Annotated in this window: 88 protein-coding genes, 1 tRNA gene and 1 pseudogene (2 of these 90 running past the window's edge); 64 read left to right on the top strand and 26 right to left on the bottom strand. The window is 67.7% G+C overall.

The window, feature by feature from the left end:
• On the top strand, positions 1-2638 hold the 3' portion of the coding sequence (dnaE, locus tag ABYF38_RS01840) for a DNA polymerase III subunit alpha (protein ID WP_371152430.1). Its footprint begins 920 nt before the window's first position; 2638 of the gene's 3558 nt are visible here — the last part of the coding sequence; the start codon falls outside the window, past its left edge; the stop codon is at positions 2636-2638.
• Between the two features lie 245 nt (positions 2639-2883).
• Here the strand turns inward: dnaE and ABYF38_RS01835 are convergent, their stop codons facing one another.
• The 4 genes from ABYF38_RS01835 to ABYF38_RS01820 form a co-directional block, all read right to left on the bottom strand.
• Positions 2884-5007, bottom strand: a complete 2124-nt coding sequence (locus tag ABYF38_RS01835; RefSeq protein ID WP_371152429.1) for an FG-GAP repeat domain-containing protein — start codon at positions 5005-5007, stop codon at positions 2884-2886.
• A 663-nt stretch (positions 5008-5670) separates the two neighbouring features.
• Positions 5671-6357, bottom strand: coding sequence for a hypothetical protein (locus ABYF38_RS01830; protein WP_371152428.1), 687 nt, complete (start codon positions 6355-6357; stop codon positions 5671-5673).
• Positions 6358-6578: 221 nt separating this feature from the next.
• A complete protein-coding gene (locus ABYF38_RS01825) occupies positions 6579-7139 on the bottom strand; it encodes a hypothetical protein (RefSeq protein ID WP_371152427.1) in 561 nt (186 codons plus the stop codon).
• A gap of 365 nt (positions 7140-7504) precedes the next feature.
• On the bottom strand, positions 7505-7738 hold the full coding sequence (locus tag ABYF38_RS01820; protein ID WP_371152426.1) for an RNA-binding S4 domain-containing protein: 234 nt from the start codon (positions 7736-7738) through the stop codon (positions 7505-7507).
• 39 nt (positions 7739-7777) lie between these two features.
• On the opposite strand from ABYF38_RS01820, the gene hisD reads away from it, so the two are divergent.
• The gene (gene hisD, locus ABYF38_RS01815) at positions 7778-9133 is read left to right on the top strand and encodes a histidinol dehydrogenase (protein WP_371152425.1); all 1356 of its coding nucleotides are present in this window, start codon (positions 7778-7780) and stop codon (positions 9131-9133) included.
• 117 nt (positions 9134-9250) lie between these two features.
• On the opposite strand, the gene ABYF38_RS01810 is transcribed toward hisD, so the two are convergent.
• The gene (locus tag ABYF38_RS01810) at positions 9251-10297 is read right to left on the bottom strand and encodes a MupG family TIM beta-alpha barrel fold protein (protein ID WP_371152423.1); all 1047 of its coding nucleotides are present in this window, start codon (positions 10295-10297) and stop codon (positions 9251-9253) included.
• 49 nt (positions 10298-10346) lie between these two features.
• Here ABYF38_RS01810 and ABYF38_RS01805 point away from each other — a divergent pair, with 49 nt between their 5' ends.
• Genes ABYF38_RS01805 through ABYF38_RS01795 form a run of 3 tightly spaced genes read left to right on the top strand, consistent with a single transcriptional unit; the run spans position 10347 to position 12873 of the window.
• Entirely contained in the window at positions 10347-11465 is a 1119-nt protein-coding gene (locus ABYF38_RS01805; protein WP_371152422.1) for a histidinol-phosphate transaminase, read from the top strand.
• Positions 11462-12061 (top strand): imidazoleglycerol-phosphate dehydratase HisB, encoded by a 600-nt coding sequence (gene hisB, locus ABYF38_RS01800; protein ID WP_371152421.1) that lies wholly within the window; start codon positions 11462-11464, stop codon positions 12059-12061. The genes ABYF38_RS01805 and hisB overlap by 4 nt, the downstream gene beginning before the upstream one ends.
• Entirely contained in the window at positions 12061-12873 is an 813-nt protein-coding gene (locus tag ABYF38_RS01795) for a hypothetical protein (RefSeq protein WP_371152420.1), read from the top strand. The genes hisB and ABYF38_RS01795 overlap by 1 nt, the downstream gene beginning before the upstream one ends.
• 110 nt (positions 12874-12983) lie before the next feature.
• Here ABYF38_RS01795 and ABYF38_RS01790 read toward each other — a convergent pair whose 3' ends face one another.
• Positions 12984-13778: a DUF2510 domain-containing protein gene (locus ABYF38_RS01790; protein WP_371152419.1), complete on the bottom strand. Its 795-nt coding sequence runs from the start codon at positions 13776-13778 to the stop codon at positions 12984-12986.
• Between the two features lie 286 nt (positions 13779-14064).
• Here ABYF38_RS01790 and hisH point away from each other — a divergent pair, with 286 nt between their 5' ends.
• The 8 genes from hisH (at position 14065) to thiL (ending at position 20278) form a co-directional block, all read left to right on the top strand.
• A complete protein-coding gene (hisH, locus tag ABYF38_RS01785; protein ID WP_371152418.1) occupies positions 14065-14703 on the top strand; it encodes an imidazole glycerol phosphate synthase subunit HisH in 639 nt (212 codons plus the stop codon).
• A gap of 183 nt (positions 14704-14886) precedes the next feature.
• Positions 14887-15612, top strand: a complete 726-nt coding sequence (gene priA, locus ABYF38_RS01780) for a bifunctional 1-(5-phosphoribosyl)-5-((5-phosphoribosylamino)methylideneamino)imidazole-4-carboxamide isomerase/phosphoribosylanthranilate isomerase PriA (protein WP_371152417.1) — start codon at positions 14887-14889, stop codon at positions 15610-15612.
• Positions 15606-16481 carry an SseB family protein gene (locus tag ABYF38_RS01775; protein WP_371152415.1) on the top strand — a complete coding sequence of 292 codons (876 nt, stop codon included), beginning with the start codon at positions 15606-15608 and terminating at the stop codon, positions 16479-16481. The genes priA and ABYF38_RS01775 overlap by 7 nt, the downstream gene beginning before the upstream one ends.
• 273 nt (positions 16482-16754) lie before the next feature.
• Positions 16755-17525, top strand: a complete 771-nt coding sequence (gene infC, locus ABYF38_RS01770; protein ID WP_371152414.1) for a translation initiation factor IF-3 — start codon at positions 16755-16757, stop codon at positions 17523-17525.
• Between the two features lie 48 nt (positions 17526-17573).
• Entirely contained in the window at positions 17574-17768 is a 195-nt protein-coding gene (rpmI, locus tag ABYF38_RS01765; protein ID WP_371152413.1) for a 50S ribosomal protein L35, read from the top strand.
• A gap of 22 nt (positions 17769-17790) precedes the next feature.
• Positions 17791-18171 carry a 50S ribosomal protein L20 gene (gene rplT, locus ABYF38_RS01760; RefSeq protein WP_371152412.1) on the top strand — a complete coding sequence of 127 codons (381 nt, stop codon included), beginning with the start codon at positions 17791-17793 and terminating at the stop codon, positions 18169-18171.
• Between the two features lie 68 nt (positions 18172-18239).
• Complete coding sequence (locus tag ABYF38_RS01755; RefSeq protein WP_371152411.1) at positions 18240-19118, top strand: TrmH family RNA methyltransferase; 879 nt, start codon at positions 18240-18242, stop codon at positions 19116-19118.
• Complete coding sequence (gene thiL / locus ABYF38_RS01750) at positions 19118-20278, top strand: thiamine-phosphate kinase (protein ID WP_371152410.1); 1161 nt, start codon at positions 19118-19120, stop codon at positions 20276-20278. Before ABYF38_RS01755 ends, thiL begins: the two co-directional genes overlap by 1 nt.
• A gap of 94 nt (positions 20279-20372) precedes the next feature.
• Here thiL and rpmB read toward each other — a convergent pair whose 3' ends face one another.
• A complete protein-coding gene (gene rpmB, locus ABYF38_RS01745; protein ID WP_371152409.1) occupies positions 20373-20570 on the bottom strand; it encodes a 50S ribosomal protein L28 in 198 nt (65 codons plus the stop codon).
• A gap of 287 nt (positions 20571-20857) precedes the next feature.
• Between rpmB and ABYF38_RS01740 the strand changes: the two genes are divergently transcribed.
• The 3 genes from ABYF38_RS01740 to pabB all read left to right on the top strand — a co-directional run bounded on the left by ABYF38_RS01740 (position 20858) and on the right by pabB (position 27271).
• Entirely contained in the window at positions 20858-22759 is a 1902-nt protein-coding gene (locus tag ABYF38_RS01740; protein ID WP_371152408.1) for a DAK2 domain-containing protein, read from the top strand.
• Between the two features lie 111 nt (positions 22760-22870).
• Positions 22871-25225 (top strand): ATP-dependent DNA helicase RecG, encoded by a 2355-nt coding sequence (locus ABYF38_RS01735; protein WP_371152976.1) that lies wholly within the window; start codon positions 22871-22873, stop codon positions 25223-25225.
• A 27-nt stretch (positions 25226-25252) separates the two neighbouring features.
• Positions 25253-27271, top strand: a complete 2019-nt coding sequence (gene pabB, locus ABYF38_RS01730) for an aminodeoxychorismate synthase component I (RefSeq protein ID WP_371152407.1) — start codon at positions 25253-25255, stop codon at positions 27269-27271.
• A gap of 100 nt (positions 27272-27371) precedes the next feature.
• Here the strand turns inward: pabB and ABYF38_RS01725 are convergent, their stop codons facing one another.
• On the bottom strand, positions 27372-28076 hold the full coding sequence (locus ABYF38_RS01725) for an FMN-binding negative transcriptional regulator (RefSeq protein WP_371152406.1): 705 nt from the start codon (positions 28074-28076) through the stop codon (positions 27372-27374).
• A 162-nt stretch (positions 28077-28238) separates the two neighbouring features.
• Here ABYF38_RS01725 and ABYF38_RS01720 point away from each other — a divergent pair, with 162 nt between their 5' ends.
• The 8 genes from ABYF38_RS01720 to ABYF38_RS01685 all read left to right on the top strand — a co-directional run bounded on the left by ABYF38_RS01720 (position 28239) and on the right by ABYF38_RS01685 (position 33917).
• Positions 28239-28676 (top strand): rhodanese-like domain-containing protein, encoded by a 438-nt coding sequence (locus tag ABYF38_RS01720; protein ID WP_371152405.1) that lies wholly within the window; start codon positions 28239-28241, stop codon positions 28674-28676.
• A gap of 238 nt (positions 28677-28914) precedes the next feature.
• Complete coding sequence (gene rsmD, locus ABYF38_RS01715) at positions 28915-29496, top strand: 16S rRNA (guanine(966)-N(2))-methyltransferase RsmD (RefSeq protein WP_371152404.1); 582 nt, start codon at positions 28915-28917, stop codon at positions 29494-29496.
• A 9-nt stretch (positions 29497-29505) separates the two neighbouring features.
• The gene (coaD, locus tag ABYF38_RS01710) at positions 29506-29985 is read left to right on the top strand and encodes a pantetheine-phosphate adenylyltransferase (protein ID WP_371152403.1); all 480 of its coding nucleotides are present in this window, start codon (positions 29506-29508) and stop codon (positions 29983-29985) included.
• 8 nt (positions 29986-29993) lie between these two features.
• Positions 29994-30728 carry a hypothetical protein gene (locus ABYF38_RS01705; RefSeq protein ID WP_371152402.1) on the top strand — a complete coding sequence of 245 codons (735 nt, stop codon included), beginning with the start codon at positions 29994-29996 and terminating at the stop codon, positions 30726-30728.
• A complete protein-coding gene (locus ABYF38_RS01700) occupies positions 30729-31346 on the top strand; it encodes a YceD family protein (RefSeq protein WP_371152401.1) in 618 nt (205 codons plus the stop codon).
• Entirely contained in the window at positions 31343-32152 is an 810-nt protein-coding gene (rnc, locus tag ABYF38_RS01695) for a ribonuclease III (protein WP_371152400.1), read from the top strand. The genes ABYF38_RS01700 and rnc overlap by 4 nt, the downstream gene beginning before the upstream one ends.
• Complete coding sequence (mutM, locus tag ABYF38_RS01690; protein WP_371152399.1) at positions 32152-33138, top strand: bifunctional DNA-formamidopyrimidine glycosylase/DNA-(apurinic or apyrimidinic site) lyase; 987 nt, start codon at positions 32152-32154, stop codon at positions 33136-33138. The genes rnc and mutM overlap by 1 nt, the downstream gene beginning before the upstream one ends.
• 122 nt (positions 33139-33260) lie before the next feature.
• Positions 33261-33917 carry a response regulator gene (locus tag ABYF38_RS01685; RefSeq protein WP_371152398.1) on the top strand — a complete coding sequence of 219 codons (657 nt, stop codon included), beginning with the start codon at positions 33261-33263 and terminating at the stop codon, positions 33915-33917.
• A 462-nt stretch (positions 33918-34379) separates the two neighbouring features.
• Here ABYF38_RS01685 and ABYF38_RS01680 read toward each other — a convergent pair whose 3' ends face one another.
• From ABYF38_RS01680 to ABYF38_RS01660, 5 genes are all read right to left on the bottom strand, one after another.
• Positions 34380-36044 carry a GAF domain-containing sensor histidine kinase gene (locus ABYF38_RS01680; protein ID WP_371152397.1) on the bottom strand — a complete coding sequence of 555 codons (1665 nt, stop codon included), beginning with the start codon at positions 36042-36044 and terminating at the stop codon, positions 34380-34382.
• Positions 36045-36048: 4 nt separating this feature from the next.
• The gene (gene cydC / locus ABYF38_RS01675; RefSeq protein ID WP_371152396.1) at positions 36049-38022 is read right to left on the bottom strand and encodes a thiol reductant ABC exporter subunit CydC; all 1974 of its coding nucleotides are present in this window, start codon (positions 38020-38022) and stop codon (positions 36049-36051) included.
• The gene (gene cydD, locus ABYF38_RS01670) at positions 38019-39692 is read right to left on the bottom strand and encodes a thiol reductant ABC exporter subunit CydD (RefSeq protein WP_371152395.1); all 1674 of its coding nucleotides are present in this window, start codon (positions 39690-39692) and stop codon (positions 38019-38021) included. The genes cydC and cydD overlap by 4 nt, the downstream gene beginning before the upstream one ends.
• A 127-nt stretch (positions 39693-39819) precedes the next feature.
• The gene (gene cydB / locus ABYF38_RS01665; protein WP_371152394.1) at positions 39820-40932 is read right to left on the bottom strand and encodes a cytochrome d ubiquinol oxidase subunit II; all 1113 of its coding nucleotides are present in this window, start codon (positions 40930-40932) and stop codon (positions 39820-39822) included.
• A gap of 15 nt (positions 40933-40947) precedes the next feature.
• A complete protein-coding gene (locus ABYF38_RS01660) occupies positions 40948-42444 on the bottom strand; it encodes a cytochrome ubiquinol oxidase subunit I (RefSeq protein WP_371152393.1) in 1497 nt (498 codons plus the stop codon).
• Positions 42445-42974: 530 nt separating this feature from the next.
• Here ABYF38_RS01660 and ABYF38_RS01655 point away from each other — a divergent pair.
• From ABYF38_RS01655 to obgE, 4 genes are all read left to right on the top strand, one after another.
• Positions 42975-46538, top strand: a complete 3564-nt coding sequence (locus ABYF38_RS01655) for an Rne/Rng family ribonuclease (protein WP_371152391.1) — start codon at positions 42975-42977, stop codon at positions 46536-46538.
• A 186-nt stretch (positions 46539-46724) separates the two neighbouring features.
• A complete protein-coding gene (gene rplU / locus ABYF38_RS01650; protein ID WP_371152390.1) occupies positions 46725-47045 on the top strand; it encodes a 50S ribosomal protein L21 in 321 nt (106 codons plus the stop codon).
• Between the two features lie 23 nt (positions 47046-47068).
• The gene (gene rpmA / locus ABYF38_RS01645; RefSeq protein ID WP_371152389.1) at positions 47069-47320 is read left to right on the top strand and encodes a 50S ribosomal protein L27; all 252 of its coding nucleotides are present in this window, start codon (positions 47069-47071) and stop codon (positions 47318-47320) included.
• Between the two features lie 169 nt (positions 47321-47489).
• Positions 47490-49016 carry a GTPase ObgE gene (gene obgE, locus ABYF38_RS01640; protein WP_371152388.1) on the top strand — a complete coding sequence of 509 codons (1527 nt, stop codon included), beginning with the start codon at positions 47490-47492 and terminating at the stop codon, positions 49014-49016.
• An 83-nt stretch (positions 49017-49099) separates the two neighbouring features.
• On the opposite strand, the gene ABYF38_RS01635 is transcribed toward obgE, so the two are convergent.
• A complete protein-coding gene (locus ABYF38_RS01635; RefSeq protein WP_371152387.1) occupies positions 49100-50386 on the bottom strand; it encodes a D-tagatose-bisphosphate aldolase, class II, non-catalytic subunit in 1287 nt (428 codons plus the stop codon).
• Positions 50387-50505: 119 nt separating this feature from the next.
• On the opposite strand from ABYF38_RS01635, the gene proB reads away from it, so the two are divergent.
• The 5 genes from proB (at position 50506) to ABYF38_RS01610 (ending at position 58397) form a co-directional block, all read left to right on the top strand.
• On the top strand, positions 50506-51615 hold the full coding sequence (gene proB, locus ABYF38_RS01630; protein ID WP_371152975.1) for a glutamate 5-kinase: 1110 nt from the start codon (positions 50506-50508) through the stop codon (positions 51613-51615).
• 20 nt (positions 51616-51635) lie between these two features.
• Complete coding sequence (locus ABYF38_RS01625) at positions 51636-52337, top strand: hypothetical protein (protein WP_371152386.1); 702 nt, start codon at positions 51636-51638, stop codon at positions 52335-52337.
• A gap of 391 nt (positions 52338-52728) precedes the next feature.
• Positions 52729-55257, top strand: a complete 2529-nt coding sequence (locus ABYF38_RS01620) for a cell wall-binding repeat-containing protein (protein WP_371152385.1) — start codon at positions 52729-52731, stop codon at positions 55255-55257.
• 643 nt (positions 55258-55900) lie between these two features.
• Complete coding sequence (locus ABYF38_RS01615) at positions 55901-56827, top strand: Ltp family lipoprotein (protein ID WP_371152384.1); 927 nt, start codon at positions 55901-55903, stop codon at positions 56825-56827.
• 235 nt (positions 56828-57062) lie between these two features.
• Positions 57063-58397 (top strand): glutamate-5-semialdehyde dehydrogenase, encoded by a 1335-nt coding sequence (locus ABYF38_RS01610; RefSeq protein ID WP_371152974.1) that lies wholly within the window; start codon positions 57063-57065, stop codon positions 58395-58397.
• 105 nt (positions 58398-58502) lie between these two features.
• Here the strand turns inward: ABYF38_RS01610 and gnpA are convergent, their stop codons facing one another.
• Positions 58503-60674 (bottom strand): 1,3-beta-galactosyl-N-acetylhexosamine phosphorylase, encoded by a 2172-nt coding sequence (gene gnpA, locus ABYF38_RS01605; protein ID WP_371152383.1) that lies wholly within the window; start codon positions 60672-60674, stop codon positions 58503-58505.
• A 134-nt stretch (positions 60675-60808) separates the two neighbouring features.
• A complete protein-coding gene (locus ABYF38_RS01600; RefSeq protein ID WP_371152382.1) occupies positions 60809-61594 on the bottom strand; it encodes a DeoR/GlpR family DNA-binding transcription regulator in 786 nt (261 codons plus the stop codon).
• 207 nt (positions 61595-61801) lie between these two features.
• On the opposite strand from ABYF38_RS01600, the gene ABYF38_RS01595 reads away from it, so the two are divergent.
• From ABYF38_RS01595 to ABYF38_RS01560, 8 genes are all read left to right on the top strand, one after another.
• Complete coding sequence (locus tag ABYF38_RS01595) at positions 61802-62692, top strand: SIS domain-containing protein (RefSeq protein WP_371152381.1); 891 nt, start codon at positions 61802-61804, stop codon at positions 62690-62692.
• Positions 62693-62717: 25 nt separating this feature from the next.
• Positions 62718-63704 carry an ROK family protein gene (locus tag ABYF38_RS01590; protein ID WP_371152380.1) on the top strand — a complete coding sequence of 329 codons (987 nt, stop codon included), beginning with the start codon at positions 62718-62720 and terminating at the stop codon, positions 63702-63704.
• A gap of 169 nt (positions 63705-63873) precedes the next feature.
• Entirely contained in the window at positions 63874-64713 is an 840-nt protein-coding gene (locus ABYF38_RS01585; RefSeq protein WP_371152379.1) for a class II fructose-bisphosphate aldolase, read from the top strand.
• Entirely contained in the window at positions 64710-65444 is a 735-nt protein-coding gene (gene nadD, locus ABYF38_RS01580; RefSeq protein ID WP_371152378.1) for a nicotinate-nucleotide adenylyltransferase, read from the top strand. The genes ABYF38_RS01585 and nadD overlap by 4 nt, the downstream gene beginning before the upstream one ends.
• A gap of 27 nt (positions 65445-65471) precedes the next feature.
• Positions 65472-67472, top strand: a complete 2001-nt coding sequence (locus ABYF38_RS01575) for a hypothetical protein (protein ID WP_371152377.1) — start codon at positions 65472-65474, stop codon at positions 67470-67472.
• A complete protein-coding gene (gene rsfS, locus ABYF38_RS01570) occupies positions 67462-67887 on the top strand; it encodes a ribosome silencing factor (protein ID WP_371152376.1) in 426 nt (141 codons plus the stop codon). The genes ABYF38_RS01575 and rsfS overlap by 11 nt, the downstream gene beginning before the upstream one ends.
• A gap of 602 nt (positions 67888-68489) precedes the next feature.
• A tRNA-Ala gene (locus ABYF38_RS01565) sits at positions 68490-68562 on the top strand.
• Positions 68563-68737: 175 nt separating this feature from the next.
• Positions 68738-69337 (top strand): GNAT family N-acetyltransferase, encoded by a 600-nt coding sequence (locus ABYF38_RS01560; RefSeq protein ID WP_371152375.1) that lies wholly within the window; start codon positions 68738-68740, stop codon positions 69335-69337.
• A gap of 47 nt (positions 69338-69384) precedes the next feature.
• On the opposite strand, the gene ABYF38_RS01555 is transcribed toward ABYF38_RS01560, so the two are convergent.
• The gene (locus tag ABYF38_RS01555) at positions 69385-70026 is read right to left on the bottom strand and encodes an HAD hydrolase-like protein (protein ID WP_371152374.1); all 642 of its coding nucleotides are present in this window, start codon (positions 70024-70026) and stop codon (positions 69385-69387) included.
• 240 nt (positions 70027-70266) lie between these two features.
• Here ABYF38_RS01555 and ABYF38_RS01550 point away from each other — a divergent pair, with 240 nt between their 5' ends.
• The 7 genes and pseudogenes from ABYF38_RS01550 (at position 70267) to ABYF38_RS01520 (ending at position 79430) form a co-directional block, all read left to right on the top strand.
• Complete coding sequence (locus tag ABYF38_RS01550; protein ID WP_371152373.1) at positions 70267-71961, top strand: hypothetical protein; 1695 nt, start codon at positions 70267-70269, stop codon at positions 71959-71961.
• Positions 71962-72190: 229 nt separating this feature from the next.
• Positions 72191-73669, top strand: coding sequence for a hypothetical protein (locus ABYF38_RS01545; RefSeq protein WP_371152372.1), 1479 nt, complete (start codon positions 72191-72193; stop codon positions 73667-73669).
• Positions 73670-74851: 1182 nt separating this feature from the next.
• On the top strand, positions 74852-75148 hold the full coding sequence (locus ABYF38_RS01540; protein WP_371152371.1) for a hypothetical protein: 297 nt from the start codon (positions 74852-74854) through the stop codon (positions 75146-75148).
• Positions 75149-75374: 226 nt separating this feature from the next.
• Positions 75375-75605, top strand: coding sequence for a hypothetical protein (locus ABYF38_RS01535; protein ID WP_371152370.1), 231 nt, complete (start codon positions 75375-75377; stop codon positions 75603-75605).
• A gap of 48 nt (positions 75606-75653) precedes the next feature.
• The gene (locus ABYF38_RS01530) at positions 75654-76004 is read left to right on the top strand and encodes a hypothetical protein (RefSeq protein ID WP_371152369.1); all 351 of its coding nucleotides are present in this window, start codon (positions 75654-75656) and stop codon (positions 76002-76004) included.
• Positions 76005-77696: 1692 nt separating this feature from the next.
• Positions 77697-77918: pseudogene (locus tag ABYF38_RS01525) on the top strand (IS110 family transposase); the annotation flags it as partial.
• 354 nt (positions 77919-78272) lie between these two features.
• Positions 78273-79430, top strand: coding sequence for a toll/interleukin-1 receptor domain-containing protein (locus tag ABYF38_RS01520; protein ID WP_371152368.1), 1158 nt, complete (start codon positions 78273-78275; stop codon positions 79428-79430).
• A 425-nt stretch (positions 79431-79855) separates the two neighbouring features.
• Here the strand turns inward: ABYF38_RS01520 and ABYF38_RS01515 are convergent, their stop codons facing one another.
• Together ABYF38_RS01515 and ABYF38_RS01510 are read right to left on the bottom strand one after the other, a co-directional pair.
• Positions 79856-80146, bottom strand: coding sequence for a hypothetical protein (locus ABYF38_RS01515; protein WP_371152367.1), 291 nt, complete (start codon positions 80144-80146; stop codon positions 79856-79858).
• A gap of 492 nt (positions 80147-80638) precedes the next feature.
• A complete protein-coding gene (locus ABYF38_RS01510; RefSeq protein WP_371152973.1) occupies positions 80639-80890 on the bottom strand; it encodes a helix-turn-helix domain-containing protein in 252 nt (83 codons plus the stop codon).
• A 421-nt stretch (positions 80891-81311) separates the two neighbouring features.
• Between ABYF38_RS01510 and ABYF38_RS01505 the strand changes: the two genes are divergently transcribed.
• Entirely contained in the window at positions 81312-81836 is a 525-nt protein-coding gene (locus ABYF38_RS01505) for a hypothetical protein (RefSeq protein WP_371152366.1), read from the top strand.
• A gap of 134 nt (positions 81837-81970) precedes the next feature.
• On the opposite strand, the gene ABYF38_RS01500 is transcribed toward ABYF38_RS01505, so the two are convergent.
• The 5 genes from ABYF38_RS01500 to ABYF38_RS01480 all read right to left on the bottom strand — a co-directional run bounded on the left by ABYF38_RS01500 (position 81971) and on the right by ABYF38_RS01480 (position 99699).
• Complete coding sequence (locus tag ABYF38_RS01500) at positions 81971-82963, bottom strand: hypothetical protein (RefSeq protein WP_371152365.1); 993 nt, start codon at positions 82961-82963, stop codon at positions 81971-81973.
• A gap of 319 nt (positions 82964-83282) precedes the next feature.
• Entirely contained in the window at positions 83283-85649 is a 2367-nt protein-coding gene (locus ABYF38_RS01495; RefSeq protein WP_371152364.1) for a 3'-5' exonuclease, read from the bottom strand.
• Positions 85649-92032, bottom strand: coding sequence for a DEAD/DEAH box helicase (locus tag ABYF38_RS01490; protein ID WP_371152363.1), 6384 nt, complete (start codon positions 92030-92032; stop codon positions 85649-85651). The genes ABYF38_RS01495 and ABYF38_RS01490 overlap by 1 nt, the downstream gene beginning before the upstream one ends.
• A 9-nt stretch (positions 92033-92041) precedes the next feature.
• Positions 92042-96727 carry a DNA methyltransferase gene (locus ABYF38_RS01485; protein WP_371152362.1) on the bottom strand — a complete coding sequence of 1562 codons (4686 nt, stop codon included), beginning with the start codon at positions 96725-96727 and terminating at the stop codon, positions 92042-92044.
• Positions 96724-99699, bottom strand: coding sequence for a helicase-related protein (locus ABYF38_RS01480; RefSeq protein ID WP_371152361.1), 2976 nt, complete (start codon positions 99697-99699; stop codon positions 96724-96726). Before ABYF38_RS01480 ends, ABYF38_RS01485 begins: the two co-directional genes overlap by 4 nt.
• A gap of 482 nt (positions 99700-100181) precedes the next feature.
• Here ABYF38_RS01480 and ABYF38_RS01475 point away from each other — a divergent pair, with 482 nt between their 5' ends.
• The 10 genes from ABYF38_RS01475 to ABYF38_RS01430 all read left to right on the top strand — a co-directional run bounded on the left by ABYF38_RS01475 (position 100182) and on the right by ABYF38_RS01430 (position 109960).
• The gene (locus ABYF38_RS01475; protein WP_371152360.1) at positions 100182-100424 is read left to right on the top strand and encodes a helix-turn-helix transcriptional regulator; all 243 of its coding nucleotides are present in this window, start codon (positions 100182-100184) and stop codon (positions 100422-100424) included.
• Positions 100421-101605, top strand: coding sequence for a type II toxin-antitoxin system HipA family toxin (locus ABYF38_RS01470; protein ID WP_371152359.1), 1185 nt, complete (start codon positions 100421-100423; stop codon positions 101603-101605). Before ABYF38_RS01475 ends, ABYF38_RS01470 begins: the two co-directional genes overlap by 4 nt.
• 239 nt (positions 101606-101844) lie before the next feature.
• Positions 101845-102438 carry a thioredoxin domain-containing protein gene (locus tag ABYF38_RS01465; protein WP_371152358.1) on the top strand — a complete coding sequence of 198 codons (594 nt, stop codon included), beginning with the start codon at positions 101845-101847 and terminating at the stop codon, positions 102436-102438.
• A gap of 3 nt (positions 102439-102441) precedes the next feature.
• Positions 102442-104103 carry a cytochrome c biogenesis protein DipZ gene (locus ABYF38_RS01460; protein ID WP_371152357.1) on the top strand — a complete coding sequence of 554 codons (1662 nt, stop codon included), beginning with the start codon at positions 102442-102444 and terminating at the stop codon, positions 104101-104103.
• 16 nt (positions 104104-104119) lie between these two features.
• Complete coding sequence (locus ABYF38_RS01455; protein ID WP_371152356.1) at positions 104120-104797, top strand: response regulator transcription factor; 678 nt, start codon at positions 104120-104122, stop codon at positions 104795-104797.
• Positions 104790-105782: a sensor histidine kinase gene (locus tag ABYF38_RS01450; protein ID WP_371152355.1), complete on the top strand. Its 993-nt coding sequence runs from the start codon at positions 104790-104792 to the stop codon at positions 105780-105782. Before ABYF38_RS01455 ends, ABYF38_RS01450 begins: the two co-directional genes overlap by 8 nt.
• 101 nt (positions 105783-105883) lie before the next feature.
• Complete coding sequence (locus ABYF38_RS01445; protein ID WP_371152354.1) at positions 105884-106561, top strand: hypothetical protein; 678 nt, start codon at positions 105884-105886, stop codon at positions 106559-106561.
• Positions 106562-106616: 55 nt separating this feature from the next.
• Positions 106617-108332 (top strand): putative T7SS-secreted protein, encoded by a 1716-nt coding sequence (locus ABYF38_RS01440; RefSeq protein ID WP_371152353.1) that lies wholly within the window; start codon positions 106617-106619, stop codon positions 108330-108332.
• Complete coding sequence (locus tag ABYF38_RS01435) at positions 108332-109096, top strand: hypothetical protein (RefSeq protein WP_371152352.1); 765 nt, start codon at positions 108332-108334, stop codon at positions 109094-109096. The genes ABYF38_RS01440 and ABYF38_RS01435 overlap by 1 nt, the downstream gene beginning before the upstream one ends.
• Positions 109097-109195: 99 nt before the next feature.
• Positions 109196-109960 carry a hypothetical protein gene (locus ABYF38_RS01430; RefSeq protein WP_371152351.1) on the top strand — a complete coding sequence of 255 codons (765 nt, stop codon included), beginning with the start codon at positions 109196-109198 and terminating at the stop codon, positions 109958-109960.
• A gap of 241 nt (positions 109961-110201) precedes the next feature.
• Here ABYF38_RS01430 and ABYF38_RS01425 read toward each other — a convergent pair whose 3' ends face one another.
• The gene (locus tag ABYF38_RS01425; RefSeq protein WP_371152350.1) at positions 110202-110786 is read right to left on the bottom strand and encodes a TMEM175 family protein; all 585 of its coding nucleotides are present in this window, start codon (positions 110784-110786) and stop codon (positions 110202-110204) included.
• Between the two features lie 157 nt (positions 110787-110943).
• Here ABYF38_RS01425 and ABYF38_RS01420 point away from each other — a divergent pair, with 157 nt between their 5' ends.
• From ABYF38_RS01420 to ABYF38_RS01405, 4 genes are all read left to right on the top strand, one after another.
• On the top strand, positions 110944-111378 hold the full coding sequence (locus ABYF38_RS01420; RefSeq protein WP_371152349.1) for a hypothetical protein: 435 nt from the start codon (positions 110944-110946) through the stop codon (positions 111376-111378).
• Positions 111379-111442: 64 nt separating this feature from the next.
• A complete protein-coding gene (locus ABYF38_RS01415) occupies positions 111443-111670 on the top strand; it encodes a hypothetical protein (RefSeq protein WP_371152348.1) in 228 nt (75 codons plus the stop codon).
• A gap of 171 nt (positions 111671-111841) precedes the next feature.
• Positions 111842-113149, top strand: coding sequence for an NAD(P)/FAD-dependent oxidoreductase (locus tag ABYF38_RS01410; protein WP_371152347.1), 1308 nt, complete (start codon positions 111842-111844; stop codon positions 113147-113149).
• 163 nt (positions 113150-113312) lie between these two features.
• Entirely contained in the window at positions 113313-113897 is a 585-nt protein-coding gene (locus ABYF38_RS01405) for a hypothetical protein (protein WP_371152346.1), read from the top strand.
• 200 nt (positions 113898-114097) lie between these two features.
• Here the strand turns inward: ABYF38_RS01405 and deoD are convergent, their stop codons facing one another.
• Positions 114098-114823, bottom strand: a complete 726-nt coding sequence (gene deoD / locus ABYF38_RS01400) for a purine-nucleoside phosphorylase (protein WP_371152345.1) — start codon at positions 114821-114823, stop codon at positions 114098-114100.
• A gap of 218 nt (positions 114824-115041) precedes the next feature.
• On the opposite strand from deoD, the gene ABYF38_RS01395 reads away from it, so the two are divergent.
• Positions 115042-115343, top strand: the 5' end (the start) of a protein-coding gene (locus tag ABYF38_RS01395) for a sodium-dependent transporter (RefSeq protein WP_371152344.1). The gene runs 1294 nt beyond the window's last position; the window shows 302 of its 1596 coding nt (coding positions 1-302); the start codon lies at positions 115042-115044; its stop codon lies beyond the right edge, outside the window.

The raw sequence follows: 115343 nt of genomic DNA, 5'->3' as shown, positions 1-115343 counted from the left end.
GGTCCCGGAGGGCGAGGACGAGCACTCGTGGTTCGTGAAGGAAGTGGAGCGGGGCATGCACCGCCGCTTCCCGGCCGGCGTCCCGGACGACTGCCGCAAGCAGCAGCAGTACGAGGTTGAGGTCATCACGAAGATGGGCTTTCCGGGCTACTTCCTGGTGGTGGCGGACTACATTCAGTGGGCCAAGAAGCAGGGCATCCGGGTGGGCCCGGGCCGTGGCTCGGGCGCGGGCTCGATGGTGGCCTACGCGCTGGGGATCACGGACCTGAACCCGCTGGAGCACGGCCTGATCTTTGAGCGCTTCTTGAACCCGGAGCGCGTCTCCATGCCGGACTTCGACGTGGACTTCGACGAGCGCCGGCGTGAGGAAGTGATCGAGTACGTCAAGCGCCGCTACGGCCACGACTACGTGGCCCAGGTGGTCACCTACGGCGTGATCAAGACGAAGCAGGCCCTGAAGGACGCCGCCCGCGTGATGGGCCACCCCTTCAGCGTGGGCGACCAGCTCACTAAGGCCATGCCGCCCACCATCCAGGGTAAGGATGTGCCGATCGCGGGCATGCTGGACGAGGGAGCGCACGAGCGCTACGGCGAGGCGCTGGGCTTCCGCGAGTTTCTGGCCGCGAACTCGGGTGAGGGCACGATGCGCCTGGATGAGGTGGTCAAGCTGGCGCGCGGCCTGGAGGGTATGACGCGCCAGTGGGGCGTGCACGCCTGCGCGGTCATCATGTCCAGCATCCCGTTGGCTGAGGTGGTGCCGCTGATGAAGCGCCCGGCTGACGGCGCGATCATCACTCAGTTCGACTATCCGCAGTGCGAGGAGCTGGGCCTGCTGAAGATGGACTTCTTGGGCCTGAAGAACCTCACCACGATCTCTGACGCCCTGGAGCTGATCGCGCTGAATGGCAAGGAGGTGCCCGACGTCGACCACCTGCCGCTGGACGACACGGAGACCTACGATCTGCTGGGCCGGGGCGAGTCGCTGGGCTTGTTCCAGCTGGACGGCTCGGGCATGCGCACGCTGCTGAAGCAGATGAAGCCGGACTGTTTTGCGGACATTTCTGCCGTGGGTGCCCTGTACCGCCCGGGCCCGATGGGCGCGAACTCTCACACGAACTACGCGCTGCGTAAGAACGGCAAGCAGAAGATCGAGCAGATCCACCCGGATCTGGCCGAGGCGCTGGAGCCGCTGCTGGCTGAGACGTTCGGGCTGATCGTCTACCAAGAGCAGGTCATGGAGATCGCCCGGAAGCTGGCCGGCTTCACGATGGGCGAGGCGGACGTGCTGCGCAAGGCGATGGGTAAGAAGAAGCCTGAGGTCATTGCCGAGCAGTTTGTGCACTTCAAGGCCGGCATGATGCGAAACGGCTTCAAGGAAGAGGCGATCGACAAGCTGTGGGACGTGCTGGTGCCGTTTAGCGCCTACGCGTTCAACAAGGCGCACTCGGCGGCATACGGCCTGGTCACCTACATCACTGCCTACCTGAAGGCGCACTTCCCGGCGGAGTACATGGCGGCCTTGTTGACCGCGAACAAGGACAACAAGGACAAGCTGGCCGGCTACCTGGCCGAGTGCCGCCACATGGGCTTGCGCGTGCTGCCCCCGGACGTCAACTTCTCCGGCGTGAACTTCACGGCGGTGGGGGATGACATCCGCTTTGGCCTGTCCGCGATCCGCAACGTGGGCCTGAACGTCGTCGAGGCGATCGTGGCGGCGCGCCAGGAGAAGGGGGAGTACACCTCGTTCTCCGACTTCATGGCGAAGGTGCCGGCGGTGGTGTGCACTAAGCGCGCGATTTCTTCGCTGATCAAGGCCGGTGCTTTCGACGAGCTGGGGGCATCGCGCCGCTCGCTGACGGTGTGCCACGAGGACTTCGTTGACGAGGTCATCTCGGTTAAGCGCAACGAGGCGATGGGACAGTTTGACCTGTTTGGCGACCTGGGCGGGGAGGAGATGGGCGGGCCCACGTTCTCCACCTCGGTGCCGAGCCTGCCGGAGTGGGACAAGAAGGAGAAGCTCACCTTCGAGCGCGAGATGCTGGGCCTGTACGTGTCCGACCACCCGCTGTTCGGCATGGAGGCGGTGATCCGCGCCAACTCGGGCACCTCGGTCTCGGAGCTGCACGAGGAGGAGGCCGGTAGCGACGGCAGCCAGGTGACGGTGGCGGGCCTGATCACGGGCAAGACGGTGAAGACGAACAAGAAGGGCAACCAGTGGGCGATCGTGCAGATCGAGGACCTCACCGGTTCGATTGACGTGCTGTTCTTCCCGCGCACCTATGAGACGGTCTCGACGATGTTGACGGAGGACACGATCATCACGGTGCGTGGCCGCCTGTCGGTGCGTGACGAGGAGCGCTCCGTCCACGCCAACGAGATGAAGATCTTGGAGGCCACTGCCGACGGCGGCGCCCCCCTGCTGCTGACCCTGCCGGCCAATCGTTGCACCCAGGACATCGCCGAGCGCCTTTCTGCCATCCTGCGCCAGCACCCGGGCGCCTCCCCGGTGCGGTTGGAGATCACGCAGCCGGGCCGCTCCTTCTTGGTGCAGTGCGGGCCGGATTTGAAGGTGAATAACTCCACGCCGTTGATTGCTGACCTGAAGGCGCTGCTGGGCGGCCAGGTGATTGCCGGCTAGTGGCCCAGGTAGGCGCGGCGGTTGGGCGGCCTTTGGTTGGCCGACGTTCCGCCCGCCCCGCAGCCAGAGTCGCCCGGTGCGCGGTGAGGTTTTCTGGTGGCCGACGTTCCGCCCTGCCTCCCCTCCAGCTGCGCGCCCGGCGGCGCGGCGGGCACGCAAAGCGGCGGGGGTGGCGGTTCATTTCAATGAACCGCCACCCCCGCCAGTGCTATGGGGCAGACCCGCCGTTCAGCGCGGGCCCCCGGTCACCGGGCGACCCGGTTGCGGCGGTGCAGCGCCAGCAGCGCCAAGCCGCCAGCAGTCAGCGCCGCAGCCAGCGCCGGGGAGGCGCCCAGACCGGTCTTGGCCAGCTGCTTGCCGCCCTTCTTGGCCTGCGCGGCCGGGGCCGCCTGGGTGGCGGCAGGGGTGGGAGCGGTCGGCTTCGCGGTCGGCTTCACCGTGGGCTGAGGCGTCGCCCCGCCCTCGGAGCCACCCGACTGGCCCGGCGTCTGCGGGTCGGGCGCCGGGGCCGGCTGCTTGACCTTCACGGCCATCACGTGGGCCGCGTGGGCCCAGCCCTCGTCGCCGCCCAGGTCGTCGTGGATCACGCCATCGCCACCCACGGCCAGGGTCGGGCCGCCCAGCAGCGAGCCCACGAAGGCCACGCTGCGGCCCGAGCGGGACTTAGCGCCGGGGGACTCCAACACCGTCGCCTCCGCGCCCAGGTCCGCGATCCCGCGCACCGGGGCGTTGAACGCGCTCAGCGGGAACACGTAGCTGCGGCCATTGCCGCCCTCGGCGCCCTGCGCACCCACGGCCACCAGGCCCGTGCCCTTCGCGCCCGGCAGCACGTCCACCGCGTAACCGAAGCCATCACCGGCCGCCGCGCCGCGCACGATATTCACACGCAGGGCGGAGGCAACGTCGTCCAACTGGCCCTCCGGGGAAATGCGCACCTGCGCCGACACGCTGGCGTTGCCGTGCACCAGCGCCACGCCACCGCGCCCCACGTTCATCAGGTTGCCGCCGTCGAAACCGATCACGAAGTCACCGAAGCCGTCACCGTCCACGTCGCCGGCCGGCGCCACCGAGTTACCGATGCCCAGGCGCAGCGAGGTAGTGCCAACCGCCTCGATCACCGCGCCCTCGAAAGCCTGGCCCAGGTCGATCCGCGCGCCCGGCTTCACGCCCGTGAGCAGCCAAGCACGGCCGTGCACAAAGTTCTCCTGGCGGGAGTGGCTGTAGTCCGTCAGCACGAAGTCCGTGCGGCCGTCCTTGTTCACATCACCCACCGCCGTGAAAGAGGTGGCCAGGTGATCCAGCGGCGTCACCACGCGGGCGATCACGCGGGCGTTCTCAGCCAGCGGGTCAGTCAGGTCCACATCCTGGCCGGCGCGAGCGCCCGCCACCACGAAAGCCACGCCCTGGTCCTTCGCCGCACCCGTAATCGGGCGCAGGTTGGAGTGCACCACGGCCAGGTCAGCCAGGCCGTCGCCGTTCACGTCACCAGCCGGCGCCAAGTGCGCCGCCGGGGCACCAAACGCAGGCAGCTTCACCGTGAAGCCCTGCGCCGGGGTGAGCGCGGACAGGTCCACGCTCGCCAGGCCGGGGCCGCCGTTAAGCACCCAGGCGCGCCCCATCGTGTGCGAGCCGACCGCCAGGTCATCCACCCCGTCGCCGTTCGTGTCACCCAGGCAGGCCACCGACAGGCCGATCGTGGCGTCCACGCCTTCCTCGCCCGTGTCTCGCGGGCCGACGATCGTGATCGAGTTGTCCTTAGTCAGCGCCGCACCCGGGGTACCGCCCGGGACGATCTGCACCGCGCCGGTGACGTTGCTGACCCAACCCTTGTTCGGGGAGTCCCAGTAGTACGGGTCGTACTTCCACTCCGAGCGCGTCAGGTTGCCGCTGATCACGTCCGGCTTGCCGTCACCCGTCACGTCGCACGCGCCGCGCGCCAGCACCGTGCCGAAGCTGGAGCTGAACTCACCCAGCCAGACCTTGCGCTCCGCCGAGTCCACGGTCTCCACGCCCGCCGGGATGTCCGGGGCCGCCGGCGGGGGAGTGGTGGGCTTGTCCGGGCCGATGGTGGACTCCTCCTCATCGCTGCCCGAGGTGGAGCCGGTGTCGCTGCCCGTGCCGTTGTCTCCGCCCGTGCCGGTGCCGGACTCGGTGCCGGAGGTGTTGCCTGAGCCGCCCAGGTCCTCGTCGTCCAAAAGGTGGCCGGTCTGTTCGCCGGAGGTGCGAGGAACGTCGGCCACGCCGGGGGCGTCCGGCTGGTCGGCCGGAGCGGCCAGGGCGGCCTGCGGCAGCAGAAGCCCGGCGCACAGCAGCGGGGCGCTCAGGAGTGCCGTGAGCGGCAAGCGGTGAGAGATGCGAGGTCGAGTCATGTCGAGCGCAACCATCCTTCAATTAAGTGTTAGAAGTTAGGGACGCCTCACCTTAGTGCAGGTAAATAGGGGTGTCCAAGTTGTGAGCCGCTAAGAAGACGCGGCGTAAGAAAAGCGGCTTTTCCCCGGTCCGGGCGTGGGGTTTCCGGGAGCGGTGGAGGGTCGTGGACCGGCGATGGCGGGCGCTGGCGGGCGCCGGCCCACTCAGACGTCGGGGTGCATGGTCGTGGACCGGCGATGGCGGGCGCCGGCCCGCTGAGGCGTCGGGGTGGCGGTGGTGTGCGCCGTGAACCAGCGCTGGCCCTCTCTGATTTCGACGTTTGGGTCTTCAACTAGACGTTTGGCTGTTCAACTCGACGATGGAGCCCCGGCAAACGTCGAGATTGGGGGCCATTCGTCTAGTTGAGGCCGCGAACGTCGAAATTGGGGGCGATTCGTCTAGTTGAGGCCGCAAACGTCGAGATTGGGGGCCATTCGTCTAGTTGAAGCCACAAACGTCGAGATTGGGCACGGCTAGTTGGGGTGAGACCAGCTTGCCGGGCCGAAAGGCCAAGGCCCCGACCTTGCGCCGCGTTACGCCCGTGCGCATGGCGCGTTGAAGAGTCGCCGTCGGGAGCGCCATCCAGCCGGGGGCCAACGCGCTACCCGGAGCGGCCCGGGAGGCTAGCGGCCCTGGAGCCGCTCGGCCTCGTCGGTCAGGAACGCCTGGGCCATCTTGCGAGCAAACCAGCGCGAGTGGCTGGTGGTCTTCACCGTGCCACTGACCGGGTGCCACGCCCCGGTCCCCGGGTGCTGAAACTCGGCCTTCCAGGTGGTCGTCAGGGTGATGCGGGTCTTGGGGGAGCGCGTCAGGTACTGGTGCGAGATCGAGGCATTCGGGAAGGGAGTGCCCGGGTCGGTGGTGGTGAACTCGGTGCCGTCGCCGAAGTCCCAGGTGAACTCGATCGGAGTGGCGCGCACGTTGATCTGCTCCCCGCGCAGCATCACGGAATGGATCTGCGGGTTGCCGCTGGTCATCACCGGAGTGCGCAGGTTGATCAGCACGTCCCCGGATGAGGGCCACATCGTGATGACAGACGGCGTGATCCGCACCGTGGCCATCTCCGTTACGGAGACGCCCGGAGTGGCCGCAGGGCTGGGAGTGCCCGGGGCCGCAGCCGGCGGCGCGGCGGCATTCGGGCAGCCGCACGAGCCACCGGAGGCCGGCGGCTTGGTCGGCTTCGGGCTGGGGCAAGACTTGGGCGCCTCGTGCTCGGGCTTGGGCGCCTCTGGCTTGGGCTCCGGCTTGGGGGTCCAAGCCGGCTTCGGTGCCGGCTGGGCGGGCGGCCTGGGAGCCTTGGGCGGCTCCACCCGCGAATGCCCGCCGGACCCCGGGCGAGGTGCCTGCTGCGGTGCGTGGTGCGCCGGCGGCGCCGGCGGCTGGAAAACCGGAGGCGGGGGCGGGGCGGGGTCGGCCCAAATGTCCGTGGAAGAAATGGTGACTTCGCCGTTGTTGCCGCCGGACTCGCCGTGATACTTACCCGTTGCGACGGGAGCGGAAAGCGCAAGCGATAGTGCAATAAGCCAATGAATCACTGCTGCCCCTGGGCTTGCATCATTTCGGCGTCCTTAATGAGCCACCTGCCGTCAGTGTAAGAGAGAATCACTGCGAACTCCGTCAGCATAGCTGGCGTGTCAACAGCTTGCGCACCGTCCCTTGACACCTCGTAAATCGTGTCCACCTGTGCCTGGAGTACGACGACGTGTTCGTCCGGGTTGTCCGGGTTGGTGCCGCGCCGAACCGTGTAGGGCTGGAAGTCGGCCACCTTAGCCGCCGTCCCGGCGTGGGCGCCCTCCACCAGCACGTGCGCGATGCTCTCCAGCCAGGGGGCAGAGCCCTGCGCGTTGGCGCGCCACCAGTCCACGTCGTTGGACTGAATCGCGTAGGCCCAGCCGTGGAAAAGGAAGTAGGCGTAGGCCTCGGCGCCATCGACGCTAGGTTCGGCGGCGACGTCGCTCAGTCGGGGCGCCTCGAGGTCCACCGCTTGGTAGGTGTCCCCGCCGGGCGCGGCCTGTGACTCACTGCTCGCCGCAGCGCTCGCGGAGGGCACCGGTTGCGGGGAAATCGCCAGCGCGCTCTTATTCGGGTCCACCGGCTCCGGCGCATCCTGGCCGGTTGAGCCGCAGGCCGCAATCCCCAGCGTAATTCCAACCGCTAAAGCGATTAACCCAAAGCGGGGCGTCCACCCGACGGTGCTAGCGCTCCCGCGCCGACCACCGTCGCTCTGCCTCTCCCGCATGGACTTCATAAAAGAGAAAATAGCGTTTCTGGGCGGCGAGCAAGCGGAGAAAAAGTCCCGGACTACGCCACATTGAGGCAATCTCAACAGCGGTGAAGGCACGACCAAGGGCGCGGGGAGTGGCTGCCCTGCGACGCCTGATCGGCGTCCTCGCGCCCGGCCTGCAGCACTGCGCCCGACCTGGAGCCCCGCCCCGGCCTGCAGTACCCCGCCCGGGCCTAGATGCCCTCGCCCACCACGGCGCCCTCGCGGCCGGTGGGCAGGTCGATCTCCACCACGTCGCCGGCGGCCAGCTGGGCACCGCGCCGCTGCTCCACGGCACCGTTGACTAGCACGTCGCCGGACTGGATGGCGATGGTGGCGGTGGCGCCGTCCTCCACCAGGCCGGTGAGCTTGAGGAATTGGCCTAGGCGGATCACGCCGCGTACCGGGATCGTCTCGTATGTGGGCATTGCTCAATTGTGGCAGAGCCGGGCCCTATCCTTTTGCCCATGACTACCCCGGTTGCCCTGAGTGTGCTGGACCTGCGTGGCGAGGAGCTGGACGCGGCGAGCGTCGCGGCGCGCCTGCCGCGTGCGGAGATGAAGGTGGAGGACGCCCTGGAGCGGGTGCGCCCGGTACTGGACGACGTCCGCCAGCGCGGCGCGGCCGCCCTGCGCGCCGCGGCCGAGCGTTTCGACGGGGTGCGTCCGCTGCACCTGCGGGTGCCGGCGCACGAGCTGGAGCGCGCCGCCCGGGAGCTGGACCCGCAGGTGCGCGCGGCCCTGGAGGTGGCCATCGCCAACGCCCGCAAGGCGCACGCGGTGCAGGTGCCCCCGGCCACGTCCACGGAGGTGGTGCCGGGCGGGTTCGTGCACCAGCGCTGGGTGCCGGTGCGCCGCGTGGGCTTGTACGCGCCGGGTGGCCTGGCGGTCTACCCGTCTTCGGTGGTGATGAACGCCGTGGCGGCGCAGGCCGCGGGCGTGCCGCAGGTGGCGTTGGCCTCCCCGCCGCAAAAGGAGTTCGGGGGCCTGCCGCACCCGACGATCCTGGCCGCCGCCCACCTCACCGGTGTCACCGAGGTCTACGCGGCCGGTGGCGCGCAGGCGATCGCCATGTTCGCCTACGGCGCCCGCCCGGAGACGGCTGAGGACGCGGCCGCCTGCACGGGGGAGTGGCTGTGCGCCCCGGTGGACGTGGTGACGGGTCCGGGCAACGCCTACGTGGCGGCCGCCAAGCGGGCGGTGCGCTCCGAGTGCGGCATCGACGCCGAGGCCGGCACCACGGAGATCGCCGTGATCGCCGACGCCACCGCCAACCCCGCCTACGTGGCCGCCGACCTGATCAGCCAGGCCGAGCACGACCCTGCCGCCGCCAGCGTGCTGATCACCGACAGCCCCGAGCTGGCCGACGCCGTGCAGCGGGAGATCGCCGCCCAGGCCGCCCTCACCAAGCACACCGAGCGCGTGGCCACCGCCCTGACCGGCCCGCAGTCCGGGATCGTGCTGGTGGACAGCATCGACGCCGCCGTGCTGGTGGCCAACGCCTACGCGGCCGAGCACCTGGAGATCCAGGTGGACGACGCTGCCGCCGTGGCCGAGCGGATTTACAACGCCGGAGCGATCTTTGTGGGCTCCTACTCCCCGGTCCCGCTGGGTGACTACATGGCCGGCTCCAACCACGTGCTGCCCACCGGGGGCACGGCCCGCTACGACGCGGGCCTGTCTGCGATGGCCTACCTCAAGCCCATGCAGGTGGTGGAGTACTCGCGCCAGGCGCTGGCCAGCCTCACCCCGGCCCTGTCCGCCCTGGCGGTGGCCGAGGACCTGCCGGCCCACGCCCACGCCGCCCAGGTGCGCGGCCAGTAGGGCTGAGGCGGCCCGGGGAGCGGACGGCCAGTAGGGCTTAGTCGGCCCGGGGAGCGGACGGCCAGTAGGGCTTAGTCGGCCCGGGGCGCGCGGCCCGTAGCAGGCGCGGCCCCCGGCTCAGCCCACCTTCACCAGGCGCACCTGCCAGCCCGGCTGCAGCAGGCGCAGCAGCTCGCGGTACTCCGGCAGCACGTGCCCGATCACGTTCACGCGCGGGTCGGCCGGCAGATCCTGGCGGGCCACCTGCACCTCGCCCGTGTAGCGCGGGTAGTTCTCGTTGTGGACGGTGATCGTGCCGGCCGGGCGGGCCCAGGGGCGCAACTGGGCAACGTCGTCCCCCTTGGTCGCGTACTCGCGCGACTCCACCACGCGGAAAACGGACTGCGGCGAATCCAACCGCAGGGTGAGCGGAACGTCGTACCACTGACTGCCCTCCGCGTACAGGTGGGCGGGCACGGGCAGCACGCCGGTGGAGCGCGCCTGCTCAATCAGGCCGACCTGCTCGTCGCTCAGCCACGGATCGCCCACGAACACGGCGTCCTGCTCGCACACCGTGGCCAGCTCCACGTAGCCCACGTAAGGGGGCAGGGCGCGGTGCGACTCCACGGTGGGCAGGCCCTCCCCGACGGGGTGGCGCAGGCGCGAATCGCCCGGGATGAAGGCGTAGACCTCCACGCCGCAGTCGTGCAGGATCCGGGTGGGCGGCAACAGGAACTGCGCGCTCACGCCGCTGCCCGCCAGCGGGTAATAGTTGTGGGTGGAGAGGAACTCCGATCGCAGCAGCGGGCGGTGCTCCTCAGCCACGAACGCCGCGTTCACCGCCAAGATGCAGTGCTCGGCCAGCTCCACCATCTCCTCGCGGCTCACCCCGTAGTCCACGCGGGCGCTCTCGATGCCCAGCTCGGTGACCAGCTCGATCAGCGACGAGCAACCGTAGTACTCCAGGGTGCGGCCGGCGACGTCGGCCATGATGCGCGCGCCCCACGAATGCAACTCGGCGCAAACCTCCTGCACGCGCTCGCGGTAGCCAGGCTGCTCCGCCTCCTCGCCCATGTGCAGGCAGATGAACACCCAGTCCCCGGGGCGGATTCGCTCCCTGAGCGCGTCGCGGTACTCGGCGAAGGAAGAGATGTAGGCGGAGTAAAACAACGGGGGCAGAGTCAAGCCTTGAGCCATAGATTCAAATTAGCGCACCGGCCCATAGACTGGGCGCGTGAACCTCCCTCTGCGCCCCGAATTGATTGGCGTTGCCCCCTACGGCGCCCCGCACCCGGACGTGCCCGTGGTGCTGAACGTCAACGAGAACCCCTACCCGCTCTCGCAGCGGGTGGTTGAGACCATCGCGGCGCGCGTGGCGCAGGCGGCGGTGCGGCTAAACCGCTACCCGGACCGCGACTTCGTGGAGCTGCGCACCGCGCTGGCCGCCTACCTGGCGCGCGAGTCCGGCGTGAGCCTGCCGCCCATGCAGGTGTGGGCAGCCAACGGCTCCAACGAGGTGATGACTCACCTGTTCCTGGCCTTCGGCGGGCCGGGGCGCTGCGCGCTCACCTTCACCCCGTCCTATTCCATGTACCCGGAGTACGCGCGAGACACCCACACCGAGTTCGTGGCCGCCCCGCGCGGGGCGGACTACGGCGTGGACGTGGCGGCCGCCGCGCAGCTGCTGGAGCGCCACCGCCCCGCCCTGCTGGTGCTGGCCTCCCCGAACAACCCCACCGGCACCGCCCTGCCCCTTTCCACCACCAAGGCACTGCTGGAGCTGACCCGCACCTCTGGGCCGGTCGGGCCGGGCGGCGAGCCCACCGCCACTGTGGTCGTGATCGACGAGGCCTACGGGGAGTTTCGCCGCGAGGGCGTGGACAGCGCCCTGACCCTGCTGGCTGACAACCCGCACCTGGTGGTCACCCGCACCATGTCCAAGGCCTTCGGGGCCGCCGGCCTGCGCCTGGGCTACTGCGGCGCCTCCCAGGAGATCGTGGACGCCCTGACCGTGGTGCGCCTGCCCTACCACCTCTCCGCCGTCACCCAGGCGGCCGCCCTGGGCGCCCTGGAGCACCAGGACGAGCTGATGGCCCAGGTGGCCTCCCTGCGCGCCGAGCGCGACGCCCTGGTGGAGTGGCTGCGCGGCGAGATGGCCTTGACCGCGCTGGACAGCGACGCCAACTTTGTTCTGTTCGGCCCCTTCGAGGACCGCCACTTCGTGTGGAACGCCCTGCTGGAGCGGGGAATAATCATTCGAGAGGTGGGCCCCGCCGGATACCTGCGCGTCAGCGTGGGCACCCCCGGCGAAATGGAAGCCTTCCGCACCGCACTGAAGGAGATTTGCGCATGAGCCGCACCGCCGTAATCGAGCGCGTCACCAGCGAGTCCACCGTCCGGGTGGAGATGAACCTGGACGGGACCGGCGCCAACGAGATCTCAACCACCGTGCCGTTCTACGACCACATGCTCACGGCCCTGTCCAAGCACTCCCTGATCGACCTGAAGGTCCAGGCCCACGGCGACACCCACATCGACGCCCACCACACCGTGGAGGACGTGGCGATCTGCCTGGGCGAGGCCCTGAAGGTGGCGCTGGACGACAAGCGCGGCATCGCCCGCTTCGGTGACGCCCTGGTGCCGCTGGACGAGGCGCTGGCGCAGGCCGTGGTGGACGTCTCCGGCCGCCCCTACTGCGTGCACACCGGCGAACCGGAGGCGCTGGCCTTCCATCGCATCGGCGGGCACTACACCGGCTCCCTGACCGGGCACGTGCTGGAGTCCCTGGCCCTGCACGCGGGCATCTGCCTGCACGTGCGGGTCCTGGCCGGCCGCGACCCGCACCACATCGTGGAGGCCGAGTTCAAGGCGCTGGCCCGCGCGCTGCGCGCCGCGGTGGCGCTGGACCCGCGCGTGGACGGCATCCCCTCCACCAAGGGCGCCCTCTGATGGAACGCGACCTGGACGACGAGTTCTCCCGCCTCATGGCCTCCTCCGGCCTGTCCGGTGAGGACCTGGCAGAACTGGGTGGACTGGACGACGCCGCCGGGCCGGCCGACCGTGCTGGCGCCGACCGCGCTGGCGCCGGCCGTGTTGGGGACGACGCCGCCGGCGCGGGTGGCGGGCTTGACGCCCTGACTGGGCGGGTGGGGGACGACGTTGCCGCCGACGCCCTGCTGGACGAGCCGAGCATCCCCGATTTCCTGCCCGCAGAGGGCCTGGACGCCCCGGCCGGGGTGGCGCCCGCCGCGCGCCTGGCCGTGGGGGTGATCATGACCCCGTTCGCCAAGGGCACGCCGCTGCAGATGATGCTGGGCCTGGAGGGCGTGGAGATGGCGGTGGTGGAGACGAGCACCGGCGCCATCGCGGCGGTGGAGCTGGAGGTGGTCGGCTCCGACGACTGGGACGTGGCCGAGCTCCTGGGCACCGGCAACATGCCCGGCTCCTCCCCGGTGCTGGAGAAGGCGGCGACCCTGCTGGCGGCCCTGTCTCGGGACGGGGTGATCGCCCTGGTCAGCGAGCTGGCCACCGACGTGGGCATCGACGCCGGCATCTCCGGGCACATCAGCGCCCGCCGCTACGTCAAGGGCGAGGAGAGCCAGGAGATCCCCGCCGGGCTGGTGCTGGCCCAGGCCGACCCGCTGGTGGAGGACCTGCTGCTGGGGGTCAAGCGCGTGGCGGAGGTGGCCGCCTCCGATAGCGCAACGCGTTTTCGTCGCTGGGGCTTTAAGGGCGGGCGCCGGGGACCCAAGTCCACCTGAGCCAGGCCGCCCGCCCCGAATCGGGTCGGGCTAGGTGACTCAAAACAGACCGGTGGGGTGGGAGCTGAAGGGCTCCCACCCCACCGGTCTGTTCGCCGGGTGCGGCCGGACTAGGCGCGCGGCTGGGTCTGCCCGGTCCAGGCAGTGCCGTCCCAGTAGCGCAGCTGGGCGGCGTTGGCGGGGTCGGCGTACCAGCCGGCAACCGGGGCGGCCGCAGCGGCCTGAGCGGCGGGTGCGGCAGCGTCGTGCGCCGAGGCGGCCTGCTGGGCCATCTGCTCGGCGGCAACGGACTGCTCGGCGGGGGCGGGCACGCCCTGCGCACCGGCCTGCTCAGCTCCCACCGCGAAGGGGGACGGCGCGGCCTGCTGGGCAGCGTCCGGCTGGAAGGCGCCCTGCGCCTGGGCGGCGCCGGCCTGGAACGCGGCCGGGGCGGCCGGGGCCGCCGGGGCGGGCTGCTGGGCGGCCTGCTGAGCGGCCTGCTGGGTCAGGGCGGGGTTGACCATGACGGGAACGGAACCGTCGGCCTTGCGCACCGGGTGGTTCTCCAGCTTCAGGTAACCCAGCTGAGCGGCCTCGATAACCACCAGGATCAGCGCAGAAAGCGTCAGCAGCATGATGACCACGCGCAGGCCGTAGCCCTCAGCCCCGGAGTTGACGCCGGTGACGTAGTCGAACAAACGCCAGGCCACAGAACCCGAACCGACGAACGTGGCAGCCAGGGCGGCAGGCATCCAGCGGCCGTCCTTGAACAGGGCCACGCAGATCAACGCGGCCGGCACGAGCATCGTGAACGAGTAAGAGATCACGTCGAAGAACGTCATGTAGTCGGCAGAGGCCACCAGCTGGAACAAGAAAGCCAGGGCGGAAGTGACTGCCGCAGACAGCGGCAGGGGGCGGATAGCCATTGAAACTCCTTTAAGAAATGCAGATGGCCGCAGTGCAGCGCCCGGCGGGCGCCGGCACCGCCCCACCGTCTGGTCTCCCCTAAGACTGATCGGCAGGCAAGGCGCACAGTGCTGATTTACTGTACTCCTATCGCTTTCCGGGCCGCAGGCCCGCCCTTTTGCCTGTGGGCAAGATTGCATCGAGGTGGGCTATCGGCGCTGTGCCAATAGCGACGGTGGCCGCGCGGGCGCGCACCGGATGGGACGGGGCGAGGCACTCGCGCGCGGGCGTATTAAGGTGGCCTGCGTGAAGAACGTCGTAGTGCTGTCCTATGGCTCAGGAAACGTGCGCTCGGCCTGCCGGGCGCTGGAGCGGTGCGGTGTGTCGGTGGAGCTGACTAGCGACCCGCACGCCGTGGCCGAGGCCGATGGACTCGTGGTGCCCGGAGTGGGCGCCTTCGCCGCCGTCATGGACTCCCTGCGCCAGGTGGACGGGCCGCGCCTGATCGAGCGCCGCCTGGCCGGCGGGCGCCCCGTGCTCGGCATCTGCGTTGGCATGCAGGTCATGTTCGAGTCCTCCACCGAGAAGGCCGGGGACGAGCTGCCCACCGGGCTCGGGCAGTGGCCCGGCAAGGTGGAGCGCCTGGACGCGCCCGTGGTGCCGCACATGGGCTGGTCCCCGGTGCGCCCGCCCGCAGGCTCCACCCTTTTCGCCGGGCTGGAGGACCAGCTGTTCTACTTCGTGCACTCCTACGCGGCCAAGACCGACCCCGCCCAGCACCTCACCCAGGGCCCCACGCGCCTGCCGCTTGCCACCTGGGCCCACCACGGCGAGGACTTCCTGGCAGCCGTAGAGAACGGCGCCCTCAGCGCCACCCAGTTCCACCCGGAGAAGTCCGGGGACGCCGGTGCCCAGCTGCTGCGCAACTGGATCGACACGCTCTGACCCTCCGGCGGGCCGGCAAGCCGAACGAACCTGCGCCGCCCGCCCGCCGGGGCCGGACCGCCCGGTCAGCGCGGTCAGCGCGTCAAGGCCCGCCCGCCCCGCCCGCCCCGCCCCGCCCGTCCGAAACCCGCCCTTCCCGTAAACCGTCCTTCTGAAACCCGCCCCCAGACCCAAGGAGAACCCATGAGCCGCCTGGAGCTGCTTCCCGCTGTTGACGTTGTAGACGGCCAGGCCGTTCGCCTGGTGCAGGGCGAGGCCGGCAGCGAGACCGGTTACGGCGACCCGCGCGACGCGGTAGCCAAGTTCGTTGCGCAGGGGGCGCGCTGGATCCACCTGGTGGACCTGGACGCGGCCTTCGGGCGCGGCTCCAACGCCGAGCTGCTCTCAGACATCGTCGCCAACACCGGGATCAACGTGGAGCTTTCCGGCGGCATCCGTGACGACGCCTCCCTGGAGCGTGCCCTGGCCGCCGGCGCCCGCCGCGTCAACCTGGGCACCGCCGCCCTGGAGGACCCGGAGTGGACCGCCCGCGTCATCGATCAGTACGGCGACCGCGTGGCCGTGGGCCTGGACGTGCGCGGCACCACCCTGGCGGCCCGCGGCTGGACCAAGGAGGGCGGGGACCTGTGGGAGGTGCTGGCGCGCCTGGATGAGGCCGGCTGCTCCCGCTACGTGGTCACCGACGTGACCAAGGACGGCACGCTGCGCGGCCCCAACCTGGAGCTGCTGCGCCAGGTGTGCGAACGCACCAGTGCCCCCGTGATCGCCTCCGGTGGCATCTCCAGCCTGGAGGACATCGCCGCCCTGCGCGAGCTGGTGGACGTGGGCGTGGAGGGCGCCATCATGGGCAAGGCCCTCTACGCCGGCAACTTCACGCTGCCGCAGGCCCTCGAGGTAGCCGGATGGTGACCCCCACGGCGGCCCCCACGGCGGCCCCGGTCGCCGCGAACCCGATGGCGGCGGCCCCGCTCGATCCGGGCGTGGCCGCCGGCACCGCCGTCCGGACCGCCATCGGCGAAGCCGCCCGGCGCGAGGCGGAGATCTGGGCCCGCCGCTCCGGGCAGGTCAACCCGTTCGCCAACGATCACGGGGACGCCCCCGAGCAGCTGCGGGCCGCCCTGGAGCTGGACCAGCTGGACCCGGGCCGGCCGCTGGCCGTCTTCGAGGCCGTGGAGGCCACGCGCGTGCTGGTGCCGGTGATCCCGCACGAGCACCCGGGCCGCAACGAGGACGGCACCGTGGTGGAACACGAGTCCGTCACCACCGGCGACCCGACCGAGGACGCCTTCCTCTCCGCCAGCGAGGTCACGGTCGAGCTGGGCGATGGCCGGCGCGCCTTCCCGGTGTTCTCCAGCCTGGAGACGATGCGCCAGTGGAACCCGGCCGCCCGACCCGTGCCCGTCAAGGCGGTGCGGGCCGCCACCGCCGCCATCGCGGAGGCCAACTCCCTGCTGCTGATCGACCCGGCCAGCGAGCACCGCGCCCTCATGTTCCGCTCCGCCGTGATCTGCCTGACGGCGCAGATCCCGTGGCGACCCATCTGGCAGGACGGCGCCCTGGCCGCCCAGCTGGAGGGACTGGCCGGCCGCACCGAGGGCGTGGAGGCCATCACCATCGCCCCGGGCGTGCGCACCGAGGTGGTGCTCAGCGTTCGCCTTTCCCCCGGGCTGGACCGCGCGGCCGCCGAGGCCGCGTTGGGGCGGGTGCAGGCCGAGCTGGCCCGCGTGCGCACCCTCGAGGGCGCCGACTCCATCGAGCTGCGCCCCCTGCCCGCCTAGCCGCCCGGCAAGTCTCCTAGCCGCCTTCCCGCCCCCACTTCTGGGAGATGGGCGTGGACGACGTTTCCTGGGACCGCCGGCCACCGAGCGGTCAACGCGCGGCCAACGTGCGGCCGGGTCGTGGGGCGCGGGGCGGCGGGAGGAGCGTCGGCCAACCAGATCGGGGCGGCGGGAGGAGCGTCGGCCGGCGTAAGTGGCCTCACAAAAACGCGGCCGGAAACGCCGCGGCGCCTCTGCTAAACTAGCCAAGACCGACCGGGCAGCAATGCTTCGGTGCGCAAGCGGATTAATTCCCACCTGGGTCCCAACCGTCGTTCCAAACGCAACAGGGGCCGGGTCGAAAGCTGGACATGGCCGTTCCATGACCAGCGGAAGCCTCCGTGCGCGCCTGCGACGGGGGCTTTTCTCGTTGCTGCGGCGCCCCACCTAGTTAAGGAGCTACCCATTAGCGAGCCACGCATCAACGACCGGATCCGCGTCCCCGAAGTCCGGCTGGTTGGCCCAGGAGGGGAGCAGGTTGGCGTTGTCCGCGTTGAGGACGCCCTGCGTCTGGCCAGGGAGGCTGACCTGGACCTGGTGGAGGTGGCGCCTGACGCCAAGCCGCCCGTAGCCAAGCTCATGGACTACGGCAAGTTCAAGTACGAGACGGCCATGAAGCAGCGCGACGCGCGCCGCAACCAGGCCAACACCGTGCTGAAGGAGATTCGGTTCCGCCTCAAGATCGACGACCACGACTACGCGACCAAGCGCGGTCACGTTGAGCGCTTCCTCTCCGGGGGCGACAAGGTCAAGGTCATGATCATGTTCCGTGGCCGCGAGCAGTCCCGCCCCGAGGCCGGCGTGCGCCTCCTGGAGCGCCTGGCGGCCGACGTGGCCGAGCTGGGCACCGTGGAGTCCATGCCGCGTCAGGACGGACGCAACATGACCATGGTGCTGGGGCCGCTGAAGAAGAAGCAGTCCGCCCGCTCGGAGCAGCGCCGCAAGCGCGAGCGCGAGCAGGCGGAGCGTCAGGCCGCCGAGCAGGCAGCCGCCACCGAAGACTGAAGATGAGCCGCCCGGGTTTCCCTGGGGGCCGGAAGTAAAGGACAAACAATGCCCAAGATGAAGACGCACTCCGGTGCCAAGAAGCGCTTCCGCGTGACCGGCAGCGGCAAGATCATGCGCGAGCAGGCCGGCAAGCGCCACCTGCTGGAGCACAAGTCCTCCCGCCGTACGCGTCGCCTGTCCGCTGACACCTCGGTGGCCCAGGCCGACCTGAAGGCCGTCAAGCGTCTGCTCGGCAAGTGATCTAGGAAGAGGTTAAGAAGAAATGGCACGTGTAAAGCGTTCTGTTAACGCCAAGAAGAAGCGTCGTACCGTACTCGAGCAGGCCTCCGGTTACCGCGGGCAGCGCTCTCGCCTCTACCGCAAGGCCAAGGAGCAGGTCACTCACTCCTTCGTTTACGCCTTCGACCACCGCAAGGACCGCAAGGGCGACTTCCGCCGCCTGTGGATCCAGCGCATCAACGCTGCGGCTCGCGCCAACGGCATGACCTACAACCGCCTGATCCAGGGCCTGAACCTGGCCGGCATCGAGGTCAACCGCAAGATGCTGGCCGAGCTGGCCGTGAACGACGCCGCCGCTTTCGCCGCGATCGTCGCCGCCGCCAAGGCCGCCCTGCCGGCCGACGTGAACGCCGCGGCTGCCTGAAGCCCAGCGCGTTGACGCAAGAGCGCCCGGACGTGCTCGCCAATCCTCGCTCCGAGAGAGCGAAAAGGGTGGCGGCGTTGTCCGGGCGCTCTGCTCGTTCCCGCACCGGCTTGATCCTGGTAGAGGGGCCGCAGGCCGTGCGCGAGCTGCTGGCCCACCGGGGCGAGACGGTGCGGGACGTCTATTTCACTGAGGCGGCCGCGCAGCGTTACGGGCAGCTGTGGGAGGCCGCGCGGCGCGTGACGCGCTACGTGCACCTGGTGAGCCAGGCCGTGGCCGACGCGATGAGCGGCGACGCCCAGGGGATAATTGCGGTGGCCGACGCTGCCGCCGTGGCCGCCCGGTTGGAGCGGTGGGAGGGCGCCCGCCTGGTGGCGGTGCTGGCCGAGGCGCAGGATCCCGGCAACGTGGGCACCATCATCCGCCTGGCCGACGCCTGCGGTGCGCAGGCCGTGGTGGTCGCCAAGGGCGGCGCCGACGTGACCTCCCCGAAGGTGATCCGCTCCTCCGTGGGCTCCGTGTTCCACCTGCCGATCGTGCGGGGCGTGGAGTTCGGCGCGGCCGTGGCCGAGCTGCGCGCGGCGGGCCTGCAGGTGCTGGCCGCGCACGGCTACGGCGAGGTGAGCCTGGAAGAGCTGCTGGTCGCCAGCCTGAACGGCGGGGCCAAGACGAGTGCGGCGGCCGGGCAAGCTGGCGGGCAAGCGGCGCAACCGGAGCTGGGCGGGGCAACGAAGGGACCGGCGAAGGGGCCGGCGAAGGGGCCGGAGCTGGGCGGGCCGACCGCGTGGGTGTTCGGCAACGAGGCCCGCGGGCTCAGCGAGGCTGAGCTGGCGGCCTGCGACGCTTCCGTGCGGATCGCCCTGCGCGGGCACGCCGAATCCTTCAACGTGGCCGGCGCGGCCGCGATCCTGCTGCACGCCTCCTCCCTGGCCCAGGCGCGCGGCTGATGACGGCGGCAGTCGGGGGCGAGGAGGCCCTCATCGCGGGCTTCCTGCCCGCCCTGCCCGTGGGCGCCCACACCGTGGTGGGCCCGGGAGACGACTGCGCGGTGGTGCGCGGAGCTGACGTGGTCACCACAGACATGCTGGTGGAATCCAGCCACTTCTGGTTGGACGTCTCCAGCCCCTACGAGATCGGGGCGCGCGCCGCCGCCCAGAACCTGGCCGACGTGGCCGCGATGGGGGCTGTGCCCACCTCCCTGGTCTGTGCCCTGTCCCTGCCACCGGGGCTGCAGGCCGACTGGGTCAACGAGTTCGCGCGGGGCCTGGGGGAGCGCTGCGAGAAGGCCGGGGCCGGCGTGGTGGGAGGCGACATCACCAGCGGGCCCGTGCTCACTGTTTCCATCACTGCACTCGGGAGCCTGGAGGGCCGGGCGCCGGTGCTGCGCTCCGGCGCCCGGGCCGGCCACGCGGTAGCCGTGTCCGGCACGCTGGGCCTGTCGGCCGCGGGCCTCGAGGTGGCCGCGCAGCTGCGCGGCCTGCCGCGACCAGAGCGGGCGCGCGTGGAGGACGAGCTCCGCCGGGCCGCCACAGGCAGTCCGGCCGCAGCAGCCGCCCACTGCCTGGGCATCTTCAAGGCGCCCACGCCCAACCTGAGTGCCGGCGTGGCCGCCGCACAAGCCGGGGCGAGCGCGATGATGGACGTCTCCGACGGGCTGCTGCGAGACGTCGGCCGGATCGCCCGCGCCAGCGGCGTGGCCATCGACCTAGACCAGCGTGTCTGGGGTGCCACTCCCGGCGGCCAAGGCGTGCCCGGCAAGCTAGCACAGCGCACCGGACCCGAGCTGCCCGACGCGGGGAGCCAGCCCAGCGGGGGAGCCCCGCCCAGCGGGAACGGCTTACCCGGCGTGGCGACGCTGCTGCGCCGCTGCGCCCAGTGGCTCGGCGTGCCCGCCGGGCAGGTCGAGGCCCGGGTGCGTCAGTGGATGCTCACCGGCGGCGAGGACCACGCTATGCTGGCCACCTTCCCCACGCCACAGGTCGCCGCCGCGGCGGGCTTCCAGGTGATCGGCGGCTGCGCCCAGGCCGGCGCGCCGGAGGTAACGGTCCTGGGTCAGGCCGTGGGGAACGTCGTGCAGAAAACCGGCTGGGACCACCTGCAACGCTAAGGGACGCCGCCGCGCCGGGCGGCAGGCTGCCCGCAAGGACCCGCGCGGGGCAAAGAAAAAACCCGGCCGCGAGGGCCGGGTTCCTTCAGACTGCTCAGGCAGACACGCGACGGGTGACGCGGTCAGACTTGAGGCAGGTGGTGCAGACGTTCACGCGCTTGGGGGTGCCGTCAACGAGCGCGCGCACGCGCTGAATGTTCGGGTTCCAGCGGCGGGAGGTACGCACGTGGGAGTGCGAAACGCTCTTGCCGAAGCTCGGGCCCTTGCCGCACACATCGCAGGTGGAAGCCACGGTCGTTCTCCTGATCTTTAAAGCTTGCAAGCGGCTACGGATAGTAGCTCGCCCGCCCAAAACGACCGGCAGGCCGTCTCAAGCAACCGTGCAAGGATAGCCGATCGCGGAAATTATCCCAAGTTTGCGCCCGCTTCCGGCGCTGTGTAACTGCCCACAGCCGCCGCGAAGGCGAGCGAATCGGTGCACGGGACCACCCGCGCGGGCGGCCGCGAGCCACGATATCGGGGCCGCGCGCCCGGTTCCACCGCGCCAGCGAAGTAGGCTAATGCGGTGAGGAGGGCCCGGTGAGAGACGAACACGCGTTCAAGGAACCCGCCTTTGACGGCGCGATAGTGGAGGCGTGGCTGAAGGCAGCCGCAGACAAGCTGGCGCAAAACCGGGCCACGATTAACTACTTCAACCACTTCCCGGTGGCGGACTCTGACACGGGCACCAACATGCTCGCCACCCTGGAGGCCGCGCTGGAGGCCATCGACCACATGCACGGCAAACGCGACCTGGAGGCCGTGACCGCGGCGGCCGCGCGCGGGGCCTTGCTGGGGGCGCGCGGCAACTCCGGGGTGATCCTGTCGCAGATGCTGCAATCCCTGGCCTCCCACTGCGAGGGACGCGCCCAGCTGCGCGAGGTGGACCTGGTGGACGCGTTCGAGCAGATGGCGCTGGGGGCGCGCCAGGCCGTGAGCGAGCCCGTGGAGGGCACGATCCTGACCGCCCTGGACCGCGTGGTTCCCGCCGTGCTGGACTACCTGCCCCAGCTGGCCGGCGGCGCGCCGGCGGCCAGCGCGCCCGGCCCCGAGCGCGCCAGCGACCTGGGTGAACTGCAGCCCACCATCGGACTGGTCGTGCTGACGGCCACCCTGGCGGTAGCCGACTCGATCTATTCGGTGGAGGCCGGCCCCACCCCGTACCCGGACGCGGGCACGATCGGCCTGGGCGTCATCCTGGCGGCGCTGGCCCAGCTCTACGGGGCGGACCCGGTCTACCCGGACGTGTTCCAGCGTATGCTCACCGACATGCCCGAGCAGTGGGGCGGCGAATCCCAGACCCCCCTGGTGGACGAGTTCGAGGTCATGTACCTGCTGGACGCCTCCGCCGCCACCGCCCAGGCGGTGCGCGAACGCCTGACCCAGATCGGCAACTCCGTGGCGGTGACGGGCACGGAGGACGAGATCGGTGGGGGACTGTGGCAGGTGCACGTGCACACCAAGCAGCCGCTGGCGGCCCTGCTGGCGCCGCGCGACGCCCAGGTGGCGCACGGCGGCACGGCCGGCCTGTTCGCCGGGCTGCCGGAGGACTTCGCGGGGCGTTGCGCCGCGCAGCTGGGCTGGGCCGCCTCCAATCGTTTCGCGGACCTGCGGCACGTGTGCGTGCGCTACCTGCAGCCCGTCTCGTGGCTCTCTGCTGCGGAGGATCCCGTCTCCGCCCTGCCGGGGCACGCCGGCGTGCGGATGCTGGAGCGGCCGGGGCACGCGGGCGGGCGGGCGGCCACGGCGCAGGGGGCCGGGTTGGTGGCGATCACGCGCAGCCCCGGCCTGGTGGAGCAGCTGGCCCGCACCGGCGCCGTGGTGGTGCTGCTGACTAGCGAGGTGGCCGCCCACAGTCGCAGCGCCATAGACCGGGCTGCCCTGGAGACCGGCGCCCCCCTGGTGGCGGTCATTCCGTGCGACGGCGCCGCCGCCGACGTCGCCCACGCACTGGCACGCTCCTACCGGCTGGGGCAGCTGCACCGGCGCGCCACCAGATTGTTCGTGGCCCCCAGCCGCAACGAGCTGGAGATGCTGGCGGTTACCCTGGCGCAGGCCGCCCCGCTCCCGGCCGGATTGGGCGCCCAGGCGCAGGAGGAGGAGCTGGGCGAGCGCGCCCGGGCCGCCCTAAGCCGCCTGCGCACCGCCCACCACACCGGCCACGTGGAGGAGGCCGAGCTGGTGGAGAGCCTGCGCGAGCTGCTGCGCGACGAGCCGGAGGTGATCACCTTCCTGGTCTCCGGGGACGCCGAGCGGGCCTTAGTGGATCAGGTGGCCGAGCGCCTGCTCGACCTCACCGACCGGGCCCTCTATTCGGGCAGCCTGGACCGCACCGACCGGCACGGCCTGGAGCGGCTGCCGGAGTCCACGTTCGCGGACCTGGACGTGGTGGTGGTGGACGCCGGCACGGACGTGCCCAGCATTCTCCTGGCTGCGGAGTAGGCGGTGGCCGAGCGCACCCCGTCTGAAGGGCCGGCATCGGCCCGGGCCGGCAGGCCCCCGGCGGCGCGGGCCGCGCGGGAGCTGGGCGCGGCCAGCCCGCTGCAGGAGCCGCTGTCTGCCCTGGTGGGGGCGGCCACCGCGAAGAAGCTGGCCAAGCTGGGCCTCAACACGGGCGCCGACCTGCTGGAGCACTTCCCGCGCCGCTACGAGCAGTGGGGGCAGCTCACCCCGATCGCGGCGCTGGAGGAGGGCAGCGCGGTGACGGTGCAGGCCCGGGTGGTGGCCAGCCAGTCGCGGCCCATGCGCAACCGGGGCGGCTCCCTGCTGGCGGTGCGGATCACGGACGGGACCAGCGAGCTGTCCCTGACGTTCTTCGCCAAGCACGCCGGTGCGCTGCGGATGCACGAAAACCGCCTGCGCCCGGGCGCGGTGGGCCTGTTCGCCGGCACGGTCACCACGTATCGCGGCACCCGCCAGCTGACCCACCCGGACTACGAGGTGCTGGGGGAGGACCTAAGCCAGGAGGAGGTGCGCGAGCGCACGCAGCGACCCATCCCGGTGTACGGCTCCACCGCCGGGCTGCCCACGTGGGCCATCGCCCGCGCGGTGGGCGTGGTGCTGGACAGCCTCACCCCCGGCGACGTGCCGGACGCCGTGCCGGCAAGCGTGCGCGAGCCGCGCGGCTATCCCTCTACCTTTGCCGCCTACGGCGCGATCCACCGGCCCCGGGACCGGGCCGACTACCAGCGCGCCCGCCGCTTCCTGGCCTTCCAGGAGGCCTTTGTGCTGCAGGCGGGCCTGGCGCAGGCGCGCGCCGAGGCGGAGGAGGAGGCGGCACCGGCCTGCGGGCGGCCCGCGCCGCTGGAGCCGGGGCGGTCGGACACCGGCCAGCCGCGCCCCGCAGCGCTCGGTCCGCTGCTGCGCGCCTTCGATGAGCGCCTGCCCTTCCCGCTCACGGCCGGGCAGGTGGAGGTGGGGCGCCAGATCAGCGCCGACCTGACCCGCACGGTGCCCATGCAGCGCCTGCTGCAGGGAGACGTGGGCGCCGGCAAGACGATCGTGGCGCTGCGCGCCATGCTGCAGGTGGTGGACGCCGGTGCCCAGGCGGTGCTGCTGGCCCCCACCGAGGTACTGGCCCAGCAACACTTCGCCTCCATCACCAGCCTGCTGGGAGAGCTGGGCGCGGGCGGGATGCTGGACGGCGCGGCGGACGCCACCCGGGTGGTCCTCCTGACGGGCAACCTGAGCGCCCCGCGTCGGCGCGCCGCCCTAGCGGAGATAGCCGCCGGCAGCGCCGGCATCGTGGTGGGCACCCACGCCCTGCTCAGCGAAAGCGTGGCCTTCGCCTCCCTGGGCCTGGTGGTGGTGGACGAGCAGCACCGCTTCGGCGTGGAGCAGCGCGAGGTGCTGCGCGAGCGCGCCACCACCGGCGTGCACCTGCTGGTCATGACCGCCACCCCGATCCCGCGCACCATCGCCATGAGCGTGTTCGGGGACCTGGACGTCTCCGCCCTCACCGAGCTGCCGGCGGGCCGCCGCCCAGTGGAGACCTTCATCGCCTCCGCCGCCAACCAGGCCTGGTACCGCCGCATCTGGCAGCGCGCCGCAGAGGAGGTGAAGGCGGGCGGCCGCGTCTACGTGGTGGTGCCCCGCATCAGCGGCGAAGAGGAGGAGGGGCAGGGGGACGACGTTCCGCCCGGCCATGCCGACAAGCCGGCCTCTGCGCGCACCGGCACCCCCGAACTGCCGGGCGCGGGCGGCGACACCCTGCCCGGCCTGGAGGACGGGCCGGAAGCGCAGGGACCGGAAGCACGTGGGCCAGAAGCGCGGGGGGCGGGCGCGCAGGCAGCGTCGACCCTGGCCAGCGTGGAGGACGTGGCCGCCGAACTGGCCGGCCTGGAGGCGCTGGCCGGAATCGGGATCGGCAAGATGCACGGCCGTCTCAGCGCGGAGGAGCGCGGCGCGGCCATGGACGCGTTCGTGGCCGGGCGCACCCCGGTGCTGGTGTCCACCACCGTGATCGAGGTGGGCGTGGACGTGCCGGCGGCCACCATGATGGTGATCCTGGACGCCGAGCGCTTCGGCATCTCCCAGCTCCACCAGCTGCGCGGCCGGGTGGGGCGCGGCTCCAAGCCCTCCCTGTGCATCGCCGTCACCCACGCCCTGCCAGACTCCCTGGCCGGGCGCCGACTGGCCGCCTTCGCCGCCACCACCGACGGCTTCGCGCTCGCGGAGGAGGACCTGGCGCTGCGCAGCGAGGGTGACGTGCTGGGGCGCAGCCAGTCGGGCCGGGCCTCCTCGCTGAAACTGCTGCGGGTCACGCGGGACGCGGACCTGATCGCCGACGCGCGCGGCGCGGCCCGAGCGGCCGTGGCCGCCGGCGAGCTGGAGCGAAACCCGGCCCTGCGCGCGGCGGTGGACCGCCACCTCTCCGCAGAGCAGGAGGCCAACCTGCGCCGGTCCTGAGCGCGGCCCTGTGGGACCATGGAGGCGATGAGCACCCAGGCAATCCCCACCCCGCCCGCCGCGCGCTTCGACGACTACCGCGCCGGGCGTTCCCTGCTATTTGGCGCCCCCGAGCGCGTCCTGGTGGCCCACCGCAGCGACCAGGTGACCGGCGTGCTCCACACCGCGCAGCAGGCGGTGGAGAACGGGCGGTGGGTCTACGGCTTCCTGGCCTACGAGGCCGCCCCCGGGCTGGACCCCAGCCTGAGCGTGCGGCAGGCCGGCGCCCCCGCCGCGCCCGGCGTGCTTGCCGCCCCGGCGGCGCCCGGCGCCCAAGCCCTGCATGCCCTGCCCCTGGCGTGGTTCGCCGTGTGCGGTGCCCCGCTGATCGAGCCGCTGGGCGGCGTGAGCGAGCCTCCGGGCGGGGAAAGCGGCGCCGAGCCCACGCCTGTGGCGGGCCAGGGCGCCGCGCCCCGCCCCTACCGGCTCACCCCGTGGGAGCTGGACTGGGACCGCGCCCAGCACGCGGCGGCCGTGGAGCGGGTCAAGGCCGCGATCGCGCGCGGGGACACCTACCAGGTGAACCTCACCACCAGGGCGCGCGCCCGGTTCGCCGGAGACGCCTACGCCTACTACCTGGACCTGGCCGAGCGCCAGCGCGGCGCGTTTTGCGCCTACCTGGAGGCGGGCAACTGGGCGCTGCTGAGCGCCAGCCCGGAGAGCTTCCTGGAGTGGGACGGCGGGCGGCTGAGGTCCGTGCCCATGAAGGGCACCGCCCCGCGCGGCGGTGACCCGGCCAGCGACGAAAAGCTGCGCCAAAGCCTGGCGCAGAGCGGCAAGGACACGGCGGAGAACGTGATGATCGTGGACCTGATCCGCAACGACCTGGCCCGCGTCGCCGAGGTCGGCTCGGTGCACGTGCCGGCGTTGTTCTCCGTGGAGGCCTACCCGACCGTTTGGCAGCTGACCTCCACCGTGGCGGCCACGGCCAGGCAGGACGCCGGGCTGGCTGACCTGATGGGGGCCATGTTCCCGTGCGGTTCGATCACGGGCGCGCCCAAGAAGTCCACGATGGACCTGATCGCCGAGCTCGAGTCCTCCCCGCGCGGGATCTACTGCGGGGCGATCGGATTCATCGAGCCGGCGGCGGGCAGCGCGGGCGAACGGCGCGCTTGCTTCACCGGCACCAGCCGGGGGGCCTTCTCCGTGGCCATCCGCACCGTCGCCCTGGACCGCTCCACCGGGCGGGCCGAGTACGGCGTGGGCGGCGGGGTGACCTGGCAGTCCACGCCAGCGGGGGAGTACGCCGAGCTGCTGACCAAGACCCGCGTGCTGCACGGACAGGACGACTTCGCCCTGATCGAGACCTTCGCCCTGACCGCCGCCGGTGCGCGCCACCTGGAGCGCCACCTGGCCAGGTTGAGCCGTTCCGCGCAGGCCCTGGGATTCGGGTACGACGCTGCCGCCCTCACCGCCCTCCTAGAGAGCCAGATCGCCGCCGCCCTGGCTGCTCTGCCCGTGCCGGGTGAAGCCGCCGCACCGGGTAAAGACTCTGCCTTGCCGAACGCTCAGGCCGCCGTGTGGACGCCAGAGGATCCCTGGCAGGCTCCATTACTGCTTGGCAGGCTAGAGCTGCGCCGCGACGGCACCGCCGCCTTCTCCACGCGCGCCCCGGCGCGCACGCCGCTGCCGCTGCGCCTGGGGCTGGACCGCCCCGACGCGCGCGAGCCGGGTTTCGTGGCGGCCTGGCGGCGCCACAAGACCACCAACCGAGTCGACTTTGAGGCGGCCCGCGCCCGCCACCCGGGCCGCGACGACGTGGTGCTAGTCAACCGAGATGGCCTAGTCACCGAGACCACGGTGGGCAACCTGGCCGCGCGCATCGGCGGACAGTGGCTCACCCCGCCCGTGCAGGACGGCTGCCTGCCGGGAATCGGCCGGCAGGTGGCCCTGGAGCGCGGCGAGCTGCGGGAGGCCTCGATCAGCGTGGAGCAGCTGCGCGCCGCCACCCAGCTGGCCGTGCTCAGCTCGGCAATGGGCTGGCGGCCGGCCAAGCTGGTGGACTAGGCGGCCACGCCCACAAACCGGCCGCGCAATCTGGCCGCGTGATCCGGGCGGCGCGGCGGCAACGTCGTCCACCCCGCCGCAACGCCACGCACCGGTAGGCCTACTGGCCCCCGTAATCCAGGGCGCTGGCGGGGCAACCGCCGGAAAGCGGGGCGGCCAGGCGCACATCGCGCAGCTGCTTGATCTTGGCAAAGCGCTTGCGGGCGTAGGGCAGCGACACCTCCCGCAGGAACCGGGCCATCTCGCTCAGGCCCAGCTCCTCGAACTTGGCGATGACGCTGAGCACGTCGTCCGGGTGGCGGTTCTGGCTCATCTTCGCCTTGCCGACCACCTCATCCAGGCTGATCTCCACCGCCGCGATCGCGCGGGCCATTCGCTCCAGCTTGGCCTGCCCCACCGCGTCCAGCACCGAATCGGGCTCGTAGAAGGCCGTCAGGCGGCGCGCCGCCTCCAGCGCCGCCTCGGGGGAGAGGTCCACGGTCACGGCGCCGCGCACCTGCAGCGTGATGTAGTCCCACGTGGGCACGTTCGGCATGGCCGCGTTGGTGGCGTACCAGGTCGGAGAGATGTAGGAGTCACCCCGTTCCACCAACAGCAGCCCAGGTCCGGTGATCGGCGTGGTGGCCTGCGGGTTGTTGCGCACCAAATGGGTCACCAGCACACCGCGCTCGCGGTCCCGGTAGAACGGAAGCGGGGTTGCCTGCGGGCCGTCAGCGTGGGGCGTGACCAGATTGCCAAAGACCACGTCGGACAGGATTGCCTCCACGTGATCGGGCGGCAGGACGAAGTGTGCGGGGACGTACATGAGGCCATGCTAACTAGCCGCGCACAGCCGGGAATAATGCAACTGACAGGGGCGTTAGGAACGTTGGTGCCTGGAGCAGGGAGGGCCGACGCCCCGCCCGCCGCCCGCAGGCAAACGACCTATCTGCGGCCGTGCCGCTTTTGACCACCGGAAGGAAACAACGTGACCGCCAAGCCCATGCGTGCCCTGGCCGCAGCTGCCGCCATCGTCGCCGCCACCGCCCTGGCCGGCTGCTCCAGCAACGAGGCCGCCCCGGCCTCCCGCCCCGCCGAGGCCGCCAGCGCGCCCGCCGCCGGTCAGGAGGCTTCGGCCGGCCAGGAGGTTGCGGCCGAGGCCGTGCTGATCGACGTGCGCACCCCGGAGGAGTTCGCCGCCGGCCACCTGGAGGGCGCGATCAACATCGACGTCAACTCCGCGGACTTCGCCACCAAGATCGGCGAGCTGGACCCGGCCGGCACCTACCTGGTCTACTGCCGCTCCGGCAACCGCTCCGGCCAGGCCGTGGAGCAGATGAAGGGCATGGGCTTCCAGAACGTCACCAACGCTGGCGGCTTCCAGCAGGCCTCCGCAGACCTGGGCCTGCCCATCGTCACCGACTGAGCGCGAAACCACACCGGGTGCCCGGGGTCGCTTCGCGGCCCCGGGCACCAGTCTTTCCCCGCTTCGCCGGCTCGCCCGCCGCTCGGTGCCGGGGGGACTCGGAAGGGCGCGCGTGCCTCGGGGTGGGGCGCGACCAGGGGCCGCGCGTGCCTCGGGGCGGCCGGCGGAGCGTCGGCCCTGCCCGGGTCAAGGGGGCGGCGAACGCGGCGGGGGGCGGTACTTCGTTAGGGTGGTGGGCATGACTCGAATAGTGGCCGGAAGGTTTGGTGGGCGGGCCCTGGCGGTGCCGCCCAAGGGGACTCGCCCCACCTCGGAGCGCGTGCGCGAGGCCCTGTTTTCCCGCCTGGACCACCTGGGCGTGGTGCGCGGCGCCGTGGTGATAGACGGCTACGCCGGCTCCGGCGCGCTCGGGCTCGAGGCCGCCTCCAGGGGAGCTCGCAAGGTGGTGCTGATCGAGAAGAACGCCAAGGCCGCCGCCGTGTGCCGGCAGAACGTGCGCTCCCTGGGCCTGGGGGCGCAGGTGGAGGTGGTCGCGGCCGACGTGGCCGCGTACTTCGCCACCGCGCCGCTCACGGGCGGGGCGGACCTGATCCTGCTGGACCCGCCCTACGACATCCCCACGCAGACCCTGGAGGCCGTGGTGAGCGCAGCGGCCGCGTGGCTGGCCCCCGACGGGGTGCTGGTGGTGGAGCGCGCCGCCCGGGGGCAGGCCCCCACCTGGCCCGAGTCCCTGGAGGAGCTGCCCGCCAAGAAGTACGGGGACACCCAGGTGCACTTCCTCCAGCCGCGCCTACCGGAGAGCGGGGCGGAGCCCCGTTAGGGTGGGGGCATGTCGATCGCGGTTTTCCCTGGATCTTTCGATCCGCCCACCCTGGGGCACGTGGACGTGATTGAGCGCGCCGCCGCCCTCTTCGAGGAGGTGGTTGTGGCCGTCGCGGAGAACGCGGCCAAGCAGCCCATGTTCGCCCCGCAGGAGCGCGTGGAGCTGATCCGCGCCAGCGTGAGTGCCCCGAACGTGCGGGTGGAGGCCGTGGATGGCCTGGTCGCCGACTTCGCCCAGCGGATCGGGGCGGCCACCCTGATCAAGGGGGTGCGGGACTCCGGCGACGCCCAGGGCGAGCTGGCCCTGGCGCTCATCAACCGCCACCTCGGTGTTGATACCGTTTTGCTGCCGTGCGCCCAGGAGATGGCGCACATCTCCTCCTCGTTCGTGCGGGACATCTCTCGCCACGGCGGGGACGTCACCTCTCTTGTGTCTCCGGCGGTCGCCCGGGCACTGGCCTGCCGTAACCCTTCCTCTCATTCCTAGGAGTCCTCTTGGAAGCTGTTCCGTCCGAAGCTGACGCCCGCGCCGACAAGGCCCTGGCAATTCTTGCCGAGGTCCGCGAGCTGGTGGAAAACGCCCGCTCCATGCCGATGACCACGTCCGTGCTGGTGCCGGGTCCGCAGATGTTGATGATGCTCGACGCCCTCAACGAGGCCATTCCCGTTGACCTGTGGGAGGCGGACGACGTCCTCTCCAGCGCCGATTCCGTGCTCGCCCGCGCCCAGGACGAGGCGGACACCGAGCGCTCCATGGCCCGCCACGCCGCAGAGGACGCGGTGGCGGCCGCCGAGGCACGCGCCAAGGGCATCGTCGCTGACGCCAACCGGGCGGCGGAGGGCATCGTGGCTGAGGCCCGCGCGGAGGCCGACGCCCTGCTGGCCCGCGCCAACGCCCGTGCCGAGGAGATGGTCAGCAAGGACGCGATCGTGCAGGCCGCCCAGCAGCGCGCCGCCCAACTGGAGCAGGAGGCAACCGGGCGCGCCAGGGCGCGCGAGGAGGCCGCCAAGAAGAAGGCCGACTCGCTGGTGACGGGCGCGAACGAATACGCTGACTCGGTGCTCGCCGCGCTGGTCAGCACCGCAGACGCCGTGCGGGGAGAGGCGGAGGCCGGGCGTGAGGAGATCGCCCGCCGCCTGTCCCGCTCCCAGGGCAAGCCCGCCTTCGCGGCGGTGACCCCGCAGCGCAAGCCCGGCGCCGCCTGGCAGGTAAGTGTGGAGGAAAACTAGATGCCTAACCCCTATGTGATCTCGATTCACGACCTGGGCCGCAGCCCGGGCGCGATGCGCACCTACCAGCTCACCGCCCCCGCGGTGGACATGCAGACCACGGTGGCGGGCGTCCCCGACGGCACGGTGCTGGACCTGGACGTCACGCTGACGCAGGTCAGCGACGGCGTGCTGGCCCAGGTGGGCACCGAGGTGGAGATTCAGGGCAGCTGTGTGCGCTGCCTGCGCGACTTCTCGGTGCGCACCCGCGTGGACGCCACCGAAATGTTCTTCAACCCCGGCACTCGCGCCGCCGCGATGGCGGAGGGCGACGAGGAGGCCGAGGACATGCTGGAGAGCGAGGGTACAGAGGTCAACCTGGAGTCCGTGGTGCGCGACGCGATCGTGCTGGACCTGCCCTTCGACCCAGTCTGCGAGCCGGACTGCCCCGGCCTGTGCTCCGAGTGCGGCATCCCGCTGCGGGAGGCAGAGGACGGGCACTCCCACGACGTGGTTGACCCGCGCTGGGCGGCGCTGGGGGCGCTCAACTTCGGTACCGAGACCGGTCCGGCCGGTCCGGCCGGTCGGGCCGGAGACGCGGCCGGCTCGGAGGCAAGCGGCTCGGGCGAGGCCAAGTGAGCCGGCAGGCCAAGGAGCAGGCCAAGGGGCAGAGGCAGAAGCCCAAGGCAGGCGCGAAGAAGCGCGCCACCGCCCCGGACGGGCGCAAGGCGATCGTCTCCGGTGGGGCCAAGCGCCTGGACGTGGGCACCCTGGTGGAGCGGTGGGGCGCGCCCATCGACGGCGAGTTGCTGATCCTGGCCTTAACCCACCGCTCTTTCGCCAACGCGGCCGGGGCGCCGAACAACGAACGCCTGGAGTTCCTGGGGGACTCGGTGCTGGGACTCGTGGCGGCTGAGCATTTCTATCGCCACTACCCGCACCTGCCGGAGGGTCGCATCTCCCGGATGCACCACGCCACGGTTAGCGAGCCGTCGCTGGCGCAGGCGGCGCGCCGGATCGGCCTGGGCGACTACCTGCTGCTGGACACGGGGGCCGATGGCTACGGGGGGCGTGAACGCGACTCGGTGCTGGCCGACGCGATGGAGGCGATGATCGGCGCCACCTACCTGTGCAACGGGCTGGAGACGGCCAAGCGGGTGGTGCACGCCCTGCTGGCCCCGGAGTTCGAGGACGCCGAGGAACGAGCCTTCCTGCTGGACCCGAAGACTCCGCTGCAGGAGTGGGCCGCTGCCGGGGGCCACACGCCACCGGAGTATTCATCTCATCACGAGGGGCCGGATCACGCCCGCGTCTTCCACGCCACCGTCACGATCGACGGGCGCGTGGCGGGCCGCGGCTGCGGCACCTCCCGCAAGGCCGCCGAGATCGAGGCGGCCGCGCAGGCGTGCCGCGCTTTTGGTGTTTTCGCGGCGAGGAACGGCTGATGCCGGAGCTGGCAGAGGTTGAGACCATCCGGCTGGGCCTGGCCCAGCACCTGCTGGGGGCGCGCGTGGAGGGGCTGGAGGGCCTGCACCCGCGCGTGAACCGCCACCGCGACCTGCCCTACGAATGGGCGGCCGGGCGTCGGATCGCGGAGGTCGCCAGGCGAGGCAAGTTCCTGTGGTGCACCCTGGTGGCCGACGCTGCCGGCGCGGCCGGCGCGCACCAGGCACCGCCCGGCGGGCCGGCCGAACCGCTCGCACTGCTGTTCCACCTGGGAATGAGCGGGCAGCTGCTGGTTGACTCAGAGATCGGCCAGTTCGACTCCGTTGGCGCTCACGGCGAGCGCGTGGAGGGCGGCGTGGGCGCGGCAGCGTCGGACCGTGACAAGCACCTGCGGGCGCGCCTGGTGTTCAGCGACGCGGCGGGGGAGCACCTTTTGCGGTTCGTGGACCAGCGCACCTTCGGCTACGTCAGCCTGTGCAGGCTCGCCCCCACCCCAGACGGACAGCCCGGCGGGCAGGGCACCGAGCTGGCAGCGTTGCCAACGCGGGCGGCAGGCATAGCCCGAGATGCGTTGGACCCCTACCTGGACGTGGCGCAGGTGGCTGATGCGGTGCGCTCCAGCCGCACGATCATTAAGTCTCAGCTGCTGGACCAGGGCAAGGTGAGCGGCATCGGCAACATTTACGCCGACGAGGCGCTGGCGCGCGCCGGCATTCACCCAACTCGGCCGGGCAACAGCCTGAGCGCGGCGGAGGTGGAGCGCCTGCTGGAGGCGGCCGCGCAGGTGCTGCGGGCCGCCATCGAGGTGGGCGGGACGTCGTTCGACGCGCTCTACGTGGACGCGGCCGGCAATCCGGGTTATTTTGCGCGCGAGCTGTGGGCCTACGGGCGCTACGGGCAGCCCTGCCGCCGCTGCGGCACGTCACTGGAGCGCAGCGTGCTGGGTGGGCGGTCGGCGACGTTCTGCCCGGCCTGCCAGGTTTAGGACCAGCGTCAGGGGTAGGAGGCCGCTTGCGGGAAGCTGGCGCGGCATCCTCGAAAGGTAAGGCTAGGACCAAAGGCGGCTAAAGGCGAAGATTTGCGGCGTTAGGCGGTAAGCTCAGCACCATGCCTGAGACCAAGACCGGCGGGGACATCCGCGTAATGATCGTTGACGACCACGAGATCGTGCGTCGCGGCATTGCTGAGATCGTAGATCGGGCCGACGGCCTGACAGTGGTGGCAGAGGCCGGCTCCTTGGCGGAGGCCGTGCGCCGCGCGGACCTGGTGCGCCCGGACGTGGTGTTGGTAGACCTGCAGCTGCCCGACGGCACGGGCATTGACGTGATGAAGTCCTTGCGGGAGATCGACCCTGAGGTTAAGCCGATCGTGCTGACCTCCTTCGATGACGACGACGCCCTGGCGGAGTCCCTGGCTGCCGGCGCGCGCGCTTATCTGCTCAAGACCGTGCGTGGCGCGGAAATCGCGGACGTGGTCAAGGCGGTGGCCGGTGGCCGCACGCTGCTGGACGAGCGCACCATCACGCGTCGCAGGGCCGACCACGACGACCCGACCGCGGACCTGACGCCCTCCGAGCGCAAGGTGCTGGACCTGATCGCGGACGGTCTTTCCAACCGAGAGATCGGTGAGCGCCTGGGCGTGGCTGAGAAGACCGTGAAGAACCACATCACCTCCCTGCTGTCCAAGATGGGCCTGCAGCGGCGCACCCAGGTGGCCGCGTGGGTGGCTGGGCAGCGGGCCGCGGGCTGGCGCAACCAGAGCTGAGCGGGTCCGGCAAGACTGGACCGCGCGAAGGCAATGGGGGTGTCCCTCCTGCAGGTAGCAGGAGGGACACCACTTCTTTGGGACCACCTAACGCCCCGGCTCGCTGGTGTGGCTTCTCCTTGCCTTGATTTCTCCAGCGACGTGGACCTTGTCTACTTCGATAAGCAGGACCTCCGCCCTGAGCGCGACTGGGAGCTGGAGGAACGGGTGCGAGCCACGGCAGGGGTGACTTGTGCGCAAACGATCGAGGGGATAGTGCACCTCTCGTAGGGTTGCTGCACCAGTCGTGGGCTTAGTGAACCTCTCGTGGGCTTACCCGGTCGGGTAACCACGCAATCGGTGCACCAAAACCTCAATCGGTGCACCAAAAGCGCAAAAGGTTTACTAAGCCTGCAACCGTTTGCGCACCGCACTACGGCGCCGGCTCCACTGCCTCGAACCAGCCTGCCCCTCTGCGTCGAGCTAGGTGAGGGGCGCGCTCCACGCCAGGTGCGTGCCGGTGCCGGTCTCGGTGCGCCCCAGGGTGAAGCTGCCCCGGTGCCGCCGGGCGCGCGCCGCCAGGTTCTCCAGGCCGGAGTTGCGTGTGCGCTCCTGGGGCACGCCCACGCCGTCGTCGATCACGGAGACCATGACGCGCCCGCGCGGCGCCTGGCCCGCCACGTCCACGCGCACCTGCAGGGAGGAACAGTGGGCGTGGCGCGCGGCGTTGCTCATGCCCTCGCGCACCACGGCCACCACGTCGTCGGCCAGATCCTGGTCCACGCGGCCGGAAAGCTGCGTGGCCGCTAGCCCCGGGTCCACGGCCTCGGCCAGCGAAACGCCGTCCAGGCAGACCACCAGCGAGGGCGCGAAGCCCAGAGCGGTGCGCGCTAGGGAGGCCTCGCGGCGCAGCCGCTCGGCCAGGTCAAGATTCTCGTCGGGCTCCTTCAGGGAGCGCACGATGGCGCGAATCTGGCGCACGGAATCGTCGACGCTGGACAGAACGTCGTCCAAAATCTTCACCAGGGCGGCGTCGTCGCGCTCGCCGGCGGCCACGCGGGACTTGGCCACCTCCAGCTGCATACCAGAGGCAAAGAGCTGCTGAATGGCCAGATCGTGCAGGTCGCGGCCGATGCGGGCGCGCTCGTCCAGCAGGGTCGCGCGGTCCTCGTTGTGGCGGGAGGCGGCGATCTCGAGGGCGAGGGCGGCCTGCGCGGCGAAGGACTCGGCCATCTCCAGGTCCTCGCGGGCGAACTCCTCGCGGCCCCGGTCGCGCAACAGGATCAGCACGCCGGTGCCCTTGCCGCGCGCCATCAGCGGCGCGTACAGGGCTGGGCCGAACTTGCCCAGCTGGGGCACGCGCAGGGTGCGGGCGCGCGCCAGTGAATCGACCACCATGCCGGCGCCGGCCCGCAGTGCGGTCACCGCCCGGCCGTTGGGCGGGAACACGATGCCGATCAGTTCCTCGGTGCCGTGCCCGGCGGCGATCTCGCACACCCAGTTCTCCCCGATGCCGGGCAGCACGATCAAGGCGGTGTCGGCCTTCGCGGCCTCGCGCACCTTGTGGGCGATCAGCTCCAGGGCCTCCTCCTCCTCGCTGCCCTGCAGCAGAGTGGTGGAGATGGTGTGGGAGGCCTCGATCCAACGGTGGCGGTTCAGGGAGGCGGCGTACTGGCGGGCGTTCTCCAGCGCGACCGCTGTGGCGCTGGAGAGGTCTCGCATGAGCACGCCGTCCTGCTCGTCGAAGTCTGCCTCCTTGTTGCACAGGAACAGGCGGGCGATCACCTTGTCGTGCACGCGCAGGATCACGACCATCTGGTTGCGAATCGGCCTGGACCAGGCGGGCAGTCCGACGCTCTGCGCGCTCGTTTCGTCGTTGCGGATGGCGTAGAACTCGGGCAGTTCCTGCTCGGGGGAGACGCTGAGGTCTGCGGCGTCGATCTGGGCGGCGCGTTCGGGGGACAGGCCGTGGTGGAGTACCTGGATTGCCTCGCCGTGGTTGTCCAGCACGGCCAGGACGGCGAAGCCGGCTTCGGTGAGCTCGCAGGCGGAGGAGAGGTAGGTGGACAGTACGTGGTCTGCGTCCAGGTTGCCGACGAGCGCCAGGGCGGCGTGGAGCATGTTCTTGCAGTTGCTGGGTGCGGGCATGTTCCTAACTTTCCTGCTCGGCGCGCAGTTGCGCGGCCTCGGCCTCTACCGCTGCCCGGTAGGAGTCGACGGCGGCGATGAGGTTGGCGTGGCTGCCGCGCGCGGTGACGCGGGCGGGACCGGTTTCAGCTCCCGTGGGGTGGACGACGTTCCGCCCGGCCGCTCCCTGCATCGCGGCGGGGTCGGTGCCGAGCAGGATGACCTGGTCGGCCCCCGCCAGGGCGCTGAGGTGGTGGGTGGAGAGCACGACGGCGCGCTTTTGGGAGTGCTTGAGCCGCAGCAGGTCGGTGACCAGGCGGGCTGCGGCCTGCGGGTCTAGGTGCTCTGCGGGCTCGTCCACGAGCAGCACCGGGGCGGGGGAGGCCAGCGCACGGGCTAGGAGCACGCGTCGGCGCTCTCCGCCGGAGATGGCGGCGGCGTCTGCGCCCAGGTGGGTGTCTAGCCCGTCGGGCAGGGCGGCCAGCCAGTCACCCAGCCCCACCTGTTCCAGTAGCTCGGTGGCCTCCTGCCGGGTGAGGTCTGCGCGGGCCACCCGGAGGTTTTCGTAGAGGGTGGTGGCGAAGATGTGCGCGTCCTCTGCGGTGAAGGTGGCCACTTGCCCGGCCGCCGTGCGGGTGAGTTGGTAGGCGTCCTTGCCTGCTAGTACGACGTTGCCGCCGGCCGGTTCCAGCAGCCCGGCCAGCGTGAGCAGCAGGGTGGTCTTGCCGATGCCGGAGGGCCCGGCGATGGCCACGGCCTGGCCGGCGCGAAGCTCCAGGTCAATGCCCTCTACCACGGTCCTGCCTCCCGGCCAGGCGGCGGCCAGCTCGCGCGCGCTCAGCAGCGGGGCGCCGGTCTCGCTCCCGGCGGAGGTGTGGTCACCGGAGTCGGCCGGAGCCTCGGGATGGGCGTGAGCCGTGGCGTCGGCGGCCGGGCCCAGCAGGTCCAGCACGCGGCCGGCGGCGCCGGCCGAGCGCACCCACTGCACGGCGGCGGTGGGCAGCAGTGCCACTGCCTCGAAGGCCGCCAGCGGGGTGAGCACCACGATGGCCAGGTGCACCGGGTCCAGCACGCCCGCGCTCACCTGTGGGGCGCCGATCAGCACGGTGCCGATCACGCAGAGGGCGAGTGCGGCCTGGTCCAACGCGGCGGCGCCGGCGGCGGGGCGGGCCGCAGCCTCGGCGTCGTTGACCAGCTTTTCCTCCAGCTCGGCGCGCTTGGCGTTAAGTGCGGGCATCTGCCCGGAGACCACGGCGTCGGTGGAACCCAGCAGGGCGTCCTGCATGAGTGCGGACAGGGTGCGGGCGTGTCCCTGGCGGGAGAGCTCTGCGCGGCGGGCGGACCTCATCGCCAGCAGCGGCCCCACCACCCCGGACAGCAGCAGGCAGCCAGCCACCCAGGCACCGGCCAGGGGGCTGAAGGCGGCCACCACGGTGGTGGTGATGACGGTGACCACCGCCGCCACGATGGCGGGCAGCAGGGAGCGCACCACCAGGTCGCCCACGGAGTCGACGTCGGCACCCATGCGGGCCAGCACGTCGCCGCGCCGCAGCGAGGAGACGTGGTCGGTGCGGGTGGAGGCCAGGCGCTCGTAGACCTGGGAACGCAGGCTGGCCATGCCGCGCAGGGCCACGGAGTGGGAGGCCAGGCGCTCCAGGTAGCGCAGCAGCGGGCGGGCGATGCCAAAGAAGCGCACCGCGACCGCAGCGGCGGTGAGCTCCAGCACGTAGGGCATCTGGGAGGCCCGGGCGATCAGGTAGGCGGAAACAGCAGCCAGGCCCACGGCGGCGCCCAGCGCGCCCGCGCCCAGCAGGATCGCGCGGGCCAGGCGGCCACGCGATACCTCTAGCAGGGGCCAGACCCGCTTGATCGCGGCGAGCTCGCCGCGCAGGCCGGTAGGTGCCGGGGCGGAGCCGGACGTGGTGGCGGGAGTCGGTTCGGCCGGGGAAGCCCCAGCGAGGGAGCGAGCGGCGCCGTTGTGCACGTTTTGCTGGCTCACGCCGCCACCTCCGCGTAGACGTTAATGATGTGGTCCGCTGCGGCCACCAGGCGCGGCCGGTGGGCGATTACCACCACGGTGCGCCCTTGCCTGCGCAGCTCGTCCAGCACGCCCAGCACACGCTCCTCGGTGCGGTAGTCCAGGTGCGCGGAGGGCTCGTCCATGATCACCAGGGGCTTATCGCTCAGCAGCGCCCGGGTGAGGGCCACGCGCTGGCGCTGGCCCACGGACAGGCCCACCCCGCCGTGCCCCAGCGGGGCGTCCCAGCCGTGCTGGGCCACGATCTGGTCCAGCCCGGAGAGACCGGCGGCGGCCTCCAGCTCCTCGTCGGTGGCCTGCCGCCCGGCCAGCGTCACCTCGCGCAGCGTGCCGGGCAGCAGCAGCGGGCGCTGGGCCACCCACTCCACGTGCTCGTGCCACGCCTCGGGCGGCACGCTCGCCAGGTCAATGGCCTGCCCGTCCCCGGCCTGCTCCAGCGTGATCGTTCCCTCGGCCGGGTCCAGCAGGCGCGCCAGGCACAGCGCCAGCGTGGTCTTGCCCGCGCCGGAGGGGCCCACCAGGGCGGTGACCCGCCCCGGCTCGATAACGCCCGCAGCCCCGGCGGGGGCCAGCCCGGAGTGGGAGGGCACGCCCACCCCACTGAAGGTGAGGCGCGCACCGGTCAGCGCCTGGCGGGAGGGGCGCACGGCGGCAGCGTCGTCCACCGGCGCCACAGCGGGGGCGGACTCAATCAGCGAACAGGCCGCATCGGCGGCGGCCACGCCATCGGAGGAGGCGTGGAACTGGGCGCCCACCGCACGCAGGGGGGCGTACACCTCGGGGGCCAGCAGCAGCACAATCAGGCCGGCCTCCAGGCTCAGGTAGCCGTACACCATGCGCATGCCGATGCTGACGGCGATCAGGGCCACCGACAGGGTGGCCAGGAACTCCAGGATCGAACCGGACAGGAAGGCCACGCGCAGGGTCTGCATCGTGGAGGTGGTGTAGCGCTCGCCCAGCTCGCGCACGCGGCGGCGCGGGGAGTCCTGGCGCCCAAAGGCCCGCAGCGTGGGCAGACCGGCCAGCAGGTCCAACAGCTCCGCACCCAGCTGGTTCATCACCTTCAGTCGGGAGGCAGCGAAGTCCCGGGTGAGCAGGCCCACCAGGATCATGAAAAGCGGGATGAGGGGGATGGTGCCCACCGCGATGTAGGCGGAGGTCGGGTCCAGGAACCAGATCACCACGATCGTGGCGGGGGTGAGCGTCATCGCCAGCACCAGCTGCGGCAGGTATGAGACGAAGTAGGGGCGCAGGTCCTCCAGGCCGCGGGTGAGCAGCGTGGTGGTCTGGCTGGCGTTCGCGGCGGCCCAGCGCGGCCCGCGCGCCACGGCGGCGGCCAACCCCTGGGCGCGCAGCTCCCGCACGGCGGCGGTGGCGGCCCGGTGCGCCAGGCGCTCCCTAGCGAAGGTGGCGCCGGCGCGCGCCAGCAGGGCGGTGGCGGCAACGGCCAGGGGGGTGGTGATCGCCGCCAGGGTCCAGCCGTCGTGGATCACGTGGGCCAGCGCCTTTCCCAGGGCGATGGCCTGGACGATCGTCAGGGCCGTGAGCAGGATGCCCAGCAGCGCCGAGGTGGTCACGTGCGAGCGGGCGGCGCGGGCGTAGCGCAGAAGTCGAGGATCCAGGGGCTTCACGAGCTAGTTGGTGCTTTCCGGAAATAGAGCAGTGACGGCGGCGCCCGTAGCGGGCACCGCCGTCACCATTGTTACAGGCTTTCCCTTAGTCGTCCGTGGAAGACCAGGGGCTCAGGTGCTGGCCGGATCAGTCCTTCAGGAAGGAACGGATCTTGGTGGGGTGCAGGCCAGCGCCCTCGGACAGGTCGATCGTGTCGGCGCTGACGCGCTTGCGGAAGACCCAGTAGGTCCAGGCCTGGTAGGCCAGCACCACCGGGACCAGGACCAGGGCAACCACGGTCATGATCTGCAAGGTGGCCGGGCTGGAGGAAGCCTGGTGCATGGTCAGCGAGTAGGCCGGGTCGATGGAGGAGCGCATGACGTCGCCACCGATGGCCAGGAAGATGAACGCCACGGCGGCGGCGATGGCCAGACCGTTGAACACGAACGCCCAGCCCTCGCGGCGCATGTAGGCGAAGAACACCGCCAGCAGCAGGCCCACGGCCGCGATGATCAGCGGGATCCAGGACAGCGCGGTGGCGGAGTAGGCCAGCTGAGCCCACACCACCCACACGGCCGCCAGGACGGTGCTGACCAGGGCCAGTGGCCAGGCAAAGTTGCCGGCGCGCTCGCGCAGCTCACCGTCCGTCTTGAGCGCCAGGAAGATGGCGCCGTGGGACAGGAACAGGGTCATGGTCACCAGGCCGCCCAGCAGGGTGAAGGGGGTGACCAGGGAGAAGAAACCACCGGTGAGCTGGTGGGTGCCCTCCGCGAAGCGGGTGGTGACCTCGGCCGGCGGGATCGCCAGGCCGGTGGCGCGGTCCAGGAACTCGATCTTCATGCCCTGCACCAGGTTGGCGAAGGCCACGCCCCACAGGATGGAGGGGATGAAGGCGGAGATGTTGTGGGTCCAGTCCCAGGCGTTGCGCCAGCGCGGGGAGTCGATCTTCATGCGCCACTCGAGGGCGGAGATGCGAACGATCAGGGCCAGCAGGATGATGAACAGGGCCAGGTACATGCCGCTGAACATGGTGCCGTACCAGGCGGGGAAGGCCGCGAAGGTGGCGCCACCGGCGGTGAGCAGCCAGACCTCGTTACCGTCCCACACCGGGCCGATGGTGCGCAGCGTGGCGCGGCGCTCCTTCTCGTTGCGCGGCAGGATGCGCAGCAGCATGCCGACGCCGAAGTCGAAGCCCTCCAGGAAGAGGTATCCGGTCCACAGGACCGCGATGAGGATGAACCAGAGAGTAGTCAGATCCATGGCAGCGATCCTTTCTTAGTAGCCGAAGGAGAGGTCGCCGGCCTCGGCGTCCTTTTCCTTGACGTGGGTGGACGGGAGCAGATCGGTCACGCCTTCGCGGGCGTAGCGGCGCAGCAGGTAGGCCCACACCACGCCCAGGCCCAGGTAGAGCAGCGTGAAGACGATCAGGGAGGCGGCAACCGAGCCCATGGAGACGGAGGTGGAAAGACCGTCACGGGTCAGCATGGCGATGCCGGAAAGCGGGTCGTTGGAGCCCGGGGCCACGATCCAGGGCTGGCGGCCCATCTCGGTGAAGATCCAGCCGAAGCTGGCGCCGATGAAGGGCATCGGGATGGAGATAAGGGCCAGGCGGCTGAGCCACTTGTTGTCGGTGACGCGGCCCTTGCGCATGAACCAGAACACGCCCAGGGCAAGCAGGCCGGAGAAGACCAGGGTGCCGATCATGAGGCGGAAGGTCCAGAAGGTGACGAACAGGTTGGGCACGTAGTTCACGTCGTCGCCGTGGATGGGGCCGAAGTCTTCCTTGTACTTCTTCTCCACGTCCTTCACACCGGGCAGGTAGGACTCGGGACCGGTGAACTTGTTTGTGGCCAGGAAGGAGGTCAGGTTGGGCACGGTGATGTGCGCCTTGACATCCTCGCAGTTGCCGGTGGTCAGGCCGGTGGCGAACACCGCGAAGTCGGTGCCCTCCTCGCCGTAGCAGGCGGCCTCGGCGGCGGCCATCTTCATGGGCTGAATCTTGTACATGTGCTTGCCCTGCAGGTCACCGGAGAGGGTGACGGCAGCGGCGGAGAGCAGCACGACGACGGCGCCGAACAGGGCGACGGGGCGCCAGATCTTCTTGGCGGCGTCCTCACGCTTGGCGCGCACCTCGCGGACGATCCACCAGACCGACAGGGCGGCCACGAAGGTGCCCGCCACCAGGAAGGAGGTGGAGACGGTGTGGAAGAAGCGCAGCACCGTGGTTTCGGAGGTGAACATCTGGAAGAAGCCGCCTACGCCGTCCAGCTCGGCGCGGCCGGTGGCGGGGTTGTAGACGGCGCCGACCGGGTTCTGCATCCAGGAGTTGGCGGCCAGGATCCAGTAGGCGGAGAGGTTCACGCCGATGGCGACCATCCAGATCGTCAGGGTGTGCAGCCACTTGGGCAGCTTCTCCCAGCCGAAGATCCACAGGCCCAGGAAGGTGGACTCGAGGAAGAAGGCGGCCAGGGCCTCGACGGCCAGCGGGGCGCCGAAGATGTCACCGACGTGCTTGGCGTACTCGGACCAGTTCATACCGAACTGGAATTCCTGCACGATACCGGTGGCCACGCCGAGGGCGAAGTTGATGAGGAAGAGCTTGCCGAAGAACTTGGTGGCCTTCAGCCAGTGCTCCTTGCCGGTGCGCAGCCACAGGGTCTGCATGATGGCGACGAGCGGCGCCAGGCCGATCGTGAGGGGGACCAGGATGAAGTGGTAGACGGTTGTTACACCGAACTGCCACCGCGCCAGGTCGAGTGCGTCGAGAGCCATATTTGACACCTCTAGCCTTTCGAACGTTTGGGAACTGCTCCCCGCGCATAGCTGGGGAAAGCCTGAATGTTGGGACTATATCGGCATGTACTGACGCACGGTCACGATGCTGACGAGTTCGGGGTAATTGCTACGAAAGTTGCCCCCTTCGCCCGTCTTGACGGGACCATGGTCCCGGGAAAATGCTGGCGTCAATTTCTCGTTAATAGACGATGTCTATTGGTGGAGATTTGAGGGATTTTCCCGCGTTTTTCTCGCGTGCGGCCCGGCCCGGCGGCGGGGCGTTGGTCCCAGCCCCCGCCGGGGCGGGCGGCGGGTGCGGCGAGACGTTGCCGACGTTACGCGCGGGTCCAACCGGCTCGGGGCCCGGGTGTGTGGGATACTTGCCGAGGTTGCCCCGCACGGTGACCTGCTTGCGGTATTGGCGCCTGTGATACGGCCGCCTTGCCGCAGCCCCCTAGCTTTCTAGTCGATTTCGACGCCACCTCGGCGCCTGTGGTGCGGCCCAGATGCCACAAGGAGATAAGGCAATGGCCGAGTCCCGTACGCGCAAGCCGCGTCGTCTATCCGTTCCCACCACCGATCCCGCCACCACCGAGGCGCCCGTGGTAGAGCCTGCCGCCGAGGAGGCGGTCAAGCCCAAGCGCGCCACGCGCAGTCGCAAGAAGGTGGCCGACGTTGCCGCCGACGCCCCGGCCGTGGAGGGCTCCGCCGAGGTGGCGGCCGAGCCCGCCGCCGAGGAGGCCGTCAAGCCGAAGCGGACCACGCGCAGCCGTAAGAAGGTCGCGGCGGACGCGCCGGTCGAGGCCCCCGCTGAGGTTGCTGCGGAGGGCGCCGCCGAGGCGCCCGCGGTTGAGCCTGCCGCCGAGGAGGCGGTCAAGCCCAAGCGGGCCACGCGCAGTCGCAAGAAGGTCGCGGCGGACGCGCCGGTCGAGGCCCCCGCTGAGGCTGCTGCGGAGGGCGCCACCGAGGCGCCTGCGGTAGAGCCTGCCGCCGAGGAGGCTGTTAAGCCGAAGCGGGCCACGCGTAGCCGCAAGAAGGTGGCCGAGCCTGTCGCCGACGCCCCGACTGTGGAGGCCGCCGCCGAGGTGGTGGCCGAGCCTGTCGCCGAGGAGGCGGTCAAGCCCAAGCGCGCCACGCGTAGCCGCAAGAAGGTGGCCGAGCCTGTCGCCGACGCCCCGACTGTGGAGGCCGCCGCCGAGGTGGTGGCCGAGCCTGTCGCCGAGGAGGCGGTCAAGCCCAAGCGGGCCACGCGCAGCCGTAAGAAGGTCGCGGAGGACGTGCCGGTCGAGGCTGCGGTCGAGGCTGCGGTCGAGCCGGCCGCCGCGCAGGAGCAGCAGGCTCCCGATCAGCCCGCGCCCGCCGCCAAGGACGGCGAGGCGGCCCCGGCCCGCTCTCGTCGCGGCACGCGTTCGCGCCGCAAGTTCTCCACCACCGCGCTCGACCCGGCCGCCCAGAAGGAGGCCCAGGAGGCCGCCGCTGAGGCAGGCGCCGAGGTGGAAGAGGCCGCCGTGGTGGACCCCGAGCTGGCAGCAGACCTGCTCACAGAGGACCAGGAGGCCGAGGCCGAGCTGGCCGAGGGCGAGGAGCCCGAGGCGGACACCGAGGAGGCCGACGAGGACGCAGAGCAGGCCCTGCCCGCCGCCGCGCTGCTGTTCCAGGCGCCGGACCTGTCCGCCACCCGCAGGCGTACCCGCAAGCGCGCGGCCGCGCCGGTAGAGGAGGAAGACGCGCAGGCAGCGTCGTCCACCGAGGACGAAGAAAGCGGCGAGGTAGAGGGCCAGGCCGGCGAGGAGAACGGCGAGGAGACCAGCGGGCGCTCGCGCAGGCGGCGAGGTTCGCGCGGTCGGCGCGGCCGTGCCCGTCGCTCCGAGGAGGGCGAGGACGGCGGCGACTCCGGCGAGGACATCGCCGAGCAGCCCGCAGAGGAGGCCGCGCCCGCAGGCGAGGCGGAGGAGAGCGGCGAGGAGTCCAGCTCCCGTCGCCGGCGCCGTCGCCGCACCCGCGAGGACTCCGGGCGAGACGAGATCACCGCGCTGAAGGGCTCCACCCGCCTGGAGGCAAAGCGTCAGCGCCGCAAGGAAGGCCGCCAGGCCGGGCGCAAGCGCCAGCTCATCACCGAGAGCGAGTTCCTGGCCCGCCGCGAGTCCGTCAACCGCCACATGATCGTGCGCGAGCGCGACGGCCTGAACCAGATCGCCGTGCTAGAGGACGGCCTGCTGGTGGAGCACTACGTGGCACGCCGCACGCAGTCTTCCATGGTCGGCGCGGTGGTGCTGGGACGAGTGCAGAACGTGCTGCCCACCATGGAAGCCGCCTTCGTTGACATCGGCCAGGGCCGCAACGCCGTCCTGTACGCCGGCGAGGTCAACTGGGACCTGGTGGACGCCGAGGGCAAGCCCCGCAAGATCGAGGAGGCCATCAAGGCCGGCGACCAGGTGCTGGTGCAGGTCACCAAGGACCCCATCGGCCACAAGGGTGCCCGCCTGACCTCCCAGATCTCCCTGGCCGGTCGTTTCCTGGTGCTGGTACCCGGCTCCGGCATGACCGGCATCTCCCGCAAGCTGCCCGTGGGGGAGCGCACCCGCCTGAAGACGATCCTGAAGGAGGTGGTCCCGGACGGCGCCGGCGTCATCGTGCGCACTGCGGCGGAGGGTGCCACCGACGAGCAGCTGCGTGAGGACGTGGCCCGCCTGCAGGAGCAGTGGGAGGAGATCCAGGCCAAGCAGAAGAAGGCCCGCAACGTTCCCCAGGTGCTGCGCGGCGAACCCGAGCTGGCCGTGCGCGTGGTGCGAGACATCTTCAACGAGGACTTCGCCAAGCTCACCGTCTCCGGTGACAACGCCTGGAAGACCATCTCCTCTTACGTGCAGGAGATGAGCCCGGACCTTATGGAGCGCCTGGAGCACTTCGAGGGAGACGGCGACGTGTTTGCCGCCTTCCGCGTGGACGAGCAGCTGGCCAAGGGCATGGACCGCAAGGTCTGGCTGCCCAGCGGCGGCTCCCTCATCATCGACCGCACCGAGGCCATGACCGTGGTGGACGTCAACACCGGTCGTTTCACCGGCAGCGGCACCCTGGAAGAGACGGTGACCCGCAACAACCTGGAGGCCGCCGAGGAGATCGTGCGCCAGCTGCGCCTGCGCGACATCGGCGGAATCATCGTCATCGACTTCGTTGACATGGTGCTCTCGCAGAACCGCGACCTGGTGCTGCGCCGCCTGGTGGAGTGCCTGGGCCGCGACCGCACCCGCCACCAGGTCACGGAGGTCACCTCCCTGGGACTGGTGCAGATGACCCGCAAGCGCGTGGGCGAGGGCCTGGTGGAGGCGTTCTCCACCCAGTGCGAGTGCTGCGCCGGTCGCGGCTTCATCGTACAGGGCGCGCCCGTGGAGAGCAGCGAGCGCGAGGACGACGAGCGCGGCTCGCGCCGTCGCGGCGAGCGTCACCGCGAGGACAGGAACCGCGAGGACCGCCGCTCCGAGCGCGGCGAGCGTGGCGAGCGGGCCGAACGCTCTGAGCGCGGCGAGCGGCGCCGCAAGGAGGAGCGCAGCGGCAACACTGCGGGTGAGGCGCGCACGCGCCGGGCCCGGGTGGAGGAGGCGCACGTGGTGGCGCCCGACCGCACGGAGATGCGCGAGCGCATGGCCCGAATCGCCCTGGCCGCCGCGCAGGCGCACGAGGAGTCCGACGCTGCCGCCAACGCCGCCGAGGTGGCCACTGGCCGCCCGGAGACCGCCGTGAGCGCCGCCGCGCCGGTGGTCGCTAGCGAGGTAGCGGCCCAGGCCGCGCAGGAGAAGACCGGCCCGGCCGCGACGATCAGCGTCAGCCTGTCTCAGCCGGTGTCGATGCGAGGTACCCGCCGGCGCAGGCGCGGCCTGTCCACCGGCGTGCTGGACCCGTCGGCGGCTGAGCAGGCGCAGGCGGCCGAGCAGCCGAAGGTGGAGATCGAGCTGCCCCCGGTGCAGGAGCCCGCCCCGGCGGAGCCCAAGCGCGAGGTGGAGATCGAGCTGCCGCAGCGCGAGGAGGGCGTCGAGGCCGGCGGGGCCAAGCCCAAGACCCGCCGGCGTGTGCTGCGCAAGAAGAAGGACTGACCTCGTTTCCGGGTGAGGCCCGGCCGCGCGCAATCGCGGTCGGGCCGCCCCGGGAGGGAGAGAACTCACATCCCAATCCGGTCGACCAACTTTGATTCCAGGCCCCAAGCCGGGTAAACTCGACCGTCGGCGCGTTTAAGCGCGCAACTTTTAGATCAGCCCCGTTGGGGCGACCCATCGACAGGAATGAGCAAGAACGTGGTGTACGCGATTGTCAAGGCCGGCGGCCGTCAGGAGAAGGTCTCCGTCGGCGACGTCGTGGTCGTAGATAAGCTGGACGCTGAGGTTGGTTCCTCCGTCGAGCTTGCCCCGCTGCTGCTCGTGGACGGCGACAAGGTTACTGCCGACGCTGACTCCCTGGCCAAGGTCACCGTGACCGGTGAGGTGCTGGGCGAGCGTCGCGGTCCCAAGATCCGCATCATCCACTACAAGAACAAGACCGGCTACCGTCGTCGTCAGGGCCACCGCTCTCGTCTGACGGCCGTCAAGGTCACCGGTATCAAGTAAGCGCGCCTGAAGGAGACTATTCAATGGCACACAAGAAGGGCCTCGGTTCCTCCCGTAACGGCCGCGACTCGAACGCTCAGCGCCTCGGTGTCAAGCGCTTCGGCGGCCAGACCGTCAACGCTGGTGAGATCCTGGTGCGTCAGCGTGGCACCCACTTCCACCCCGGCGACCTGGTTGGTCGCGGCAAGGACGACACCCTGTTCGCCCTCGCTGCCGGCACCGTTGAGTTCGGTGTGAAGCGCGGCCGCAAGGTCGTCAGCATCGTCGAGGCCTGATTCGGGCCTTAACCAAAGAGGGTGGGTGACCGCTGGGTTACCCACCCTCTTGGCATGCCAGGTGAGGAATAGAACTGGCACGCTGATCCGAGCGGTGCGCGGCTGCGTCGGGCAGGATTAAAGCAGTGAGCGTGGCCCGTGCGGGGCGGCGCCGATAGGAGGAACAGGCATGGCCACTTTTGTAGACCGCGTGACGGTACACGCGGCCGGAGGCAACGGCGGCAACGGCTGCACCTCCATCCGACGGGAGAAGTTCAAGCCATTGGCAGGTCCCGACGGAGCCGACGGCGGCAACGGTGGGTCCGTCATCCTGGAGGTGGACCCGCAAACGACGACGCTGCTTGCCTATCACCGCTCGCCTCACCGCCGCGCCGAGCACGGTACCGCCGGCGCGGGCGACATGCGCCAGGGAAAGAACGGCGAGGACCTGGTGCTGCCGGTTCCCTCCGGCACCGTGGTGAAGGACCAGCACGGCAACGTCGTAGCCGACCTGGTTACTCCCGGTGAGCGGTTCGTTGCTGCGGCAGGCGGACAGGGCGGACTGGGCAACGCCTCGCTGGCGTCCAAGACCCGAAAGGCGCCCGGTTTTGCCCTCCTGGGCGAGCCGGGTGAGGAAGCCACGCTCGTGCTGGAGCTGAAGTCGGTGGCCGACGTCGCCCTGGTTGGCTACCCGAGCGCCGGCAAGTCCTCTTTGATCGCCGCGCTTTCCGCCGCGCGCCCAAAGATCGCCGACTACCCGTTCACCACCCTGGTACCAAATCTGGGCGTGGTGGAAGCCGGCGAGGATCGCTTCACCGTGGCCGACGTGCCGGGGCTGATTCCCGGTGCCGCGCAGGGCAAGGGCCTTGGCCTGGAGTTTTTGCGCCACATCGAGCGCTGCGCCGTGATCGTGCACGTGCTGGACTGCGCCACCCTGGAGCCAGGACGCGACCCGCTCAGCGACCTGGAGACGCTGGAAGCCGAACTGGCGCAGTACGCCGCAGACCTGGCACCTTCCCACGGCCACAAGGAGCTGATGAGCCGGCCCCGCCTGGTGGTGTTGAACAAGGTGGACGTGCCAGAGGCAAAGGACCTGGCTGAGATGGTGCGTGACTCCATCGAGGAGCGTGGCCTGCCGGTATTCGAGGTGTCTGCCGTCAGCCACGCCGGGCTAAAGCCGCTGGTGTTCGCGCTAGCGCACATGGTGCGCAAGGAGAGGGCCGCCCAGCCGCAGGTGGCCGAGCGCGTGGTGTTGCGCCCGGCACCGGTGGCGCGGCGCGGCGGCGCGGGCGAGTTCACCATCGAGGCTGTCAACACCCCGGAGGGCCCTGCCTTCCAGCTGCGAGGCGCCAAACCGGAGCGGTGGGTGCGTCAGACGGACTTCACCAACGACGAAGCTATCGGTTACCTGGCCGACCGCCTGAACAAGCTAGGGGTCGAGGAGGCTTTGTTCAAGAAGGGAGCCCACGCCGGAGACACGGTGATCATCGGCGCGATCGAGGACGGTGTCATCTTCGACTGGGAGCCCACCCTAATGACCGGGGCGGAGCTGCTGGGCGGGCGCGGTACGGACTCTCGCCTGGACATGAACGAGCGCCGCACCAACGTCGAGCGCCGCCAGCAGTACAAGGACCGGATGGACGCCAAGGCCGCTGCTCGCGCGGAGCTGCGCGCGGACGCGGAGCACGGGGTGTGGACCGACCCGGAACGGGACTGAGCTTTCCCAGCATTAAACGTGGGCGGGGCGGGAGGTTTCACCTCCCGCCCCGCCCCTTTGGGCTACCTGGCTATCGGATGGACTCAGGCGCCGAAGCAGGCCACAGCGTAGGGGCGCATGCAGTCACGCACGCGGTCTAGCAGCAGGGCCTTAGCGTTCAGGGCGAGCTCGCCAGTGCGGACGCGCTCGTACTGCAGCGGCATGTACTGGCTTACCAGCGGCTCCGGGATCGCTACGGCGTCGAGGTTTGCCAGCAGCTTGTCCACGGCAGCCGAGATGGTCTCGTTGGGCCAGTAGTAGCGCATGCGGTCGGAGTATGAGTACTTGCGAGCGATTCGCTTGGTGTCCTCGTCGCCCTCGTAGTACTTCTCCCAGTAGCCGGGCTGCTCCACCATTACCTGCTCGATCACGTCGATCAGGTTGGAACGCTGGTCGGCGGCCACCAGGTCCTCTTCGATGCGGGCCAGGGCAAACAGGCCCTCGCGCAGGTTGAAGGTCAGCCCCGGGCCGACCTTCAAGATGGCCCAGTGGTCCTTCACCAGCTGAGCCAGGTTAGCCGGGGTCTGGTAGTCAGTGGAGTGAGCCTCGAATACCAGGGTCGGCTCATCGTCCAGTACAGTGCGCAGCTCAGTGGTGCCTTCGTGGACGTAGTCGACCACCTTCAGGTGGTCAAACTCCACGGCGGGCTGCACCACCAGCGCGGCGATGCGCGGCCACACGTCGGTCAAGCCCACGGCCTCGAAGGCAGCGCGGTGGGCGGCCAGCGTCGCGGCGGCAGCGTCCTTAGAGGTCGGGGTGATCTCACCCAGCTCCTCCTGGTGGCCGCCGGGCACCGGCACCTCGGTGCCAATGACGTAGTAGACCTGGCCGGCGGTACCGGCGCGCTTTGCGGCCTCCTCGGCAACCTTCATCAGGCGGGCGGCGCGCTCGGCAGCGATCTCATCGGTGATGGGGAAGGGGTCGCCGGCGCAAGAGAAGGAGCAGTCCAGGTGGATCTTGGTGTAGCCGGCCTCGACATAGGCGGTCACCAGGTCGTCAGCCTTGGCCATCGCGCTCTCGGGCTCCTCGGCCTGCCAGCGGTTGGGGCCCAGGTGGTCGCCGCCCAGCACAACACGCTCACGCGGCAAACCGGCCTCATCGGCGATGCCGAACACCAAGTCCCGGAAGTCGGCGGGCTTCATGCCGGTGTAACCACCAAACTGGTCCACCTGGTTGGAGGTGGCCTCGATTAGCACGTAGGCGTCGTCCGCCAGCGCCTGGTCGATCGCCGCGCGCAGCACCAGCGGGTGTGCCGAGCAGACGGAGTAGATACCGGCGTTCTTACCGGCCTTGTGGGCCGCAATGGTGGCTGCGAAGGGGTTGGTCATCATCGTCCTCCAGTGAGTGGGTTTGCTCGTTAGCTATCCTATCGCGTCAAAAATGCGCATGCACTGGTTTGGCTGGGCCCTGAGCGGAATTACGAACGCGCTCGTAAGCGCAATAGAATCGCCTGGTGAGCAAACGTGAATTGGTAACCAGTGCCACCCGCATCGTCGTCAAGATCGGTTCCTCCTCGCTCACCCGCCCGGACGGTGGCCTGGACCTCAACCGCATCGACTCGGTCGCCAGCGTCATTGGCGCCCTGCGCATGAACGGTCAAGCCCCCGTCCTGGTCTCCTCCGGAGCCATGGCCGCAGGGCGTGGCCGCCTTGGCTTGACCAGCCGCCCCCGCGAACTGGCCACGGCCCAGGCGTGCAGCGCGGTTGGTCAGGGCGTGCTCATGGCGCGTTGGACCGAATCATTCATCGCTCACCGGGCAGAAGTGGGTCAGGTACTGCTCACCGCAGAGGACCTCATGCGCCGCGAGCACTACACCAACGCCGCCCGCGCACTGGAGCGTCTAGTGCGCCTGGGAGTGGTGCCGATCATCAACGAGAACGACGCAGTAGCCACCGAGGAAATGCGCTTTGGCGACAACGATCGCCTCTCCGCTCTCGTAGCCCAGCTGCTACACGCCGATGTGTTGGTGATGCTCACGGACGTCGACGGGCTCTACGATCGCCCGCCCTCGCGCCCCGGTGCCAAGAGAATCGGGGTGGTGCGCTCCGAGCAAGACCTGGCCGGGCTTGATGTAACTGGACGAGGTAGCGACCTGGGCACCGGCGGAATGGCCTCCAAGATCGTCGCTGCCAGTGCCGCTGCCAGTGCCGGGGTAGGGGTAGTGCTTACCAGTGCCGACAACCTAGCGGCTGCCGTCGCAGGTGAGGAAGTGGGCACTTGGTTCGAGCCCACTGGCCGCCACGCAGGCAACAAACGCATCTGGATGGCGCACGCTGCCTCCCCGCTTGGAGCGCTGGTGTTGGATGAGGGGGCAGTGCGTGCGGTCACCGAGCAGAACCGCTCCTTGCTCGCAGCTGGGATCGCGGAGGTGAAGGGCGAGTTCGTTGCCGGAGACGTGGTGGACCTGCTTTCCGCAGACGGTGGAGTGGTGGCCCGCGGCATAGCGGCATACGGCTCAGGGGAAGTGCGGGAACTACAGGGCATGAGATCGGCCGACTTCGCCGCCGGGGAGGCCCCCCGACCGGTGGTACACCGCGACCACCTGGCAATTCTGCGCTGACGGATTAAGGGTAGGGGCAGGTGGCGACGGTTTCTGAGTGGAGGGCTCGGCTAAGGGGAGCCACTCTGACGGGCGCAGCGGAGATCCTGGAGGAGAACTCCGGCCTGCCGGGGCCGCGCGCAAACACCGCGCTCATGCAAGCGGCGGCCTTGGAGCTGCCGCCGGCCTGGGCCGACGAGCTGCTTGCGAGCGGGTCCGAATACCTGGCCACGTGCGCGGCAGCCATTAGTGGAGCGCACGCGGACACACCGGGGGAGGAGCACCGCGCCAGGAACCTGGCGGCGGATTCCCGCTGGCGCGTGCGGGAGGGGGTGGCGACCGGACTGCAACTGCTAGGCGACCGCGCCCCTGCAGCGCTGCTTGCGCTCCTACCCCTGTGGTCAACGGACCGGGACCCGCTCGTGAAGCGGGCGGCGGTGGCGGCCTGCTGCGAGCCCAGGCTGCTTAAGACCCCCGCAATGGCTAAGGCGGCAATCGACTGCTGCGCTGGCGCCACCACGGCGCTGTGTCTGCAGCCCGCGCACGTGCGCTCCCTGCGCGAGTGGCGCTCCCTGCGGCAAACGCTGGGATACGGCTGGAGTGTGGCCGTGGCCGCCGCCCCGGAGAGCTCGCTACCTCAATTCGCGAGCCTGGACACGACCGATCCCGACGTCGCCTGGATCGTGGCAAGCAACCGCAAGAAGAAGCGAATGGAACGCGTGCTTGCGGCCCACGGCCTCTAACCAAATCGAACTGCGGTCCGCAAATCTGCGCGGAGGGGAGCGACGTCGGCCGCAAATGGCCGACTGATTGGGGTAAGGCCACGCGAGTTAGCAAGTGTGCTTCGGTGGCAGCGTGGTCAAGCTGAGCAGGAGCGGTCCCCCAACGGACCCCGCAGACCGCATCCAAGCTGAGTGCCACCGGCGAACCCTACCGAACCGGGTATGCGCTAACTCATACGGTATAGGGGCCGCTTATTGGGCTCTGCTTACTAAAATCTCGTGGTCGAAGCGGTTGAGGATCGAGTGATTCCACGAGGTTGAGCCTGGCTGCCTCTTGCCCAACTGGTTTCCGAATTACATCGGTTAGCTGCCCTTCAAGCCAAGAAATATCGCTTACCGAACGGAACTGAAAGTGAAGCTAAAGCGCTACCTCAGCGCGGCGGCCGCCTTTGGGCTTATCGTCAGCGTTGCCTCGGCCGCGCTCGCGGCCCCGGCGGGTGCCTCCGTTACTGCGGACCTACACAACTCCGCCTTCGGCCTGGTCCAGCCAGCTGCCGAACCCACGTCCTTCCCGACCACCCCGCCCCCGGCGCCAGCTCCAACTGACGCAGTTGACGTCAAGGACTACGACCAGCTATTGGCGGCTATAGCAAATGGCGGCTACATTCGCCTCACGGCCAGCTTTACCCTCACCGAGACTGTGGAAATCCCGGCAGGGACGACGGTCACCCTAGACCTCAACAACAAAACCCTCACTGCCGCAAAGGACGGGTGGCGTTTGAAGTGGGGTTTCATCAACCGCGGCAACTTGACCGTGCGAACCAGCACCCTGGGCCAGCAGGCCACAATCTCCTCCAAGGGCATCCAGAACTACGGTCAGCTCGCTTTGGAAGGCGGCACCATCGAGTGCCGCAACCACGACGACGGCGCCTCGGTGTTCAACATGGTGGAAGAGGCCCGCTTCACGATGACAGGCGGGAGCCTCTACTCCTTCGCAGGCATGACCTACGGGGGAAAGGAAAGCCACCGCGATAACTCCCTTTACGGCACGCCGCTCACGCAGACCGCCGGCCAAGCAGAAATCACCGGTGGAATGGTTGTTGGAGACAACCTTGCAATGGATATTCGGGGCGGAACCGTTTCGGTAAGCAACGCCTACGTGCGCGGTAGTGGCCTCGATGAGCCCGCAGTGCGTGTGGGTAAGTCATCAACACCAGCGGTGCTTAACATTTCCGATTCATGGTTGGGACACCGGGGTGGTGGCATGAACGCCGAGGTATTCCGCCAAGGCGTGCTCAACCTCAGAAACGTCCAGTTGCACCAGGCTGGCACCGGCTCAATCCGGCAAGACTTCACCTTCACCTCCATCCTTGTCCGGGACGGGGGAGAAGTGAACATGTCGCGCATTCGCCAAGAATCCAACGGCACCGGTATGCGCGTGCTGGAGAGCGGCGGAACGATCAACATCGACATGCCTGCTCCCAGCCCTGCGCAGCTTGCCGCCTTCTACCGGGACGGCGAGAACCGGTACAAGGTCGGAGACGATGAGCTGTGGTCCAAGACTCGTCTGCTCCGCAATGACGCCGGCGACAAGGGTGCGATCAACTTCCGTCCCCTAGACAACCCAGCGCCGTCGGCGTCGGCGTCGGCTTCCGCCTCTGCTAGCCAGTCGGCGTCGGCCTCCGCCTCCGCGTCTGCTAGCCAGTCGGCGTCGGCGTCGGCTTCCGCGTCTGCTAGCCAGTCGGCTTCTGCGTCGGCTTCGGCTTCGGCGTCCGCTTCCGCGTCGGCAAGCCAGTCGGCGTCGGCCTCCGCTTCCGCATCGGCTAGCCAGTCGGCGTCGGCCTCGGCGTCCGCTTCTGCGTCGGCTAGCCAGTCGGCGTCGGCCTCGGCCTCTGCGTCGGCTAGCCAGTCTGCGTCTGCCTCTGCGTCTGCTTCTGCGTCTGCTAGCCAGTCGGCGTCGGCCTCCGCCTCCGCTTCCGCCTCCGCCTCCGCTTCGGCCTCCGCCTCCGCTTCCGCCTCCGCCTCCGCGTCGGCCTCCGTCCAGCCGGGCGTGGAGCGGCTGGCTGGCAGCTCTCGCTATGGGACGTCGCGAGCAGTTTTCGACGCTGCGAAGTGGGGAGACACGGTGGTGCTCGCCTCCGGTGCCAATCCGGCTGATGCGTTGGCGGCAACACCGTTGGCGGCAGCTTTGAATGCGGCCGTCCTCTTAACCCCTGCCGGGAGCCTGGACATCGACACCACCGCCGCGCTGCGATCTGCGCGCGCGAACGGAGCTAAGCGAGTGATTGTGGTGGGCGGTCCCACTGCCGTGGGTCGCAGCGTGGAAAGCCAGGTACGTTCCCTCGGCTTCGAGGTCGAGCGCATTGCCGGCGCTGACAGGTTTGCCACCGCCGTTGAGCTTTCTGTTCGCACCCAGTCGGTTTACCGGTCTGCCGGTACCGAGGTGGGAGCTGTGTTCTTCGTTGACGGCACTCAATTCGCTGATGCCTTGGCTGCCGGACCGGCTGCCGCTGCAAAGAGTGGCGTGATCCTGCTGACGCGGGGAGCGATGATGCCTGGGGTGAGCAAAACGCGCGCTAAGTCCCTGGGAGTCCAACTGTTTGCGCTGGGCGGCAAGGCGGCTGTGGCTTCCGGTGCCATGGGAGCTGAGGCGGTTGTTGGCGCCGACCGTGTGGAGACGTCCGTTAAGGCTGCCAAGCGGTTTGTGCCCGGTGCCCTTACCGCAGTGGTGGCAAACGGGGACGGATTTGCTGACGCGCTCTCTGGTGGGGCGCTGGCTGCCCGGTTCGGGGGAGTGCTGTTGCTAAGCAAGGCTGGAACAGTGCCCAGCAGCCTGGATGCACACTTCCGGGCGGGCGGCTACCGTCGCGTCTTTGTGACTGGAGGCGTGAAGTCCGTCAGCGCCGCCGTGCTGCAACAGATTCGCAAGTACATCGGCTGACGCCTAAGTAGGCACAGCCAGAGCCGCCGGCAGGGCGCCATCTGTGCTGTTCTAGAGGGGCGTGTGTTCAACTGGGCCGCAGTGTCCGGAAGGGCACACGCCCCTGCCGCTATCTTCCCCGCAACCGACTGGCAACAGGTGGTGGCAGGAAGACACGGGCTGATGAGCTACACAGCGTTCCCTCGCCTTGGGCTGCCTACTGAAAGATCAGGCTTCGCAGACCAAGGCGCGGGGCCGCCGGATCCTTCACAATCAGGCCCACAGCCGCGTGGAAGTACTTTTCAAATGTGGGTGCCGGCGTCTACATTCTGTTGAGAATCGGAATCAGATTCGGGCTCAAACCGCTTAGGGTGAGGCCGGCAGATGCTGATTCGTCTCACCAGCAAATTGAAGAAGGTTTCTAGTGACAACTCCCAACTATCCTCCCACCGGCCCAACAGATCCCACCGGTCCGATGGGACAGACCGGACCTGGCGGCGTGCCAAGCGGAGCCGAGGCCACGCAGGTGTTTCCTGCGGCAGGCGTGCCTGCAGCGAGCGCACCGGCAGGAAGCCACATGCCGGACGGTCAGGTAGGCGCTACCGCTTTCGTTCAGTATGCAGCGCCAGGGCAAGGAGGGGTGCCTCCTTACGGTCAGGGAGCTGTGCCCGGTTACGCAGGCCAGGGGGCAGCTCAGCCCTACCCGGGCCAGGCTCCCGCTGGGTTCGCTCCGGGTGGTCCGGTTCCCCCTCAGCCCAAGAAGCTGACTCAACAGTGGTGGTTCTGGCTGGTAGTTGTTGCAGCTGTCATTGGTGTAGTGCTGGGCCTGTTGTTCGGGCTGGGAGTGTTTGGTGGCGAGAAGAAGTCCGCCGCCCCCGCTCCGGCCCCTAGCGTGTCGGCCAGCGAGTCTCCCTCTGAGACCGCCACCCCCACCATGGAGGAGTCAACGCCGCAGGCAACGGAGTCCTCCGCTGCGGACGCTGCTACGGGGAGCCGCGCGGCCGCGCTGGAGAAGGCGCAGTCTTACTCGGACAACATGCACATGTCTAAGCAGGGCATTTACGAGCTGCTCACCTCCGAGTTCTCCACCGAGCGCTTTAGCCCAGAGGACGCCCAGTACGCGGTGGACAACATCAAGGCTGACTTCAAGGAGAACGCGCTGAAGAGCGCAGAGGCTTACAGCGAGTTCTCCCACCTGTCCAAGGCAGGTATCGCTAGCCAGCTGACCTCTGAATATGGTGGCAAGTTCACCCAAGATGAGGCCGACTACGCCATGGCTAACCTGAAGGCGGACTACAAGGAGAACGCCCTGAAGAAGGCGGAGAGCTACCTCAAGACCTCTCCCATGTCCAAGAAGCGTATGCTCCACCAGCTCACTTCCGAGTCCGGCGAGCAGTTCACGCAGGAAGAGGCGCAGTACGCGATCGACAACCTGAAGACCGACTACAAGGAGAATGCCTTGGAGACGGCCAGGCAGATGCTGAAGATACGTGACCTGACTCCTGAGGAGCTCAAGGACGCTCTCACCTCAGAGTACGGAGCGCAGTTCACGGAAGAAGAGGCACAGTACGCGATCGACAACCTGAAGTAGAAAGCGCGCTTTAGTGGTGCCCCGGGCGGCTGTTAGGCCGACCGGGGCACCACCCTTTTGGTTCCTGCGGCAAGCGTGGGCCACGCTGAGTGGGGTGGCACTGGGCAGGAAAGCTGAGCGCTCATAAGCCGGGCGCTACTGCCGGCGCCCGCTCTTTGCCGCTTAGCATTGCGCCAGGACTATCCCCGAAGGAGCGCGCCGCATGATCACCCAACCTGCCAAAGTTGAGTCCCAGATGGACGACGCTGCCGCCGCTGCGCCCGGCCCTGCTGCCGACGTCAGGACAGGCGTGGACTTGCCCGCCGTGGAAGGGGTGCACGCCCTAGCCAGGTCGGCGCGCGTAGCTGCGCGCAAACTGGCCACGGCGACGACGTCGGCCAAGAACAACGCCCTAAACGCGATCGCCTACGCCCTGTTAGAGCAGTCCGAGGCGATCCTGGCAGGCAACGCGCGCGACCTGGAGGTAGCAAAGGCGAACGGGATGGCGCCGGGCCTGCAAGATCGGCTGCTGCTCACCCGGGAGAGGCTCGAAGCGATCGCGGAATCGATCAGCGACGTAGTTGCGCTGCCCGACCCCGTGGGCGAGGTAGTGCGTGGGCAGAGCCTGCCAAACGGGCTGCGGGTACGCCAGACCCGCGTCCCCATGGGAGTGGTGGGGATGATCTACGAGGCACGCCCAAACGTGACCGTAGACGCCGCAGTGCTAGCGCTTAAGAGCGGTAACGCGGTGCTTCTGCGTGGGGGCTCGGCGGCGGAAAACTCAAACAAGGCTCTGATTGCAGCCATCAAGCAGGGGCTGACGAACGCCGGATTCAGCGCGGACCTGGTTGCCACCGTCGACCCCTGGGGACGAGAGGGAGCTAGGGCGTTGATGCAGGCCCGTGGCCTGGTGGATGTGCTGATCCCGCGAGGCGGAGCTGGCCTAATTCAGGCAGTAGTGCGAGAGTCCACCGTGCCTGCCATCGAGACCGGGGTGGGAAACTGCCACGTCTACGTGGACGAGTCCGCGGATCTGGGCAAGGCGCACGCGATCTGTATGAACGCCAAGACGCACCGGGTGGGGGTGTGCAATGCGGCAGAGACGCTGCTGGTGCACTCCGCAGTGGCTGACCAGTTCCTGCCGGGACTGCTGCGTGACCTGGCAGGAGCCAACGTGGTCCTACACGGCTGCCCCAAGACCGTGAGCCTAGCCAGTGAGCACGCGAACGGAATCGAAGTGCTACCGGCTACCGAGGAGGACTGGCAGACCGAGTACCTAGCCTATGAGGTGGCGGTGCGGGTTGTGGACAGCCTGGACCAGGCGCTAGAGCACGTACGTGCATACTCCTCCGGGCACACCGAGGCAATCGTCACGGCAAGCATCGAGGCAGCAAGGCGCTTCACCACGGAGGTGGACGCTGCCGCCATCGCCGTCAACGCCTCCACCCGCTTCACTGACGGTGGTCAGTTGGGGCTGGGCGCGGAGATAGGCATTTCCACCCAGAAGCTGCACGCGCGCGGCCCGATGGGCCTGGCGGAGCTGACCACCACCACGTGGATCATCGAGGGAGACGGGCACGTGCGGGCCTGACCCGTCCCCGGTGCCGCCGGTAGGGGCGGGCCGGTGCGAAAACCGGTGTGGGGCCGGGGCGTTGAAACGCCCCGGCCCCAGTCAGCGAGCCCTAGCGGCTCAGGATCAGATGTCCATCCACTTGTAGCCCATGGGAAGCAGGTCTACCTCCCAGGTGCGGCCCAGACCGCGCACCGTGGTGGTCACAGCCTCCTTGGAGTTGTTGAGCACCATGATGCGGTTGGTGTTCGGGTAGTAAGCCACCTCGGTGCGAACATCGCTGGTGATCCAGGCAGCGCCGTTCTCCAGCTCCTCGCCCCGTCCCGCAGCCAGGTAGATGGCGCGGTGCAGCAGGCGGGCGTTCTCGAAGGAGTAGGGCAGGCCACCCAGGTAGATACCAACGCCCTTGCCGTACTCGTTGATAGAGGCGCGAACCGAGCCCTTCTCGAAGGCAACAACCTTGACGTCGGGGTGCAGCGTCACCACGTCGCCACCGGACTCGCCCACATCGAACGAGCCGGACAGGTCTGCAACGAGCGGGTGGCCCTCCACGATCGTCGGGTAGCGGTCGTGGGAGAGCGACTGGGAACGCTCGCGGTCCACTCCGAGCACGTCGGAGAGCTGGATGAAGGCGCCACCGTGCTCCACTGCAGCCGGCTCGCCTACGCCGATGAAGCCACCGCCGTTGGCGACAAAGGCACGCACAGCAGAAGTCAGCTCCGGGTCCAGCCATTCAGCCCCACCAGAGAAGGCGGTGCCTGCCACACCGGCGTTGATCAGCACGTCCACGTTCTCCAGGGCGCCGGCGCGAACGTCGTCGAAGGAGAGCCACTGGATCTCGAACGGCAGACCGGAGAGGGACTCGATGATGCCCAGGTAGGTGTAGATCTGCTTGTACCACAGGGCGTGGGCCACCATGAAGGTCTGCCAGGTGCGCAGCTTGCCCCACGCGTTCACGATAGCCACGCGGATGGGGGAGTTCTCCGGGTGCTGGCCGCCGCCCTGCTCGTGAATCGAGCGGAACTCGTCGCAGATCTCGGCGATGCGCTCTACGAAGGCCGGGTACTTCAGGGCCAGGGCCGGGTAGCCGCCGTAACCCATGCGGTCCAGGGGGAACCGGACGATCGCGCGGCGGGCCTGCAGCCAGGACTCGTTGGCCTCACCGATCGGGTCGCCGTCGTCGTTGAAGACGTCCGGGAAGAAGTAGGGCAGGAAGCGGCCCTCGGTGTACTTCACGCCCGGGATGTCGCTGATCATGCGGCAGGTCGCGCCGGAGCCTACGGAGCCCACCACGGCGTCCATGCCGATTTCCTCGAAGTACGGGCCGTAGGGCTCGGTGCCCATCCAGTTGTCGCCCAGGAACATCATGGCCTCGCGGCCGGCCTCGTGGGCGATGTCCACCAGTCCCTTGGTCTTCTCCGCAACGAAGCGGGCCTGGAAGTCGATCCAGTCCAGGTACTGCGGGGTGGGGGAGCGGAAGGCGTTGTTGTAGAAGCCCTCGTCGATGAAGTCCTCCGCTACTAGCGCGTAGCCCATCTCCTGCTCGAAGGCCTCCATGGCCTCGATGGAGACGGAGGCGGAGTAGCCGAACCAGTCGACGTACTTCTCCTTGCCCAGGTCGTTGAAGACCAGCGTGAAGTGGTAGAAGAACGTGGTGAAGCGCACCACGTCAACCTCGGGGTGCTCCTCCAGCCAGGACTTCAGGGCGCCCTGGGCGTACTCCCACACGCCGTTCTTGCGCACGTCGTACGGGCGCTCCTTTACGCGCCACGGCTCAAGGTGCCAGTCGTTGGTGATGTAGTTGTACATCTGGGTGGAGTCCCAGAGCTGGTTGGCCAGGAAGCCAACGGTGTAGACGTGGAAGGGCTGCGGGTCCTTGATGGTGACAACGCCCTCGGGGGTGGTGGACCACTTTTCCGGGTCGACTACCTCGTCAGTGGTGCGGTCGATGACCTGCCACCAGCGGGCCACGTCGCAGTCGGTGAAGGGCGCGAACTGGTCGCGGAAGTATCCCTCCATTACGTCGATAACCAGGTCGCCCTCTGCCGGGGCGGTGGAGCGGGGCGAGCAGAGGTACTGGTTGACCAGCGTCTCGGGGTGGGCCAGGGCGAACTCCTGGTCACCGCGGGCGGGGAAGTAGGTGGAGTAAACCTTGTCCACCAACTCCTTGGCCATCTCCGGCAGCTCGGTGCCGTCGGAGTTACGCACGGCGTCAGCACCGAGCTTGCGGGCAAGTTCAGTCAGTTCGGCGTCGATGCCGACCTGGAGTGGGAGGGTTACGCGACCGGTGGTGGCCATGTGGTTCCTTCTTTGTTGGTGGTGTGGGGTTTTGCCCCGTCTGGTGGTGGCCGACGTTGCCGCCTGCCTGTGTGTGTTGGTTGTGGCCGGTGGCCGACGTCGTGCGTTTGGGCCGCCCGGACAGTGCGCGGGATTTAAGCCAGGGTGACGCGCAATCCGGCGTCTCGGAGCCGGCGCACCACGTCGGGGTCGGCGCCGGAGTCGGTGATGAGGTCGTGGATGTCACCGGTGTTGCAGATGCGGGTGAAGTCGGTGCGGTCGAGCTTGGTTGAGTCGGCTACCACCACCACGCGCTCGGAGGCCTTGACCAGGGCGGCGTTGACGGTGGCCTCGCCGTCGTGGTCGGCGAACGCGCCGCGCTCGGGGTGGAGGGCGTTGACGCCCAGGAACAGGGTGCCGGCGCTGATGGCGGGCAGGATGCGCTCGGCCAGGGGGCCCACTAGTTCGTAGGAGCGGGCGCGCACCACGCCGCCGGTGACGACCACGCGAACGTTTTGGCGCACGGTGAGCTCGTTGGCGATGTTGATGGCGTTGGTGACGACGGTGACGGGGTCGCGCTCGAACTCGGGGTTGCGGGCGGACAGGGAGCCGATCTCGCGGCAGACCTCGGTGGTGGTGGTGCCGCCGTTGAGGGCGATGACGCTGCCGGGCTGGATCATGGCGACCGCGGCCTGGGCGATGCGGGTCTTTTCGTCGGCCAGTCGGGTGGCGCGGTAGCGCAGTGGGAGGTCGGCGCTGGTGGGGTTTACGGAGGCGCCTCCGCGCGTGCGGGTGATGAGCTGTTGGGCGGAGAGGGTGTCTAGGTCGCGGCGCGCGGTGGCGGCGCTGATCTCTAGCTTGTCGATGATCTCTTCGATACGGACGGAACCGTTTTCTACGATGAGGTCAAGCAGCCTGTTGAGTCGCTCGTGGCGGTTCATCAGCAGCTCCTTTGCTCGAGACACCTAGCGGCTGGTGCGTGTTGCGCGTTTGAGCGTTAATGCTAGACGCTTCTTGCACAAACTGACAGTTACTTGCCCACTTCGCCTTGAAACCGTCGAAAAAAATCGTTGAACGTGCCATACTTGCGAGCGATGGTGATTGACACCCGCCCGAACTGAGCACAAACAAACAACGCGGAGGTTGTTGTGAGCAAGACTGTTGACGAGATCTTTACCCAGCCTGAGTTGTGGCGCCGTGCCGCCACCATGGCGGGCGAGGACACGGGCATGCCGGTGGACGGCGAGCGCGTGGCAGTGATCGGCTGCGGTACGTCCTGGTTCATGGCGCAGTCCTACTGCGTTGCCCGCGAGAACGCCGGCAAGGGCGAGTCCGACGCCTTCACCGCCACCGAGTTCCCGCTGGAGCGCAAGTACGACCGCGTGGTGCTGCTGTCCCGCTCCGGCACCACCACCGAGATCATCGACATCGCCAAAGAGCTCAAGGAGCGCGGCGTCCCCACTGTGCTGATCACCGCCGTCGGTGAGGGCCCGGCCGCCCCGTTCGTGGACGCCGAGGTCGTGCTGGACTTCGCGGACGAGGAGTCCGTGGTCCAGACCCGCTTCGCCACCACCGCCCTGTGCTTCATGCTCGCCACGGTGGGCCAGGACATCGAGGCCGCCGCCGCCGACTGCGAGAAGGTGCTGGCCATGGACGTGTGCGACTCCTACGTCAACGCCGAGCAGATCACCTTCCTGGGCACCGGCTGGACCATCGGCCTGGCCAACGAGGCCGCCCTGAAGGCCCGCGAGGCCTCCCAGTCCTGGACCGAGGCCTACCCGGCCATGGAGTACCGCCACGGCCCCATCTCCATCGCCGAGCCCGGCCGCATCACCTGGGTGTTCGGCCCGGTCCCGGCCGGCCTGGACGCCCAGGTGGCCGCCACCGGCGCCAAGCTGGTCTCCACCGACCTGAACCCGCTTGCCCACCTGGTCCTGGCCCAGCGCGTTTCCGTTGCCCGTGCCGAGGCCCGCGGCCTGAACCCGGACACCCCGCGTCACCTGACCCGGTCCGTGATCCTGGCCGACGGCGAGCACTGAGTTTTACCCGCGAGGCAGTAGGCACATGACACACGCAATCGGAATCGATGTTGGCGGTACCACGATCAAGGCCGGCGTGGCCTCGGTCAACGGCGAGCTGCTGGCACGCCGTCAGGTGCCGACCCCCAAGAACGTGCCCGACCTGATCTCCACGATCTCCACCCTGGCGGCCGAGCTGCGGGCCGACGTGCACGCCGGCAAGGTCTACGAGGGCGACCGCCCCCTGTCCCCGGCCGAGCTGGTCAAGCCGATCGGCGTGGCCGTGCCGGGAATCGTGGACGAGGCCAACGGGATGGCGCTGCTGAGCGCCAACCTGGGCTGGCGCGACGTGCCGATGCGGCAGATGCTGGAGGAGGCCTGCGGCGTGCCGGTGGCCTTCGGGCACGACGTTCGCTCCGGCGCCGTTGCCGAGGCCAGGTGGGGCGCGGGCAGCCGCGACATGCTGTTCGTGGCCCTGGGCACCGGCATCGGCGCGGGCGTGGTGCTGCACGGCGAGCCCGTGATCGGCTCCGGCTACGCCGGTGAGATCGGGCAGATCCTGGTGCGCGACCCGGACAACCCGAGCGGCTGGATCGAGCTGGAGAAGATCGCCGCGGCCTCCGCCGTGTGCGCCCGCTTCGCTGCCACCATGCCGGAGTCCGAGCGCGAGGCCGTGATCGCGGCCGGCGCCTACGGGGTGGAGATGGCCGCTAAGGGAGGCAACGATGACGCCCAGCGCGTGATGCGCGAGGCCGTTGACGCCCTGGCCGAGATCCTGGCCACCATCGTGGGCACGCTGGGCTCGCTGCGGATCGTGATCGGTGGCGGCCTGGCCAACGCCGGCGAGTTCCTGCTGGCCCCGCTGCGCCAAGCCCTGGCCGAGCGCCTCGTGATCGCCCCGGTCCCCGAGGTGGTCAAGGCAGAACTGGGCTCGTGGGCCCAGTGCCTGGGCCGGGCCCGCACAGCCCTGGAGCTGGCCGGTTACGGCGAGCCGGTCTACGGGCCGGACGGCAAGATCATCCAGGAAGACTAGGGGGCACCCAAAGGCGGGGGTGGCGGCAGCGAAATCGCTGCCGCCACCCCCGTTTCGTTTGGCCCACTGCGAGGGCCGGACTAAGTTAGGGGCAAAACCACCCGGGCCTTGCCAGGCCCGCGAAGTGGCAGGGCCGCGCCCGCGCGGGGTGCCGCGCTAGGAGGAAAACATGCTGGCAGACATCTTTGAACTGGCCACCGCCGCGCAGGCGGAGGGCAAGGGACTGGGTGCGTTCAACGTGGTGGTGCTTGACCACGCCGAGCAGTTCGTGGCCGCCGCAGAGGCGGTGGGACGCCCCGTGGTGCTGCAGGTCTCCGAGAACGCCGTGAAGTACCACGGCGCGCTTGCCCCGCTGGGGCAGGCGGTGCTGGCCATCGCCCGCGACGCCGCCGTGCCCGTGGTCGCCCACCTGGACCACGCCGAGAGCGTGGAGCTGTGCCGCCAGGCCGTGGAGCTGGGCTTCAACTCCGTCATGTACGACGGCTCCAAGCTGGACGACGCCACCAACCGCGCCACCACCGCCCAGGTGGTGGAATTCTGCCACGCCGCCGGAGTGCGCGTGGAGGCCGAGCTGGGCGAGGTAGGCGGCAAGAACGGCGTGCACGACCCCTCCGCCCGCACCGACCCGCACGACGCCGCAGCCTTCGTGGAGGCCACCGGCGTGGACCTGCTGGCCGTGGCCGTGGGCTCCTCCCACGCCATGACCACGCGCGGGGCCGCGCTAGACAACGAGCTGATCGCCGCCATCCGCGCCGCCGTGCCGGTGCCGCTGGTGCTGCACGGCTCCTCCGGGGTGAGCGACGAGGGCATAGTGGCCGCCATCAAGGCCGGCATGACCAAGATCAACGTCTCCACCCACCTGAACAAGCTCTACACCGCCGCGCTGCGCGAGTACCTGGCGGCCAACAAGTACGTGGTGGACCCGCGCAAGTACATGGGCGCCGGCAACGCTGCGGTGCGCGCCGAGGTCGAGCGCCTGCTGCGCCTCTACGCGGGGCAGGCCGCGTGACATACACGATGCTCGCCAACAACTACCCGAGCGGCACCGGCGGCGAGGGGAGCGAGCCCGCCCATGCGGGCGGCCAAGACGGTCCCACCGGGGCCGGCCGCAGCGAGCGGGGCGGCGGGGCGGCAGCGTCGGACACCACGACGCGGCGCAGGCGGATCGGCGTCATGGGCGGAACGTTCGACCCGATCCACCACGGCCACCTGGTGGCCGCCAGCGAGGTGGCACACGAGTTCGACCTGGATGAGGTGGTGTTCGTCCCCACCGGGGAGCAGCCCTTCAAGCGGGGCAAGAAGGTGGCGCCCGCCGAGCACCGCTACCTCATGTGCGTGGTGGCCACTGCCGCCAACCCGCGCTTCACCGTCTCCCGGGTGGACATCGACCGGGGCGGGATCACCTACACGATCGACACCCTGCGCGACCTGCACGCGGCCCGCCCCGAGGCCGACCTCTACTTCATCACCGGCGCCGACGCCCTGGAACGCATCATGGAGTGGAAGGACGTGGACGAGCTGTTTAAGCTTGCCCACTTCGTGGGAGTCACGCGGCCCGGCCACGAGATGGACACGCGCAAGCTCACCGACCTGGGTGTCTGGCTGGTGGACATCCCCGCCATGGCGATCTCATCCACAGATTGCCGCGCGCGCGTTGCCAAGGGAGGGCCGGTCTGGTACCTGGTCCCGGACGGCGTGGTGCAATACATAGCGAAGTTTGACCTTTACCGGGAGAATTGAGCCCGTAGGCCTCACATGGAGGAAGTTATGAGTGAACAGCCGCGGTTGACCCGCCGGGAACTGCGGGCCCGAGAGCGGGCTGCCGAGCGCGAACTGCGCGCCGCGAACGACGCCGAAGCCGCAGCCGCCGGAGTGGCCGCGCGCGAGCGCCTGGCCGCGCAGGGGCGCGGGGACTTCACCAGCCACGGCGCCGAGAGCGGCGTTTCTGCGGCTGCGGGCGTCGGAGTCGCCGGCACCGGGGGCGTGGGCGCGAAGGGCGCTGCCCCCACCGAGACCGAGCGGGCCATCGCCGCCCGCGCCGCCGTGCTGAAGGCGGCCGCAGAGAGGGCAGCGGCCGAGCGTGCGGCAGCCGAGAAGGCCGCCGCAGAGCGCGCCGCCGCCACCCAGCGGGCCGCCAAGCCCGCCCAGGCCGACGGATTTGGTGCCGCCACGTCCGGGACCGAAAGCCGGCACGCGCCCGTGGGCCGAGGGGTCGACGCCGCATTCGCGCCGCCCTCGGAAGAGGCCGCCGCCGCACCGGCCGGCGGGGTGAGCACGCGCCGCACCGAGGACACCAGCCCCATCGACCTGAGCGCGGTTGCCCGCGAGGCCGAGCGTCAGCGCCGCCGCGAGGCGAACCTGGCCCGGTCCCGCGACGAGGGCGAGTCCACCGCAGCCTTCACCCCCAGCGAGGTGGCCCAGCTCAACGCCGCCGTGGTCGCCGCTGGTGGCCCCGCAGGCCAGGACGAGGGCCCCAAGGTGCCCTCGCGCCGCTCCCTGCGCGAACGCCGCGTGGAGCGCGAACTCAACTGGGAGTCCGAGCAGGACCCGGCCACGCGCCGCCGCGTGGTCACCTCCGTGCCCCGCTCCTCCGGCATCCGCACCGTCAACTCCGAGGGCCACATCACCGGCGTGATCCCCGTGGTGCAGGTGGCCGGCGCCGACGGCTCCGACCCGACCGCCGTGACCGCGCTGGCATTCCCCGTGGCCGACAACCAGGCCCCGCTGCCGCCCACCGGCGCGCTCGAGGCCGTCACCCAGGCCGCAGCAGCCGAGCTGGCCGGGCAGGGCGGCGCCGAGGGCGCCGCGCAGGCCGGGAGCGACGGCGACGGCGGCGTTGACGGCGTTGGTGAGGCCGGGCTGGGTGGTGCCACCCCGTTCGCGCCCGTCAGCCTCGAGACCGCCGGGCAGGCCGCCGGCGGCCTGGCGGGGGCCGCAGACGCGGCAGGTTCGCCGGCCGAGGTCGGCGTGGCCGGCCGCCCCTACCTGGACGCCGTGCCCGCCTTCCCGATCTCCGCCGAGCCCGCCACCGAGCAGGTGGCCGACTGGCCCCTGCGGGGCGAGGGCCAGGCCGCGCCGCTGGCGCAGGCCGGCTTCGGCGACCTGGTCAGCGGGGCAATCGACCCCACCACCGACCCCGACCAGCCCCTGCTTGCCGGGGCAGACCGCGCCTTCGCGCCGGTTAGCCTGGGCGAGCAGGGCGGCTCCAGCGAGCCTGAGGTCACCCAGGGCAGCTGGACGCCCGGGGCGGGCGGCGCTTTCGAGGCCGTCAGCGCCGGCGCCGAGGACGCTGCGGTGAGCGGCGAGAGCGTGCAGCTCGACCGCGCCGAGGCCCGCGAGGAGGCCGGTGACGGCGCGGCTGCTGGGGAGGGCGATGGGCGGAACGTCGGCCACCTGCAGGAGACCGCGGGAGGTGCCTGGGACCAGGCGGCAAACGACGCTGCGGCCGGCGAGCCGCTGCTGGGGGCCGGCGAGCGCGTCGCCTCCCCGTACGGCGCCGGCTTTACCACGCAGGAAGCCACCGAGCAGGTGGGCGACATGCAAAACGACCTGCGCAGGATCACCGGCCCGCTGCCCGTGGCAGAGGAGGCCGCCGAGACGGAGCTCGAAGAGCCCAAGCGCGGCATGCTGCTGTGGATCCTGCTGGGCATCCTGGTGGCCGTGGTGGTGGCGCTAGGCGTCTACCTTGGACTCAAGCACGCCGGCGTGATCTCCGCGTACGGGATCGAGCCGGCTATGAACTGGAATTGGAGTTTTAGTGGCAGCTGAACTGGAAGCGATTGAGGCAACCCGCGCAGCGGCGCGAGCGGCGGCCTCCAAGAAGGCGGCCTCCGTGGTCGCGCTAGACGTCTCCGAGCGCATCGTGCTCACCGACGTGTTCCTGGTGGCCAGCGCGGACAACGAGCGCCAGGTGCGCGCCATCGTGGACGCGATCGACGAGGAGATGCACAAGCGCGGCATGAAGACCCTGCGCCAGGAAGGCGTGCTGGAGGGCCGCTGGGCGCTACTGGACTACGGCAGCGTGGTGGTGCACGTGCAGCACGAGGAGGACCGCGAGTTCTACGCCCTCGAGCGGCTTTGGAGTGACTGCCCGGCAATCGAGCTGGACCTAGAAGGCGTGGAGGTAGAAGCCGACCCGCTGGACCTGGACGCATACCTCTACGGCGGCGCAAACCAGGGCTGACCCGGAAACCTGGACGCAAGGGCGGGGTGCTTACTTGGTGGCACCCCGCCCTTTGCTGTGTCCGGGCGCGTTGGTGTGTCCGGGCGCGTTGGTGTGTGTGGGCGCGCCTGTCCGTTGGGCGCGCCTGCGGGGCGACCCTTGCGCCGAGACTTGTCCAAAGCTCACGAAACTTGTCCATAGCGGGACCTCTAAGGACAAGTCTCGGCGGCCATTGACAAGTTTCGGCGAGGAGAGGGGTTGGGGGTGCTCGAGCGTGAGGCGGATTTGCGGGGGCTTGGTATCCGATTTCGACGTTTGTGGCTTCATCTCGACGTTTGGTGGTGAATCTAGACGTTAGCTGGGGTGGCAACGTCGAGTTGAGAAGGCAAACGTCGAGTTGAGGTGCCGAACGTCGAGTTGAGGCGCCGAACGTCGAGTTGAGGGGCGGAACGTCGGGCTGGGGGGCCGGTTGGGGCGGCTTAGACGCACGAAGCGGCGCGAGCCGAGGTGACACGGGCACTTTTCGTTGGAATTACACCGATGTGACTAAGTGTGAGGCGGGTAACGCCGTCTCGATTTGCTTCATTCGAGAGGCGCCCGCTAATATTTCTCTTGTTCCAAACGGGGCTATGGCGCAGTTGGTAGCGCGCCTCCATGGCATGGAGGAGGTCAGGGGTTCGAATCCCCTTAGCTCCACAGAATATGTTGATCGGGCGGAGAGCGTAAGCTCTCCGCCCGAGTCGTTTCCGTTCAAGACCGGCCAACCCGGGTGCAGCGGGATTAGCCAGTCGGCCGCCCAGTCCCTAGTCCCGGCCAAGAACCACCCCATGCCCCGATGCATTGGGGCTAGATAACCGGAAAGGGGAGCACTGTGGAGGTCGTGATCAGGCCGTGGCGCGGCGGTGACGCCGCCCGCCTGCTGGAGCTGTACCGCGCCACCCCTGACCTGGCGCGCCAGTTGCCCGCCCTGGAGGATCTAGCTCATGCAGAGGACTTCGTCGCCGACAGCGCCGTCGTGAGCCAGGCGCGTGCCGTGTGGTGCCTGGAGTACGGGGGAGCGGCCTGCGGGCTGGTGGGCGTCTCTTACGAAGGCGCCGGAGCCGGCGGCGGATTCGACCGGGGCTGGGTCTGGTACTGGAGCGCCGGCGAACTGCGCGGCAAGGGCCTGCTGAAGCTGGCCGTGCGGGCCGTGTGCGACTGGGCCCTGGGCCTGCCGGAGGCCGGGAACCGGGCGGCGCGCCAGCAGGGCGGCGGGGAGGCAGCGTCGTCCATCGACGCCGACCAACTGAGGGCCGCCAAGTCCCCTCACCTGCGCCGCCTGGAACTGGGCTACCGCGTCAACAATCCCGCCTCCGCAGCGGTGGCTGCGCACGCCGGTTTCGTGGTGGAGGGCGTGGAACGGGAGAAGTTCCTCATCGACGGCGTGGCCATCGACGCGGTGGTGGCCGGCAGGCTAGCAAGCGACGCCTAAAACGCGCCGGGCCGGCCAGAACCCGCCAGGCTCACCAAGTCCGCCCTCTAGTCCAGCAGGAGCGCGAGCAGGTCGGCGGGGGTGGGGGCGTGGTGGTCGGCGTCGTCCATTTCGCCCGGTTGGGCGTATCCCCAGCCGACGGCGATGCACTCGATGCCGACCTCGCGGGCGCCGTTTAGGTCGAAGATGCGGTCGCCTACTAGGACGGGGCGGGAGACGTCGGCGCCGGTGGCGGCCAGGCGGGCAAGAGCGTCGCGCACCACGGTGGCCTTGGTGGAATCCGGGCCGGGAGTGGCGCCGGCGATCACGGTGAAGCGGTCGGTCAGGCCCAGGTGCTCCATTTGGGCGCGTGCCATCGGCTCCTGCTTGGAGGTCGCGGTGGCCAGGGGCAGGCCGGCACTGGCTAGGCGGGCTAAAACGTCGTCCATCCCGGGGAAAAGCGGCGGCTCCAGGCAGCGCTCCACGTAGCGGCTGCGGTAGGCGGTGATGGCGGCGGGCACGTCGGCGGGCGCAACGCCCAGGTCCGGGAACGACTCCCACAGCGGCGGGCCAACCTGGCGCAGCAGCTCGGTGCGCGGCGGGACGGGCAGGCCGAGCGTCGGCAGGGTGGCCTCGAAGACGTCGATCACCACGGGGGCGGAGTCAACCAGGGTGCCGTCAACGTCGAAGAGAACGCAGGAAAATCGCATGGGGTCGAGCCTAGCCAACTCCCAGCACGGTGAGCCAAGCGTTGAGCCGGGACGGTAGGACGGCAGACCGGCAGACCGGCAGACCGGCAGGACGGCAGGCCGGCAGGACGGCAGACCGGCAGACCGGTAGACCGGTAGACCGGCGGGCCGGCAGTGAAACGTCCTTGGGGCGCGCACTCTCCGCTCCGGCGCAAGCGCGTGTGCCAGACTCTCTCTGGGCCCCGGCGTGAGTGAGGAAACATGGATGAGCTAGCGCAGAGCTTGGTCGAAGAGATTGTCGCGTTCGTTGCGGCCGCGCAGAAGGCGAGCTGGCCGCTGCCCCTGCTGCCGGCGGACGGGGAAGCGGCCCCCACCAAGAACACGGCCAGGAGCGCGCTGCTGGACCCGGCGGACTTTGGTTTCCAGGCCACCGCGCGGTTTGACGCCGCCGGTATTAGCGCATACTGCCTCGACCTGCGCGCGGCGGCGAATTACGACCAGGCCGAAGACGAGGAAGACCAGGAAAGCATCCTGCAGGACTTCAACGAAGCCTTTGAGCTGTTGTGTGACCACTTTGATGTGCCGTTCATGGCGGTTACCGGCGACGAGCGGACGGGATATCGCTGGTGGGTTCTGCCCGGCGGCCTGGGGCTTCACCTGGTCTTCACCGACGAAGTAGCAGTCGAGCTGTGGGTGACTGGTTGCGGGCCGGCTGGTGTGGGAGGTGCCGGCCTGGCTTCTGACGTCGAAAAGGTCGCCACGGCTCCCGCCGCAAGCACCGACCCGGGCGATGCGGCGAGCCCGGAGCAGGCCAGCGCGGGGGAGAGCAGCCTGGTGGAGTTGGCGGCCGAGCTCATGGGTGGCCAGTGGTCCAAGGACCGCGAGTCCCTGTTGAGTTTTGCGGCCAGCCAGGGGTGGGTACGGTTGTCGGGCTCGGATGAGTACTTCTTCCTCTCCGGCGGCGTGCCTGGCGCGGAGCGGGCGGAGAGCCACCCGGGCGGCGAGCCGCTTGGCGGTGTCATTTGTACCCCGCCGCAGGTGTTGGTGACCGGCAACGGCTTGCGCCCCACCAGGTTGACGCTGACTTTGCCGAACCAGTGGGTGGACGACGTTTCGCTTGCCGCCCTCTCCGCGCGCCTTGGCTCCGCCGAGGCCGGGCAAGGTGAGGGCGGGCAGGCCGGGCAAAGTGAGGCCGAACAGGACGGGCGGGCCGGGCCGGGGGAGAAGCACACGTGGCGAGTGGGGCCGCGAGTGCTGGAGCTGTCCTGCGACGGCGCACAGGCGCGGCTAGTGGTGCGGGAGGAACCCGCAGGCTGGGAGGACCTGCTGGATAGGGGGCAGGTCCTGTCCTACGCGCTTGACGTGGTGGAGGAGCTGACTGCAGGTAGCGAGCCGTTGGATGCGGCAGACGTGGAGCGGCTTGCCGCAAAACACGGCTGGACCAAGACCGAGTGCGACGAGGACGGCAAGGAAGTCTTCCTCAGCCCGCGCGCACCGTGGGGCCTGCCCGGGGTGGTGGTGGACTACCACAACGCGGCGGTGAGGCAGATCCTGTTCCACTGCATGCCCGGTTCGCGAGCCTTGGCCGGGGAAAGAGGACGGTGGGGGCTGGAAGACGACCTACTGGAGCAGCTGGAGAGCCGGTGCGGGGAGTACGAGCTAGTGGAGTCGTCCTGGTTTGGATACGAGCGTCCGTGGCGCCACCTAGACGAACAAGACGACGTGGACAGCTACGTGTTCTGGGCGGCCAACCGGCGCTCGCGGATCACGGTCAAGCACCACAGCCATCAGCTTCCCATCGTGGTGGACTACCCACTGGTTTACCAGCCGCCCCAGCAGGTTGCCCTCGAGTTTCAGGCGCATCCGTTGGGAGTTAAGGAAACCCGCGGTAAGCACGTGTGGTTGCTCGCGCTCCTTATCCCGCTGTTGGCGCTCCTGGTCTGGCGCCTTTGGTAGGCGCAAGGAGGTGCGGCGCAGACAGGGGGCGGTTTGGGCTCGAAGCAGGGCGGGAGGAACGTCGTACCGCCGAACGCCCCCGTTAACGGGCCTCGCTTCGCGCCGAGCGGGCAGGATGTCCCAGCCTAGTTCGGCGGCCGGTAAAGGCAATTGGTTGACCGGCGAGGCGGGGCAGGCAACGCTTGTGACAGACTTGCGGCGAAAGTGCCGAGCACAGTGAGGTTGAGGTATGGATCCATTAGCCGAATCCCTGGCGTGGAGAACCGTGGACTTTGTGGAGGCCGCTGAGCGCGTCAGCTGGCCGCTACCGCTGAGCGGCCCGTCCCACACGCTCACGCGCCGCACCGCCACGAGCCCGGCGCTGAACCCCGCCGACTTCGGGTTGATAAGCCAAGCTCAATTCGACGCCACGGGGCTGATCGCATACGGGATCGACCTGCGCGCCAGCATGGAGGCATTCCCGGAGGCCGCATACGCCGACGAGGATCAGATCCTCACCAGCCTGGAGATCGCCTACGACTTGTTCTCCTCTGAGTTCGGCACGCCGCGAATCTGTCCCGGCCTGGAGGAGGGGACGGGGTACTACTGGTGGCAGCGGCCCAGTGGTCTTCGCCTGCACCTGTGCTCCACTGCCGAGGCCACCTCGGAACTCTGGGTGGCAAGACCGGCAGAGATAGGGACGCTCCAATCAATCTCCGTGAGCACGGTGTGGGGCCACATCGAGGCGCTGGTCGCCACCGACGCGGCAGAGAGCCAATACAACTTGGCCCGCTTGGCGCGTGAGCGCGGGTGGACCGTGCTTTCCGACTCCTATAAGTTCTTCTACCTAAACCGTGGGACTGGTGGCCCAGCGCAGCTGACGGAGAGCCACCCGCTCGGTATCCCGGACTATGCAACTATCTGTGGTCCGCCCGAGGTAGCGGTAGTCGCGGGCCTGCCCGGCACTAACCGTGTCACCACAACCTTCCCTGCGGTGGCGGAGCCGGAGGAGTTAATCGCTCAAGTGCGCTCCCGGTATGGGGCAGGCCGGAGCGAGGAAACGGGCGGCGAAACCAAGTACACCTGGGACCTAGACCAAGGCAAGACACTCATCGTGAGGCTCCGGGAGCCCGAGGTCACGGTCGGCGTGTTTGTCAGCAGGCCCAGCGTGACGCGGGCAGAAGTGATGCAGGAAGACGCGTCTGTGGCATTGGCGTTCATAGAGCAGATCAGGGAGAAGTCCACTGCAATCACGGCCGCTGACATAGACGAGTTTGCGCGGGTCCACGGCTGGGTGAAGGTGGAGCGGGCGTGGGCAACGGAAGATGTCTTCTTCACCCGCCAAGGCTGTGAGGGCAGGCCGGGCGTGGTGGTCACCTACCGCGACGGGGTGGTGGTGGAGAGGGTTTATTTCCAGACGCTGCCGCGCGGAATTCCCGCCTCCCACGTGGACGACGTTCACACCGCCCTGCCGGAGCTGCTTGGCCAGCTGGACGCGAGGTTTGAATCGGTCGGAAAACAAACGTCGCCCGCCGAGCTGTTGGCGGAGGGATACCGAGGTAAGGCCGCTGCGCGTGAGGCAGGCGACTATCGCTTCTTGGCCCAGAACGGATCGGCGTGGGAGAGTGAGCCGGTCAACGCCCAGGGCAAGACGCCCCTCGGTTTCAAAGCCTTGGTGTTCGTTCTGGGGGTGCTGACGGTGACCCTGATAGCGGCGTTGCTCACCTGAGCAGCGTCGAGCGGCGCGTGGTCTTCTTGCGGTCTTGCATCATCCTCCGCCAAGCCCAGCCGTAGAAGTGGGAGAAGTGCTGGCCGTCCTCGGCCCACGGGTCGCTGGCGGGGACGATCGGGCGGCGGCTGACCTGGGAGGCGATGGTGAAGTAGACGGACCACGCCAGGAGCAGGATCCCAAGCGAGAGGAAGAACCACTCCTACGCGGTGGAAATAGCGGGCCCGCTTGCGTCTGCTTCCGCGATGGTGACACCGCCTTCTACTGGTGGGACCTGCTGCGGCTGGCCACCCCTGGTTAAGCGTCTCCATCCCTAGATGTAGATAACCGATCACGCCATAAATCTTGATGGGCTGAATAAACGTGCAGGTCGCGTGCCCGACACCATGCAGAGTCTCAGACACCTCAGGGATATCGGAGGTCGAATTGACGACAGTGGGCATCACGGGCCCACCGGCGTTGAACGTCAAAGAGGCGAGCTGGCCGTCCCTGCCAGAGTGTGGGTACCTTTCCGTACGCTTGGAGGATGAGTTTGGCTATCGTCTCGCTCGTAATCGCGAGCATTTCGCTACTGGTCGCAGTACTGTCGCTCGGGTGGCAGATCGGGCAATGGCTTCTGTCTGGTGGACGCCCAAAGGCAACGCTGCTACATGCGTGCGAGGTCGTGGAGGAGTTTTTACCGGTCCAGTTGAAAAGGCGGGGAGGTCTCGCAACGTAGAGGACCTGCGCAAGCAGGGGTTCTACGGCCCCGAGGTCGTCGGTGTACAGGTCACCAACCACGGCCGAGCATCAGTGACGGTTGATTCGGTTGCTCTTTGCTCAAGAGGGGGTGGTATTTCCTACGTACCTAATGGAGACCTGAATGGCCCGCAGCTTCCATATCGTCTTGATGCCGGAACAAACGAAACTTGGTTTGTGGACGCGGAACTCGGGCGCAGTCTGGTCGCCGTTTCGCGTAACTCTCTTCAGAAGCCAACCCAGGGTGTCTACATGGCTGTGACACTTGGCACTGGGAAGACCATCGAGACACCTACGACGCTTCGAATATAGCTTCAGAAGCCGCAGCACGGGATCCCGAATCCTAGCTGTGCTGAAGCGGTGAAAACTGCAGCGTGATAGTTGCCGACGGCGCGTGTGCCGTTGCGGGCCTAGATCTCAGATTGGTCGGTTGGGGCGACTGCTGTGGTCAACGCCCTCAACCGCAAGTCCATCGTGACCATCCTGGATGAAGAGGACGCCCTGCCGATCTCCGTGACCTATGCGCTGTCGGAACTGTCTGAGTACTGGGGCGCTGCCCAGGAGAACTGGTATCTGGAGCTCGCCGAGAGGGACACGGCGCAGGGCGGCACGTGGTTTAGGGAGTTCCAGCGCCAGCTCAAGCCGCTGCCGGGGCCGACGAGCCTGACCTACGGGGGCAAGCACTTCCTAGCGCTCGCGGGCGTGCTGCTGCTGGCGGTCATCGTCAGGATCTTCTGGTAGAGCGGAAAGGGGACGCCCTGCAAAGCCAATGGGCCGTGGCCGTGCAGGTGCGAAAGTGGCCGGGCGGCAGGGCAGCAGGGCGAGCGATTTCTTCCAGCCCGCCACGCTGGTTGTAGAGGCGGCGAACGGTGGCTGGCCGGCCGCGCGAGTGCAATACCTGTTGCGGGGGCGAGCGTGCGCGGTGGCACCGTGGCCTGAGGTGAGGGCCTATGGGGTGTGGCCGCAGGTGCTATTCACTGTGGCGGACGGCGAGCGCGCCGAGATCTGGGTGGACCGCCCCCTGCCCAGCCAGGACGACGAGCTGCTGCTGCGCGGCCGGTACGTGGCCGGACGGGGTGAGATCGAGAGCCCGGGGGAGCGGGCTGGGGAGAGCGCAGGGGAGGGCACCGGGGCGGGCGGTGGGCCGGGTACTGGCGTGCGCGGGCGCGTTGAGGTGATGATCGCGCGCCCTCTTTGAGCGCTTGCCCAGTTGCACGGCGTTCCCGCCTACCTACCCGAAGGCGCGGTGGAGTTCGTGGCTTCCCCAGGCGGGGGCCGAGGCGAGGACGGAATCGAGAACTACCCGGCGTTTGGGGCGTGGCACGTGCGTGCGGGCGACGAGGTGTGGCGCGCGGTGGAAGTGGAGCCGGTGCTGGACGCCGAGCGCGATAATGTGCGCGCGCGGCGCTACCAGGTGTGGTGCGACGGGGATCTGGACGTCAGGTGGCGGGTGGTGCGCGGCACAGCGGGCGTCCGCGTTTGGGCGGGGCGGGCCTGCGCTGAGGTGGATGAGCCGCTGAGCGGGGAGCAGGTGGCCGAGCTGCCCGGGCCCGTGCGGGCGCTGATCGAGGCGTTGCCGGGGCTCGGTGGAGGATAGGGAAGCGGCGGCACGCGAAGCAAGGCCGGGGCGGTGCGCGGGAAGTAGGAGTTCTCGGGTAAGCCGGGCTTTGCGTAGCCCCATCCCGCGCCAACGCCGCAACGCCGTTGGCGCGGGATGATTCGATGAATAAGAGGCGGGCGTCCAGGCTGCCGGGCGGCTCGTGTCGCGCTAGCGGTTCGTAGGAGGGGGGCCGTTACCTTGTTTGTGCCTCGGTTGTTCCGGGCTCGGCCAGCTGTCGTGGGCATGATGGATTGCCCCTGTCTAACCAATGATCCGGGGGGTGTTGTCACCCACGACAGTTGGGCGCTGGTGACCGCTGATTAGGGGAACGACCCGCTTGTAGCGAGGTCTTTCGTAACGTGGGTGCGGGACTAGCGACTGAACCGTCCTGGGTTTGGTTCCTAGGCGGTGTTCATTTGGTGGGTGTGGTGTTGGTAGTAGCGGTCTTGGGTTTCTTGGGGTGTGGCATAGCCCAGGTGGCTGTGCAGGCGGGTGTTGTTCCACCAGTTCACCCAGCATAGGGCCTGCTAATTCGACTTCGGTCAGTCCGGCCCAGTGCTGGGAAGTTAGGTCAACTCGCTCGCGCATGAGCCGTTTAGGGTTTGGCCAGTGCGTTGTCGCAAGTATTCTCCTTCGGTGCCGTTAGGGGCATCAATTCCTGCTTCGACCAGGCGCCCATGGATTGGCCGATACAGACGTATCTGGTTGCCGTGATCGCTGTGGTGGACCAATCCCTCGACACTGCCCTTGGCAGTAGCGATAGCTTGTTCCAGGGCTTGCAGGGGTAGAGCCTGGGCGTTGAGTGTGTTACTCACTGCCCAGCCAGCGATCTTGCGGCTGAACCCAACCTGTTACGAAGGCGGTGTAAACGAACCCGCTGCGCGTACGTGAGTAATGTTGGCAACCCACAACTGGTTAGGGGCACTGCGTGCGAAGCCGGGGGTTCATCCAGATCTGGGCGTGTATCGGTCCCAGGAGCGCTCCTGGTTGGTACTGCCTTGCGTCCACGTACAACGCCCTTGAGCCCGGCATCTCTCTCGACAGCCAGGCTCGGTATTGTTCGCGCCCCACGTCCTAGCCTTCGTGTTTGAGGGCATGCCACATCTAGCCACCCGTACACGTAAGTGTTCTCTTGGTGGATGCGCTCGATGACGGGGATCAAAGCGGCATCTGGCAAGCAGCGCCGCCAGGGCGTAGGGTTCTTGGCCTTGCGATACCCTCGCTCCGGTGATGAAGGCGCCTTGGCGGTGTTCGGTGAGAGCCTTGCAGATGCGTTCAACCCCCGCTCCTGGCCCGGCCCGCGTCGATGAAAGCAATCATTTCGGGTACAGAGAGACAGAGCTCTATTGGTGAAAGCCTGTGGCTGCCTTCCGGATCTCGCCGGCCTGGCGGAGCTGAGCGTTTTCTCGCCGCAGGCGGGCCACCTCGCACTCCTTGATGGGGCTTGTTCAAGATCCTGTCTCAGGCTGGGATCGCGATACTAGCGGCGCATCGTCTCATACCCCACCCCGAGATTGATGCCCTTCCACTCGTAGAACACTGGTGAGGGAGACTGTCTGCTCCGATGCCAGAGGGTCGCTGACAAGACGAACAGCACGCGACTTGAACTCTGGGGCCAAACGCTTCGGCATAGGTCAATCCTTTCAGGCTGACCACCGAAACCAAACCCAGGACGGTTCAGGTTCATAAATACGTGCAGCGCATGTCTCCCACGCCGGAAAGAAAAGACCCAAACGAGCCATGTTCCTGTCAGCCTTCGCTTCCCTGCGCTCTGATACGGTCTCTCAGGCCTACTACCAGCGTAAACGGGACCAAGGAAAACGCCACAACCAAGCACTCACCGCCCTGGCCCACCGCCGCATCCTCCCCCTGCACGCCATGATCCGCACCGGCACCCTCCACGACCCACAACCAGCCGCAAAACCACCCCTGGCTGCTTTACACACCACATGGGGACACCCCCTCACAGAAGAATCGCGCGCGACCTCCGACTCTGGACCGGCCGCACCTTGCCAGGTGCTGCCACAACTGCAGATAATAGATGCCGTCAACGGCATCTAGGCACGCTGCCATCCGTACGATACAAGACCATAATGACAACCACCACGCTGGAGGTATGAAACCCAGAACGCGCCCAAACCATCAACAGCCCCACCTGTGCGCCTCACACACATACTTCCAGCCTGTAATACTTAGGGCACTAGCCTTCTCTTTGCCCAGCATTCAGCTCCCTTAACAGCCCTCGCAAATGTAACAGGAAAACTCATGTGCACCACCAGTGAGACTCAGCATCCACAAGAGATTGAAGTGGCCGTGTTCTTAAGCTACGCCCGAGAGGACGAAAATCACAATAACTTCATTAGGCATTTCAAAGAAAGTCTTACCTATTTCGCAAAAGCAAAATATGGCATAAGGATTAAAGCGTTCCTCGATCAAGAGAGCATTGAGTGGGGTGAAATATGGAAAAGTCGACTTGAGGCGGAGGTGGTGGCCGCTAGCGTATTCATCCCATTCCTGAGTGCAAATTACTTAAATAGCGAAAATTGCAGAAAAGAGTACAACCTATACCTGAGTGCCACAACAGAAAGTGACGTACCCGAACTAATTCTACCAATCGTCCTATTCAACTCCCCCAAGCTGTTCAGGCCAGACTCAGATGACGACATTGCGCGCCAGTCAGCCGATCGCCAGTGGATAATAATCGAAGACGCAATCCTGGCTGGAGCAGGGACGGCCGAGTGGCGAAAAACGATGAGCATGATTGCCGAGCGGTTTTACAAATCCTACAATGCAGCCGTCACCAAGCTCTCATTAGCGGTCACAAACTCTCCAGGCCCGAAAGGTGGAGCGCCAATTGTCGAATCCGAGTCCCCCTCTCCCGCTTCAACCACGTACACCAGCTCAAGCGACGCCCCAGGATTATTCGACGAACTCGCAACTTTGGAAGAGCAGTTAAAAGAACTAACATCGATTATCGCTGAGGGGCCAGACGCGATTAAGAAGTTGGGCGACGCCGCCAGCATTGAGCCCGATCCCCAAGTTTTGTCGTCGGCTGCACTTAAGACTTGGTCATTTGGAGTTGCCGAGCACCTCAAAGGGCCTGCCAATAAAATAGGGGATATAGGCGAGAAAATGTTCGCTACGACAATGCGAGTTCACGCCTCGATGCGAAATGTCAGAGAAATTGCAATCGAGTACCTGCCTGGCGATGAACGGCCGGCTAAGTCCTACAACGAAAGCATCCAACCTCTAGCAGACCTTGGAAACGTAGCAGAGCAAATGAACTCCCTTTTGGAGTCCATGAGGCCTGCGGAGCGCTCCTCGGCCGCCATTCGGCGCGCATTGTCTCCAGCACGTAGCGGAGTTGCAAAAATTCGGGATTCGATCAATTTGATTGAAAGCCTGCCTCCCATCGAGCTGTGAGATGTCTGTGGGGCATACTAAAAATTTTGCACATTGCATCAGCGCTAATGGATAGATGAATATTTCCAGTCGGCGGTGTAAGTGTTTTGGGTGGTGTCGCAGGACGGTCGGCTCAGGCAGCAAAGGGGTGGGCGGGACAACAAAAGATAGCGCTGGGTGAGGAACGCGTCCTGATGTTAATAACCGGGGCAACAAAGCCGCCCAGCGTCAATTATTTGCCTCGTTTTGTTGGTGTGGGTGTCCCGCGTCAAGTAGTTGGCAGGATTGCTTCTTGTTCAAAGGTGGGGATGGTCGCGCTGGCTCGGCCGAGGTGGGCATCCAGGGGGCGGTTGAAAGCGATTGCTTCGTGGGGGCGTTGGGTGTTGTACTCGACTCGGTAGTCTTCGGCTCGTTCAACCACAGGCTTGTGCGTGGCAGATGCGCGTCTAGGAAGAACCCGTCGCTTCTTTAACGTGCTCAAGGTCACGTTCGCGTGATCCGTTCTGGCTGGGGGACTTCACTCGCGCATGGCCGTGGCGTAGTTCGGGGTGTTGCATGATGAATACCTCGAAGTTCAGCGGCCTGAACGGGCCGCCGTTGTCGGTCACAATCCTCCTCGCTGGGCCCAGCTCGCCGGTGTCGGGGTCTACTGCCTCGAGAAGACGGTAGCCGAACACCGTGCTGTGGTCAGCCAGGGCGAGCTCGATCGCGTTTAAAAGCCTGGTATTGGTTCGCAATCGGCGAGACGTGCAAAGGGGGGGGTGTTCGTACCTTGGGAGAACCAGTGGCGGCATCCGGCAATGCGCCAAGTCCCGCCCCGGGGGTGGTCTGAAAACTCGCTGAAGTCCAGCTGCCCCACCTGGTTCGGGCCGGTCGGGTTCCTGACGAAGGCGGAGTTAGGCTTTTTTGCCAGCTCCCGGCGCTGTTTTTGCTACCGCCAGGCCCAGATCAACCCGTCATCACGCACGATACGCAGCACGGTTGCTTGGGAAACGTTGTGCCCGTCATGACGGGTCAGGGCCCAGATCTTGCGGTGCACCTCACGCTGGCATGGGGCAGCGCGTGTTTGGTCACCAACTCCCGCGCAGCCGTACGTGCGGGCCAAGGCCATGGCCCCCTGGGTCTTTTCTCTTGGCGGGCCTTGGCCTGCCAGCCTCCCAGTTAAGAAAAGGGCATGCCGATCAGTTTGACGAACCCCCACGGTCGGCGGGTGTCTGCTTCGATGCGGATTACCTCGAGGTCCTCGAAGAGGGCCCAGCCTGCCCTGCGCAGACTTCTTCCACACCCGGATCTCTACCGCAGCCTCGCCAAGCGCCTGGGTTAGCTCCAAGCCTTCGGGTTTCCAACTGTTGCTCGCGTGTCGACGGCTTGGGCCTGCCCGCTGCAAGGCCAGCCTTGCCCGCCTCAAGAAAGTCAGCATTCCACCGACCAAGCCACTGCTCGCTGACCCTCTCACGCCTTGCTGCCTCGGCAATAGTCATCTCTCCGGCCAGGACACTCAACACAATCCTGGCCTTCTTCTCCACCGAAATCCCTGGAGGTCTTCCCATGACGGGCTCTCCTTCAAGACCTACACAACGGCCCTGCGACTAAGTCTGACGCGGGACAGGGACACCACTACACCCTCAAGTGGGAAGAGCTTGTTAACCTTGCGCCATGTGGCTCGCGACTGGTTGGGATTACGCTGATAGATGGACCGTGATGGGGCGACTGCGTCAGCGACAGTCCCAATTTATTCGTGAACGAGATGGCGTGCGGCAGAAGTTCGAGCAGAGTAATTCGTCAATGTCATTGATAAGTGCGGCTAATTCACGACAATACTTGAGAGATGCAATTTCGGCTAGATGGTGCGGTAGCTATACAGTGCTAGCACTGCTATTCGCTTTCCCGGATGACCCCTGCATGAGAACCATGGCCGCTAGGCGGCGATACTTCGACCTTCGCACGGGGAACACGTGGGATCTCTTTTTCCCCGGATACTATGCCTCAGAGCGTGGCGCATTTCCGTACACGCCACAGGTACAGGTTGGTGCAGAGAATGGGCGCTCATGGTACTTCGACGAATTTGGTTTCAATGAAATTCGGGAACATGTAGAACGTGGGACAAACTGGGAGTGGCAATATCGGGGAGAAGGTTGTGAGCTGGTTCTTCTCAACGTGTATTTGCAAGAGCAGGGGGATCCAATTGTGGACTGGGAATCCGTCCAGTCTGGCGTTCTTGATGGTGGTGGCAGGAACTCTTTGCCGGCAGTAATTGAACGGATTTCACGCGACCTTGAGCAGGATCTGGAAGATGCCTCGTATGGTGTAGGTGAACTGGTGAGACCGGGAAGTGAATCGGAGCAAACGACTATCGGGACGCAAATCATGATCGGTGCCCTCGGTGATATGCTGGCCTCCTCCATAAAGTGGGGGTTAGGGTGGTAAACTCCAAGTGGTCCTCATGAGTAATCTCTCTCAATCCTACTGCCTAGCGTTAATGCTTTGTTTGCTTCAGTGGTAGACGCGATTGCGTTATTCGATCGTGGCTTTGACTCGCTGCGCCTGCACATGCCATCGATTTAGTTCAGAGTAGAGGTGGGTGTGGAATGATTCGGCGAAGGAGGGTGGTTTGTCGGCATAGATTTATTGCCGTGCCCTGTGAAAGGGGAGCGGGGAACGGCTTGGGGCTCCTGTCGTGCCCTGGTTCGATATATGAAATGATGCAGTTTCTTCATCGGTCGACCAATGGATTGGCCGGCTGCCTTCAGTAGGTGTTCAACAATCGGAGTCATGATTATTCCAGCTATCATGAAGAGTACCGTGGCGATCGCTGTAGCATCATTTCGTTTCAATGTCATCCAGCCTCCGTCGGGAGTTCTAGTCTCGGCCTTACTGCTGCCTTCTGATCCGGCAAAGCTAAATCCGTTGCTATGCGATACAACTCGATGGTCGCTAGGCGTTTTCAACGTGGTGCATATGTGGTGAGGGCGGAAAATCATGTCAGTTTCTAAAGTGACGTTTTTCATCACGCTGACGGGTGCATTCGGATACTCGTAGTTTGAGTATCGTAGATTGAAGTGTTTTATGAATGGGGTCCCGGCTGTAAACGGATTCATTCTCATTGCTAGGGTGACGGTTGTGTACTCCTCCAGTTGCTCGACAAAGCCAAGGTTCCCGGTGCATGGAATAGTTTTGTAGACCTTCTCAAGTGTTCCTTTTATCATGATGCATGGTTTGCCGGCCTGTCTTGTGCAGTTGGTTACTTGCCCGACATCAGATGTAGCGTTCTCTATATCTTCCTCCTCGAAAAGGGTCCCATGGTCTTGTATCACCAAGAGCGCAAACGTATGACCCAGTAAAGAAGTTGGTATTGCGAACCTAATCTCACTTAATTCTGGGGTTTTGGCAAACGTGGCCCCAGTGTGAAACGGGAAGAGTTTGTCTGGAAGTTCTGCGCTGCTGTCGATTCCGTAGTAGATGGAGAGGCTGGAGTATTCGCTGTTTTGTTGGGTGTTGTCGGTTAGGGCGATGAAACCAAGGGTTGAGAATGTTAGCGAGAGTATTATTTGCAAGGTTAGGGTGGCGAATTTGGCGGCCGTGGTTCGTGGTCTTGTAGAAGTATTAGCGACCTGGCTTGCGTTTTGGCGCGGCAGTTGATGTAATAGATGTTGATTAATCCTAGCTTTTCTAACCAGTTTAGAGTTGCCTATTTGTGCTTTGTGTGCCCTGGGGCGACCTCTGTTTGGGTTCATTGCTTTGGTATAGATGATTAGATGTTTGCGGTTTTTTATATAGGAGATGAGTGATCATCAGGCCGAGTTCTCGCAGTGGGTTTTCGAAGGCAGTCGCGTTGTTGCAGAGAGAGTTTTGGCAAGCATTGGCCGTAGGGCCCTAGAACTCCCGCTCGGCCGTTGTAGTCACCACCAGCTCGTCGCGGGCGCGTGACGCAGCGACGTACAGGAGGGACCGCTCCCGCAGCAGTATTTCGTCCCGTTCGCCCTCGGGCATGGAGGCCAGTGCCCACTTGGACGGCAGCTCGTCCGCGCCGGCCCCGGCCACGATCACGTACCGGAACTCCAGTCCCTTGGCCTGGTGCATGGTCATGACCACCACGCTGTCTGCGTCCACCGCCTCGCCCGACCTTGGGAACACAGACGCGATGCCCGCACTCGGCAACGCCCGGTTGATCGCATCTGCCTTCGCGCTGGAGCGGGTTAGCACGGCGATGGAGTTGCGCTGCAGTTCCGTCCCGTCGCGGTCAATCCAGCCACGCACCACGTCCACGATCGCATCGACCTCACCCTGCCCCCGCGCCGCCTGAATGACGCGCGGCGCCGGGCCCGACCGCACCGACTTGTATTCGCTGACGTCCTCGGGCTGGTCCTCCAGGTCCAGGTAGCTGCCTCCTTCGAGCACGTTGATACACCAGGCCAGGTTCTCAGCTGTTGTGCGGTAGTTGAGCCGCAAGCGGCGTGAGCGTCCCCTGATGTTGATCCCGTACTTAGCGAGTGACACGCGCGTGCGGTAGATCCGCTGGTGCGCGTCCTCCGCAATGAATAGGTCGTCGGAGCCCTCCGGCGCGGCCGCCCGCAGCAGCTGCCAGTGGAGTGCGTGGAAGTCCTGCGCCTCGTCGACCAATATGTGGTCGGCCAGGCACTGGGGGCCGACGTTCCTCCCGCCGCCGCCAACACCGCCGCCGGCCTCACCGGCGGCAAGGCCGTCAACCGTGCCGCCGCCAACACCGCCGCCGGCCTCACTAACACCAGCCTCCCCAGCGCCTCGAGTCGCCATCACCTGCGCGGCCAGCGCCACGACCTCGGGATACGTGAGCACGCCCTGGACATCGAGGTTGGAGCGGAACTCGTCGAATATCTCCCACAGCACCTTGCGCAGGGGCCGGGAGAGGGGGGTGCCGCGCCCGGGGCGGGGCACGCGCAGGTAGCTCTCGAGGCTGGTGATTCGCGCGGGCAGGATCACGTTGTCGTATTCGCTGGCTAGGAACGCGCCGGTGAGGAGGCGCTGGTCGGGCACGGTGTGGTCGGCCCCGATGCGTTCGAACAGGTTGGCGGCGTCGTTGTCCCCTAGGCGCTTGCCGAAGGTGAGGGGGCGGGCGCGGCCAAGCACGCAGTGGGCGGCCGCGGCGAGTTCTTCCTTGGAAGCGTGGTTGATGATGTGTGCCGCGATTTGGTCGATGCCTTTGACACACACACCGGGTTGCCCCAGGTCGACGAATTCGATCTCTGGCGCGAGCAGTTCGAGGCCCGTGCGTAGTGAGTCGGCCAGGGTGCGGGTGTAGGTGGTGAGCAGGATGCGCGCGCCGGGGTGCTTGCGGTGTAGGGCGCGTGCTCGGTGCAGCAGCACCACCGTCTTGCCTGTTCCTGCGCCGCCGGAGAGCCGGTAGGGACCCTTCCAGCTTCCTTCTGCGTAGCGGCGCTGTTCTGGGTGGAGGAAGACGCGCCACTTGTTGATGTCTGAGGATTCCAGGGCCTCGCGCAGGCTGTCGGGGTTGTTGCCGACCCACGTGAACCCGCCGGAGTTGCCGGCGAATTCGGCGGCGAGTGCCTGCTCTTCACGCTCGTAGCTGGTTTCGCTGATGCCGAGTTCTTCCTTGATTGCGGCCCAGCTTTCGCCGCACGCCAACCCTAGGAGCACTAGTGCTTGTGTTTCCGGCGCGTCTTCTAGCACGCGCGCTAGCTCGGCTTGCGTTTGCGCGGCTAGCGCCTGCCCGGCCAGCGGGCCGGAGATGCCGATGCTTTCGAGCGTTGCCTGGTCCCAGTTTTGGGCGAGCAGGTTTTCCTTTTGGACGACGTTCCGCCCGCCTTCCTCATCTCGCGCCGCCGTCGCGGATTGGCTGGAGGGAACGTCGGGCATATCGGTACCGCTGGCAGCATCCATTTTGCCGCTTTCGGCTGCGTCACCGGGCCCTGGGTCTGGGTGCTGCAGTAGTTCGCGCACGCCGAGCGCCAGGTTGAAGCGCAGCTCGGTGCGGCGAGCGTAGGCGATGGCGTCGTCGTGGGGGAAGGTGCCCACGTAGTAGTAGACGGGCTCGCCCTCGCAGTCGATACGGAATAGCACGGCGCGCAAGAAGTCGTCCACGCGTCCGGTGCGCACGCGCGGGTCCACAGCGTTCTTGATGGGCTCGATGTGCAGGCCGGGCGTGGTGTCGCTGTCCTGCAGCTTCTGCAGGAACGTGTAAGCCTTGGCCTTGATAGAGCCGTCGATCTTGTTCTTCTGGCTGGCTAGAACAACGTTGGGCATCAGTTGCCTCCGCTCAGTTGGACCAATTTTGCGGTGATCTGGTCAATTTGGGTCAGGGTGTGGGCGGTAAGCCCGCTGGCGGTGAGCGTGGGCAGGTCGTCCTCGCTGTAGGCGATGGCGTAACCGTATTCGGGCCAGCGCAGCAGCACGGGCGTTCCCCCGATTTCCTCACCAAAGCTCGGCAGTTCCAGCTTCGCCACGCTTGGCACGGCCACGATCTGGAGCAGGGCAGAGCGTTCCTGGTCGTCAACGGCGTCGTCCAGGATTTCTTGCCAGGCGGGCGGAACGTCGGCGGGCAAAGCCGATGCGCCTAGAGAATCCAGGTCGTCAAGGACGTCGGGGGAGGAGGCCGTCAGCACGCGGTTGACGCGCGGCGAGGCAAAGGCGGTCAGGTTGGCCCAGTAGAGCCAGGCGCGCCAAGAGTCCTGGTAGTCAGCTGCGGCGGGCGCGGAGTCGTCCAGGTATACCAGGGAGCGGATTGTGCGCGTGGCGGCCTCCCTGCTGGGGATTCCGCCCGCGATCAGGCGCATGGTGCCTTCCCGGCGTTCCCACCATTTGCCTTGCTCGCCCTCGGATAGGCCGCTCTTGATGAAGTTGAAGGTGGGCTCGGCCACGCCAAGCTCGTTGTGTGCGGTCTGCTGGTCCAGCGGGTACTGGCTAACCAAGGCCAGGCTCGGGGCAATGGTGGAAAAGGCCGTCCACTTTTCCACGTCGGGATCCACGATCCACTCCCACAGCAGCGCCATCGAGCCACGCGACAACGCGGCAGTGATGGGAGCAGGCAGCACGTACTGGGCACTGAAGAAGTCCAGCACCTGCGGGTTGATCTCGCTTGCCCCCGCGCTTGGCAGCGGCTTGTCACGAAGCTGGGCCTCGAACAGGTCCAGGTCCTGATCGGTCAGGGCCCACGGGATCGAGGGGGAGGCGTCAACGCGCAGGTGGTGGCGCTTGATGGCGTCGTCGCCAGCGCGGTTGTGTGCGCTGGACGCGTGAAAGGCGGCCCCGTCGGTGTAGATCGCCAGGCGGGGAATGCGCGGGTTGGTGCAGGCCAACACGAAGTCGGGCTTAGTGCCGCCCAGCAAAACCTGCGGGGACAGGCTCCATTTCAAGTCTGAGCCGGGCAGAGAGAAAATCAGCTTGGGGCCCTCCAAGCCCGGTACCTCCGTCATCTGCGCCCCGGCCTTTTCCAGCATCTGCTTTAGCAGCGCCCGCATGCGCAGCTCCAGCGCGGATTCGGTGGCGGTGCTCTCTGGGCGGCTGGTAGAGATGCTCCACCGCGCAAAGTCAGGGCGCGGGGAGGCCGGGCCGATGCCCAACAGGATCCCCAGCAGGCGCTGGGCGTCCACCCGAGACACATTGGCCACCTGCCCGTGGTCGGCAAAGGGCAGCAGGCAGCGGTGGCAGGCGCGCCGGGCTTCCTCTGCGCAGCTGCAGGTGGTGACAACCTCCCAGGCGGCGGCCAGAGCGTCGTGCACCAGGCGCGGCTCCTTGAAGGCCGCCAGGTAGCCGGTGCCGCCGGGCACCTGGTCATGAATCAGGATCGAGTTGGGGCCGTTCTCCTTGGTATTTGGCAGGGAGATGATGGAGAGCGTGCCGATCGTGCCACCGATTTGCTTCTGCATGCCCAACAGGATCGCGGCCTTCAACGTGGGGATCGCAAATTCCTCACTCACCGCTGCGGCACTGGGCAGGTGCAGCACAACGCCCTGGGTGCGCAGGTGGCGGGAGATCGCGATGGTGGCGTTGTGCTCCTCGATGTCCAAGCGGTGCTTGCACCAGTAGCGGTGTTCCTCCTTGGAGTTCTCCTTCACGCTGCCATCGAGCTTCCCGCAGTAGGAGCACACCCTGAACAGGGGAGTGCGTACCACGTGCCCGCCCAGGGTGCGCTCGGCCGCGCCGCTGGAGGTTGCCCCCAGGTTCAGCCAGGTGATGTCGGCGCGGCTGAGGTATTCGATACCAAAGCCGGTGGAGGACTCAAACCACTGCGCCTGGCTGTAGCGCCGGTCCAGGTCCGGCAGCGGGATGACGGAGAAGTAGGAGCGGCGGCGCTCGTCGCTCTTGTCGGTGATGGCGCTCTCGTCCTGGAACACGCGCGCGGAGACCGTCTGCAGGCGCACCACGTCCATGTTCTGCCCGGAGTCGGCAATCGCGCCGTCCCCACAGCGGGCGCAGGTGGAGACGCGCCCGGATGCGCTAGCCGGGCCGCTGCTCACCTCCGCGTGCCAGCCGCAGCACGGGCAGATTTGCCAACGCTCCACGCGGGAGGCGTTTTCTCCCAGGTCAATGGCGTCGATCTTGATTTCCAGGCCGTCGGCGTAGAAGGCCGCCCCGGGGGCTAGCTCCATCAGCGCGCTGCTGGCCCCGCGCGTGAACGGCTTGGTGTCCGCCTCGAACTCGGTGGTCTCCGGGTTGCGCCTGGTGACCTCTACGTTCAGGGTGACGGTGTCGTCCAGCAGCGTGTAGTTGGGGAACAGGCCAGCCGATTCCAGCATGGAGATCCAGTGGCTGGACCAGTCCTCACCCAACTTGGCGCGCATCCGCGCGGTCTGTGCCACGGCGGAGCGCAGCTCTCGTTCGGCCTCGCGTAGGTCTGCGGGCAGGTCGCTCAGCCTCTCCAGCGTGTCGGTGGGCTTGAAGCCGTGCACGGAGCGGATCTTGTCTCGCTCTGCCTCGAGCTGCTTGATGCCCTTTTGCATGGCGGCCAGCTTGAACCGAAGCTGCGCGCGGTCCTGGTTCCAGGTGTGAACCATCTTTTCTATGTCCGTGCGCAGGGAGTGGCGAGCCCAAAGCGCCAACGCCTCGATACTGCTTTCCCCTAGATACGGGGCCAGGCGGGAGGTGAAGTCGGCGATCAGCGCGTCGCCGTTTTGTTCCACCAGCTCGATCAGCTTGCCCAGGTAGGTGTCAGGTTCGGTGGACTTGAGCACGTTGTGCTGACGGGTTTGCTCCGGGACCTGCCCCAGGCGGGCCAGGCGGTCGCCGGCAAATGCAGCGAACTGACGCTGCAGGATCTCGGTGGCCTCCAGGTAGGTGCTGGGCGGCTCCACCTCGCCGTTGATGATGGAGAGCGGGTCGTAGATCTTGGGCAGGTGCTCGCCCCGCCCCTGCACTAGCGCCAGGATGAGCGAGTTTCCTGTCCGACGTCCCGCGCGGCCCACCCGCTGCACGTAGCTGGCAACACTGGTGGGCATGGAGGCGAGCACCACGTACGACAGGTCACCGATGTCGATGCCCATCTCCAGGGTGGGGGTGGCCACGAGCACGTTGGGCGCGCCGGGGGCGGGCGGGTTTTGCTTGAAACCGGTCTCGTACTCCAGGCGCGTCTTGGTGGGCAGCAGCGATGAGTGCTCACGGGAGACCACGCGCTTGGGGTAGGGGGAGCGGTAGAAGTTGCGGTAGTAGTTGTGGGCGTCCCCGCGTGTGGGCTGCAGGTGGCCATCGCAGCCGGAGGACATGCAGGGCGCGCTCTTTAGCTGTGCAGCCACCGCGCCCGGTAGCACGTTGTTGGCCTTACAGATGTCGCATTCCAGGTTGAGCGCGCCGCCCTCTAGTTCTTCATCGGTGGTGGAGCTGAGCAGCACGCGGTCCTGGTTGATGGAGTAGACGGTGCCGCCCTGCTTGGTGGAGTGCTCTCTGAGCACTCCTTCCTCCTCGAGCGCCATGCACAGGAACCTCAGCAGTTGCGGGGCGTGGTCGCTGGAGACCTCCAGGCATCGCTTGGTCCACTGCACGTACCAGCTGGTGCGGGTATCTGCCTTGTCGAAGCGAGTGTCCGTGTTTTGCTTGCCGAAGGCCACGAAGCGGGGCACCGAACGGGAGTACCCCATCCCGGGCATGCCCTCGCTGCGCTTGCGCCCGCCGTTGACGTACCAGCCGTCACCACCGGAGCGAATGTAGCCCTCCAGCCACTGGTGGTAGATGCCGCCCCGGCGGCGCAGGCGCTGCAGGATGCCGCGCACCCACGCCACCAACGCTGCCGGGCGAGGGCCGGTTCCCTCGATCTGGTCAAAACGCTTGTCGTATGCGCTCTTGGCAATGCGCGCCAGGGCTTCGCTGCTGCCCGCGTCCACCTCCACCGTGATGGTGCCGGTAGCCTCCAGGGTGCGGCCAAAGGCGCTGTCGATGCCGAACTCGCGGATCGCGTCAAAGGCTAGGCGGTGCTTGATCTTCTTGGCGGCGGTGGCAAAAGTCCGGTTGTTTCCGGGCCCCTGCCAAAACTCCACGAATCCCTGCCGGTAGGCCAGGTCTGGCGGGAGCACCGCAAAACGCTGGTTGGCATCTCCCGCCCGCGCGGTTGCGAACACCGCATCGATCAACTGGTCCAGCGTGATCGTTTCCCCGTCCTCGTTGAACGCGGCGCGCAGCGAGGTGCGCAGGTTGAAGGAGTGGGAGCGGGACTGAATGAAGCCGGCGCGGTGGGCGGCGTCCTGCACGGAGTCGGTGAAGACCAGGGCCTTCTTGTCTGCCACGTCGATGGCGTGGTGACCAAACACGTTGGAGATCGCAACGCTGGTGAGGGTGGCGATGGCCGAGCCCATGAAGCGAATGGTGTCCTGCCCCTCGCAGGCCGGGCAGTTGGAGGCGGCGGCTTCCTCGCCAGCGTCGGTGCCCACGTGCACCAGCACTGGCACGGCCGGGAACTGCTCGTCCTCGCCGCTGGGAACGGAGAGCAGGCGGCGCGAGCGGGCGTCGAAGTAACGCAGGTTGACGCGGTGGGAGGCGCTGTTGGCCTCGCCGGTGGCCAGGATCAGGAAGCGAATGGAACTATCGCGCTTGTATGAGGCGGTGCGGATGGCACCCGCCGCAAATTCCAGGTCTATCCCGGTGGCGCTGAGCTGAGCGGCCCACCCGCTGCGCCCGCATTGGCGGCAGTAGATGGCGGGCAGGTAGGTCGCGTCGTCGTCCTCGTCGGTGGGAACGTCGTCGCTCCACCTGAATTCGGTGGCCTGGTTGACCTTGGCGTCGATGCGGGAGGGTTCACGGATCCACAGGTGGGTATCCACGCCTAGCCCAGACAGGCCGGCCACGGCGCGCACGTGCGCCAGCAGGGAGAGCAAGTGGGTTAGGACGGTGGTGGCGGCGGGCGAGGGCCGCGACTCGCGCGCCAGCAGCGCGGCGGCCAGTGTTGTCAGGGCGATGGCGCTTTGGCTCTGCTCGGCTAGCTGGACGATGAGCGGGTGGGCGCGCAGGGCGTCAAGCAGATCGGCCTCGCCCCAGCCCACCATCGCCTCGCCGTTTTCAAAGAGCAGCGGCAGGAGCACGGCAAGGCGCTGGGCGTGGTCCAAGTGGCGGCCTAGGAGCTTGGCGGTGGCGGGAACGTCGGCCCTAATGTGCTCGATTTCCCGGGCGTTGGGGCGGGCCGGCAGCGCCCACTGGGCCGGGGTGAGGCGCGATTCGGTAATCACGGACTTCTCGGTGAAGGGAACGCCAAAGACGCGGCTGGCGAAGTCGAGCATGCGGCTGGAGGCGCTTTGCCCGCTGCCCATGGTGGCCGACGTTGCCACCGGCGTCATTCCTCCCAGCGGCGCCTCTCTGTCTGCCTCGGTGAAGGGCTGGGGCAGGCCGGAAAGGTCGGCGGGCCAGTGGGAGGTGAGGGTGGCAGCCAGGCGGCGCAGCAGCATGGCGACGTCGGTGCCCTGCGCGCCGTCGTAGGAGTGGAACTCATCCAGCACCAGGTAGGTCAGGGAGGTGGCCGACTTCTGCCACAGGCCGGCGTCCTCGCTGCGCAGGAGCAGCATGTCCAGCATCTTGTAGTTGGTTAGCAAGATATCCGGCGGGTTTTGCCGCATCTCATAGCGGTCGGTGGTGAAGTACTTGGAGGCGAACTTGGTGCCTTCGCCGTGTTCGCCGGTGTAGAGGCCCACCCGCACTCCGGTCAGTTCCGGGTAGGTGACCAGCAGGCCGTCCAGGCGGGCCGACTGGTCGTTAGCCAGCGCGTTCATGGGGTAGAGGATCAGGGCCTTGATGCCCGTGATCCCGGCCTTCTTGGCCCGCAGCACGTGGTCCAGGATCGGGTGCAAGAAGGCCTCAGTCTTGCCCGAGCCCGTGCCCGTGGTGACCAGCGTGGGTTGAGGGCGCGCAAAACGCTCCGTGCCGTTGGGCTTGGTGGACAGGCGGTGGTAGGCCGCCAGCTGGTGACCGTAGGGGGTGTGCGGGGAGGGGTAGAAGTCCAGCGGCAGGTTTTCCCGGCTGCCGGGCGCAAAGGGCAGGCGGGTGCGCACGTACGGCCCCTTGAACATGCCCGTCTCCTCGTGGTCCAAGAACCGTTCGAGGGCGTTGCGGGTGGCGGCGTCCGTGAGGGCAAAGGTGGTCGCCAGGTAGTCCCCGATTCCCGCCTGGATATCGGCAGCAATCGTGGGAGGCAGCAGCACCTGGCTTTCCACTTAAAGCTCCTAGATCATCTTCTCAAAGCGCGCGTAGGCCGCGCGCATATCGGCTTCACGATCAAAGGTAGTAAACGGCAGCTCGAAAACGTATTCCACGCCCGACTGCGGGTGCACCCAGGTGCGCTCCTCCGTTGAGATCGCCTCGCCCGACTTCTTGTAGGCGGCTGCGACCTCCTTGGGGAGCTTGCGGCCGTTGGCGTCGTAGAGGTCGGTGCGCTCGTACTGGCGAAGCACGCCGAACTGCGTGCGGTAGATGGTGCACAGCTCGTCCGCCGTGATGCCCAGGTGCAGGGCCGCCAGCGCATCTAGCTCCACCAAGAGCTGCCGACGCTCGGCCGCCTTGCGGGCCGGAGAATCGGGAGTCCAGGGCGTGCCCATGGCCTCCTCCCACAGCGGGGCGTACGCGGCGGTGAGGCAGTTCAGGCGCGCGGCGCGCTCGACGAACATATCAATCAGAGAGTCAGATTCAGAGACAGAAGGAAGCGATTCCGTTAGATTCGAGTTGATCTTTGAGTTGCCAGAAACGCGGACTTGAAAATCTGCCAGGAGCCCCGAAAAGAGTCCGACTAGGGCCAGTAGTTCCGTTGCGTCCTGATAAACAAAAGTGGAAAAGACATTATCTATGTGGCAGGGGCCGGGAGGGATGATGCAAGGAATCAGTGTTCTCTCGCCGGTTAGAGCTGCCATACGCCGCCAAGCTAAGCGGTAGTTATCTCGCTCGGGTGTCCTAGTGCCGTCCGGGAGCTGCCAGGTGCCGTAGTCGCGGTCGTACTTTTCGCGCTCGCATGCGATTTGGTAATTAGTGCGTGGAATGAAGTCTGCAGGTAAAGCCTCCAAGTCAATCTCGGTGTAGTCGAGGTTACTTTTCATCGTGGGGTTAGCGGTCTTGAAGAACGGCGTGCCTACCGTGAAGTGCGGCCCCTGCAGGATTGCTTCGTCCCAAGTTTCCGGAACCGACGAACCAACCTCGAAATACCCCTTCTTTCGATCAGTGGTTTCGTTCCAGCCGCTAGAGAACTGTAGTCCCAGTTCACGCACGCGGGGGGTAGTGCTCAACTTTTCTAGTACCCGCTGGGACTCAGTGTTGACGGGGTAGACCATGCGGGCCCGGTGGGCCGGGGTACCGGGCTCGTCCACGACCTGCGCCCAGGTGGCCAGTACCTCCTCGTCGACCCGGATGATGCGCTGTGAATGCGGACGGGTGTCCCAATTGTTGTCCTCGTCCTTCAACCCAGGCACGGCTCCGCTGCCATCGTGGCGAAGCGAACGCGCAACGGTATCGGGGTGATACAAGGCGGCCGCCATGAGGAAACCGATGTTCTCCCTGGCCGTCCCATAGACATGTACTCCGTACACAACGAGGTGGTGGATCTCGAAGATGGCCAGCTCGTTGACGAACTGCCAGTGGCGGCGCAGGTGGCAGTAGGTCTGCGCCCGGAAGTCTTCTGCTCCCTTTTCAGTGAAGTGAGATTCGGGGTGAATCAGGGAGCTTACGCCGCTGGGGGAGGCAAGGGTCCAAGCTCGTTCCATGAATACCCGGTAGAGATCGGTGCGCAGATTAGCGGTCAATGGGTAGTTGGCCTCGCTACCGAAGAACGCGCGGGTGGATTGGATTTCTGTTCCCATGTTTTGCAGGAAGGGCACAAATGAAGCGTCTGCCTGGGCGCTCGCGATCCGCCTCTTTTTCTCGGCCTCGGGGGGCTTCTCCGCGAGCTGCCACCAGGCGTCGTGCTCCGCGTACACGGCGTTTTCGTCCCAGTCCGGTCGCACCCACGGTGGGTTCCCGACCTGCAGGTCAAAACCGCCCTGCAGGAACACATGGGCAAAGTCCAGGTCCCAGTGGAAGAAGCCCTGCTGGGCCGCCACGCGCTCGCACACGCCCAACCACGGGTGCTCGGCCAACACGGCGTCGATTGAGGCAGCGCCGCTGAAGGCGAGGTCGGTGGCCTCCTGGCTCTCCAGCTCGGCCCAGCCGCCGGCGGTGGCGAGGCTGGTGTCCTCCTCCCGGTTATTGAGGTGCTTGCCGCCCACACCCACCAGGGATTCCAGGGCGGCGATCCAGCTCTCCAGTCTCGGGGGCTCGACTTCCTCAGTGAGTGGCCAGAACCACAACGCACACCACGCGTCCATGATGCGGCGCAGGCGCGAGTACGCGCCGTTCGGGTTGGCTAGGGAGGCCTCGATCTCGGCTCGGCTCACGGGCGCAAAAGCGCATTCGGCCCACGTGCTTACGCCCCAGATGCCTACGGGGTGAGGAGTGGGACGGCGGTGGGGCCAGTAGTCGATGAAGCGGGTGCTCTGCTGGTTGGCGATCTCCATGCGCCGGGCCGCCAGCGCCCAAAGTGTCTCCACGCGAGCGGCCACCTTCTGCAGACGCTTGATCTGGGCCTCGGTGGGCTTCTTGCGCATGGCGTTGCGCCAAGCCTTTAGCGCCACCTGCTCGGCCTTGGCGATCTCCTTGACGTCCTTGGACTCGCAAGCCGCGCCCCAGCCAATGGCGGGCAGCAGGAAGTGGTGAATCCGCCCCACCAGGGCGGCCTCGCGGCGATCCTGCGCCATCGCCTCGGCTAGCCCGGTGAGGGGAGCATGGACGCCGGGGGAGGAGAGGTGAGCCTTGTCCTTCACGGACCTAGCCGAATACGTGGAGCGCCTGGCCCCGATCAGGGAGTTACCCCGGCGCAGGTGCAGACCAAACCACGGTGCCTTCAGGCCGGGCTGCATGGTGTCCAGCCACAGCGAGACCTCCGCCAGCTCCACGGCGGTGGCGTTCAAGTCCACGCCGTACACCTGGTGCAAAGCGATCTGGGCCTTGACCCTAAGGAGCTCGGTGGCGTAGTCCTCGGCAGGAATCTGCTCGCCAAGCTCCTCCTGCTTGCGCTCCAAGTAGGCCGCCGCCAACTGGCGGGTGGCCTCGATGGCGAACGCGCCGGAGCCCAGGGCGGGCTCGCAGACCTTCAACTCCAGGATTTGGTCAGCGCTCAGCCCCGGCAGCAGTTCCTCCAGGGCTTGGGAGACCACGAAGCGCGTCATGACCTCCGGGGTGTAGTAGGAGGCCGACTGCTGGCGCTCGCGGCCCGCCAGGCGGAACACGAAGGAGCCGCGTCGGTGCACCACTGGCTGCAAGATGCCGGTGACGGGGTCGGTGCGCTTGACGAAGTGCTTGGAATCAATGCCCTCGGCGCGCGCGGTCGGTACCACCCAGGAGCCCTTGGCGGGGTCACCGTTCTTGGCGACCTCGTACAGGTCCTCGCGAGCCACGAAGCCCGTGTAGCTCATCAAGCCCTCGTAGACCGCGCCGAGCTGGTTGATGCCCAGGTTGGCGTAAGAAATGAAGCCGCGCTCTCCCTTCGAGGCCTTGGTGAGGAGCAGCCGCTCCAGCACCTGCTGCAGGGCGGTGTTGGAGAGCCCCACCTCGTCAATCATCGCGGTGGCTGCGGGCGCAAAGAGATCAGCAACTAGCGGCTCAAAGGTCAAGCCGTCAGTGGGCGCAAGCTCGCGCTCGGCATTGGCGCAGGCACCGGAATCAGCAAGTACGTGGGAGAACTCTGCTCCGGCGGTGCTGAAGTTCTGCGTCTGCGAGGGGTGGTCTCCGTTGACGAGCCGGAACAGCAGTGCCAGGGAATCGTAGATGTGCGTGCCGTGCGCCGAGCGAGCCGAGGTCAGGTCAATCTGCACCAGCTCACGCAAGCGGTCTAGACCGTAGCCCTGGTCGTAGCTGTCCTCGCCCTTGGCGACCACGCCCAGCTCCGGGGAGGCCTCCGCGTAAAGCAGGAACAGAATGCGGTACAAGAACCGGAGAGACTGGCGCGCCAACTCCTGCCCATCTACCCCAAACACGTCCAAGCCGCGCTCGCGGCGGCGTGCCAGCACGTCGTTGGCAATGATCTCGATGGACTCGCGGATACCGTCGCGCAGGTCCTGAGAGACGCCAACTGCGTGCGTCACCGATTCCTTGAGGCGCTCCTCCCACCAGATCACGCCGTCGGCGGCGGGCTCCAGGCAGCGGCGGGCGAAGATGGACAAGAAACGCTCCACCTCGCCACCGGCACGGGTGTCGTCACGCTCCGCAATCAACTGAACGTCGGCGCGCAGGTAGCGTCCCTCCGCCCAGCGGTCGCGGTGCGCCAGGAATAAGTGCGCGCCGGCGCTGACCACCACAAAGCGCACCTCGCCCACGTCGTGGGCCTCATCGTTGGCGGTCTCGGAGAGGAAAATCTCAGAGACCACCTTCGCGGCGCTAATGGGAAAGTCCTTCTTGTCCCGCATTACAAACCCGTCGACTCCAACTGTCGTCAGGTCAGATTCCTTGTCGAAGATAGGCTCTGCGTCCAGCCAAACAACAGAAGGATCCCTACCCAAAAGGACACCACTGACTGCCCAGTAGTCGTCCGAGCGCTCAAACGCGATCGCGTGGGGTTCAAGAGGGAAGCCCAGAATCTCGCGCAACGCGGCGCTGGCCTGCGCAGAGGTGGGGCTAATGCCCTCCTCGCCCAGGCGGGAGAGCAGACGCAGAAGCTGCACTCGCCCGGCGCCAAAGCGGGTGAGCGGGGTAGAGAGCCCCTCCTTCTTCTCCGCCTTCCACTCCTTGACCACCGCAGCCGCAGCGTGGGCAAAGGTCTCCGTGCCGGTGGCAGTGAAGTAGTGATCGCTCACCCAGTCGCCAACAACCTGAATCGACTCAAAGGCGCTCACAATTCCCCCTCAGCTGCGGGCCAGTCTCGCGGAACAACCACCAACAGCGGAACCACCTGCGCGGAGGCAGGCAACATCTGGTTAGCCAGCGCCTGCTCCGCCTCCACGCGCGAGCGCCGCTCGCGCATCTGCCGCCTGTCCGGCATCAGACTCATCGCCTCCAGCCACTTCCCACTGCGGGCAATCCAAGCCTGCAGCTCGCTGGTTGCACTCGTGTCCACCAGCGAGCGCCAGGAGTCCAGCTCCCTGCGGGCCAGCTCCACCGCGCCAGGTAGCAGCGGCTGCAGGCTCTCCACGCTCACCGGCCCAGGGTTGATCGGGTTGTCCGCCAGCCCAACGCGGGCCAAGAACTCCGGCAAGCTGTCCACAGTAGAAGGGAACAAGGAATCGGCCTCGATGAAGGTGCGCGTAAGCAACTGGCCGCGCCCGTTGGCGATAGCCCCCAAGAACAGGAACGTGGGCTCATCCACCTCCCCGCGCACCGCCAAAACCTCGTTACGCGAGAGCTCCTGCAAGGCGCGGTCCGCTGCCCAATCCAACACCGGGTGCAACGGGCTCAGGTAGTGCAGCCCCGGCCAGTTGGACTCCTCATCGCGCCTGGCGGCCGTCAGCGACAAGTTAGCGGTCTGCGCATCGGTGGCCAGCGTCAGGCTCTCCAGCACCCGGCGGTTGCGCAGGTACTCCTGCGGCAGCGTCTTAGAAAGACGCGCCACCAGGTCCCGGCAGGCCGGCTTCGAGGTGTCCAGCTTGGCCACCCGCTTGGAACGATCCCACTCCCAACCAACCTTCTGGCCCGGGTCCTCAAAAGCCTCAAACAGCGCCTCTTGCAGATAGTCCACGTCCGAGTCGAATAGGCCGTGACTCACGTACGGCTCGCCGGTGGGGTGGGCCGCGGCGGTGCCAGGAGCGTGCGCGCTACCGGAAGCGGCAGGCGGGAACGTCGTCTCCGCGCCAAGCGAAGCCAGCAAGGCATCCAGGTCCGCCAGCGAGTCCGCAGCAGGGCTCGGGGCAACCGAATCCAAATCCCCACTTCTCACCAGGCAGTCCAGGATCGCATCCTCCTCCGCCTTCACACTGTGCTTACCCATCAGCGAAGCTGCGTCGCCCAGCGCCTTGTGTGCCTCGTGTTCCTTCTCTACCAGGCGGCTCAGCACCCTGATGTCACCCGAAAAGCGCTCCCCGCGCGGCGAGAGCAGCAGAGTCACAATCTGCGGCGAGTTCTTCTGCCCAAACCGGTCGATGCGGCCATTGCGCTGCTCGATACGGATCAGCGACCACGGAATGTCAAAGTGGATCAAGTCGTGACACTCCGCGTGCAGGTTCACGCCCTCCGAGGCCACATCACCAGTAACCAGCACCCGCACAGCGGAGGAACCACGCTTGAAGTCCTCCACCACGGCCTGCTGCTCCACGTCGCTCAAACCACCGTGTAGCAACGCCACCGCGCTCTGCTTCAAACCGAGTGCCTTGGGCAGGCGGGCGTGCAGGTCGTTCAGTGTGGCGACCCGCTCAGCAAAAACCACCGCCCGGTGCGGCGACCCCTTGCCCACACCGATGCTCTTCAAGTGCGCCACCAGCGCGCCGAACTTGCCCGCGCTCTCTGCTCCCGCCTTGGCAGCCAACTCGGCCAGGCGCTCCAGGGGAGCGCGCTCAGCGGCTTGGAGTTTGGGCGAGGACAACCGATTTTGCACCGTCTCCGCCAACGCCGCCGGGCTCGACAAGAACGCCTTAGCCAGCCCCCACGCGAACAGACGGTCGCGGCCCTTGGCGGGCAGCGGCGCGGAATCCGCGTTAGCGGCGGGCAAGGTGGCGTTGCCGGGGGTGGCGGGCGGAACGTCGGGCAACATGTCGGGGGAGGTGGGCGGAACGTCGGCCAACAAAACACCCTGCTCACCGCGCGACGGGTAAAGCCAAACCGACTCGAGTTCGGCGGCAATCGCCTCCTCAGCAGGGCTGGGCGTGACCATGATGTGACGGGGCTCGGCGCGCTCGGCCCAGTCCGCCCCCACCTCACTGGCCACGTCAGGCGAATAACGATGGCGGCGCACAATCAGGCGCCTAGCCGCCTCGAAATCAATCTCCCCGCCCGGTGAAACCAACGTGGGATCCAGCAGACGCACCAACTCCGCAAAAGACTCCGTCTTGCCGTTATGCGGGGTGGCCGACGCCAAAATCAGCGCGTCAGTCTGCGGCGCAAGCAGGCGCGCTAGCTCGTTGTTCTGCGTGCCCGCATTAGTCAAGTTGTGCGACTCATCGATCACCACCGCATCCCACTGGCGGCGGCGCAAATGCTCCCGGTACCGCGCCGACTTCAACGTGTCGATCGAAATGATCACCCGGTTGAAAATCGTGAACGGGTTACGCGAAGCCGGAATCGTCTGGCGAATCCGCGCAATACCGGTGGAATCCAGGCGCACGAACGGCAAAGCGAAGCGGCACCACAGCTCATGCTGCATCTGCTCCAACACGTGCCGGGGCGTCACAATCAAAATGCTCTCCCCGCGCCCGCGTGCCACCAGCTCAGCAAGAATCATGCCGATCTCGAGCGTCTTGCCCAGACCCACCGCGTCCGCAATCAACAGGCGCGGACGCACGTTGCCCGGGTCCAGTGCCTTGCGCACCGCGTGCTGCTGATACTTCAACTCGCGGGCCAGCATGCGCGGTGAAACCGTTAGCCGCGACGACGTGGCCGGCTCCGGAGTCTTGCGCAGAGTGGTCTCCAAGAACAGGCGAGACCGGCGGTAACGCGGCGAAGGGTCCGCCACAATGCGCGCCGACTCCGGCGTCAACGCCTCGATCTTGTCCAAGTGCGAATAGAACGACGCCGTAGTGTCCCGCACCAGCTCCGACAAGCCGCGAACGTGAATCAGCGTGCTCGGCGGGTTATTGATCTTGCGCGCGGAGGTCACCACCCAGTCCTCATCGCGCACCGAAACCACCGTGCCCGGCACCAGCGCGAGGGAAGTAGACATCAGCATCGACTCGTTTCAAACCGGAGGCAAACCGCCGCGATTTTAAGCCAAAACCCCGGGGTGTGTGGGGCGCAGCCGCGCTCTGAGACGAAGCAGACGTGGTGGGTGGTGGCGCGGGCGGTAGTGGAGCTGGGTGGTGGCGGAGCGGGGGCTGGGGCGCGGAGGGGGAGGCAGAGTGGGTTGGGCCGGCGGCAGGGCGCCGAGGCGTGGGCGTGGGGCGCGATGAAGGCGATGGGGGCCGGCGGCGCCTTTAAAGACGGCCGGAGAGAACGTCGTGCAAGGGGTAGACAATCACGGTGGGTGAATCGGAAGAATGCTTCCGAAATAGGGTGTTCCGGTGCCTGCCGACGTCAATGGGGTGACGTTTCGGAAGGATTCTTCCGAAATGCTTGATTTTGGGACGCTACGGCTTCTAGTCTCGTGGGATCGGAAGAATGTTTCCGATCTGCGGTTAGGTTTGGGATAGCCAGGAGGGCAGGCGGATGACAGCGGGCACCACGGTGGAACTGCGTGCGGGCGTCCCCAACTTCACCAAGCAGATCGGCGCCGCCATCCGTAAGGCTCGCAAGCATCACGGGCTCACGCAGCGCCAACTGGCCGACCTGATTGAGCTTTCCGACCGCACGCTGCGCCAGATCGAGAACGGCGTGCCCGGGCCGTCGTTTGACTCGGTCATGCGTGCGGCCTATGCCGTGGGCGTGCGGGTGGAGGTGGGTGCCCCGTGATCGTCGCAGACGTTTATAAGGGCGAGCGGCTAGCTGCGTACTTCTCCCAAACCGAGAGCGGCGAGGTCGTTTTCGCCTATGCGAAGGGCTATGCCGGCCCGCCGGTGGCAACATCCCTCCCGCTCGGCGCAGGCGAGGTGGTCTGTCCGCCCGGCCAGATCCCGGCCTTCTTCGCTGGGCTCCTCCCGGAGGGCTACCGTCTGACCCGCTTGGCTAGGCAGCGCAAAATCAGCTTAAGTAACGAGCTAGCCCTGCTGTTGGAGGTCGGTCGCGACACCCCGGGCGATGTGCAAATCCTTGCCCCTGGTGAGCGGCCCGGTCCGGGTGCCCCCCTGATCGACGGGGACTTCTCCGCGTGCAAGTTTGCCGACCTCCTGGACCGACCGGACGGCAAGTCCCTTCCCGGCGTGCAGGAGAAGGTCTCTGCGCTGATGATCTCGCTGCCCGCAAGGGTACGGGCGGGGAGCGCAGGGCGTGCCTGCGACGTCGAGGGAATCGTCAAGCTGACCCCGCGCAGCTACCCTCACCTGGTCGCAAACGAGTACGCGCACCTGCAGGCGGCGCAGCGGCTGGGGTTGGCGGTGGCCAAGTCACAGCTAGTTACCGACTCCGTGGGAGAGCAGGGGCTGTTCATTGAACGCTTTGACCGCGCGTGCGACGACGGAGTGATCCGCCGTATCGCCTTTGAGGACGCGGCGCAGATCCTCGAATTGGTGCCTGCCGCGAAGTACGACGTTACCGCCGAGCAGGTCATTGCCGCGCTATGCGCGCTGACAGCCGCTCCGTTGGTGGCCAATCAGAAGATGTTCACACAATTCCTGTTTGCCTGGGCCACCGGCAACGGGGACCTGCACGCCAAGAACATCGCCCTGCTGGGCAGCGAGTTCGAGCGCGAATTGGCGCCGATATACGACGTTCCCTGCACCCTCGTCTACGGCGATGACGAGATGGCCCTCTCGATTGGCGGCAAGAAGAAGGGGCTAAAGGCGAAGCACTGGCGGCAGCTTGCTGACGACGTTGGGCTGCCCGGGCGTGCGCTTGCAGGAATCGCCGGCGTGGTGCTGGCAGCCTCAGCTGCGGTCGATTGGGAAGCCCTGCCTTTCAATGGATCGGTCCTGAACGGCTGCCTGCGCGAGCTGCGGGCGCGACGCTACGAGCTAGAGGACTTGGCGAACGCCTGACTTATGGGCCGGCAGGTCGACGGGGAAGGGACTAACTGGGAGGCAGCGCGTACCAGCCAACCGAGCCTTTGTTGGCGGCGTCGGGCAACCCGACCGCGCTGAGTAACCGATCCCCGACCGCCGTCGCCAGCCGTCGGCGCCCTCATCCGCCCCTGTAACCGCGCTCTCGGCTTGCCGTAAGACTTTGGTAATAACTTGCCTCTAGGGGCCGTCATGTCCGGGCCGTCAGGCTTGTAGCCATGAAGAAGACACTGATTCCCCTGGCCCTTATTGCTTCTATCGCGCTGGCTGGCTGCAGCACTGGTAAGCCCTCGGATTCCATGAGCCCGGCAATGACTGACGACAAGATGATGACGGCAGAGCCCACCGACGCGATGACCCCGGACGGCGCGATGAGCATGGAGCCCACCGACGCCATGAGCCCGGACTCGGCCATGACCGGCGACCACATGGCCCCGAGCGACGCCATGTCCCACTCCACTTCCATGTCCGGCTCGATGACCAATGGCGCGATGGCTTCGGCCAGCTACGTCACCTACGCGGACTACAAGGCAGCCAAGGAGAAGTTCGCCGGCAACAAGATCGTCCTGTTCTTCAATGCCTCCTGGTGCCCGGCCTGCCGCTCCATCACGGAGGCCATCAGCGCTGACCCGTCGCTGGTGCCCGCCGGCACCACCCTGGTGAGCGTGGATTACGACCAGCACACGGACCTGCGTCAGCAGTACGGGGTGACCATGCAGCACACCTTCGTCGAGCTGGACGCTAAGGAGATGCAGGTGCGCCAGTGGGCCAGCACCTCCGTGGACGGCCTGCTGAAGGAGCTGAAGGGCTGAGCCATGCTGGTAACTGCCTTTCTTTCCCTCTTCGCGGGCGTCCTGACGGTCCTGGCACCTTGTGTGCTGCCGTTCCTGCCCGTGATCGTGGGAGGCAGCGTGGGGCACGGTTCTAAGGCGCGGCCCTACGTGATCGCCGCCTCCCTGGTCGGCTCTCTGTTGCTGTTCACCCTGTTGCTGAAAGTCACCACGGCCTTCCTCAGCATCGATCCGCGCGTGTGGGCAATCGGCTCCGGCACGCTGGTGGTCCTGCTGGGTCTGGCCATGCTCTTCCCGGGCATGTGGGCACGCCTTTCCGGGGCGGCCCGCTTTGACCGCGCCCACCACCTGCTGGACAAGGCCCGCTCGCAGCGCAGCGACCTGTGGAGCGCGGTGCTCACCGGCGCCGCCCTGGGGCCGGTCTTCAGTAGCTGCTCGCCAACCTACGCCTGGGTGATCGCCACCGTCCTGCCCGCCAGTCCGGCCGAGGGCATGTTCTACCTGGCCATCTATTGCGCCGGTATGGCGGGCGCGCTCCTGGCGATCTCGCTGGCGGGACGTCGTCTCATCAAAAAACTCGGCTGGGCGGCCAATCCGCGCGGCTGGTTCCAGCGGGTAATCGCCGTCCTGTTCATTGCCGTCGGACTGCTGGTGGCCACGGGGGTAGACAAGAGCATCCAGACCTGGGCGGTAGACAAGTTCCCCTCGCTGTCCTCCTTCGAGGAGAAGCTGATCCCCGGCACCTTGCCCGGCTCCGCGCCCGCGCTGGAACGCAGCGAAAACGCCGCCCCGGCCCCCGAGTTCACGGGGATCGCCGAGTGGATCAACAGCGAGCCGCTCACCCTGGAGGACTTGCGCGGCAAGGTGGTGCTGGTGGATTTCTGGACCTACAGCTGCATCAACTGCGTGCGCACCCAGCCCTACCTGAACGCCTGGTACGAGCGCTACCACGACGCCGGGCTGGAGATCGTGGGCGTGCACGCCCCGGAGTTTGCCTTTGAGAAGCTGCCGGAGAACGTGCGCAAGGCCGTAGAGGATGCCCAGATCAAATACCCGGTGGCGCTGGACAACGACTTCGCCACCTGGCGTGCCTACCGCAACCAGTACTGGCCGGCCAAGTACCTCATCGACGCCGAGGGCAAGGTGCGCTGGACGCACTTTGGCGAGGGCGACTACGAGGAGGCCGAGGCCCAGATCCGCGCCCTGCTGGGCGAGGGCGGGGCGGCGGCGCGCCAGCCCACGGACACGCTGACCCACACCCGCGGGCAGTCGCCGGAGACCTACCTGGGCACCGCTCGCGCGATGGGCAACGCCCAGCCGCTGGTGGCCGGTGAGCACGACTACGGCGGCCCGCAGGAGCCTGCGGACACCAATCAGTGGACGCTGGCCGGCAAGTGGAGCGCCGACCAGGAATCCCTGCTGGCCGTCAGCGACGGCGCCCAGTTGCGCTACCGCTTTGCCGGCAAGGAGATGTACCTGGTGGCCGACGGTCCGGCGGGGGCAAAGATCCGCGTCCAGGTCGAGGGCGCCAGCCAACCGGGCGGGGCGGACGTGGTGGGCGATGTGGCCACCATCGACGGGGCGCGCATGTACCGCCTGGTGCGCCTGCCGCAGACCACGTACGGTTCCACGGTCACGCTGACGTTCGACAAGGACATCAGGGCAAATGCCTTCACCTTTGGCTGAGCCCTATGCTGACCGAGTGGCAAGCGTGCTTCTCGTTGACGATGACCCGACGGTGCGCGGTGTAGTTTGCGACTACCTGCGCGCCGCCGGGCATCAAGTAATCGAAGTTGAGGACGGCTTTGCGGCGCTGGCGCGGGCCGGCGAGTGCGACCTCATAATCCTGGACCTGATGCTGCCAGGCATCGACGGCCACGAGGTCTTCCGCCGCCTGCGCGCGGGCGGGGTGGAGGTGCCGGTCATCATGCTCACCGCGAAGGGCTCCGAGGCCGACCGGGTCTTGGGGCTGGAGCTGGGCGCCGACGACTACCTGGCCAAGCCGTTCAGCCCGCGCGAGCTGGTGCTGCGGGTGGCCTCCCTGCTGCGCCGCTCCCAGCCGCCGGCCCCCGAGCGGGAGATCGTTACTGACGGGAATTTGGCGCTGGACCTGACGGCGCAGAAGGCCACATTGGACGACGTTCCGCTCGCCCTTACTTTCCGCGAGTTCGACCTGCTTGCCCACCTGGTCACCCACCCCGACCACCTGTTCTCCCGCGAGGAGCTGATGCGCGCCGTGTGGGGCTGGGAGGTGGGGGACGCCTCCACCGTGACGGTGCACGTGCGGCGCCTGCGCGGCAAGATCGAGGCCGACCCGCAGCATCCCACCCGGTTGGTCACGGTGTGGGGCAGGGGTTACCGCTGGGAGTCCCATGACTGAGCAGTTGTTGATCGTCGCGGCCGCCACGTTGGGGGTGGGGCTGGCGTGCGCCGGCCTCACCTCCGTGGTGGCGCGCCGCTCGGTGCGCTGGGCTGTGCTGCTCAGCCCCGTCACCGTGGTGCTCACCGTGGGGGCCGGGCTGCTGCTGGGGGTGCGGCTCATGCTGATCGAATCCGTGCGGGTGCCGCTCTTGCTGCTGGCCACCACCATCCCCGTGGCGCTGCTGGCAGGCATCCTGGTTTCCCTGCGCAGCCACCGCGTCATCATGGCGGCGGCCACGGAGCTGGAGAAGGCAAAGCGGCAGCGCGAGGTGGAGGCCGGCAGGCGCGAGCTGATCACCTGGATCTCCCACGACCTGCGCACGCCGCTGGCCGGTATTCGCGCGATGGGGGAGGCCCTGGAGGACGGCATCGCTCCGGACCCGTCCCTCTACTACCGCAACATCGTGGCGCAGGCCGAGCGCACCGCAGCCATGGTGGACGACGTTCTGGCCTTGGCCGGTCTGCAGACGCAGGCCGTCGAATTGGGGACGGAGACGGTTTCCCTCAGTGACCTGGCCTCCGACCTGGTCAGCCAACTGGAGCCGCTGGCGTCGCAGCGGGAGGTGGAGCTACGCGGAGCGGTGACCGGTGGCGCGGGCGACGTGGTGGGTGATCCGGGCCTGCTTGCCCGGGCGCTGCAGAACGTGGTGGGCAACGCGATCTCCTACACCAAGCCGGGCACCTGCGTGCTGGTGGAGGTGGAGACCCGTGAGGATGTGCGGGTGTGCGTGAGCGATGGCTGCGGTGGGCTAAGCGAGGCGGACCTGGAGCAGGTTTTCTCTGCCGGCTGGCGGGCGGACCGGGCCCGCACCCCGGGCGCCGGCGGCGGCAACGGGCTGGGCCTGCCGATCGTGCGCACCATCGTGAACGCCCACGGCGGCAGCGTGGAGATGCACAACCACGGCGCCGGCTGCGTGGTGGAGATCCAGCTGCCGAAGGCGTAAGGTTTCGCGGCTTGTGAAGATGAGCTACATTTCAAAGAGGCTCTAGCCGGAGCGAAACAGGCGGACAAATAGTTCCGCCGCGAATGGGAGGACGGCGCACTATGGGGCGCATCAACACCAGGCTTCTTGCCGTGGCCGGAGTCTTTGCGATGGGCGTCACGCTCTTGGGCGGTTGTGCTGAGGAGGAGCCGCCCGTGGTCTACAAGCCGGTGCTTTACCTTTACCCGTCTCAGCCGCAGAGCCTGGACATTGGTTTCGACTTCGACGGGAAGGTGACGGCCTCCTATCCAGAGTTGGCCGCCGTACCCGGCGTTGACGGGAGTTGGCAGGTGGAGGCCGGCGCTGACGGGGTGCTGACCGATGCGCGGGGGAGGTCTTACCCCTACCTATTCTGGGAGGGCGTGCCTGAAACCGAGTTCGTTCAACGGGAGGGGACGGTGGTCGCCAGGGATGAGGTGGTGCCTTTTCTTGAGCGGGCGTTGGCTGCTCAGGGCCTGAACGATCTTGAGGCCGCCGACTTCATCACCTTCTGGGCCCCGCGCATCCAGGCAAACGATTATTCTCTGATCTCCTTCGTCACGGACCAGTACGCCCCGATAGCGCGCTACTCCTTCACGGATTTTGCCGGGGATGAAATGGCGCCTGACACGTTCATCCGCGTCTACATGGTGTTTTCGAAGGCGCAGGCGTCCACGTCCGTTCCCGCGCAGGTATTCGGGCCTGCGCCCGTGCGCACTGGATTCACCGCTGTTGAGTGGGGCGGATCAGAGCTCGACTGAACCGGGCGGCTCCGAGCTCGACTGAACCGGACAGGAGGGCGCGCCAACCCGCCATGTGACCCGTCCCGAACCGGAAAGAGGCGCCGATACTTCCGCAGGATGGAGGCGGGATAGTTACCCTGCATGTAGTGGTGGCCGTGTGCCGGGGCCGCAGCGGCGGGGTCGGTGCGTGGTCCAGGTATTGGTGCAGGCAACAGGGGTTGTGAGCGTGTCGTATGGACCGTCTGATTGGTCGGCTCTGCGGCGATCGTCGGATCCGACTCCTGGAGACCCGGTCATTGTGTCCGATGGAGCCAATAGGTATCGGCAGGTTGCGGACGCCATCAGCCGGTGTGCGGCCAACTTGCGCCTACTTGAGGGCGGGGCCAGCCGGGCAGAGTCAGAAACGGCACTCTTGGAGTCGCGCGACACCACCGTGGATGCGGTGTCAAAGGCAGAGAATCGGTTTCGGACCGCCGCGACCGCGCTGGAGACCTACGCCCAGGTACTGGACCGGGTGCAGGTAGACACGGTCAACGCCCTGTACGCGGCTCGGCAAGCCGTGAACGAGCGGGACGAAGCTAACCGAGTCAGGGCCCACTATCAGGGGCTCGCCGAGGACTACCGCTTCTCCGACAACGATGGCGACGACGAGGCTTACACCCGCTATCGGCGTCTGGCGCGCGGCGCCGGTAATGACGCCGATGCCGCCCAGGGGCGCATCGAAGCGCAGATACGAATCGTCGACCAAGCGGTGGTGGACCGAGACGCCGCGGCGCAAAGGGCGGTCGATGCGATCGAGGGCGCCACCTCTGCGGACGCGCTCAACGACTCCTGGTGGGACAACTGGGGCGCCACAATCACCATGTGGATCGCCAAGATAGCGGAGGCAATCTCCGCGATTGCAGGTATCCTCGCGTTGCTCGTGTGCTGGATTCCGGTCATCGGGCAGGCGCTTGCCGGGGTGCTCTTCACGATTGCCGCTATCGCCGGAATCGTCGCTGCGGTTGCAAACATCGCCCTGGCCGCTACCGGGAAGCAGTCGTGGGGCCAGGCAATAGTGTCCGTCATCTTCGCGGCCCTGGGGTGCGTGGGTCTGGGCGGTCTGAAGGGCACGATGGTGGGCGTGAAGTCCGCCTTCGGGAACCTGATGCAGTTGGGAGGCCGGCAAGGCACGGGAGTGATGAGCGCCCTCACGGCGATGGGGGGCGGCGTGAAGGCTCTTGGTGGTGCGAAGGGCATGGCAGCCGGCTACGTGAACAACCTGGTCATGTCCGTGAAGAATGCAGGAAAGTACGTCAAACTCCTGACGGGCCCCAGAACGCCGGCTCGTTACGGAGTCGTGCGGGAAGTCGATGACGCCACCTGGAATTGGCTCAGACGAAATAGCCCGAATGATGAAATTCACTCCATGATTGACCCCCTGTATCCCAACTTCGATCCTTCAGCACGCGACTGGGTACTGCCGGGCAACCCGACCCGAGGACCGCTCTCGCCGGACCACATCGTCCCGCTGGACAAGCTCACTCGCATGGAGGGTTTCGGGATGCTCACTCGGGAGCAGCAGCTTGCTCTTGCAAATGAGCGACTGAACTTCTTGGGAGTGAGCCGGCGCGCCAATTACTCCAAGAAAGCGCTGAGCTACCTCGAGTGGGGCGGGTTCAAGGGCGGAGCCAAAGTCGGCTATACGATCCCGGTGGAGCCGCTGGTGCGCACTGAGATGTCGCGGATCGAAGTGTTGATGGAGCAGCGTCTGCAGGCGATGATCGACGCCATGTTGAAGGGGTTGTGATGGGTTTGTTCGGTTGGTTTGGGGGCCGACGCGAGCCGTCGAAGTACGAGCTGCTTGGGCGCTACACGTACGGTCGTCGTCCGATTCGACCGGTGGAGGGGGAGGTTCCGGCCGGGGAGCCTGTGCCCGCTGAGTGGCGACGCCTGCCGCTCTTGGCTCCGGCCGAACGCGTGGAGCTGATGGTCTCGCTGATGAGGCGAACGGTCGGGCAGGTGCTGCCCCAGACTCTCGCCTACCTAGAGGAGCACTGCTCGGACGCAGAACTGGCCGTGAGCGACGGGCGTTATTGCGTCGTGTACACGGTGAGAACAGAGTCGGGTAGGGACCGCTATTACGGCGGGGGTAATCCTTTGCAGCCATCCTGGCCCGATGAGCTTGTAGTGGGTGGGATTCGCCAGGTTCGGGGTGTGTGGGACAAGGTTCCTGAGCCGTTGAAGTCCTTCTACGAGCAAACCCACGACGGGTTCTACGTCTTCATGTCGCATGGATTGGGGCTGATCGACCTTAATCAGGTGCATTGTTTAGGTGACTACGGTCCCGGCGAGTCCTGGTACGAGCGGTTTGCGGGGTCTTACACGTTCTATTCGCACGTGACGGGCGGTTTCTTGGCGCTCGACATTGATGGGCCGCAGCCGGGCCGGGCTGACATGTGGTGGGGCGACTCCGAGCCGGAGTTGGACGTCGACTTCTGGCGCTACTTGGACGAGCAGATAGTGGGTGGCTTCAACCCGCCTGAGGTAGCGCACCTCCTGAAGGGCCTGTGATCTGGCTACTCGGCGCCAGCAACGGCCCAAGGAGGCCAGTAGTGCCGGTCTAAACGGGCGCTATGCGATCGGTGATTGACCCAAGTTGAAGGGGGTGTGATGGGTTTGTTCGGTTGGTTTGGGGGCCGACGCGAGCCGTCAAAGTACGAGCTGCTTGGGCGCTACACGTACGGTCGTCGCCCGATTCGACCGGTGGAGGGGGAAGTTCCGGCCGGGGAGCCTGTGCCCGATGAGTGGCGAAAGCTGCCGCTCCTGGCTCCGGCCGAGCGCGTGGAGTTGATGATCTCGCTGATGAGGCGAACGGTCGGGCAGGTGCTGCCCCAGACTCTCGCCTACCTGGAGGAGCACTGCTCGGACGCAGAACTGGCCGTGAGCGACGGCCGCTATTGCGTCGTTTACTCCGTGGATACCTTGTCGGGGTCGACGCAGTACTACGGCGGAGGCAATCCCTTGCAGCCGTCCTGGCCCGATGAGGTCGTGGTGGGTGGGATTCGCCAGGTCCGGGGTGTGTGGGACAAGGTTCCTGAGCCGTTGAAGTCCTTCTACGAGCAAACCCACGACGGGTTCTACGATTTCATGTCCCATGGTCTGGGGCTGATCGACCTGGACCAAGCGCACTGTTTGGGCGACTACTATCCCGGCGAGCCGTGGCAGGAGCGGTTGGCGGGGTCGTACACGTTCTACTCGCATGTGACGGGCGGGTACCTGGTGCTCGACATCGATGGGCCCCAGCCGGGCCGGGCTGACATGTGGTGGGGGGACTCCGAGCCGGAGTTGGGCGTTGACTTCTGGCGCTACTTGGACGAGCAGACAGTGGGCGGCTTCAACCCGCCGGAGGTGGCCCACCTCCTGAAGGGCCTGTGAGCTAGTGCTTTGGCGCCGCCAGCGGTAGCGGGGCCGGGGGCCGAGCACGGATGCGCTCAGCTCGGCCCGCGTCGCAAATGCTGCAACGGGGTACATGCGACCGATCGGTGCCACGCCCCCAAGCGGTCGCATGTACCCCGACCGCACGCTTGTACGCTCGGGGGCAAAGCGCCAGCGCCGAACGCGTGCAGCCGCTGCGCAGCCCAGCGCCGCCCGGCTCAGGTGCCCAGCGCCGCCAGGCTCAGGCGCCCAGCACCCTGTCGTAGAACCGCTCGACGCGCGCCCCGGGGATCAGCCAGAGCAGGGAGATGAGGAAGAAGACCAGGTAGGACGCCACCGGCACGAACAATGCCAGCGCGATCGCAACGGCCGACGCCCCAACTGCCACCCAGCCGCGCAGGTTGTTGCCGCGCCCGGTGGGGGAGGCGCTCTTGCGGTGGCGCGCTGCGATGTGGCGCTGCAGCACCTGGAAGTTGGCCGAGCACATCAGCAGCACCACGCTGTAGAGGGTGGCCGGCTGCCGGTCGAATGGGTACATGCCCACCCATTCCATTGCGAACGGGATGAGGGTCATCCAGAACAGCCAATGCAGGTTCTTCAGCACCAGCTTCCCACTGACGGTCTCCACCTTGCTAAAGAGGTTGTGGTGATTGACCCAGTAGACCCCAACGTAGGAAAAACTCAGCACGTAGGCAGCGAACGTGGGCGCAACGGCAACGATCGAATCCCAATCCAGCGCGGTCGGCGGATTGAGCTTCAAAACCATGATCGTGATGACGATCGCCAGCACTCCGTCGCTGAACGCCTCCAGCCTGCTCTTGGTCATCAGCCACCTCTTCTCTCACGCCTAGAGGCAATCATTCTCGCTCCCTGCTCTCCCCGCCCGGCAATTGGCGAAGCGGCCCTTGCCGCCGCGCCCGCGGCTCCACGTCGTGCACCAGCCCGCCTTGACACCCTGCCGCGCCCGTCCATATGTTCCGGCCATGACCCGCGCTACCACCGGCCTGCTGGCTTTCGCCCTCATCGTCCTGGGCACCGTGCTCTTGAACGTGCGCAAGGTGGGGGCCGTTGCCGCCAGCTCGACCCTCTACAGCCTGACCATCGTGGCTGCCGGCATGGTGGCGGCGTTCGGCATCAAGTGGTACGTGAACGCGCTGGATCGCGCGAAGGCGGAGATCTTGGCCTCCGCCCGTCCCTATCAGGCGCCCCTGAAGGTGGCCGGCGCTCTCGTGGTGGTCGGCGCCTTGCTGATCGTGGCCGGCGCCGCCCTGCCTGCGGGAAGGGGATTCACCGCGCTGGGGATTTTGGCCGACGTTCTGTTCGTCGCCGCGATGGGGTGCGCCGTCACCGCTGGGACCCTGCTGCGCGTCGGCCTGGCGAAGAAACGGCAGGACGCCGCGCTTTCCGCCGGGGCCTAGCCGCGTCGGAAGCGCCATGCCGAGCCGGTTTGCAGCGTGACCGATGCCACTTTAGGCTTGAGGTATGAAGCGCATGTTTTCCTTCGCCCTCGGCGTCCTTCTTGTCGTGATCGCGGTGGCCTACCAAGTGCTGCGTCACCACGACCCGCTAGCCGCGTGGCTCACCGCCACCCCGTGGCTGCAATACGTCGGCTGGGCATTCACCGGCGCGGCGATCTCCGTGGGCACTTACTTCCTGGCCAAGGCCTTCCAGTCCACCCCGCGCCACCGCGCCGAGGACCCGCAGGCCTGACCCCGCCGAGTTCGCTGAACTTAGGTCACCCTTACCGATTTGTGGTGTTGCCCACGCCGTCCCGGCGGAGCGCTGCAATTCCGCCAAACCGGGCCCTCAGCGAGCCGCACAGCGAACCCAATCCCGCCCTTCACCTATCGGCCCGCAGCGTCCGTTACGTACCTTGGTCCCATGACCACTTCTTCCCGGGCGCGCCAGGACGCGCCGCACGTTGTGATCGTCGGTGGCGGTTTCGCCGGCCTGTCCGCGCTGGCCAAGGCCACCAGGGCCGGCCTGCACGTGACGCTGATCGACCGCCATCCCTACACCACCTTCCAGCCGCTGCTCTACCAGGTCGCCACCGGCGGCCTGAACCCGGGCGACATCACCTACTCGCTGCGCCGCCTGGCCTCCAACCACGGCGCCGCCTTCCGGCAGGGCCAGGTCTCCTGGATCGACCCGGAGGCCAAGACCGTCTTCCTGGACCAGGGCGATGAGATCTCCTACGACAAGCTCATCCTCACCGCAGGCGTGGGCCCCAACTACTTCGGGGTCACGGGCGCCCCGGAGCACACCCACTCCATTTACACGCGCGCCCGCGCGCTGGCCACGCGGGATGCGATCTTCTCCGGCCTGGAGCAGTTGACCCAGGCCGGAGACCCCGAGCGTCGCTTCACGGTGGCCGTCGTGGGCGGTGGCGCCACCGGCGTCGAGCTGGCCGGCTCCCTGGCCGAGCTCAAGAGCGAGGCCCTGCCCACGATCTACCCGGAGCTGGCCACGGACAACTTCCGGGTGGTGCTGATCGAGATGAGCGACCGCCTGCTGGCCCCCTTCCAGTACCGCCAGCGCCTCTACACGCTGCGCCAGCTGCGCAAGCGGGGCGTGGACGTGCGCCTGCGTACTTCCGTGGCGGCCGTCTCCCCGCACCACATCGAGTTCGGGGACGGCTCTTCCCTGGATGCCGACGTGGTGGTGTGGGCCTCCGGCGTGGGCGCCCACCGGGCGGTGCGCGAGTGGGGCATGCCGCTGGGACGCGGCGGCCGCATCCAGGTTGACCCCACCCTGAAGGTGATCGGCCAGGACCACATCTACGCCGCCGGCGACTGCTGCATCTGCGAGGACGCGCCGCTGCCGCAGCTGGCCTCCCCGGCCCAGCAGATGGGCTGCCACGCGGTGGACCAGATCGTGGCGGAGCTGCGCGGCCAGAGCCCGCAGCGCTTCGAGTACAAGGACAAGGGCATCATGGCAACGATCGGGCGCGGCGCCGCCGTGGTGGAGCTCTCCGGCGGCCCTACCTTCCGGGGCTACCCGGCCTGGGCCGCCTGGGTGGGCCTGCACCTGGTGACGCTGCTGGGCGGCCGCAACCGCCTGCAGACGATGGTGAACATGGCCTTTCGCTTCTTCGAGTGGCCGGCCTCCGCCGCCACGATCGTGGGTGACATGGTGGCCCCCACCAAGCGCTCGCGCCGCACGGGTAAGCCGGCTGATCCGGCCAAGTAGCGCCCGGCCTTGCTACTTGGCTAACCCCGCCGGGCGGTGGCGTCGGTACGACGCTGCCGCCCGGCGGCCCCTTTCCCGCGCACGCCCCCTGCCCGGCTTGCCCGTATGCTTGCCCGGACGCGAAAGGCAGGATTCGGTGAGCTTTCTTTACATATGGGGTTGGGTGTGCGCCGTCGTGGGCTCCCTGCCCACCTTCCCGCAGATCTCCCGCATCCGAAAGGCCGGCACCACCGCCGGGATCTCTGCCCTGAACTGGCAGCTGACCGCCGCCTGCTTCGGCGGCTGGGTGGTGCACTCCTTCACGGTGGGCGCGGCGAACATGATCGCCCCGAACATCCTGCTGCTGGTGACCTCCGCTTACATCGTCTGGCTGATCGCCGCCGACCGCTCCCAGCGACCCTGGGACGTGCTGTGGCCCATCCTGGCCACCTTCGCCGCGATCGTGGCGGTGCGTTTCGCGTTCGGCCCGGTGGCCTTCGGCATCGCCGTGGTGGTACCGCAGTCGGTGGGCCTGATTGGTCAGATCCGTGACTTGGTGGTGCGCCGCGACCTTACCGGCGTCTCCCTGGGCTACCTGGTGATCAACCTGGTGCTGCAGGCCTTCTGGTTCTCCTGGGGCGTGCTGGCCCACGAGCGCGGCGTCATCACCGCCACCTCGATCATGATGGTCGTGGCCGGCGCCACCCTGGCCACCTGCCTGGCCCGCCGCGCCGGGTGGCAGCCCGCCAGCCTGCGCGAGGCCCGGTAGGCAAAGAAAGCGGCGGGGCTCGGGGTTAATCCCTCGAGCCCCGACACCTTGTTGTCGCCGCTTTGCTGCCGCCGCGCCGCCGCAGCCGCGCCCCGACTCTGGCCGGCCGCCTACCTACCCGCCGCGTTCTCGCTTCGGTCGGTGGGCGACGTCGGCCACCCGCCAGCGCGTCAAACGCGGCCAGCCCCAGCAGCGGCGGATCAGCAGTGGGCGGCCGCCACCGCCAAGGCGAGGGCGTCCTGGAAGCGGGTCTGGCGCTCCTGCGCCGTCATGTCACCGGAGTGGTCCAGCAGGTGGTCGCTCACGGTCAGCACCGCCAACGCCTCGCGGCCAAACTGCGCGGCCGTGGCGTACAGGGAGGCGGCCTCCATCTCCACACCCAACGTGCCGTAGGCGGCCAGGCGCTCGGTTTGGCCCTCCGGGGTGAAGTAGAAGTGGTCGCGCGAGATGATGGTGCCCACGTGCACCTTCGCCGCAGCGCTCAGCTCCGCATTGGCCTCGAATGCCTCCACCGCGGCGCGCGCCAGGTTGAAGGAGGCAACGGCGGAGTAGTGCACGCCCGGGATGCGCAGGGAGTTCATCGCGGAGTCGGTGTGCGCGCCCACGGCCACGATCACGTCGCCCACCTTCACCTGCGGGGCGATACCGCCCGCAGTGCCCACGCGGATGATGCGCTCCACGCCGAACTGCTCAAATAGCTCGGTGGCGTAGATGGTGGCGCTGGCCTGCCCCATGCCGGAGCCCATCACGGACAGCGGCTTGCCGTTGACGGTGCCGGTGAAGCCCAGCATGCCGCGCACGTCGTTGACCAGGCGGGCGTCCGGCATAAGCAGCTCCGCGATCGCCTGAGCGCGGCGCGGGTCGCCCGGCATGAGGACGGCGGGGGCGAAGTCGCCCTTTTCTGCGTTGATGTGAGGTGTGGCCATGAATACTCCTCTATTCGTTACGTCACTTGCCCTAATGACACCACATTTCCGCCGGGAACTCGCCCCGGGCGGGGGAGTGGGGCGAGGAAGCGGGTAGGGGCGGCGTCGCCACGGATCGCCCAGAGTGTCCAACATGTGAGCGTGAATTGTTCATGGAAATTGCCTGGGAGAAAACTTGACGCCATCCAAAAGCTAAAACGGACCTCGAAAGGGGAGACATGAGCAAGCAGCCTGCGCAAGGCAGCAAGCGCGAGCAGTGGAGCGGCCAATACGGCTTCCTCCTGGCCGCCATCGGCTCCGCAGTCGGCCTCGGCAACATCTGGCGCTTCCCCGGCGTCGCATACACCAACGGCGGTGGCGCATTCCTGCTGCCCTACCTGTTCTCCCTAGTGCTCGTGGGCATCCCGGTGCTGCTGTTCGACTACGCCATGGGCCACCGCTACCGCGGCTCCGCCCCCACCGTCTACCGCCGCGTCAAGCGCTCCTCGGAGTGGATCGGCTGGTTCCAGGTACTCGTCAG

Source organism: Buchananella sp. 14KM1171, assembly GCF_041380365.1.
GTDB lineage: Bacteria > Actinomycetota > Actinomycetes > Actinomycetales > Actinomycetaceae > Buchananella > Buchananella felis.
The sequence above is the reverse complement of the archived record's forward strand: the minus strand, read 5'-3'. Positions and strand labels throughout refer to the sequence as shown.

Coding starts and splice junctions, on each gene's coding strand:
- ABYF38_RS01835 (WP_371152429.1), bottom strand. CDS start 5,007: ATGACTCGACCTCGCATCTCTCACCGCTTGCCGCTCACGGCACTCCTG.
- ABYF38_RS01820 (WP_371152426.1), bottom strand. CDS start 7,738: ATGCCCACATACGAGACGATCCCGGTACGCGGCGTGATCCGCCTAGGC.
- hisD (WP_371152425.1), top strand. CDS start 7,778: ATGACTACCCCGGTTGCCCTGAGTGTGCTGGACCTGCGTGGCGAGGAG.
- hisB (WP_371152421.1), top strand. CDS start 11,462: ATGAGCCGCACCGCCGTAATCGAGCGCGTCACCAGCGAGTCCACCGTC.
- ABYF38_RS01795 (WP_371152420.1), top strand. CDS start 12,061: ATGGAACGCGACCTGGACGACGAGTTCTCCCGCCTCATGGCCTCCTCC.
- ABYF38_RS01790 (WP_371152419.1), bottom strand. CDS start 13,778: ATGGCTATCCGCCCCCTGCCGCTGTCTGCGGCAGTCACTTCCGCCCTG.
- priA (WP_371152417.1), top strand. CDS start 14,887: ATGAGCCGCCTGGAGCTGCTTCCCGCTGTTGACGTTGTAGACGGCCAG.
- ABYF38_RS01775 (WP_371152415.1), top strand. CDS start 15,606: ATGGTGACCCCCACGGCGGCCCCCACGGCGGCCCCGGTCGCCGCGAAC.
- rpmI (WP_371152413.1), top strand. CDS start 17,574: ATGCCCAAGATGAAGACGCACTCCGGTGCCAAGAAGCGCTTCCGCGTG.
- rplT (WP_371152412.1), top strand. CDS start 17,791: ATGGCACGTGTAAAGCGTTCTGTTAACGCCAAGAAGAAGCGTCGTACC.
- thiL (WP_371152410.1), top strand. CDS start 19,118: ATGACGGCGGCAGTCGGGGGCGAGGAGGCCCTCATCGCGGGCTTCCTG.
- pabB (WP_371152407.1), top strand. CDS start 25,253: ATGAGCACCCAGGCAATCCCCACCCCGCCCGCCGCGCGCTTCGACGAC.
- ABYF38_RS01725 (WP_371152406.1), bottom strand. CDS start 28,076: ATGTACGTCCCCGCACACTTCGTCCTGCCGCCCGATCACGTGGAGGCA.
- rsmD (WP_371152404.1), top strand. CDS start 28,915: ATGACTCGAATAGTGGCCGGAAGGTTTGGTGGGCGGGCCCTGGCGGTG.
- coaD (WP_371152403.1), top strand. CDS start 29,506: ATGTCGATCGCGGTTTTCCCTGGATCTTTCGATCCGCCCACCCTGGGG.
- ABYF38_RS01700 (WP_371152401.1), top strand. CDS start 30,729: ATGCCTAACCCCTATGTGATCTCGATTCACGACCTGGGCCGCAGCCCG.
- mutM (WP_371152399.1), top strand. CDS start 32,152: ATGCCGGAGCTGGCAGAGGTTGAGACCATCCGGCTGGGCCTGGCCCAG.
- ABYF38_RS01685 (WP_371152398.1), top strand. CDS start 33,261: ATGCCTGAGACCAAGACCGGCGGGGACATCCGCGTAATGATCGTTGAC.
- ABYF38_RS01680 (WP_371152397.1), bottom strand. CDS start 36,044: ATGCCCGCACCCAGCAACTGCAAGAACATGCTCCACGCCGCCCTGGCG.
- cydB (WP_371152394.1), bottom strand. CDS start 40,932: ATGGATCTGACTACTCTCTGGTTCATCCTCATCGCGGTCCTGTGGACC.
- ABYF38_RS01660 (WP_371152393.1), bottom strand. CDS start 42,444: ATGGCTCTCGACGCACTCGACCTGGCGCGGTGGCAGTTCGGTGTAACA.
- ABYF38_RS01655 (WP_371152391.1), top strand. CDS start 42,975: ATGGCCGAGTCCCGTACGCGCAAGCCGCGTCGTCTATCCGTTCCCACC.
- rplU (WP_371152390.1), top strand. CDS start 46,725: ATGAGCAAGAACGTGGTGTACGCGATTGTCAAGGCCGGCGGCCGTCAG.
- rpmA (WP_371152389.1), top strand. CDS start 47,069: ATGGCACACAAGAAGGGCCTCGGTTCCTCCCGTAACGGCCGCGACTCG.
- obgE (WP_371152388.1), top strand. CDS start 47,490: ATGGCCACTTTTGTAGACCGCGTGACGGTACACGCGGCCGGAGGCAAC.
- ABYF38_RS01635 (WP_371152387.1), bottom strand. CDS start 50,386: ATGATGACCAACCCCTTCGCAGCCACCATTGCGGCCCACAAGGCCGGT.
- ABYF38_RS01610 (WP_371152974.1), top strand. CDS start 57,063: ATGGACGACGCTGCCGCCGCTGCGCCCGGCCCTGCTGCCGACGTCAGG.
- gnpA (WP_371152383.1), bottom strand. CDS start 60,674: ATGGCCACCACCGGTCGCGTAACCCTCCCACTCCAGGTCGGCATCGAC.
- ABYF38_RS01600 (WP_371152382.1), bottom strand. CDS start 61,594: ATGAACCGCCACGAGCGACTCAACAGGCTGCTTGACCTCATCGTAGAA.
- ABYF38_RS01590 (WP_371152380.1), top strand. CDS start 62,718: ATGACACACGCAATCGGAATCGATGTTGGCGGTACCACGATCAAGGCC.
- ABYF38_RS01585 (WP_371152379.1), top strand. CDS start 63,874: ATGCTGGCAGACATCTTTGAACTGGCCACCGCCGCGCAGGCGGAGGGC.
- ABYF38_RS01575 (WP_371152377.1), top strand. CDS start 65,472: ATGAGTGAACAGCCGCGGTTGACCCGCCGGGAACTGCGGGCCCGAGAG.
- ABYF38_RS01555 (WP_371152374.1), bottom strand. CDS start 70,026: ATGCGATTTTCCTGCGTTCTCTTCGACGTTGACGGCACCCTGGTTGAC.
- ABYF38_RS01550 (WP_371152373.1), top strand. CDS start 70,267: ATGGATGAGCTAGCGCAGAGCTTGGTCGAAGAGATTGTCGCGTTCGTT.
- ABYF38_RS01545 (WP_371152372.1), top strand. CDS start 72,191: ATGGATCCATTAGCCGAATCCCTGGCGTGGAGAACCGTGGACTTTGTG.
- ABYF38_RS01520 (WP_371152368.1), top strand. CDS start 78,273: ATGTGCACCACCAGTGAGACTCAGCATCCACAAGAGATTGAAGTGGCC.
- ABYF38_RS01510 (WP_371152973.1), bottom strand. CDS start 80,890: ATGACTATTGCCGAGGCAGCAAGGCGTGAGAGGGTCAGCGAGCAGTGG.
- ABYF38_RS01505 (WP_371152366.1), top strand. CDS start 81,312: ATGAGAACCATGGCCGCTAGGCGGCGATACTTCGACCTTCGCACGGGG.
- ABYF38_RS01495 (WP_371152364.1), bottom strand. CDS start 85,649: ATGCCCAACGTTGTTCTAGCCAGCCAGAAGAACAAGATCGACGGCTCT.
- ABYF38_RS01480 (WP_371152361.1), bottom strand. CDS start 99,699: ATGTCTACTTCCCTCGCGCTGGTGCCGGGCACGGTGGTTTCGGTGCGC.
- ABYF38_RS01475 (WP_371152360.1), top strand. CDS start 100,182: ATGACAGCGGGCACCACGGTGGAACTGCGTGCGGGCGTCCCCAACTTC.
- ABYF38_RS01465 (WP_371152358.1), top strand. CDS start 101,845: ATGAAGAAGACACTGATTCCCCTGGCCCTTATTGCTTCTATCGCGCTG.
- ABYF38_RS01460 (WP_371152357.1), top strand. CDS start 102,442: ATGCTGGTAACTGCCTTTCTTTCCCTCTTCGCGGGCGTCCTGACGGTC.
- ABYF38_RS01450 (WP_371152355.1), top strand. CDS start 104,790: ATGACTGAGCAGTTGTTGATCGTCGCGGCCGCCACGTTGGGGGTGGGG.
- ABYF38_RS01445 (WP_371152354.1), top strand. CDS start 105,884: ATGGGGCGCATCAACACCAGGCTTCTTGCCGTGGCCGGAGTCTTTGCG.
- ABYF38_RS01435 (WP_371152352.1), top strand. CDS start 108,332: ATGGGTTTGTTCGGTTGGTTTGGGGGCCGACGCGAGCCGTCGAAGTAC.
- ABYF38_RS01430 (WP_371152351.1), top strand. CDS start 109,196: ATGGGTTTGTTCGGTTGGTTTGGGGGCCGACGCGAGCCGTCAAAGTAC.
- ABYF38_RS01425 (WP_371152350.1), bottom strand. CDS start 110,786: ATGACCAAGAGCAGGCTGGAGGCGTTCAGCGACGGAGTGCTGGCGATC.
- ABYF38_RS01420 (WP_371152349.1), top strand. CDS start 110,944: ATGACCCGCGCTACCACCGGCCTGCTGGCTTTCGCCCTCATCGTCCTG.
- ABYF38_RS01415 (WP_371152348.1), top strand. CDS start 111,443: ATGAAGCGCATGTTTTCCTTCGCCCTCGGCGTCCTTCTTGTCGTGATC.
- ABYF38_RS01410 (WP_371152347.1), top strand. CDS start 111,842: ATGACCACTTCTTCCCGGGCGCGCCAGGACGCGCCGCACGTTGTGATC.
- deoD (WP_371152345.1), bottom strand. CDS start 114,823: ATGGCCACACCTCACATCAACGCAGAAAAGGGCGACTTCGCCCCCGCC.